95 protein-coding genes, 1 tRNA gene and 1 pseudogene (2 of these 97 running past the window's edge) are annotated in these 115,343 nt (G+C 37.9%); 46 read left to right on the top strand and 51 right to left on the bottom strand.

Annotated features, from left to right (window positions below):
- Both metK and ACSBFT_RS14620 read left to right on the top strand, forming a co-directional pair.
- A protein-coding gene (metK, locus tag ACSBFT_RS14625) for a methionine adenosyltransferase (protein WP_489601173.1) crosses the window boundary here: on the top strand, positions 1 to 578 show its 3' portion. 712 nt of this gene lie to the left of the window's left edge; only the last 578 of its 1,290 coding nucleotides appear in the window; its start codon lies off the left edge, out of view; its stop codon occupies positions 576 to 578.
- Between the two features lie 105 nt (positions 579 to 683).
- Positions 684 to 1,571, top strand: a complete 888-nt coding sequence (locus ACSBFT_RS14620; RefSeq protein WP_489601172.1) for a DMT family transporter — start codon at positions 684 to 686, stop codon at positions 1,569 to 1,571.
- 65 nt (positions 1,572 to 1,636) lie between these two features.
- Here ACSBFT_RS14620 and ACSBFT_RS14615 read toward each other — a convergent pair whose 3' ends face one another.
- Together ACSBFT_RS14615 and ACSBFT_RS14610 are read right to left on the bottom strand one after the other, a co-directional pair.
- Positions 1,637 to 2,383 carry a zinc ribbon domain-containing protein gene (locus ACSBFT_RS14615; protein WP_463044609.1) on the bottom strand — a complete coding sequence of 249 codons (747 nt, stop codon included), beginning with the start codon at positions 2,381 to 2,383 and terminating at the stop codon, positions 1,637 to 1,639.
- 49 nt (positions 2,384 to 2,432) lie between these two features.
- Complete coding sequence (locus ACSBFT_RS14610; protein ID WP_489601171.1) at positions 2,433 to 3,530, bottom strand: Nif3-like dinuclear metal center hexameric protein; 1,098 nt, start codon at positions 3,528 to 3,530, stop codon at positions 2,433 to 2,435.
- A 244-nt stretch (positions 3,531 to 3,774) separates the two neighbouring features.
- On the opposite strand from ACSBFT_RS14610, the gene ACSBFT_RS14605 reads away from it, so the two are divergent.
- Positions 3,775 to 4,548 (top strand): cupin domain-containing protein, encoded by a 774-nt coding sequence (locus tag ACSBFT_RS14605; RefSeq protein WP_489601170.1) that lies wholly within the window; start codon positions 3,775 to 3,777, stop codon positions 4,546 to 4,548.
- Between the two features lie 233 nt (positions 4,549 to 4,781).
- On the opposite strand, the gene ACSBFT_RS14600 is transcribed toward ACSBFT_RS14605, so the two are convergent.
- Positions 4,782 to 6,128 carry a 3-oxoacid CoA-transferase gene (locus ACSBFT_RS14600; RefSeq protein ID WP_463044612.1) on the bottom strand — a complete coding sequence of 449 codons (1,347 nt, stop codon included), beginning with the start codon at positions 6,126 to 6,128 and terminating at the stop codon, positions 4,782 to 4,784.
- A gap of 539 nt (positions 6,129 to 6,667) precedes the next feature.
- Here ACSBFT_RS14600 and ACSBFT_RS14595 point away from each other — a divergent pair.
- The 7 genes from ACSBFT_RS14595 to ACSBFT_RS14565 all read left to right on the top strand — a co-directional run bounded on the left by ACSBFT_RS14595 (position 6,668) and on the right by ACSBFT_RS14565 (position 16,646).
- Positions 6,668 to 6,964: an antibiotic biosynthesis monooxygenase family protein gene (locus ACSBFT_RS14595; RefSeq protein ID WP_463044613.1), complete on the top strand. Its 297-nt coding sequence runs from the start codon at positions 6,668 to 6,670 to the stop codon at positions 6,962 to 6,964.
- An 83-nt stretch (positions 6,965 to 7,047) separates the two neighbouring features.
- Complete coding sequence (locus tag ACSBFT_RS14590) at positions 7,048 to 7,785, top strand: SDR family NAD(P)-dependent oxidoreductase (RefSeq protein WP_489601169.1); 738 nt, start codon at positions 7,048 to 7,050, stop codon at positions 7,783 to 7,785.
- 171 nt (positions 7,786 to 7,956) lie between these two features.
- Complete coding sequence (locus ACSBFT_RS14585; protein ID WP_489601168.1) at positions 7,957 to 9,510, top strand: GDSL-type esterase/lipase family protein; 1,554 nt, start codon at positions 7,957 to 7,959, stop codon at positions 9,508 to 9,510.
- A gap of 97 nt (positions 9,511 to 9,607) precedes the next feature.
- Positions 9,608 to 11,905, top strand: coding sequence for a DUF7133 domain-containing protein (locus ACSBFT_RS14580; protein WP_463044616.1), 2,298 nt, complete (start codon positions 9,608 to 9,610; stop codon positions 11,903 to 11,905).
- Positions 11,906 to 12,028: 123 nt separating this feature from the next.
- A complete protein-coding gene (locus tag ACSBFT_RS14575; RefSeq protein ID WP_489601167.1) occupies positions 12,029 to 13,123 on the top strand; it encodes a sensor histidine kinase in 1,095 nt (364 codons plus the stop codon).
- Positions 13,113 to 13,805, top strand: coding sequence for a LytR/AlgR family response regulator transcription factor (locus ACSBFT_RS14570; RefSeq protein WP_489601166.1), 693 nt, complete (start codon positions 13,113 to 13,115; stop codon positions 13,803 to 13,805). The genes ACSBFT_RS14575 and ACSBFT_RS14570 overlap by 11 nt, the downstream gene beginning before the upstream one ends.
- 249 nt (positions 13,806 to 14,054) lie before the next feature.
- Complete coding sequence (locus ACSBFT_RS14565) at positions 14,055 to 16,646, top strand: TonB-dependent receptor domain-containing protein (RefSeq protein ID WP_489601165.1); 2,592 nt, start codon at positions 14,055 to 14,057, stop codon at positions 16,644 to 16,646.
- A 343-nt stretch (positions 16,647 to 16,989) separates the two neighbouring features.
- Here the strand turns inward: ACSBFT_RS14565 and ACSBFT_RS14560 are convergent, their stop codons facing one another.
- From ACSBFT_RS14560 to ACSBFT_RS14480, 17 genes are all read right to left on the bottom strand, one after another.
- Entirely contained in the window at positions 16,990 to 20,316 is a 3,327-nt protein-coding gene (locus ACSBFT_RS14560; protein WP_489601164.1) for a VCBS repeat-containing protein, read from the bottom strand.
- 109 nt (positions 20,317 to 20,425) lie between these two features.
- Entirely contained in the window at positions 20,426 to 21,937 is a 1,512-nt protein-coding gene (locus ACSBFT_RS14555; RefSeq protein WP_489601163.1) for a RagB/SusD family nutrient uptake outer membrane protein, read from the bottom strand.
- Between the two features lie 31 nt (positions 21,938 to 21,968).
- Positions 21,969 to 24,974: a SusC/RagA family TonB-linked outer membrane protein gene (locus ACSBFT_RS14550; protein ID WP_489601162.1), complete on the bottom strand. Its 3,006-nt coding sequence runs from the start codon at positions 24,972 to 24,974 to the stop codon at positions 21,969 to 21,971.
- Positions 24,975 to 26,061: 1,087 nt separating this feature from the next.
- Positions 26,062 to 27,360 (bottom strand): MFS transporter, encoded by a 1,299-nt coding sequence (locus ACSBFT_RS14545; RefSeq protein WP_463047907.1) that lies wholly within the window; start codon positions 27,358 to 27,360, stop codon positions 26,062 to 26,064.
- Positions 27,361 to 27,665: 305 nt separating this feature from the next.
- Positions 27,666 to 28,352: an NUDIX hydrolase gene (locus tag ACSBFT_RS14540; RefSeq protein WP_463047906.1), complete on the bottom strand. Its 687-nt coding sequence runs from the start codon at positions 28,350 to 28,352 to the stop codon at positions 27,666 to 27,668.
- 113 nt (positions 28,353 to 28,465) lie between these two features.
- Positions 28,466 to 29,062 (bottom strand): hypothetical protein, encoded by a 597-nt coding sequence (locus ACSBFT_RS14535; protein WP_489601161.1) that lies wholly within the window; start codon positions 29,060 to 29,062, stop codon positions 28,466 to 28,468.
- A 2-nt stretch (positions 29,063 to 29,064) separates the two neighbouring features.
- Positions 29,065 to 30,924, bottom strand: a complete 1,860-nt coding sequence (locus tag ACSBFT_RS14530) for a right-handed parallel beta-helix repeat-containing protein (protein ID WP_489601160.1) — start codon at positions 30,922 to 30,924, stop codon at positions 29,065 to 29,067.
- A gap of 20 nt (positions 30,925 to 30,944) precedes the next feature.
- Positions 30,945 to 32,039 carry a glycosyl hydrolase gene (locus ACSBFT_RS14525; RefSeq protein WP_489601159.1) on the bottom strand — a complete coding sequence of 365 codons (1,095 nt, stop codon included), beginning with the start codon at positions 32,037 to 32,039 and terminating at the stop codon, positions 30,945 to 30,947.
- A 26-nt stretch (positions 32,040 to 32,065) separates the two neighbouring features.
- The gene (locus ACSBFT_RS14520) at positions 32,066 to 33,154 is read right to left on the bottom strand and encodes a glycosyl hydrolase (protein ID WP_489601158.1); all 1,089 of its coding nucleotides are present in this window, start codon (positions 33,152 to 33,154) and stop codon (positions 32,066 to 32,068) included.
- Positions 33,136 to 34,788, bottom strand: coding sequence for a glycoside hydrolase family 43 protein (locus ACSBFT_RS14515; protein ID WP_489601157.1), 1,653 nt, complete (start codon positions 34,786 to 34,788; stop codon positions 33,136 to 33,138). Before ACSBFT_RS14515 ends, ACSBFT_RS14520 begins: the two co-directional genes overlap by 19 nt.
- On the bottom strand, positions 34,788 to 36,503 hold the full coding sequence (locus ACSBFT_RS14510) for a sugar porter family MFS transporter (RefSeq protein ID WP_489601156.1): 1,716 nt from the start codon (positions 36,501 to 36,503) through the stop codon (positions 34,788 to 34,790). Before ACSBFT_RS14510 ends, ACSBFT_RS14515 begins: the two co-directional genes overlap by 1 nt.
- A gap of 22 nt (positions 36,504 to 36,525) precedes the next feature.
- Entirely contained in the window at positions 36,526 to 39,939 is a 3,414-nt protein-coding gene (locus tag ACSBFT_RS14505) for a VCBS repeat-containing protein (RefSeq protein ID WP_489601155.1), read from the bottom strand.
- Between the two features lie 73 nt (positions 39,940 to 40,012).
- Positions 40,013 to 41,647: a RagB/SusD family nutrient uptake outer membrane protein gene (locus ACSBFT_RS14500; RefSeq protein WP_489601154.1), complete on the bottom strand. Its 1,635-nt coding sequence runs from the start codon at positions 41,645 to 41,647 to the stop codon at positions 40,013 to 40,015.
- Between the two features lie 32 nt (positions 41,648 to 41,679).
- Positions 41,680 to 44,754, bottom strand: coding sequence for a SusC/RagA family TonB-linked outer membrane protein (locus tag ACSBFT_RS14495; RefSeq protein ID WP_463047896.1), 3,075 nt, complete (start codon positions 44,752 to 44,754; stop codon positions 41,680 to 41,682).
- A 981-nt stretch (positions 44,755 to 45,735) separates the two neighbouring features.
- Entirely contained in the window at positions 45,736 to 46,341 is a 606-nt protein-coding gene (locus tag ACSBFT_RS14490; protein WP_489601153.1) for a porin family protein, read from the bottom strand.
- A 213-nt stretch (positions 46,342 to 46,554) separates the two neighbouring features.
- Complete coding sequence (locus ACSBFT_RS14485; protein ID WP_489601152.1) at positions 46,555 to 46,710, bottom strand: lmo0937 family membrane protein; 156 nt, start codon at positions 46,708 to 46,710, stop codon at positions 46,555 to 46,557.
- Between the two features lie 414 nt (positions 46,711 to 47,124).
- Complete coding sequence (locus tag ACSBFT_RS14480; protein WP_489601151.1) at positions 47,125 to 47,295, bottom strand: hypothetical protein; 171 nt, start codon at positions 47,293 to 47,295, stop codon at positions 47,125 to 47,127.
- A gap of 850 nt (positions 47,296 to 48,145) precedes the next feature.
- Between ACSBFT_RS14480 and ACSBFT_RS14475 the strand changes: the two genes are divergently transcribed.
- The 5 genes from ACSBFT_RS14475 (at position 48,146) to ACSBFT_RS14455 (ending at position 51,192) form a co-directional block, all read left to right on the top strand.
- Positions 48,146 to 48,616 carry a hypothetical protein gene (locus tag ACSBFT_RS14475; RefSeq protein ID WP_489601150.1) on the top strand — a complete coding sequence of 157 codons (471 nt, stop codon included), beginning with the start codon at positions 48,146 to 48,148 and terminating at the stop codon, positions 48,614 to 48,616.
- A 54-nt stretch (positions 48,617 to 48,670) separates the two neighbouring features.
- Positions 48,671 to 49,432, top strand: coding sequence for a rhodanese-like domain-containing protein (locus ACSBFT_RS14470; RefSeq protein WP_489601149.1), 762 nt, complete (start codon positions 48,671 to 48,673; stop codon positions 49,430 to 49,432).
- Positions 49,433 to 49,516: 84 nt separating this feature from the next.
- Entirely contained in the window at positions 49,517 to 49,690 is a 174-nt protein-coding gene (locus ACSBFT_RS14465) for an SHOCT domain-containing protein (protein WP_489601148.1), read from the top strand.
- 538 nt (positions 49,691 to 50,228) lie between these two features.
- Positions 50,229 to 50,588 (top strand): ISAon1 family transposase N-terminal region protein, encoded by a 360-nt coding sequence (locus ACSBFT_RS14460; RefSeq protein WP_489601145.1) that lies wholly within the window; start codon positions 50,229 to 50,231, stop codon positions 50,586 to 50,588.
- 28 nt (positions 50,589 to 50,616) lie between these two features.
- Positions 50,617 to 51,192 carry an ISAon1 family transposase gene (locus tag ACSBFT_RS14455; protein ID WP_489601147.1) on the top strand — a complete coding sequence of 192 codons (576 nt, stop codon included), beginning with the start codon at positions 50,617 to 50,619 and terminating at the stop codon, positions 51,190 to 51,192.
- Between the two features lie 5 nt (positions 51,193 to 51,197).
- Here the strand turns inward: ACSBFT_RS14455 and ACSBFT_RS14450 are convergent, their stop codons facing one another.
- Both ACSBFT_RS14450 and ACSBFT_RS14445 read right to left on the bottom strand, forming a co-directional pair.
- Entirely contained in the window at positions 51,198 to 52,133 is a 936-nt protein-coding gene (locus ACSBFT_RS14450; RefSeq protein ID WP_489601146.1) for an ISAon1 family transposase, read from the bottom strand.
- Positions 52,134 to 52,161: 28 nt separating this feature from the next.
- Positions 52,162 to 52,521: an ISAon1 family transposase N-terminal region protein gene (locus tag ACSBFT_RS14445; RefSeq protein WP_489601145.1), complete on the bottom strand. Its 360-nt coding sequence runs from the start codon at positions 52,519 to 52,521 to the stop codon at positions 52,162 to 52,164.
- Positions 52,522 to 52,583: 62 nt separating this feature from the next.
- On the opposite strand from ACSBFT_RS14445, the gene ACSBFT_RS14440 reads away from it, so the two are divergent.
- A complete protein-coding gene (locus ACSBFT_RS14440) occupies positions 52,584 to 52,985 on the top strand; it encodes an ISL3 family transposase (protein WP_489601144.1) in 402 nt (133 codons plus the stop codon).
- A gap of 251 nt (positions 52,986 to 53,236) precedes the next feature.
- Here the strand turns inward: ACSBFT_RS14440 and ACSBFT_RS14435 are convergent.
- The 5 genes and pseudogenes from ACSBFT_RS14435 to pth form a co-directional block, all read right to left on the bottom strand.
- Positions 53,237 to 53,310 (bottom strand) — tRNA-Asp (locus ACSBFT_RS14435).
- Positions 53,311 to 53,465: 155 nt separating this feature from the next.
- Positions 53,466 to 54,668, bottom strand: coding sequence for a nucleoside permease (locus ACSBFT_RS14430; protein ID WP_489601143.1), 1,203 nt, complete (start codon positions 54,666 to 54,668; stop codon positions 53,466 to 53,468).
- A 36-nt stretch (positions 54,669 to 54,704) separates the two neighbouring features.
- Positions 54,705 to 55,875: pseudogene (locus tag ACSBFT_RS14425) on the bottom strand (Gfo/Idh/MocA family protein).
- Between the two features lie 303 nt (positions 55,876 to 56,178).
- Positions 56,179 to 56,646, bottom strand: a complete 468-nt coding sequence (locus ACSBFT_RS14420; RefSeq protein WP_463048712.1) for a hypothetical protein — start codon at positions 56,644 to 56,646, stop codon at positions 56,179 to 56,181.
- A gap of 248 nt (positions 56,647 to 56,894) precedes the next feature.
- On the bottom strand, positions 56,895 to 57,455 hold the full coding sequence (gene pth, locus ACSBFT_RS14415) for an aminoacyl-tRNA hydrolase (RefSeq protein ID WP_463048717.1): 561 nt from the start codon (positions 57,453 to 57,455) through the stop codon (positions 56,895 to 56,897).
- A 280-nt stretch (positions 57,456 to 57,735) separates the two neighbouring features.
- Here pth and pyrR point away from each other — a divergent pair, with 280 nt between their 5' ends.
- A complete protein-coding gene (gene pyrR, locus ACSBFT_RS14410) occupies positions 57,736 to 58,278 on the top strand; it encodes a bifunctional pyr operon transcriptional regulator/uracil phosphoribosyltransferase PyrR (protein ID WP_463048711.1) in 543 nt (180 codons plus the stop codon).
- 1 nt (position 58,279) lies between these two features.
- On the top strand, positions 58,280 to 58,903 hold the full coding sequence (gene aat / locus ACSBFT_RS14405) for a leucyl/phenylalanyl-tRNA--protein transferase (protein ID WP_489601142.1): 624 nt from the start codon (positions 58,280 to 58,282) through the stop codon (positions 58,901 to 58,903).
- Here aat and ACSBFT_RS14400 read toward each other — a convergent pair.
- The 3 genes from ACSBFT_RS14400 to ACSBFT_RS14390 are packed head-to-tail and all read right to left on the bottom strand — an operon-like array spanning position 58,900 to position 62,739.
- Complete coding sequence (locus ACSBFT_RS14400; protein WP_463048709.1) at positions 58,900 to 59,598, bottom strand: SAM-dependent methyltransferase; 699 nt, start codon at positions 59,596 to 59,598, stop codon at positions 58,900 to 58,902. The genes aat and ACSBFT_RS14400 overlap by 4 nt on opposite strands.
- Positions 59,599 to 59,624: 26 nt before the next feature.
- The gene (rodA, locus tag ACSBFT_RS14395) at positions 59,625 to 60,899 is read right to left on the bottom strand and encodes a rod shape-determining protein RodA (protein WP_463048708.1); all 1,275 of its coding nucleotides are present in this window, start codon (positions 60,897 to 60,899) and stop codon (positions 59,625 to 59,627) included.
- A gap of 4 nt (positions 60,900 to 60,903) precedes the next feature.
- Positions 60,904 to 62,739, bottom strand: coding sequence for a penicillin-binding transpeptidase domain-containing protein (locus ACSBFT_RS14390; RefSeq protein ID WP_463048707.1), 1,836 nt, complete (start codon positions 62,737 to 62,739; stop codon positions 60,904 to 60,906).
- A gap of 158 nt (positions 62,740 to 62,897) precedes the next feature.
- Here ACSBFT_RS14390 and tsaE point away from each other — a divergent pair, with 158 nt between their 5' ends.
- Genes tsaE through ACSBFT_RS14375 form a run of 3 tightly spaced genes read left to right on the top strand, consistent with a single transcriptional unit; the run spans position 62,898 to position 64,989 of the window.
- On the top strand, positions 62,898 to 63,335 hold the full coding sequence (tsaE, locus tag ACSBFT_RS14385; protein ID WP_489601141.1) for a tRNA (adenosine(37)-N6)-threonylcarbamoyltransferase complex ATPase subunit type 1 TsaE: 438 nt from the start codon (positions 62,898 to 62,900) through the stop codon (positions 63,333 to 63,335).
- Positions 63,335 to 64,543, top strand: a complete 1,209-nt coding sequence (locus ACSBFT_RS14380; protein WP_463048704.1) for an alanine dehydrogenase — start codon at positions 63,335 to 63,337, stop codon at positions 64,541 to 64,543. Before tsaE ends, ACSBFT_RS14380 begins: the two co-directional genes overlap by 1 nt.
- A gap of 41 nt (positions 64,544 to 64,584) precedes the next feature.
- The gene (locus tag ACSBFT_RS14375; RefSeq protein ID WP_489601140.1) at positions 64,585 to 64,989 is read left to right on the top strand and encodes a hypothetical protein; all 405 of its coding nucleotides are present in this window, start codon (positions 64,585 to 64,587) and stop codon (positions 64,987 to 64,989) included.
- A gap of 63 nt (positions 64,990 to 65,052) precedes the next feature.
- Here the strand turns inward: ACSBFT_RS14375 and ACSBFT_RS14370 are convergent, their stop codons facing one another.
- Positions 65,053 to 66,648 (bottom strand): peptide chain release factor 3, encoded by a 1,596-nt coding sequence (locus tag ACSBFT_RS14370; protein WP_489601139.1) that lies wholly within the window; start codon positions 66,646 to 66,648, stop codon positions 65,053 to 65,055.
- Positions 66,649 to 67,271: 623 nt separating this feature from the next.
- On the opposite strand from ACSBFT_RS14370, the gene ACSBFT_RS14365 reads away from it, so the two are divergent.
- Positions 67,272 to 69,740, top strand: coding sequence for a TonB-dependent receptor (locus ACSBFT_RS14365; protein WP_489601138.1), 2,469 nt, complete (start codon positions 67,272 to 67,274; stop codon positions 69,738 to 69,740).
- A gap of 198 nt (positions 69,741 to 69,938) precedes the next feature.
- Here ACSBFT_RS14365 and ACSBFT_RS14360 read toward each other — a convergent pair whose 3' ends face one another.
- The 3 genes from ACSBFT_RS14360 to ACSBFT_RS14350 all read right to left on the bottom strand — a co-directional run bounded on the left by ACSBFT_RS14360 (position 69,939) and on the right by ACSBFT_RS14350 (position 74,481).
- On the bottom strand, positions 69,939 to 70,100 hold the full coding sequence (locus ACSBFT_RS14360; protein ID WP_463048700.1) for a hypothetical protein: 162 nt from the start codon (positions 70,098 to 70,100) through the stop codon (positions 69,939 to 69,941).
- 583 nt (positions 70,101 to 70,683) lie between these two features.
- Complete coding sequence (locus ACSBFT_RS14355) at positions 70,684 to 71,571, bottom strand: haloalkane dehalogenase (RefSeq protein WP_489601137.1); 888 nt, start codon at positions 71,569 to 71,571, stop codon at positions 70,684 to 70,686.
- A gap of 114 nt (positions 71,572 to 71,685) precedes the next feature.
- Positions 71,686 to 74,481, bottom strand: coding sequence for a TonB-dependent receptor (locus ACSBFT_RS14350; protein WP_489601136.1), 2,796 nt, complete (start codon positions 74,479 to 74,481; stop codon positions 71,686 to 71,688).
- Positions 74,482 to 74,857: 376 nt separating this feature from the next.
- Between ACSBFT_RS14350 and ACSBFT_RS14345 the strand changes: the two genes are divergently transcribed.
- The 5 genes from ACSBFT_RS14345 (at position 74,858) to ACSBFT_RS14325 (ending at position 79,033) form a co-directional block, all read left to right on the top strand.
- Entirely contained in the window at positions 74,858 to 75,631 is a 774-nt protein-coding gene (locus tag ACSBFT_RS14345; RefSeq protein WP_463048697.1) for a DUF547 domain-containing protein, read from the top strand.
- A 61-nt stretch (positions 75,632 to 75,692) separates the two neighbouring features.
- Positions 75,693 to 77,075 carry a DASH family cryptochrome gene (locus tag ACSBFT_RS14340; RefSeq protein ID WP_463048696.1) on the top strand — a complete coding sequence of 461 codons (1,383 nt, stop codon included), beginning with the start codon at positions 75,693 to 75,695 and terminating at the stop codon, positions 77,073 to 77,075.
- 129 nt (positions 77,076 to 77,204) lie between these two features.
- Entirely contained in the window at positions 77,205 to 77,801 is a 597-nt protein-coding gene (locus tag ACSBFT_RS14335) for a LemA family protein (protein WP_463048695.1), read from the top strand.
- A gap of 3 nt (positions 77,802 to 77,804) precedes the next feature.
- Entirely contained in the window at positions 77,805 to 78,242 is a 438-nt protein-coding gene (locus tag ACSBFT_RS14330; protein ID WP_489601135.1) for a TPM domain-containing protein, read from the top strand.
- Entirely contained in the window at positions 78,239 to 79,033 is a 795-nt protein-coding gene (locus tag ACSBFT_RS14325) for a TPM domain-containing protein (protein WP_489601134.1), read from the top strand. Before ACSBFT_RS14330 ends, ACSBFT_RS14325 begins: the two co-directional genes overlap by 4 nt.
- Before the next feature lie 78 nt (positions 79,034 to 79,111).
- Here the strand turns inward: ACSBFT_RS14325 and ACSBFT_RS14320 are convergent, their stop codons facing one another.
- The 4 genes from ACSBFT_RS14320 to ACSBFT_RS14305 form a co-directional block, all read right to left on the bottom strand.
- The gene (locus ACSBFT_RS14320) at positions 79,112 to 81,103 is read right to left on the bottom strand and encodes a M1 family metallopeptidase (protein WP_489601133.1); all 1,992 of its coding nucleotides are present in this window, start codon (positions 81,101 to 81,103) and stop codon (positions 79,112 to 79,114) included.
- A gap of 83 nt (positions 81,104 to 81,186) precedes the next feature.
- The gene (locus ACSBFT_RS14315) at positions 81,187 to 82,068 is read right to left on the bottom strand and encodes a tyrosine-type recombinase/integrase (RefSeq protein WP_489601132.1); all 882 of its coding nucleotides are present in this window, start codon (positions 82,066 to 82,068) and stop codon (positions 81,187 to 81,189) included.
- 89 nt (positions 82,069 to 82,157) lie between these two features.
- The gene (gene rpsU / locus ACSBFT_RS14310) at positions 82,158 to 82,352 is read right to left on the bottom strand and encodes a 30S ribosomal protein S21 (protein WP_341228352.1); all 195 of its coding nucleotides are present in this window, start codon (positions 82,350 to 82,352) and stop codon (positions 82,158 to 82,160) included.
- Positions 82,353 to 82,436: 84 nt separating this feature from the next.
- On the bottom strand, positions 82,437 to 83,411 hold the full coding sequence (locus tag ACSBFT_RS14305; protein ID WP_463047758.1) for a succinylglutamate desuccinylase/aspartoacylase family protein: 975 nt from the start codon (positions 83,409 to 83,411) through the stop codon (positions 82,437 to 82,439).
- Positions 83,412 to 83,731: 320 nt separating this feature from the next.
- Here ACSBFT_RS14305 and ACSBFT_RS14300 point away from each other — a divergent pair, with 320 nt between their 5' ends.
- The 5 genes from ACSBFT_RS14300 to ACSBFT_RS14280 all read left to right on the top strand — a co-directional run bounded on the left by ACSBFT_RS14300 (position 83,732) and on the right by ACSBFT_RS14280 (position 87,610).
- Positions 83,732 to 85,279, top strand: coding sequence for a helicase HerA-like domain-containing protein (locus ACSBFT_RS14300; protein ID WP_463047759.1), 1,548 nt, complete (start codon positions 83,732 to 83,734; stop codon positions 85,277 to 85,279).
- Between the two features lie 74 nt (positions 85,280 to 85,353).
- Positions 85,354 to 85,857: a uridine kinase family protein gene (locus ACSBFT_RS14295; RefSeq protein WP_463047760.1), complete on the top strand. Its 504-nt coding sequence runs from the start codon at positions 85,354 to 85,356 to the stop codon at positions 85,855 to 85,857.
- A 95-nt stretch (positions 85,858 to 85,952) separates the two neighbouring features.
- On the top strand, positions 85,953 to 86,834 hold the full coding sequence (locus ACSBFT_RS14290) for a bifunctional 5,10-methylenetetrahydrofolate dehydrogenase/5,10-methenyltetrahydrofolate cyclohydrolase (RefSeq protein ID WP_463047761.1): 882 nt from the start codon (positions 85,953 to 85,955) through the stop codon (positions 86,832 to 86,834).
- 105 nt (positions 86,835 to 86,939) lie between these two features.
- Positions 86,940 to 87,197, top strand: coding sequence for a DUF6364 family protein (locus ACSBFT_RS14285; RefSeq protein WP_489601131.1), 258 nt, complete (start codon positions 86,940 to 86,942; stop codon positions 87,195 to 87,197).
- Complete coding sequence (locus ACSBFT_RS14280; RefSeq protein ID WP_489601130.1) at positions 87,197 to 87,610, top strand: type II toxin-antitoxin system VapC family toxin; 414 nt, start codon at positions 87,197 to 87,199, stop codon at positions 87,608 to 87,610. The genes ACSBFT_RS14285 and ACSBFT_RS14280 overlap by 1 nt, the downstream gene beginning before the upstream one ends.
- On the opposite strand, the gene ACSBFT_RS14275 is transcribed toward ACSBFT_RS14280, so the two are convergent.
- The 5 genes from ACSBFT_RS14275 to ACSBFT_RS14255 form a co-directional block, all read right to left on the bottom strand.
- Entirely contained in the window at positions 87,600 to 89,087 is a 1,488-nt protein-coding gene (locus tag ACSBFT_RS14275) for an FMN-binding glutamate synthase family protein (RefSeq protein WP_463047764.1), read from the bottom strand. The two genes, ACSBFT_RS14280 and ACSBFT_RS14275, sit on opposite strands and share 11 nt — an antisense overlap.
- 94 nt (positions 89,088 to 89,181) lie before the next feature.
- Positions 89,182 to 90,420, bottom strand: coding sequence for a 3-phosphoshikimate 1-carboxyvinyltransferase (locus tag ACSBFT_RS14270; protein ID WP_489601129.1), 1,239 nt, complete (start codon positions 90,418 to 90,420; stop codon positions 89,182 to 89,184).
- An 88-nt stretch (positions 90,421 to 90,508) separates the two neighbouring features.
- Positions 90,509 to 91,090 carry a hypothetical protein gene (locus ACSBFT_RS14265; protein ID WP_489601128.1) on the bottom strand — a complete coding sequence of 194 codons (582 nt, stop codon included), beginning with the start codon at positions 91,088 to 91,090 and terminating at the stop codon, positions 90,509 to 90,511.
- A gap of 12 nt (positions 91,091 to 91,102) precedes the next feature.
- Positions 91,103 to 91,699, bottom strand: coding sequence for a DUF502 domain-containing protein (locus tag ACSBFT_RS14260; protein ID WP_463047767.1), 597 nt, complete (start codon positions 91,697 to 91,699; stop codon positions 91,103 to 91,105).
- A 3-nt stretch (positions 91,700 to 91,702) separates the two neighbouring features.
- Positions 91,703 to 93,268, bottom strand: a complete 1,566-nt coding sequence (locus tag ACSBFT_RS14255) for a DUF4139 domain-containing protein (RefSeq protein WP_489601127.1) — start codon at positions 93,266 to 93,268, stop codon at positions 91,703 to 91,705.
- Between the two features lie 166 nt (positions 93,269 to 93,434).
- On the opposite strand from ACSBFT_RS14255, the gene ACSBFT_RS14250 reads away from it, so the two are divergent.
- On the top strand, positions 93,435 to 94,505 hold the full coding sequence (locus ACSBFT_RS14250; RefSeq protein ID WP_489601126.1) for an Ldh family oxidoreductase: 1,071 nt from the start codon (positions 93,435 to 93,437) through the stop codon (positions 94,503 to 94,505).
- Here the strand turns inward: ACSBFT_RS14250 and ACSBFT_RS14245 are convergent.
- On the bottom strand, positions 94,495 to 97,038 hold the full coding sequence (locus ACSBFT_RS14245) for a KAP family P-loop NTPase fold protein (protein WP_489601125.1): 2,544 nt from the start codon (positions 97,036 to 97,038) through the stop codon (positions 94,495 to 94,497). The genes ACSBFT_RS14250 and ACSBFT_RS14245 overlap by 11 nt on opposite strands.
- A gap of 257 nt (positions 97,039 to 97,295) precedes the next feature.
- On the opposite strand from ACSBFT_RS14245, the gene ACSBFT_RS14240 reads away from it, so the two are divergent.
- Positions 97,296 to 98,081 (top strand): hypothetical protein, encoded by a 786-nt coding sequence (locus tag ACSBFT_RS14240; RefSeq protein WP_489601124.1) that lies wholly within the window; start codon positions 97,296 to 97,298, stop codon positions 98,079 to 98,081.
- 131 nt (positions 98,082 to 98,212) lie between these two features.
- Here ACSBFT_RS14240 and ACSBFT_RS14235 read toward each other — a convergent pair whose 3' ends face one another.
- A complete protein-coding gene (locus ACSBFT_RS14235) occupies positions 98,213 to 98,650 on the bottom strand; it encodes a GNAT family N-acetyltransferase (RefSeq protein ID WP_489601123.1) in 438 nt (145 codons plus the stop codon).
- Between the two features lie 95 nt (positions 98,651 to 98,745).
- Between ACSBFT_RS14235 and ACSBFT_RS14230 the strand changes: the two genes are divergently transcribed.
- Positions 98,746 to 99,609 carry a carbon-nitrogen hydrolase gene (locus ACSBFT_RS14230; protein WP_489601122.1) on the top strand — a complete coding sequence of 288 codons (864 nt, stop codon included), beginning with the start codon at positions 98,746 to 98,748 and terminating at the stop codon, positions 99,607 to 99,609.
- A 76-nt stretch (positions 99,610 to 99,685) separates the two neighbouring features.
- Here the strand turns inward: ACSBFT_RS14230 and ACSBFT_RS14225 are convergent, their stop codons facing one another.
- Together ACSBFT_RS14225 and ACSBFT_RS14220 are read right to left on the bottom strand one after the other, a co-directional pair.
- Positions 99,686 to 100,396, bottom strand: a complete 711-nt coding sequence (locus ACSBFT_RS14225; protein WP_489601121.1) for an LOG family protein — start codon at positions 100,394 to 100,396, stop codon at positions 99,686 to 99,688.
- 76 nt (positions 100,397 to 100,472) lie between these two features.
- Positions 100,473 to 100,868 carry a hypothetical protein gene (locus ACSBFT_RS14220; RefSeq protein ID WP_489601120.1) on the bottom strand — a complete coding sequence of 132 codons (396 nt, stop codon included), beginning with the start codon at positions 100,866 to 100,868 and terminating at the stop codon, positions 100,473 to 100,475.
- A gap of 123 nt (positions 100,869 to 100,991) precedes the next feature.
- Between ACSBFT_RS14220 and ACSBFT_RS14215 the strand changes: the two genes are divergently transcribed.
- The 3 genes from ACSBFT_RS14215 (at position 100,992) to ACSBFT_RS14205 (ending at position 104,030) form a co-directional block, all read left to right on the top strand.
- Complete coding sequence (locus tag ACSBFT_RS14215; RefSeq protein WP_489601119.1) at positions 100,992 to 101,657, top strand: metal-dependent transcriptional regulator; 666 nt, start codon at positions 100,992 to 100,994, stop codon at positions 101,655 to 101,657.
- 4 nt (positions 101,658 to 101,661) lie between these two features.
- Positions 101,662 to 102,741, top strand: a complete 1,080-nt coding sequence (locus tag ACSBFT_RS14210; RefSeq protein WP_463047777.1) for an LptF/LptG family permease — start codon at positions 101,662 to 101,664, stop codon at positions 102,739 to 102,741.
- Between the two features lie 89 nt (positions 102,742 to 102,830).
- Positions 102,831 to 104,030, top strand: coding sequence for an argininosuccinate synthase (locus ACSBFT_RS14205; RefSeq protein WP_463047778.1), 1,200 nt, complete (start codon positions 102,831 to 102,833; stop codon positions 104,028 to 104,030).
- A gap of 56 nt (positions 104,031 to 104,086) precedes the next feature.
- Here ACSBFT_RS14205 and ACSBFT_RS14200 read toward each other — a convergent pair whose 3' ends face one another.
- Genes ACSBFT_RS14200 through ACSBFT_RS14190 form a run of 3 tightly spaced genes read right to left on the bottom strand, consistent with a single transcriptional unit; the run spans position 104,087 to position 107,046 of the window.
- Positions 104,087 to 105,145: a dipeptidase gene (locus ACSBFT_RS14200; protein ID WP_489601118.1), complete on the bottom strand. Its 1,059-nt coding sequence runs from the start codon at positions 105,143 to 105,145 to the stop codon at positions 104,087 to 104,089.
- 1 nt (position 105,146) lies between these two features.
- On the bottom strand, positions 105,147 to 105,827 hold the full coding sequence (gene mtgA, locus ACSBFT_RS14195; protein ID WP_463047780.1) for a monofunctional biosynthetic peptidoglycan transglycosylase: 681 nt from the start codon (positions 105,825 to 105,827) through the stop codon (positions 105,147 to 105,149).
- Between the two features lie 4 nt (positions 105,828 to 105,831).
- On the bottom strand, positions 105,832 to 107,046 hold the full coding sequence (locus tag ACSBFT_RS14190) for a bifunctional 3,4-dihydroxy-2-butanone-4-phosphate synthase/GTP cyclohydrolase II (RefSeq protein ID WP_489601117.1): 1,215 nt from the start codon (positions 107,044 to 107,046) through the stop codon (positions 105,832 to 105,834).
- 305 nt (positions 107,047 to 107,351) lie between these two features.
- Between ACSBFT_RS14190 and ACSBFT_RS14185 the strand changes: the two genes are divergently transcribed.
- From ACSBFT_RS14185 to coaE, 4 genes are all read left to right on the top strand, one after another.
- Complete coding sequence (locus ACSBFT_RS14185; protein ID WP_489601116.1) at positions 107,352 to 109,469, top strand: T9SS type B sorting domain-containing protein; 2,118 nt, start codon at positions 107,352 to 107,354, stop codon at positions 109,467 to 109,469.
- A 64-nt stretch (positions 109,470 to 109,533) separates the two neighbouring features.
- Positions 109,534 to 109,872 (top strand): YbaB/EbfC family nucleoid-associated protein, encoded by a 339-nt coding sequence (locus tag ACSBFT_RS14180; protein WP_463047791.1) that lies wholly within the window; start codon positions 109,534 to 109,536, stop codon positions 109,870 to 109,872.
- Positions 109,873 to 109,877: 5 nt separating this feature from the next.
- Positions 109,878 to 110,879, top strand: coding sequence for a glycosyltransferase family 2 protein (locus ACSBFT_RS14175; protein ID WP_489601115.1), 1,002 nt, complete (start codon positions 109,878 to 109,880; stop codon positions 110,877 to 110,879).
- Positions 110,872 to 111,459: a dephospho-CoA kinase gene (gene coaE / locus ACSBFT_RS14170; protein ID WP_489601114.1), complete on the top strand. Its 588-nt coding sequence runs from the start codon at positions 110,872 to 110,874 to the stop codon at positions 111,457 to 111,459. Before ACSBFT_RS14175 ends, coaE begins: the two co-directional genes overlap by 8 nt.
- Here coaE and dnaA read toward each other — a convergent pair.
- The gene (gene dnaA / locus ACSBFT_RS14165; protein ID WP_489601113.1) at positions 111,449 to 112,915 is read right to left on the bottom strand and encodes a chromosomal replication initiator protein DnaA; all 1,467 of its coding nucleotides are present in this window, start codon (positions 112,913 to 112,915) and stop codon (positions 111,449 to 111,451) included. The genes coaE and dnaA overlap by 11 nt on opposite strands.
- 424 nt (positions 112,916 to 113,339) lie before the next feature.
- Between dnaA and ACSBFT_RS14160 the strand changes: the two genes are divergently transcribed.
- From ACSBFT_RS14160 to atpF, 4 genes are all read left to right on the top strand, one after another.
- Positions 113,340 to 113,600: a hypothetical protein gene (locus ACSBFT_RS14160; RefSeq protein WP_463047786.1), complete on the top strand. Its 261-nt coding sequence runs from the start codon at positions 113,340 to 113,342 to the stop codon at positions 113,598 to 113,600.
- A 39-nt stretch (positions 113,601 to 113,639) separates the two neighbouring features.
- On the top strand, positions 113,640 to 114,680 hold the full coding sequence (gene atpB, locus ACSBFT_RS14155) for a F0F1 ATP synthase subunit A (protein WP_463047787.1): 1,041 nt from the start codon (positions 113,640 to 113,642) through the stop codon (positions 114,678 to 114,680).
- A 50-nt stretch (positions 114,681 to 114,730) separates the two neighbouring features.
- Entirely contained in the window at positions 114,731 to 114,994 is a 264-nt protein-coding gene (gene atpE, locus ACSBFT_RS14150) for an ATP synthase F0 subunit C (RefSeq protein WP_463047788.1), read from the top strand.
- A gap of 77 nt (positions 114,995 to 115,071) precedes the next feature.
- On the top strand, positions 115,072 to 115,343 hold the 5' portion of the coding sequence (gene atpF / locus ACSBFT_RS14145) for a F0F1 ATP synthase subunit B (RefSeq protein ID WP_463047789.1). It continues 223 nt past the right edge of the window; 272 of the gene's 495 nt are visible here — the first part of the coding sequence; it begins with the start codon at positions 115,072 to 115,074; the stop codon falls past the right edge of the window.

Genomic DNA, 115,343 nt, shown 5'->3' with positions numbered 1-115,343 from the left:
ATATTTTATATCATATCAACCCAACAGGGAAATTTGTGATTGGTGGACCTCATGGAGATACTGGTCTAACTGGTCGTAAAATCATTGTGGATACTTATGGTGGTAAAGGAGCACATGGAGGAGGAGCTTTTTCTGGAAAAGATCCTTCTAAAGTAGATAGATCTGCAGCCTATGCTACACGTCATATTGCAAAGAACTTAGTAGCTGCTGGAGTTGCTAAGGAGGTTTTGGTTCAGGTTTCTTATGCCATCGGCGTTGCGAAGCCTTGTGGTGTCTTTCTGGACACTTATGGCACTGCTACTGTTAAAGATGCTAACGGTAATAAGCTGAATGATGGACAAATAGCGAGAGAGGTAGAGAAGTTATTTGACTTAAGACCTTATGCTATTGAGCAGAGATTAAAACTTAGAAACCCAATTTATTCCGAAACCGCCGCCTATGGTCACATGGGTCGTGAGCCTAAAACAGTGACTAAAGTTTTCCAAAATGCGGGTCAAACGGCAGAAGTAGAAGTGGAATTGTTTACATGGGAGAAATTGGATTATGTAGATAAAGTAAAAGCTGCTTTTAACCTTTAGGATTTAAGGGGTTTTTATTAGAATGAACTCGTGGTCTTTAAAGATTACGAGTTTTTTTGTTTCTAAGCTGTTGCTTTTTTTTGAAGTACTTAACACTTTTGTACGATGCAATCTTCCTCTAATAAGTTTTATTTCTTTGGCGTTCTATTTGCGTTGGTATGGTCTTCAGCTTCAGTAACCGCAAAGCTGGGTTTGAAGTTTGTCCAACCCTTTGTCCTTTATCAAGGTAGGTTTACATTAGCGGCTATCTGCCTACTTATTCTGGTCTACTTAATTCAACGAAAACGCTTCCCTAAAGGAAAGGAATGGGGACAATTAGCCTTGTTTGGTTTTTTGAATGTTACGGTGGCACTAGGTCTATTTGTTGTAGCCATTAATGAAGTGGCCGCGGGTATTGGAGCTTTGCAAGTCGGTTTAAACCCATTAGTGATTGGCGTGCTTTCTGCACTCATAGCCAAGAAGAAAATACCATTAAAAGGATATTTAGGTCTTTTATTTGGCATCACTGGCGTGGCCGTATGTGTCTATCCGCTACTTTTAGACAGTTCTGCGACGTATAGAGGATTGTTTTTGTTGGCTTGTAGTACGCTGTCCTACTCTAGTGCAGCGGTATATTTTGGTTCTGTGGAATGGGAAATGGATAAGCTAAGTATTAATGCTTGGCAGTCCTTTTTTGGAGCTTTGTTTCTCTTTCCTTTTACATATTTTGCATTTGACGGAAGCTATGTTTTTAACGAAGAATTGGTCTATTCTATGTTTTGGTTAGGTGTCCCCATTTCCGTAGGGGCAGCCTATATATGGCTTTGGTTACTGTCAAAAGATACCATAAGAGCGTCTTTCTTTTTATTTCTGTGCCCTCCCTTCGGTCTCTTTTATGCTTATTTTATACTTGGAGAGCCTTTTACGTGGTATACTTTTACTGGATTGTTAATAGTGATGTTTGCCTTGTATCTAGGTAAAGCAGAGAAAATAGTCATAGAAGAACCAGCTTGATTTTAAAAATCAAGCATAAAAAAAGAGGCTTAGAGCCTCTTTTTTCTTTTGTACACGATTTGAAATTACTTTCTCTTTCTGTGTACCTTAATGATATCTGCGTCTGCTAAGATTCTTCCACAATGCTCGCAAATGATGATTTTAAGTTTCTCCATGATGTCTGCTTGTCTTTGTGGTGGTACCACGTTAAAGCATCCTCCACAAGCACCTCTATCAACTGTAACAATTGCTAAGCCGTTTTTAGCACTTCCTCTTATTTTATTATAAGCATTTAAAAGTCTAGCCTCTACTTTCTTGCTTTGCTTAGCACTTTGCTTTAATAATTTTTCTTCCTCTTCCTGACTTTCAATAACAAGTTTGTCTAGCTCTTTTTTCTTTATTTCAAGAACTTCTTTCTTGGTATTAAGAGTGCCTTTAGTCTCGTCAATTTCTTGTTGCTTAGATTTTTGCTTGAATTCGCCTTCTCTAATTCTTTTGTCAGAAAGTTGAATTTCTAGTTCTTGTAATTCAAGCTCCTTAGAAATAGCATCGAATTCACGATTATTTCTAACATTCATTTGCTGATCCTTGTACTTAATGATCAGTTTCTCTGAATCTTTTTTATTTAGCTTATGACGTTCAATTTCTTCAGTAAGACCATCTAACTCAGATGAAAATTTGCTGACTCTCTTTTCAATACCAATTACCTCATCTTCCAAATCTTTCACCTCTTCTGGTAGGTCTCCACGAAGCTTTCTTAGTACATCTAATTTCGAATCTATCTCCTGAAGCTTTACAAGCGAATCTAATTTATCTGCTATCGTTAATTCCATAAACTTTGATTAAAGTTTTTATATCAAGGCGTGTTAAACCTTAAGGTACTTAATAAAAATAATTTACCGGGTTGGTTTTCACCTCCGATAAATAGGTCGCAAAATTAGTGATTTTTTTCAATATAACATCTCTAATTAATTCTTTTGTAAACTGTTCGCTTTCATAATGGCCAATGTCCGCAATGATTATTTTATTATCGGCATCGAAGTACTCATGGTACTTATAATCTGAGGTAATAAATATATCGGCCTCTGCTCTGATGGCATCATTCAAAAGGAAGCCGCCAGATCCTCCGCAAACCGCTACTTTTTGAATTTGCGAAGCACATAAATCTGTATATTTAATCACAGAAAGGGACATCCGTTCTTTTAGTGATTTAAAAAAGGCATTGGGTTCCATCGGATTCTCTAAAATACCTACAGCCCCTGAACCTACCATATGAAAGTCATTTTCAAGTTCATGGAGATAGTAGGCTACTTCTTCATAAATGTGTCCGCTACGCATTGCTGCCAACACGGCCTGCTTCCTATAAAAAGGAAAAATGACTTCAATTCTACTTTCTTCCACTTCCTCATAAGCACCTACTTTTCCTATTGTGGGGTCTGCCAGTTCGTTGGCCTTAAATGTTCCCTTTCCAATAGTTCTAAAACTACAGTTAGAATAATTGCCGATGTCTCCAGCTCCTGCAGCGTAAAGTGCATCTAAAAGTTGACCAGTATTGTCTTTTGGTACAAAAACTGTGAGTTTCATCAAAAGGTCTTTTTTCGGGCTTAAGATGCTTACATTTTTAAGACCGATTTTCTCCGCTATTTTGAAGCTAACACCTCCAAAAATATTATCCAAATTGGTATGACTGGCATAAATAGCGATATCATTTTTTATGGCTTTAATGATGGTTCTTTCTATGTAGTTTTTTCCTGTAATTTTCTTTAATCCTTTGAAGATTATCGGATGATGAGCGATTACTAAATTGCAGTTTTTCTCGATGGCTTCATCTATAACAGATTCCACGCAGTCAAGACTGACAAGCACGTTGTTAATCTCCAGGTTGTTATTACCCACTATTAATCCCGAATTATCATAAGATTCTTGGTAAGACAAGGGAGCTATTTCCTCTAAGTGCTTAATTAATTCTTTGATGAGCATGGTATCGATTTTCTAAAATTTGCATGTCCAAAATAGGTATCTTTATAGAGATATCACTATCATTTTTCTATAAAAAATGACATTCCGTCTTTTAAATAATAGTTTAAATCTCACAAATGTAAATATTGTCAAATAAAGTAGTACTTTTCAACGTCGTTAAATAGTTTCGGTCGGCCTCAGAAATTAGCCGAAACAGTCGATTGACGGGATTTTATATTCCAACTTATTTATTGAAGTAATTAAAATGAAAGGCATTAAACTTTCTGTTCTTTTTAGCATTGTTTGTTTTATGGGTAACGCACAAATGAGTCAAGTGAAATCTGGGGTTTACAGATGGGATGAGTTACCAGTTAAAGAGGGAAAACAGAGGGTGGGAAGGAAAATTATGGAGGGAACTGCTCCATATTTTTCTTTCTTAGAAATGCATGCCACTACGCAAGAAAAAGGTGCAAAACCTGCAGCTCCGCATACTCAAAGCGAAATTGAAGAAGTGCTTTTTGTCAAAGAAGGACTTATGAAGATGACTATGGACGGAGAGAGTAGAATTCTTCCGGCAGGTAGTGTTATTCTTATTCCGCCACTGGTGGAGCAATCCCTTGAAAATGTGGGAGATGGTCCTTTAACATATTATGTCATGATGTTTAAGGCGGAAAAGGAAATGGATATAGAAAGGAGTAATACCGCTGGTGGAGCACTTTTCATCGATTCAGAGAAGCTAGAGTTTAAGCCGACTACAAAAGGAGGTAGGGTAGATTATATGAGAAGACCTACTGCGATGTGCGAGGAGTTTGAAATGCACGTTACCTTGCTTAATGAGAAAGGACCTAGTCATCAAGCCCATTCGCATAAAGACGCTGAAATGATTCTGATGATTGAGGGAGAAGCAGAAATGACAATAGATGGTCAAAAATATGATGGAAAGGTAGGCGACTTGTTTTTGATGAATCCAAATCAAATGCATACAATTGCTAATCGTTCAAATACCCCATGCCGTTACTACGCTTTTAGATGGTTCTAATTCTAAGGAACATTAAATTCAGTCAGACCTTTTGGCTTAAAGTCAAACATAACTTTTCTCTGTTTTTTAAAGAGGTATCCACAGAACTCATTCCCATTTTAGTTTCTACAACTATTACGACAGAGCTTACAAAGACTTGAATTATTTTAACTTCACGGGCATATCAAATGATATATAGCAGTAAATTGACCATCAGCCAAGGGCTGTCAATCATTTTGTTAATGTCATCAAACTCAATTTAATGCCTCCGAAAATTTGGCTGCTGTCTTTGCCCTTACTTCTTCTATTGAACTTCCTGGCATGATCTCCACCAAGGTTAATTTGCCATCTATGTATTTAAAAACGGCCAGTTCTGTAATACAAACGTCTATGCATTTTGATGCGGTTAGCGGTAAAGTACACTCTGGTACTATTTTGGAGTTTCCTTCTCTATCTGTATGATTTAATGTGATGATTAGTTTCTTAGCTCCTGAGGCTAAATCCATAGCTCCTCCTACACCTAGAAGTGGCTTTCCGGGCACCGTCCAATTGGCTAAGTTTCCATTTTCATCGATTTCTAAACCTCCCATAATCGCTACGTCGATATGTTTTCCACGAATCATGGCAAAGCTATCAGCACTGTCGAAATAGCTCGCTCCTGGCAAAGCAGTTATTGGTATTTTACCTGCATTCACAGGGTAATCCATAGCTCCTCCGCCATCTTCTGGTTCAGGTCCTACGCCTAACATACCATTTTCAGTATGAAGAATAATGCCATCTTCAGGCTTAATAAAATCAGCCACTAAAGTTGGAATCCCGATTCCTAGATTAACCACATCACCTTTACTCAATTCAGCAAATGCTCTTTTAGCCATATTCAAACGGCGTTCATTCACTTTTTTAGCTCCTTTTGCCGTAGCAGAAGAGCCTAAATCATCAATTGACAATTTTCTTACCACCAAATAATCTACAAAACAGCCAGGAGTATGAATTGTATTCGGGTCTAAATCGCCTTCAGGTACTATTTCTTGTACTTCGGCTATCACTAAATCGGCGGCTGTAGCCATAGCTTTATTGAAATTTTGCTCTGTCATTCGATACTGTAGATTACCCGCTGTATCGGCTTTCCAGGCTCTAATGATAGCAACATTACCGCGAATTCCTTTTATAAACACCTGCTCAACGCCATCTATTATTTTAGTCTCATGTCCTTTGGCTATGATAGTTCCGGCAGCGGTAGGGGTATAAAACCCACCAATGCCTGCACCTCCTGCACGAATAGCTTCTGCCAGCGTCCCTTGAGGAATTAGTTCATAATCTACTTCTCCATTTTGGGCTGCGGCTACCGCCTCAGGATTACCAGTAAAAAAGGAGCCAATCATTTTTTTCAACTGGCCATTATTCAACAATCTTCCTCCTCCAATGCCTTTTTCGCCAACATTATTACCGATAAAGGTTAAATCCTTGGTTTTAGTCTTGGCTAGTTCGTGAAGGATATTAACAGGATTACCAGTCATGCCAAAACCTCCACCTAATAATATGTCTCCATTTTTAACTAGTGCTGCAGCTTCGGCTGCTGATATTACTGGTACTTTTTTCACCCTGTTTTAAAATTATGATTTGTTAATGAATATTGGCATAGGTTCTCGCTTATGCCGAGGGCTTACATGTTTCGATAGTTCTTTGTCCTGAAGCTAATGGGCTCAATCTCGCTTGAAGGTGCTCAACTTTTGACGGCAAAAATGCTACATAATGACATCTGAGAAACACTAAGAGCCTTGGAAATAAAATCAAGAACGTGAATGGCGGCTGTATCTTAAACTCCAATTTGTCATATACGTTGTTGATGATGAATTCCAATGGATAATTTCTAGTTTAAAGTTAGTGAAAATGTATCATTAAATCGTGGTTTATTACAAACTTGAATAGGTCCAGTAAAAAAAGCATGGTGGCGTTTCGACCTCCTACAGATGAATTTGAGAAGGTTTAAAAGAGATTTTATTTATTTAAGGTTTTAGGTCTTTGTCATTCATTGGAACTCGAAAATGCCTTGTTAGGATTGATGAAGTACAGAATGAATAACTTAAATTTGTGCCATAAAAAATTGTTTAAAACAAACCTTGAACACTGAAATAAGATTATGATATTAGAAATCGCCACATTGGATATTAAAGAAGAACAGCTTGCATCTTTTGAGGCTATATTACCTAAGGCAAAAGCCGTAATATCACAATCAAAAGGCTTTGTTTCTGTTGAATTTCAAAATTGCATAGAATCACCTACAAAATACTTAGCCTTGATACAGTGGGAGACTTTAGAAGACCACACTATTGGCTTCAGAGAGTCTCCTTTATTTCAAGAATGGCGAGCGGTTTTATCTCCATTTTTTAATAGTGCTCCTAATGCAGAACATTTTAAGTTAGTTGAGACCATATGAGACTGGTAATAATATTGGGAAAAAGTCAATGGTAGATGTATATGCTTTGGAAGTGCGATGAATAGGAATCAAATAAATTGGAAATGAAAACGGTATTAGTAACAGGAGGAGCAGGAGAAATTGGTTCGGCGATTAGTAAAAAGTTTGCAGAGAATGGCTATGCCGTAATCATCACCTATAATACCAATGCCGCAAAAGCGGAAACGGTAAAAGTAGCCTTGCCTGGTGACAACCATAGTGTTTTTCATGCACCCAATACCAATCAAGAAAAGGTAAATGCGTTAAGAGATTTTATAGTAGAAAAATATGGTAGACTAGACGTGCTGGTTAATAATGCTGGCATAACCATTCCTGTACCTCATGACGATTTGGAAGGACTTGGCGACGAGTGGATTGACAAAATCATGCAGACTAACTTTAGAGGAGGCTTTGCCATGGTACGTGCCATGAAAGACTTATTGGTAAAGTCAGCGGATACTGAAACCTCGTTGATTGTGAATATTTCTTCAATAGCTGGTATTTATGGGATAGGCAGTAATGTAGCCTACTGTGCATCTAAAGCAGCTGTGGATTCTATGACACGTTCTTTGGCTAGAGCATTAGCTCCTAAAATTCGTGTGGTTTCCGTTTCTCCGGGTTTTGTTGAAGGAGAATATACTAAAAGTTTTGACCCTAAATTTCTTCAAAATCAAATTGAGAACACGCCACTTGAGCGATTTGCTCAGGGAGAAGATGTCGCCAATGCGGTGTTTTCAGTGGCAACACAGTTAACGTTTTCAACAGGAAATATCATTACCGTAGATGGGGGAAGGCTTTTGTAGGTGTTGATTTCGTAGTAGAATAAACATAGCTTTATTAGCGGAAAATATAGCTAGTAGTCAGTGAAACCCTGAGGTATAACACTTAAAGTTCTAGAAAAACTGGCGGTCTAATTTAATTGGTGAGCGTTTAAAAGTCTAAATTGGTAACAAATTTAAATTCTCCCTTATCAAATGAAATTACTTTCTGGTCTGTTACTCTTTCTTTCTCTACAATCGCTCTATGCTCAAGATATAATTAAACTTTACGACGGTGTGGCACCGGGTTCGGAAAACGCTACGTGGAAAGAGCAGGTTTCTATCCAAAACATGTTTAATACCGAAGTTATTTATAATGTAACCGAGCCTTGCTTAATAGCCTATTTACCTCCAAAACATTTGACTACCGGTACGGCTGTAATTATAGCCCCAGGCGGGGCTTTTCATACATTAAGTATTAATAGTGAAGGTATAGATGTAGCAAAATACCTTAACAGTATAGGTATAGCGGCTTTTGTTTTAAAATACAGAGTAGCACCTAGTTTTACAGAAGACCCTGTAAAAGAATTGATGTCTAAAATGGGCGATTCTAAAACATTAGATGCAGAAAATGCCCCGTATGTAAAACAGGCTACGCAAGACGGAATAAAAGCCATGGAATACGTCAGAGAACATGCTTCAGAAATGGAAATTGACCCAAAGAAAATTGGATTCATGGGCTTTTCGGCTGGAGGTACTTTGGCCATGTCTGTAGCTTATTCAGCTCCTCAAAGCGGCAAACCTAACTTCTTAGCACCCATTTATGCTTACCAACCTGCCGTGCTTGGCTCTGAAATGCCAGCCGCCAAAACGCCCATCTTTATTACCGTAGCAGGCGATGACCAACTGGGTATGATGCCAATGAGTATTTTTATTTATGAAAAATGGTATGAAGCTGGTCAACCTGCGGAATTACATATTTACGAAAAAGGTGGTCATGGTTTTGGCATGCGTCAGCAAAAACTACCAGTAGATACTTGGTACGAAAGATTTGGAGATTGGCTTTGGACGCAAGGACTTAGAGATAAAATAAGACCAAGCAAGTATGAAAAAATTTACGGCCAGTGGGAAATAGCTCAGGGAAATAAAGAAGATGGAAACAAATTGAAAAATGACATGGGTGGTATTCAGAGATATGCTGCAGCCAATAAAAAAGACAAAGGCAAAAAGATAAAAGCAGTACTCATAGGAGACTCCATCACTGATGCATGGTACAGCCTGGATTCTAGTTTCTTTCAAAAAAACAACTTCATAGGCCGAGGTATTTCAGCACAAACATCTACCCAGCTGCTTATTCGTTTTAGACAAGATGTGATTGACCTTAAACCTGAAAAAGTACTTATTCATATAGGCACCAATGACGTGGCAGAAAACACAGGGCCTTATAGTCAGGATTTAACCATCGGCAATATTGAATCCATGATTGATATTGCTCAAAAAAATGGAATAGAAGTAGTTTTAGCCTCCGTACTTCCTGCTACCAAGTTTGAGTGGAGACTAGGCTTAGGTGACAAATCGGATGAAATCTTAAAATTAAACACCCGCTTAAAAGCCCTGGCAAAAACCAGAGGTCTTAAATATGTAGATTACCATACACCACTAAAAAATGCGGGCAATGGCATGGACCCCGATTTAGCACAAGACGGCGTTCACCCAACGATGAAAGCCTACGCTATAATGGGTAAACTTATGTTGGAGGTGTTGAAATGACAATAAACCTGCATTATTCATATCTTAAAACTTAATATTTGTCATTATGACATATATTAATGAAGGATTGACACAAAAAATGAAATAAGAGTCAGAAATGGCGTTTATATTTGTGAAGTATAACGTAAAAACGCCCAAAGACTCTATGATATCTCTAAAATCAAGTAAGTATCTCTTACTTCTTTTATTTTCCCTTGTTGCCTTTTCTTTCACTGCCAATTTCCTTTTTGACGAACCCGAAATCTCTTTAGATTCGTATAAAGTAGAGGAAGGTTTTGAGTTAAGTCTTGTGGCTTCTGAACCACATTTTTCTGCTCCAGTCACTATGGATTTTGATGATCAAGGTAGAATCTGGGTAGTAGAAATGATTGGTTATATGCCTAACCTAGAAGGAATAGGAGAGGAGGAGCCAAACGGTCGTATTACTATTTTAGAAGACTTAGATAATGATGGCCGCGTAGACCACTCCAAGGTCTTTTTAGAAGGGCTAGTACTCCCAAGAGCTATTGCCCATGCCTACGGCGGGCTTCTATACACCGATGGTCCCGCTCTCTATTTTGTCAAAATAAAAAATGACAAGCCAGGTAAAAGAACCCTTGTTGACCCTCTTTACGCCGATGGCGGAAACGTAGAGCATCAACCAAATGGATTGATGATGAACATTGACAACTGGATTTATAATGCCAATACTAATTTCAGATACCGCTTATTGAATGGGAAATGGCTAAAAGAGCCGAGTTCTTATAGAGGGCAGTGGGGAATTACTAAAGACAATTTTGGTCGTTTATATTTTAACAATAATTCTACCCAACTTCAAGGAGACTATGTACTGCCAAATACCCTTATCAGAAATCAATATTATAAACCTACGGCTTCTATAAATCAGGTTTTGACTAGAAACCAAAGGGTATATCCCTTACATGCCACGGCTGTAAATAGAGGTTACCAAGATGGTGTTTTGGACCAAAACGGAATTCTTAGAAACGTAACGGCTTCTTGTGGCCCAGTGGTTTATAGAGGTGATATCTTCCCAAAAGATTATAATCAAAATGTCTTCGTTTGTGTTCCAGAGGCAAACCTTATCAAAAGAAATATTCTAAACTTTAGTAGTATCAAAACCACGGCTCAGCAGGCATGGGATGATAAGGAATTTATAGCGTCTACGGATGAAGGTTTTAGACCTGTTAACCTTTTCAATGGTCCTGAAGGTGCCATGTACATCGTAGATATGCATCGTGGTATTATTCAGCATAAAGCCTTTATTTCACAGTATTTGACGGAATTATTATCAGAGCGGAAACTGGACACGCTTCAAAATGCTGGACGAATATTAAAAGTGACACATAAGGAGCGTAAACCTAGTGCCATTGGTAATTTAGGTAAGCTATCTCCAAAAGAGTTGGTGCCATTATTAAGTAGTTCCAACGGTTGGACAAGAGACCGTGCCCAACAATTACTTATTACCTATAATAAGAAATCTGTTAAAAAGGACTTGATGAACGTTGCTACGGTTGATAATGAGTTTGGCACCGCTGTTCATGCTCTTTATACACTTGAAGGTTTAAATTTACTTTCGTTTGATTATTTAGTCCAGGTTTTAAATCAAACTAAGAATCCCGAGACCATTGCTCACATCTTGAGATTAATGGAGCCTTTTGCCTCGCAAGGTAATATTCAACAGATGACGACGGTGAGTTCCAAAGTATTGTCAAGTGCCGACCCTATCTCAGACTTATACCTAAGTGTTTCATTGAATCCTTGGGTAAAGCTATCTCCGGCAATCTTTCAGCCTGTTCTGGCTAAAATATCCGAAAGGTATATGGAGAACATGACTATCCAAGAAGCCGTAATTAGTAGTTTGGAAGGACAAGAGGAGCTTTTCCTTAAAGAGCACAAGACCAATAAGTTTCTGACTATGAATCTTGAAAGAACCTTAGCGAACAAAGAAAAAAACGAAATGAATTCCATATTTGTAAGGGAGACTGGGAAAGATGATGGCCGTACCAACGGGCTGAAACTTTTTAGAACTATTTGTGGTGCATGTCATGGGCCAGATGGCTCTGGTATAGCTGGGCTAGCTCCACCCTTAAAAGAATCAGAATATATAGATGGTTCTATACATCGCTTAGCTTCTGTTATCTTGCATGGAATAAGTGGTCCTCTTCATGTTAATGGAAAGCTTTATGAGTTGAACAATGACATGCCTGCACTTTCAAATAATACCGATATCTCAGACCAAGACATTGTTGATATTACCCATTATTTGCAAAATGCTTTTGCAAAAGATTTGAAGCGAATTTCTGCTGAAGAGATTAAAAAACTAAGAGAAGACAAGCCGAAAGATGGTGCACTTTATACCGAGAAAGAACTGTTAGAGAAGGAATTTTTTAAGTAGAATTCCTGACTTTTAAAATGCTATTTCATCACATAGAGAGCGAATGCCCCTGAACTAAACTTTAGGGGCATTCTACTTATATTGCTAATAAATACCGTACTTCAGCACATCAGATAAAGCAATATGGCATTAAAAACAATTGATTTTCAGGAAAAGCGAAACACAAGGTCTATCATAACGCATAGCATCGTTTGGGCTGTTTTGTTTCTTTTGCCATATGTAAACTTCCTTTACGAACCCGAAAAATGGGCTACTGCCAATAAGGGATTTTTAATGATGCAGGGAATCTCTACCCTGTATTTGATGCTTCTCTTTTATTTCAATCTCAAGTATTTAGGTACTAAATACTTGGCAAAAAACCGTAACTGGCTTTTCGTTCTAATTATATTTTTGGGCTTGTTAATCTATGTGACTCTTAATTATTATTCGTTTCAACATTTTATTGTCAACAGCCCAGAGTTTATAGAAAACCAAAGTAAGAAAACGGCAAGTGAGAGAAGTGAAAACTGGATGTGGATACCCATTGTGCTTTGGCCTACACTGCTGTATTCTATTGATATTCTCACTAGCACCATGCTGTATTTGTTTAATGAGCGGAGAAGGCAAAAAGAAATTAATCAACTCACTGAGCTAGAAAAAACTGCCGCGGAGTTGAGTATGCTAAAGCTTCAAATCAGTCCTCACTTTTTGTTCAACACTTTGAATAATATTCGTTGGTTGGTGCGTAAAAAGTCTGATTTTTCAGAAGAAGCCATCCTTAAATTGTCGGAGATACTTAGATATATCATTTACGAAGTAGGTGATAGCAAAGTAGATGTTTCTCATGAAATAGAGCATCTTAATAATTATATAGAACTTCAGAAGTTGAGATTGCCTAAAAAAGGCAAAGTTGAGTTTATTGTTCAACAAAATCTCGGTTCTGTTGCCATTCAGCCTTTACTTTTTATCCATTTTGTAGAAAATGCCTTTAAATATGGCATTGATAGTAAGAATGAACCCGAGATTCAATTTGAAATATCGACATCGAGTGACATGCTGACTTTCTCTTCTAGAAACAAAATATTGGTCACATCCAGTAATTTGTCAAACGAAGGTATCGGTCTTGTTAATATCAAAAGACGATTGGAGCTTTTATACCCAAATAGGTATGAATTGGCTATAAATAATGACTCCGAGTATTTTGAAGTCATCATGAAACTTCAGCTCCATGAAGATTAAATGCATACTTATTGACGATGAGCCTTTTGCCCTAGATATTCTGGAAGACGACCTTCTTGGTTTTAATGATATTGAAGTTTGTGAGAAATACTCAAGCCCAGTGGGCGTGGCAGATTATCTTAAAAATGAAAAAGTAGACTTAATTTTTTCTGATATTCAGATGCCAGAAATGTTGGGTACTAATTTTATAAGAGACCTAGAAAATCCACCATTAGTCATTTTCACCACAGCTTATCATCAATACGCAGTAGAAGGTTTTGAGTTAAACGCGGTGGACTACCTTCTCAAACCAATCAGAAAAGAACGACTCGGTGCGGCTATTGAAAAAGTAGTTAATCTCATAAAGCTCAAAACTGCTGAGCAATCTTCTGAAGAAGAAAATTATATTGTAGTGACTTGTGAGTACAAAAAAGTAAAGCTCTTCTTTAACGAAATAATCTATATAGAAGGCTTAAAAGACTATGTTAAAATATATTTGGAAAGTAGGGTGTATCCACTACTCACTAGAAGCAATCTGAAAGGCATGGAGAAAAAATTGCCAGAAACTGATTTCGTCAGAATCCATAATTCTTTCATAGTCAATTCCTCAAAAATAACAGGAGTAAATCTTTCAAAACTGACTTTAGGAGCTGTAGAGATCCCTGTTGGAAAGAAATATATTGATAGTCTTCCAACTATGTAATTAGCATCAAAACCACTTATTTATATTTGCTTTCTAGTGATAGTTGGTGACAATTAGAGGGAAATTATTAGGCTCTTTTTAACCATTTCCATCAAAACCCAATTTCATCGGTATACACTTTTTGTGTATCCGTATACACTCCCACTTTTTCATTTGTAAACAGCCTCCTTAAGGGTATTCCTTTGTCACATGGATTTAGCGACGCACTTGAAATTTCGCCAAGCCAAGACAACAGAAAAACATATACAAATGAAAAATTTACTAACATTATTCTTAACCACACTCATAGGCTTCTCGGCCTTAGCTCAGTTTCCTGGAGCAAATAGACAAGATCCAAACAAAGGGCATGTCTTCGGAAAAGTCATTGACAACGATGGAAAGCCAGTGGGATTTGCCACGGTTATTATCATGAAAAGCGTGCTAGATAGCACTACACAATCTCCGAAAGAAATAGTGGTGAAAGCTCAAACTTCTGAAATGAATGGAGACTTTGATTTCTCAGAATTACCGGCTTTTTCAAAAATCAGCCTTAAAGTAAGTTCAGTAGGTTTTGCTACTACTGATTTCCCAATAATATTTAACAAACCAGATATGTCGGGTATGAAACCTGGTCAAAAGCCAGACCCAGCCATGATAGCCAAAATGATGGCAGCCTTTGAAAAGGATTTAGGAAACTTGGTTTTAGAAAACGATACCCAAGTTTTAGATGCCGTAACGGTAACAGCTCAAAAGGCTTTACTCGAGATGGACATTGACAAGAAAATTTTCAACGTAGATAAAAACATTGTTACCGCTGGTGGTACCGCTGTTGACGTGATGAGAAATGTACCTTCTTTGCAGGTTGACATTGACGGAAACGTTAAGCTTAGAAACGCTTCACCTACCTTATTTATCGATGGAAGACCTACTACATTGACCTTGAGTCAAATTCCAGCAGATGCTATTGAAAAAGTGGAAATTATCACTAATCCTTCTGCTAAATATGATGCCTCTGGAAGTATGGCAGGTATCCTGAATATTGTACTTAAGAAAAACAAGAAGAGCGGATATAATGGCATGTTTAATCTTGGTGCTGATAACTACGGTGGAAGCAATGTGATGGGTAATTTCAATGTAAGACAGGGTAAGGTTAACTTATCTGTGATGGGTATGGGAATGAGGATTAATAAGAATGTGGATGGCTATAGCGAGCGTAGTAGTATGATTGAAGGCATTTCGGCTAATACGTATCAAGACATTGTAAGTGAAACTACAGGATTGCTAGGTTTCGGAAGGATAGGTTTGGACTATTATATCTCAAACAGAACGTCGGTTTCTTTAGGTGGCGTGATAGGTGGCGGAAAGTTTAGCCCTGAAGAGAACATCCTAATTACAAATACTGTGGGAAATGTCTCAAGTCTAAGCAACAGACTTTCTAGTTCTACAAGACAGTTTCAACCAAAGGGTTTGCAACTAGGATTCAGACATAGTTTCCCTACCGCAGGTGAAGAACTGACTATGGATCTTAACTATTTCGGTGGAACAAACGGAAACAATGGTACTTATACCACCAATTACTTGGGCGATGCTAATCAAATAACTGGCGTTCAAATTCAGAAAAACTTAGGAAACGGAAACAATGGTTTCATGACCTTCCAAACAGATTATGTAAAGCCGTTAAAAAACAATGGCAACATTGAGTTAGGGGTGAGAGCTCAAATAAACACACTAGAAAACATCAATGACAATACGCTTAAAGCCATTGGTTCTGATGTCTTTTTACCAATAGCCTCTGCCTCTACAAATTATGAAAGTACTAATAATGTGTATGCCGCCTATGTTTCTCTAAGCGGAAAAGTAGGAACAGTGTTTTCTTATAAAGCTGGGGTTAGAGTAGAAAGCTCCGCCTATAATGGAGACTTGTTAAACACGGGTGAAAAATTCAGCAATGATTATCCTGTTAGCTTATTTCCATCTTTGTTTTTAAGCAAAAACCTTAGTCCTACAGATCAGCTACAATTTAGCGTAACCAGAAGAGTTAACAGACCAAATTTCTTTCAGATAATTCCTTTCATTGATTATAGCGATAGCCTAAACATCACGCAAGGAAACGCCGATTTGGTTCCTGAGTTTACGACCTCTACCGAGCTTTCTTACAGTAAGTCAAAAGGAACGGGCACTTTTTTGACCTCCATTTACTATAAGCATACCAATAACTTAATCACGAGATATTTAAGCCAAGAGATAAACCCAATTAGTGGAAACCTTGATTTGATTAACACTTACGTAAATGCTAACTCAAGCGAAAACTACGGTGCAGAAGTAACCTATACCAATAAGATTCAAAAATGGTGGGATTTCACAGCGAATGTGAACTTCTATAACTCTAGAATCAACACGGAGAACATTGAAAACAATTCTTCTCAGGATGCCTTATGGACAACTTTTGGTAAGATAAACAACAACTTTAGTTTGAAAAACAAATGGGTCATTCAGCTTTCTGGAGACTATCAAGGAAAAACTAACCTTCCAGTTTCTCAAGGACAAAGCTTTGGACCTCCTAGCACTGCTCAAAGTTCTTCTCAAGGGTATATTGAGCCATTCTACGGTGTAGATGTTGCCATCAAGAAAAGCTTTTTGAAGAACGATGTGGCTTCTTTAACGCTATCTGCTAACGATATTTTCCGTACCAGAGGAAATACGCAGGTATCTTCAGGAGATGGTTTCTCACAAACGTATTATAGATTAAATAATCCGCAGCAAATCAAATTGAACTTCTCTTTCAGATTTGGTCAAATGGATGCTAATATGTTTAAGAAAAAAGGAAACGCATCATCTATGGAAGGAATGCAAATGCAGTAAACATATTCTGTTGTCGTATATGTTTACATAAAATAAGTCATCTCAGTTTTACTGGGATGGCTTTTATCTTTCATAAAATGATTAGGTCAGCGAGGTAGAGTGCTTGAACCCGCTTTATGCATTAGAAAATCTCCCGATAGCTTTCGGGGCCGTAACTAAATTGCTTCAAATCAGTTCGTAAACCCATTTAAACCCAATCACTATAGCCCTTTAGATCAGGGTAAACGCTATGCTAATCTCGTTTAAATATTTGAATTATTACACTTTAGTAACTCGTTACAGTTCTCCAATGCATAAATCGGGTTGAATCTTTTTAGGATTATCTAAGATGTCAGAAGACGGATTATTTAAATTTAAATTGCTGCAAAACGTCATTATTGTTTCCAACCAATACACCTGAGGTTCCGTTTGAATGGATCAAGGCCATTTTTCTTACATCTTTTTGTGCCCAAAATCCATTTTTATGATTTTGCGAAAAAGTGAATTTTCCTTTTCCATTTCCTAAGAGGAGGTATCCATTTCCGGCATCCATTCTTGTGGTTTCATTTTCACAGGGGTAATTATTTCCGGCCATCAGTAAATCACTAAAACCATCACCATCAAAATCTTCATATAGGATGCTGTTAATTACAGAGGTCTGAATTTGAGGTGTAAACGCCTGAAAAATATAGTTCATTTTTCCGTCGTTTATAAAGATGCCTGACCTTAGCTCCGAAGCTTTAAAACTCCTACTGTTCTTAAAACCTTCACCCAGTAATTCTTGGATATTTTTTGATGCAAAGCCTTTAAAGGTGGTGAGTTTATTTCCAATGGTAGGCATTTGCTGAATAAATGCCATTCTTCCTCTTACGGGAACTTCTTTGCCATCATAGTAAGTGGTTAAAATGGGGTCTATAACACCATTACCGTCGTAGTCGTTAGAGTAAAGGCCTAGTGGATATTCTTTGGAAGCTTTATGCTTAGAATTTAAACCTAAATTTCCTGCAACTATATCTTTGTCACCATCATTATCGATATCTACTATGAGTATCTTATTCCACCAGCCAGTAGTCTCTGAGAGGGATTTATATTTCTCAGATGTGGCAAATCTGTTTCCTTGGTTTTCAAAAACGGTTACACCCATCCATTCTCCGCATACTACTAAGTCTAGGTCATTATCATTGTCTATGTCGTCCCAAATGGCGTCCGTAATCATGCCAACATTTTGAAGCTCAGGTGCAAAATAGGCTGCCATATCTTCAAACATGCCGTTATTATTAATAAGCAAATAATGAGCAGGAGCCAGTGGATAATAACCGGGCACCATTCTCTGCCCTATAAAAATATCTTGGTCTCCATCTTTATCAAAATCGCTAACCTTCACTACGGCTCCCACGCCTCCAATATGCGGAAAAAGCATATAGTCTCTTTCGAAAATGCCTTTGCCATTGTTAAGGTATAGTCTATGAACCAGTGCGGTATAATCATTTGCGTATTCTGCACTGCCGCTTAAGACCAGAAGGTCTAAATCCTTATCGCCGTCGGCATCAAAGAAGATAGCATCGGAGTCTTCAGATGCTTTATCTACTTCAAAATCGATTTGTGGAGAAACCTTGAACTTGTTGTCGCTAGTAGCTATGAACAGTTGCCCCGCTTGCTTTGCTGCACCACCAATATAAAAGTCTTCATAGCCATCTCCATTGATATCGGCTACGGCCAAGGAGGGGCCTAGTTGTGAATACTTTTGCGGAAGAAGGCTTTGTAATTTGAAGTCATCAAAAATCACCTCCTCGTGTTTAAATAAAGAGGGCAATTCTGCGAATAGCTTCTTTTCAATCTCCGGAGTATCCGTGTTTATATTGCTAGGATTGTATTTTATTATTATGGTTTGATTATGCTTGAATTCGGTTAAAGACTGTGTTTTGCCATCTGGCCAAATGATTTCACCTTTCGTAATCTTTGCATTTGAGTTTAAGCCAAAATGCATGATTTGCGAAACGGATGAGAGGAATCCTCTCGTAGTGAGTAACTGTCTGGTCAGAATCTCACCCGAATCAAGATATAGTTTTACGATGGAGCCAATGCCAAAAATATTGCTTTCCGAACCTTCAATTTTGAGTTTCAGGAAATCTCCTTTTTTTTCTTCTACGGCATTATTTTTTAGAATTGTCGTTTCATCATTTAAGTTACTGACCACGACGTCTAAGTCTCCGTCATTGTCAAAATCGGCATATGCCGCTCCGTTGGAAAAAGTAGGTTTAGGTTTTAGCCATTGTGTGCTAACGTCTTTGAAAGTGAGGTCTCCGTTGTTTTTGAAAAAGTAGTTGTTGAGTTTTTGTTGCGGTAGTTTTTTGACAAATTCTAGAAAATCTTTGTCATCGGGTTTTTTACCTCTGGAGCGTAGCGTTTTTAAGATTTCATCGTTTACGTCTCTATCAATCACGTCCCTAAATACTCCGTTGGTAACATAGATGTCGTTATATCCATCCAAATCGAAATCTGCAAATAAGCATGCCCAGCTCCAATCTGTGTTAGCCGTACCTGCTAAATTGGCTATTTCACTGAATGTGCCATCACCATTGTTAAGCTGCAGCATGTTATGCATGTATTGATGGTGGTAGTTTTTGTCTACCATCAGCTCAAAAAGATATTGCGAGGTCATTCCCATAGTGGTTTTGGCTCTCACATAATCTTCTGGATTCATGTCTAGCGTAAAGATGTCCATCATGCCATCATTATTAATATCGGCAATATCTGAGCCCATACTGTTAAATGACATGTGTCTGAGTTTCTCATTTCTAAGGTCAGTGAATGTGCCGTTCTGGTTGTTTACATATACAAAATCAGGAATTCTGAAATCGTTACAAACATAAATGTCCAGCCAGCCATCATTGTTAATATCTCCCACCTGCGGACTTAATCCAAAACCGATATCGGGTTTAAGGCCAGCGAAGATGCTGACATCTTCAAAATGACTTCCACCGTTATTTCTGTATAATTTATCGGAGCCTTTAAGTGTGGAGGTTTTGGGGTCTAGTGCTACTTTCTCTAGATCTAAAACGACATTGCCTTTGTCTTCAAAGTCTGGGGTATTGCTCATAAAGAGGTCAAGGTCTCCATCATGGTCATAATCAAAAAAGGTTGCGGCAATACCTCTGTTTTTGTCATCAAGCCCATACTCCTTGGCTTTTTCTGTGAACGTTACTCCTTTTGTGCCGTTAGGCAAAACAGATATGCCATTGTTAATATAAAGCATGTTGGCAAAGCCGTCATTGTCTTCCACCCAGCCGCCTCTAGTAATGTAGATATCTAGCCAACCATCATTATTGACATCTGCAACTGCCGCTCCCACATCAAAGCCTGGCTGTTTTGTAATTCCAGAAGTTTCTGTAATGTCTTCAAATTTAAAGTCTCCTGTATTTTTGTAAAGCTTACTTTCATGAGAATTGGATACTAAAAATAGATCTTCCAGACCATCGTTATCAAAATCTGCTGCAGCCACCCCTCCACCAATATACATGTACATATATTTGAAGTAATTGGCAGCTTCTGTTTCTTCTATTTTATTGACAAAGTTTACGCCAGAGTACGAAGATTTTATTTCCTCAAAAATCATTGATTCTTCTTGCGAAGAAGTGGTGCATGAACAGATAGAAATCGACAGTAGTCCTAGAAAATAGAGCTTTCTCATAATGTTTTATTAGTGAGCTAAGGTAACAAAATCAGATGGAATGGTTGAATATAAAAACGGCAGAATCCAATGGTGGATTCTGCCGATAGGCCAACTCAAAATAGTCCTTTTATTTAAGATTAGGATTTAGATTTACTTCATTCTGGGGAATTGGAGCGAAATAATTATCCGTTCCAAGAGAACCCACAATTGGGTTTGGTTCTGTCAATGTTACTCCTGCAGAATTCTTAGAAGTTACTTTTGAACGAGCCGTCAATGCCGTTTGAACCTGTTCCATACGCACCAAGTCATTCCATCTTATGTATTCACCTGCTAATTCCCATTTCCTTTCTAGGTAGGCAATGTCGGCAATATTTCCACTCGCACTTGAATAGTCTTTATTGCTGACAGCGTCTAAAGGTAAGCCTTCTGCTCTTCTTTTGATTTTATTAAGTGCTTCCCAAGCGTCTGCGGTTACGGTACCAGCTCTACCAGATGCTTCTGCATAAAGTAATAAGAGCTCTGCGTATCTCATGACGTAATCGTTTCTGTTTGTATTGAAATCGTTTAAAGAGATATCACCTTCAGGACCAACAATTTTCTTGAAAACAGGGTTTGCTTGGTCCGTGAAATCTTCCCATTTGTAATCAGTTCTGTAGGTGGCTTTTTTACGAGGCTGTTCAGGGAAATCTTCAAAATACTTAATCTCAGCGAAAGTTTCTTGCCATCCTAATTTATCTGCAGGGTGACCTAATTTTCCGAATTTACGGTTGTTCAATCCATTTTCCTTTGAGTATACCAATGTGAACATACTTTCTTTATTAAATCTACCTGCAAGTGTCCATAGGCTTTCAAGGTTCTCTACAAGCCCAAAACCATGGCTAGCGGCATTGTCAATTACAGATTTCGCTGTTGAAGCTGCTAAGGCATATTTAGAGGCATCTTTCACAGGGAAACCTGCCCAGTCTAAATATAGTCTTGCCATGAACGCTCTAGCGGTACCTTTGTTTGGTCTTGGTGCACCTGCATTTACGCCTGGGTAAATGGTAGGAAGAAGCGATTCCGCCTTCTTAAGGTCTGATTCTATTTGTTTGTAAACCTCTAAAACAGGAGATTTGGCCATATCCACTTCAGGAATTACACTTAAGTGAAGCGGGATTTCTCCATGTATTCGCTCTAACTGATGAAACATAATAGCTCTAATGAAATAAGCCTCTCCTATCAAAGCATCTTGTGTTGCTTTATTTGGAAGTACTAAGCCTTCTGAGTTAAATAAAACACTATTGGCTGCACGTATTACGGCATATATATCTCTCCAGTTTGTGGCAGAACGAGCATTTAATGGAGATACGGCTCTTTGATCATATTCTCTAAAGTCTGCTTTATTGGAAGCTCTATGTGTGGTCATGTCATCTCCACCCCAGCCAACGACTTGGAAGGTTGTCATGGCAGCAGAGTTTGCCAACATTCTATAAAGACCCGTTACGCCTAACTCAAGCTCGGCTTGGTTTGAATAAGATCCAGGTGCTAGTCTTGACTTGCCTGGCTCTTCTTGTAGGTCTAGGCAACTAGACATGCAAAAAGCGGCAAACAGCAAACCAATACCCAGTTTTGCACTTTTATATAATTTTATTTTTTTCATCTCTTTATTAATTATTTAGATTAATTTCTTCTTAAATGCCCACCTTAATACCTAGCGTTATTACTCTAGCATTTGGATATGCTCCTACGTTTACCCCTGCTGCGGTATCGTTGTTTCCGTTTTCATAGTCTCTATCACTACCTTCAGGATCATATCCAGAGAATTTTGTAAGTAATAAAAGGTTCTGGCCACTGGCGTATACTTTAACAGAAGAAAGATTTGGGATGGTTTTGATTGTGTAACCCAAGCTTAAGTTGCTCAATCTTGCGAAATCACCTTTCTCTACATATCTAGAAGAAGCTGTTCTGTTTTGACCACCTGCAGGAATCTCTGTTTCATTTTCTGGAGTCCATTGGTTAAGCTGTACAGGAGAGAAAAAGCTTCTTTGGTTACCTGTGGCACCTACTAAAATACCATCCACTACATTTAAGATTTGGAAACCACCCATTCCGGTAAAGAATACGTTGGCATCAAATCCTTTGTAAGAGAAAGTGTTATTGAAACCCCAGCTTAATGTAGGTGTACCATTTCCGATAGCCCCGAGAGTAATATTGCCATCGGCACCTCTTTGATATTTAGCATCACCTGGTTTTTGACCGTATATCTTGGCTTGCTCAGCTTCAGAGGTTTTCCAAGTTCCAAGGAATGTTTCTCCGTAAAACTGACCAATTGGCTGTCCTAATTCAATAAAGTTTAGAGCTCTTCCACTACCGTCAATGTTATTAAATGAACCGATAACTGATTGTCTTCCCTCAAATAGACTGGCTACTTTATTCTTTACGAAAGAAACACTTAATGTAGAGTTCCATTTGAAATCGTTCTTGTTTAAGATAACACCATCAATGGCGATGTCTAAACCTCTGTTTTCTACTTCACCAACGTTTTTAAGTATAGAGCCTCCACCAGCAAAATCTGGAACTGGTACTTGAAGCAATAAGTCCGTGGTGTTCTTTTGGTATGCATCTATAGTTAAATTTAACCTTTGGTTAAACAGACCCATGTCTACTCCTAAGTTAGTCTGTGTGGTAGTTTCCCAAGTTAAATCTGGGTTACCGTAACCTCCAGGAGAAGAACCCGGAATTAATGTGCCTCCATTAAAAAGGTAAGGGCGGTTAATGTCAACACTTGGGTAGGTTACATAAGGAGCCACATTTTGGTTACCCACCTGTCCCCATCCTGCACGAAGTTTAAGCGAAGAAATAGCACCACCGTTTTGAAGGAAATCTAAGTTTCCGAGATTGTAAGCTAGAGCTAAAGAAGGGAAAACTCCGACATCATTACCTTTTCTGAAACGTGAAGAGCGGTCTCTTCTAACAGTCCCTGTTAGAAGTAAATTTTCATCAAAGATATACTCTGCACGAGCCATAAACGACTCTATACCAGATTTGCTGTAATCGTTATTAATAGCAGTTGCTGAATTTAATTCAGCCAAATAGAAGCCTCCTGGTACAATTAAGTTATTGGCATTGTATCCATTATATCTTGAAACGCCTTGTTGGATTTCATAAAGACCTGTTAGTTTAAGATCATGAATTCCTATTTTTTTGTTCCATGAAAGGATATTACTCATTTGAATGCCTTGGCTCAGGCTAGCTCCATAACCTGCGTTAGGAAAAGGAGGGTCGGTTCTGTAGCTTTCATTTGTATTATTGATAGAAGAAGCACCACCCACCACCGTGAAGTTTAGGTTATCTAGTAGGTCGTAAGAAAGATTTAGGTTAGCATTAATTCTATCTACGTTTCTGTTGTTATCTCTCAGATTCATTGCAGCCACTGGGTTATACCCTAAGTGTAAGAAAGCTCTGTTAGAGAAATTATTGTAGTCGCCATTATCATTTCTAATGGGTGTAGTAGGGTCCCAAGTTAAGGCTCTTACAAACATACTTCCTTGATATTCTCTGGTATCATCAATGTCGTTATGACTTTTCTGATTGGTTCCAAATAAGTTAAAACCTATTTTAAGTTTGTTTGTTATTTGAGAGTTTAAGTTAACTCTACCACTTAATCTTCTATAATTGGTCGTGATAAGTACACCTTCTTGGTTCATGTAATTACCTGACATGAAATAGCTCATTTTACCAGTTCTTCCGCTTGTAGACATTTGGAAATTCTGTGAAATTCCAGTTCTTAATACTTCACGCTGGTAGTCTGTTCCTCCTGTAGATCTTAAAGTGGCAATCTCGCTATCTGGAATTGCCGCGGCTCCACCGGTGTTAATTCTTCTCTGATTTTCTAAGGTCGCAAATTCTGATGCGGAAAGGGTTTCAATGAACTTTGGGATTTGAGAAATACCAGTAAAGAATTCTACATCTAAGGTTGATTTATCAGAGCCCTTTTTAGTAGACACCAAAATAACACCGTTAGAACCTCTAGAACCGTAAATAGCAGTGGCAGAAGCGTCTTTCAATACCTCCATAGACTCTATGTCATTTGGATTGAGAGAGCCAAGGTCTCCACCAATAATTCCATCAATAACGACCAGTGGGTCATTGTTTCCCGTGATAGAGTTAACGCCACGTATCCTCACTTTAATGTTTCCTCCTGGGCTACCAGAAGAACGACTTACATTTACACCTGCAGCTCTTCCTTGAAGTGCATCTTCAATCCTAGTAAGCGGTTGTTCTTTAAAGTCTTTTGAGCTTACCTGAGAGATAGAACCCGTTAGGTCGCTTTTCTTTCTTGTTCCATAACCTACTACCACCACTTCATCAAAGCTATTTTCTGAGGCTTTCATGCTGAAGTTGATGATAGAACTATTTACAGTGACTTCTTGAGTAGTATACCCAATAAAGCTACAAACTAGAATGTCACCTTGATTGGCAGAAATGCTGAAACTTCCGTCCGCATTCGCAATTGTTCCGATCGATGAATTCTTTAGAGAAACACTGGCTCCAGGAAGTGAAGCATTCTCCATGTCGGTGATTTTACCGGTTACATTAATCTTCTGAGAGTATGAAGCTAATGTTCCAAAAAGCAGAAGTAGACCAAGCAGTAAAGCTGATTTTCTTTGCTTCAAATAGGGTAATTTTTGTTTCATAAAAATTGATTTTTTGTTAAAGTTTTAAACAGTTTTAAAGGCTCAGGTAGGTTGTTTTTTATTTCGGGATTATTTATTTCTATAGAAGATTTCTCCTTAATTTCTCTAGAAACTTCAAATTCTTACTTTCGTTAAATAATTTCATGACAAAGCAACATAATAGTTAGTTGTACAAGTGAGCTTGAATTAGCAACACATAGCACTTTATTACCATCCTTGTTTCTTTTAAAGTTTTAGGGCCTATAGATGATGTATCCGCAATTGCCATTCATAATAACTTTGGCAAACATTGCACATGCCTAAGAAAAAACATAATAATACTACTCGACAAAAACTTGACAGTGGTGTTTTATGGGTTATTTCAAGTTAAAAGGTGGTTTTATGAAGAGCGTTTGGGGATTGGATACGCTCTGAATTTTAGCGAACTTTGTGTTTTTTAGTTTTTCAATCTCCTATTTTAATGATGGACTTGTTTTGATGACACTATTTTTCGCATTATTAATGGCTATTTTTTTATTATGATGTTTTAGAATACTATTCAGAAGCATGTATGAAGTAAGGATTAGAAGTTAGGGGCTGGTAATCAAGTTTGGTAGGGAAATGTTGATGTGTCAGTTAGTGGCTAAATGAGTGCTGCAATTGTTTTTGTCTATGTGATTTTTGGGGAGAAGTGCTTTCTTGATTGCGTATGGAGGGCTTTTGCTTGATATAGCATAAGCTTTAATGAAGCTGTTAGATGGCTCTTAGTATTGTCCGGTAACATTTTGATAAATGCTGAGAGGAAAGCCCTCTGGTATGGATTACAGTCGGTTAAGAGATTGGGTTTTGGATGCGGTTTATCTCACTATTGGAAAAATATTTGGGGAACAGATGATTGTATAGAACTAACATCTTTCAATGAAGTGTTTGTTACATCTTTGTTGGAAATCAAGCCTATAAAAACAAGCGTAGCTCCAGAGGAGCTACGCTTGCATTTCTTAAATATAGCTTTTGTTAATATGATTCGCGTCCATAGCTCCGCCAAACCGTGCATGAGAATGACAGTTTAAAAAGCGTAAGAATCTTGAATTTTAATTAAGACAACAAATTAACTCACATCTTCCGAGCTATTGATCCAGGTCATGATGCCTGCTATTAAAGCGGGAATAGCGAAGATTAGGAAGTTGGTTCCGATCGTCAATCCCATTCCTATTAATAAACCTGCCAAGGCTGGTCCTACGATTCCGCCAAACCTTCCAGCACCCATGGCCCAGCCAATTCCTGTGGTTTTTATCTCGGTAGGGTACATTCTGGCTGCAAAGGCATAAAGACCAACAAAGCCACCCTGTATTCCAAAACCTAAGAAAGCAAACACCAGTAAGATGTAATCGGAACCTACAAAGAGGCCAAAACAAGCCATTAAAACGGCGGTTAGAATAAGTATTATTCCAATGGTCTTCTTCAAGCCATATTTGCTAGAAAAGTACCCTTGGGTCACTATGCCAAAGAAAGCCCCCACATTAAATACTGTACCCGCATAAATGGCCAACTCCATAGATAAACCTGCGTCTGTAGCTAATTTGGGTATCCAGCTGGTCATAAAGAACAATGCACCAAAGGCCATGAAAAGTGCTAGCCATAACTGTAAAGATGGAATCTTATATTTGCCAGTAAGTAGTTTACCTACTGCAATGGCCGATTGTGGTGCGGCTTTAGCAGGTAATTCAGTGATTTGCTCGAATTCCATCTTCTTCAAGATGACATTTATCTTCTGTAAAGCATTTTTAGGTTGCTTTTTGATATAAAACTCTAATGACTCCGACAGAAAAAAGATAATTAAGGGAATAGAAACCAATGAGGCATAGCCTGCATAATGGTACATCTCTTCCCAGCCTTGTGTCGGAATTACCTTTGCGGCCACCAATCCTGATGCCACGGCTCCTACTGGATAACCAGAGATAACAAAACTCACCCAGAAATTACGAGATCTGTTGGGCGTAAATTCGGAGGTTAAAGCTGCCGTACTAGCCAACATACAGCCTATGCCTAGACCTGCAAAAAACCTGTAAATCAATAATTCATTAATACTGGTGGCAAATCCTGTTAAATAAATGGAAATACCCATGATGATTCCACTTATGAGAATCATGTTTTTCCTGCCTATTCTGTCGGCAAAGGGAGCTATTAATAGAGTTCCGAGGGTCATTCCTGCCAGACCTGAACCAAAAACCACCCCCAACGTTTCTGGGGAAATAGACCAAGCTTTTGCAATGGCGGGTGCGGTATAGGAAATCACTAAAACGTCCATGCCGTCTAGCATGTTCATTAAAAAGCAAATGAGGATAGTACCGTATTGGAGTTTTGTCAACTGACTTTTGTCAATTAAAGCGGAAGGAGAAAAATGCATTATAAATTTTTATAGGGTTGTAACGAATGCCTAAAATAAGGCCAAAAAATTAAATTTATGACCTTATACTGGCTTATTTAACGTTTTTCCTTTTAATACAAAAAGGCAGTGAATAATAATGAGAATGGTGAGCACATTGCAAATCAGCTTATACAAACTAGTAATGAAGCTTTTACACATACTACGTCTTTCAAACTGAGCTTATTCCTCGGGAATACCAAAAGCTAAACTATATATTCTGAACGACAATGAGCCTCTAGCGTTTTGTAGATAATTATGCTATTCTATTATCCAAATCAAGATGACTAGACTTCAAACGTAAAACCCTTTTCAATGAGCTTATTATAGATAGCTTCATCAAACCTGTATAACATAGCCGCACGGTGAGAAACGTCCTGCTCTCTTTCATTGCATGAAACCAAAAGATTCATTTTTGAGAACTTGCGTCTAAAGTTCGACTTATCTAGTTTTTGACCAAGAATGGCCTCGTAAAGTTCTTGCAGTTGTAAGAGTGTGAATTTCTCAGGAAGTAGATTAAAACCTAGCGGTTCATGCTGAATTTTATGCTGAAGATGAGCGAAACAGCTATCGAGAATATGATTGTGGTCAAAACTCATGCTAGGTACTTCCCTTACATTAAACCATAGTACATCTGTAACAGAAGGCCCTGCTTCCAACTGAAACTTATCAATATTTACCAGTGCATAATAAGTGATGGTGATAACTCGCTTGTCTGGAAATCGTTCTAAATCACCAAAGGTTTTGAACTGCTCTAGAAATACATTACCTAAGGCTGTTTGAGAAGATAATATTCGGCTAGCCGCTTCATCCAAACTCTCATTATATTTAATCCAGCTACCAGGAAGTGCCCATTGACCTTTAGTAGGACCTTGCCCGTGTTTTACTAAAAGTGCGTACAATTCAGAGTTTTTAAAGCCAAAAATGACACAGTCAATTGATAAAGCGTCAATTATTTCGTCAGAAAGTTTCAAGAGCTGTTTGGTGCTAGGTTAAGCTGTAAAGTTACATTAAGAATAGCTACTAGCAAATTAGGGAAGGGGAGATTGGCTGTTAGACCAATCTTCTTTTCTCTATTTAATCCCACTTAATTTTTAGGCTGATAGTTTTTATCCATTGTTAAAATAAACTTATCCATTTTAAAACCATCTTCTCTCATAGAAAACTGAATGGTATGCTTTCCTGCTTTCTCAATGTCTAAATAGATAAGATGCGGCACGCCGCAGTGTACTTCTTCTGTACGCTGCTTGCTTTCATAGTACCATTGATTTTTTCCATCACACCACTGTAACCTTGCTCCAGTTTCTGGCCATGTACCGTCTATTCCTACGTGCACTCCATTATCCTCTGTTCCTGTAGAAAGTGCTCTAGCCCACACATAATACCTTCCTGCTTTAGGAATTTTGACATCGTAAGATACTATGGCTAACACTCCTGGGGTGTTAGAAAAACTTGTACCTACTATCAGCTCGTCATCATGTGTTACTCTGGTGTCTGGCAAAATCTGGATGAAGCTTTTTCCAGAAGCATTTGGGTCTGATTTTACATACCACTTTCTAACGTCGTCTTTGGTTTGCTTAGAAAAGCTTTCTGCTTCTACCTCTATGGTTGTCTGAGCAAAACCTACGTTCATGGCCGCGGTACACAATAATCCTGTGATTAATACATTTTTGAATTTTGTCATTTTTACTGTTCGTTTAATAAGGTTGAATACTTTTTTGATAAATTATTAAAAGGCCCCGGGTAAGTTAGTTTCTCCGTTTTAGGTTTATTTTTCAGGTCTTTGTCTACTTCTCTAAGTCTTGGCACTAAAGGTAGGTTTTCTGTAAAAGTCCAGACAAAATAAAGTCCGGTTTGTACAAAATTCCCAAAACCAAACTGATGTGTACTGCTACTTTGTTCACCCGCCGTTTTTAAAGCCTCAGCCGTAAAGAGGTCTGGCTGTATGCTGTTTACATAAAGGTTATTTTCTTGGATAGAAGACTTGCTAATGTGTGAAACTTTACCATTGATAAAGATATTATTAGCCACATGATGATTTTCAGAAACAAGCCTTTTGCCATTCAATGACCTATTGGTAGGTGCTACACCGTGAACCGCATTGCCCGTAAAATTGGCAATCAAATTATGATAAATCTTCACGGAATCAGCGTCGTTTACATAAACCCCATTGCCATCTACATTCCAGATAAAATTATTGTCAACCATGTTTGGGTATTGCGAAGCTTCTATAAAAATACCGCCCTGCACCGTAGCAATATCATGAATAATGTTTTGGCTCACCCGTGAGCCATTATTATCCCAATCTAGCCAAATAGCGTTTCCGCCAGTAATATTATGGATGTAATTTCTTCTTATTAGGCTGTTGGTCACATTTAAGATTTTTATGCCTGCCACTTCCCAATAGTTTTCGGCGTCTTGCCAGCCGCAATTATAAATATGATTTCCTTCTATTAAAGCATCATGCACCACATAGCTTCGCATTCCTGCCGTTCCACAATCAGAGATCGTGTTGTTTCTAATAATCATTCCACCTATGGCATTATTCTTTTTTCTTGGTGATTTTACATTTAGAGGATTGGTGTCAATTTCTTCAAAGGCATAATAGCCAAACTCCAATGCAGACGAGTTCATTTGTCTAAAGGTATTGTTCTCAAAAATCCAGTGGTGCCCACCCAAAGACGTTACCGCTCCGGTACTGGTACGAAGAAAGCCATTGGCACAGTGCTCAAAAGTCAAACCCTTTAATTGGATATAATTTAAACCAATGCTTTGTGGAATGAATAGGTGCTCGGCTACGCCAATTTCTACCAAAGAGCCATTAGGGTTACCACTATCAAAAGCATGAATGTGTAAGGTCTTTTGGTCTTTGTCTACCCAAAAACTTCCCGGCACTCTGGCCAAATCTCCATAAGCTGTTAGTTGGGTCAAACGCTTTCCGTTTTGAAAAACTAAACCTCTGGTGCTGTTATAAGGTGTGATTTCCTTAACTCCTTCTGCCCAAGGCATCATTGGATATTCGTCTGGCTCAATATTCATCAGCTTAAGCGGAAAATATCCATCGCTGAAAAAAGAGTCGTCCAGAGTAACCATCCAGGTTTTACGTGACCACGTATAACTTCTGGAAGTGTCTCTGGCGGCATCCGTATAAATGGAACGTTGAATCCAAGCTTGATCAATGACTTTCGAACCTTTGATAATCACCTCTCCATCATTAGCCGCTTCATAGGCTATCATCTTACTTTCTGAGCTTCCACTATGAAATGGTTTGATGGTTTCTTTATAAACACCAGCATGAATAAGTACTTTCTCTCCTGCATTCACCACCTGAGCGGCTTTATTGATGGTTTTAAAGGGAGCGTCTTCCGTTCCAACATTGCTATCAGACGCTTTTGGGTGCTTCTGATTTACCACATATACTTTAGCGTATTGGGTCGTATTTTTCCATTCTGGATTAAAATTCCAGTCTGTTCTAGACCTGCTTTGCCCAAAGCTAATTTGCGTGCAAACGCTCAGTAAAAGGACCGTTAAAATTGTTTTATACATAGGGTTGAATATTATAAGGGTTACTTCATATTTAACTTTTCAAAAAGCTTATCAGACGATTTTAGGTACTTCTCTTGGTTAGTTTCTTTGAGCCATTGGTTTTTCATGTATTCATTTTTAGTAAGTCTTGCGTCAATATTTTTGAAGAAATTATTGTTCTCCCACATTGGCCTTGACTTCCAGTTGCCATTGATATAGCTTATGGCTTTTATTACGTCTGGGTTATCATTGATGGTCTTGAAAAAAGGCGTAAACCATTCTTTCCACGCTCTTTCGGCATCTGCTGTTTTGGTTAAATCAAGATGCTGACTTACTCCTTTTGAGTCTAAAAGTACAGGGGTTGATTCTGCAATAAATAATGGCTTTTTATGGTCACGGGCAAACTGAATCATAGGGTGATTTGCATCATCTGGCGTAAAAAAAGAATAAGCTACCCAGTCCACATATTCATCTCCAGGGTAAAACTTATCAAAGGTCTCACGGTTAGCTCCTTTGCCTTTCGACTGCCAAGTGTATGCCACATTAGTGACTCCCATGCTGTCTAGTTTATTTTTAACACGTCTGTAAGCAGGGATGTAATGTTCTGCTTTGTAATAATTCCAGTCGTAACCGTCAAATTCATAGCCAATTCTCAAGAAAACAGGACGTTCTCCAAGTTCTTTTAGCCAGTTTCCTAGTCGGTGAATTAATTGGTCGTGACCTCCAATAGCTGTAATGCTGTCATTGCCTTGGCTCATATCTAAACCTATGGCTAAGCAAGAATTGTCAAAATCTGAATCAGAAAGAGCTAATGACATGTTTTCTGGTCCGTCGCCCCAGTCATCCGTAGTGGTCAGCCCATCTAAACCTTTGTGCATAAAACCAAAGGATTCATGCCCAGTCAAAAAATCGGTATATGCCGTGTATCCGCCAGGAGCAGGTAAATGGTCGTAATATCCGTCGGAGTATTTATCTAAGCCACCCACGGCTTCTAATTCTTGACCAGCAAAAAGTATGACTTCACCATCGACAGGTTCAAATTTAGCCCGAGTTACAGTTTCTTTATCTTCCGTTGGTTGACTTTTGCAAGACCAAACTGCAAGTAAAACAAGTGGTAATATGGTTGATTTAAGCATGTTCATATCGTTGATTCTAGATTCGTTTATTTTTTTGATAGGTAAGTAAATAGTGTATCTGAAGCCATCAGATACCGCTCTTTGTTGATTTCAGATAACCACTGCGTTTTCATGTAATCGTTTTGGGTTATTCTGGCGTCAATGTTTTTAAAGAATGGATTGTTTTGCCACTGAGGACGCGTTTTCCATGGGGAGTTAATGTAATGAATGGCTTTTATCACATCAGAATTTACTCTCACTGTATTAAAAAATGGCGTAAACCACTCGTTCCATGCTTTTTGAGCATCTTCCGTTTTAGTAAGGTCGAGATGGATACTGGTGCCTTTATTATCCAAAATTACTGGACTGGCCTCGGCTATGAAACAAGGTTTTTTATGATCGCGAGCAAACTCAATCATAGGATGATTAACCTCTCCTGCCGTAAAAAATGAAAAGCCAACCCAGTCTACCACATCATCTCCGGGGTAATATTCTTCCATGTTTGCTCTGGTAGAACCTCCACCTTTCGACTGCCAAACGTAAGCCACATTTTCAACACCCATTTCTTCAAACTTGTGATGGATACGCCTGTATGCGGGTTTGTAGAACTCACTTTTATAATGATTCCAGTCATGGCCATCAAATTCATAACCGATTCTAAGAAAAACAGGGCGATTGCCCAATGCTTTTATCCATTCGCCTAGCCTTATAATCAAATGGTCGTAATCTCCTTTTGCCGTTTTTTCATCTCCGCCGTTGGCAATGTCTAGTCCAATGGATAAGCATGAATTGTCAAAATCGGCATCATCCACTAAGAGCGACATATTTTCAGGACCATCACCCCAGTCTGCGGTAGAAGTTAATCCATCCAAACCATTTCCGCCAAAGCCCGTATAGGCTGTAAAGCCTGCAGGAGCCTGGAAATAATCGAAATAGCCATCTGAGTATTCATCCATACCGCCAATGGACTCTAGCTCTTGCCCCACGAAAAGCAACACTTTTCCTGTAGGTGGTTCAAACTTGGCTAAATCATCAATTTTAGGCTCAAACTTAGGCCCCACCACTATCTCTTGCGACTTTTGGGTACACGCCGCGGTTAGGATTACCGAAATGATTCCTAGTAAGATATTTCGCATGACAGGTTCTTTTTTATGGAACTTGGAAATTCAAACTCATCTTCCTTGTAAGTGAAGTAATCAAAATACGCAGGGCGTTTGTGCCCCTCTAAATCTTGACAACAAAGACCTACAAAGGCACCTGTAAAGGCTGGCATATAGCTAGGGCCACCGTCTCTCACGTGGTCGTCGGACATAATGGTGGCGTCTAGCACTTGTCCTATTGCTAACCACTTGTCCACTTCTAAAGCATAGAAAAACTGTAAATCTGCACCATTCATTTCTACTTTTAGGTAGATATTGGCACCCTCTTCCAAGTCTAAAACAAGTGGTTCGCCTAATGCTTCTGATTGCTCAAAAAGGTCATGCGAGGTCAGTTGAACACATAGCCGCTCTGCCTCATTTCTACTCACATTTAAATAGTGATAATGCGAGGTATTATAGTAGCAAACCAAACCCGCCATTTGCTGAAAGCTTTCAGGATTAAACTGAAGACTAGTGCTTGCGGTCATTTTATAGCTCTGAATTCTTCTTGCTATCAAGCTCTGCTCATGGGTAGAGTTTAAAGACTGTCTGCCATAAAGACAAAGCTTTCCTTTTGGCTCGCTTAAGCTTAACCAATCTGAACCAATAGGAACTCTGAGCGACTGAAATTCTATATCTAAAACCTCTGAATCAAATGAGTAAATCTCGTTAACATCTTCATTTATGGGCTCTACATCACTGTCTATAGGCACTTCCACTCTTGGAATACAGGAACCGCTGCCTAAAGTAGGCCATTCATTATCCGGCCAATTAATGGTTTCAATAGAGGTTTCTCTTCCTAAAATACATTTCCCTTGCGGCGTTAAAGGGCGACCCGTTAAGAATACAATAAACCATTCACCGGTTTTGGTTTGAACCAAGTCGCCATGTCCGCTTTTTTGTAAATAATAATTTGGCTCATTTCTACAGGTAAGCAGTGGCCCATTTGGGCTAATTTCATACGGCCCCACTAAGTTTTTTGAGCGAGCTATGGAAGCCGCATGGCCATATTCTGTACCACCTTCTGCTGTTATCAAATAGTAATATCCATCCTTTTGATAAATGTGTGGGCCTTCTGTAAGACCCAGCTCCGAACCTTCAAAAATGTAATGCTTGGAACCTATCAGTTTCTTTAGTGTTTCAGAATATTCATGAAGAATAATACCACCAAATATTTTCCCTTTTCGGTGGTCTACACGTAAGCTTGTATACCATTTACTACCATTATTATCATGGAATAAGCTCCCATCAAAACCAGATGAATCTAAGAAAATAGGCTCTGACCAATCGCCAGAAATATCTGTAGTGGTCACAAGGAAATTTGGCGTGTCCTTCCACTTTCCTGAGAAGGATTTTACGTTGGAATATACCAGATAAAATACGCCATTATCATAAGAAAGGCAGGGAGCCCAAACACCGCAAGAGTCTGGTGCTCCTTTCATATCTAACTGAGAAATTCTGTTAAGTGGTCTACTTATTAATTTCCAATTTACGAGGTCTTTTGAATGGTGAATTTGGACACCTGGAAACCACTCAAAAGTGGAGGTGGCAATGTAATAATCATCTTCAACGCGAATGATAGAGGGGTCTGGATTAAATCCTTTTAGAATTGGGTTTTTAACGAAAGTCATTAGTCTATTAATTGTTTTTCTAGTTCTTCAAGCGATTTACCTTTGGTTTCTACCACGTATTTCCAGGTAAAAATCAAACAGAAGAACATAAAGCCGGCATATATAAAGTATGTGGTACTGCTACCAAAATTTGCTAATTGAACGGGAAAAAATGTGGCTACTAAAAAGCTTGAAAAAGCATTGATAGTACCAACCGCCGAAATGGCGAATCCACGAATTCGGTTTGGGAATATTTCTGAGAATATAGCCCACATCACCGGTCCTAAAGAGATAGAAAAACCAGCGATAAAACCAAGGATGCTTAATAGCACCAAAAATGAATTAATTTTGATTCCGTCTTTTAAAAGAGCTGGTTTGTAATTACTAGAAGCTATGCCGCTAGTAGCCAGTGACAGGTCAATGGCACTGTAAAATTCTAGCTCATTTAAGAAGGATTTATCCTTAATGGCGGAAACGCTATTGATGAACGTATTCTTTTTATGAATCAAAGCCGCTGCATTGTCATTTGACAATGTGATGCTGGATATTTCTTCTTCTGCTCTGAAGAAAATGGCATTATCAGCTTCCAGTTTAAAGCCATCATAATTAGCAAGTTTACTGTCATTTTCTTTGGCTAAAGCCCAAAGGTCATTTTCAAGAATGGTATTGGCTGAGACCGAAATTTGTTCTGAATTGACGATGTAGCGAGCTTTTTTGAATTGAATGCCTGTAAAGGTCAATGAAAAAGCCATCAGCGACACTCCGGCATATAGGAGTGGTTTTCTGCCTATTCGGTCAATCAAGAACATAGAAACAATGGTCATTACCAAAAAGACTAGACCAAGAACTGCCGCCTGCATAAAAGCAGCATCTCTACCTCCTCCAGCAGATTCAAATACCATAGGAGCGTAATAAAGGATGGCATTAATTCCAGAAAACTGCTGTAAAATGGCAAGCCCAAAACCTATGATTAAAACCAGTCTCATCTTCTTTGAGAAGAAGAAGGATGCCTGGGACTTTAAGCTTTCTTGTCCATCAGGATTTATCGTTTTTTTGATTTGTTGTAACTCTGCTTTGGCATAAGCCTCATCACCCACTTTCATAAGCACATCCATGGCCTTAGACTCTCGTCCTTTCATCATGAGCCATCTTGGGCTTTCGGGGATTATAAAAATACCTATGAAATATATAAGTGCAGGTATAATTTCTATGCCCAACATATATCGCCAGTTGGTGAGCGGGTCGTCAAAAGCTTTTAGTACAAAATAGTTTGAAAAGTAGGCGGCAGATAAACCAATCACAATTAGTAACTGATTAAACGAAACCAGCCAACCGCGGTCTTTGGCAGGGGATATTTCGCCTATGTAAACGGGTGCTACCAATATGGCAACGCCAACCCCAAATCCACCGATAATTCTTCCGAAGATGAAGAAGTTTATGTCGGTAGCTAATGCCGAAATTAAAGCTGAAACAGCAAATAATACAGCGGCAATAAGTAAGGAAGGCTTTCTGCCTATTTTATCGCTCATTGGCCCTGCAATTAGATTGCCAAGAATAGAGCCCCATATAATACAGGAAACAGAGAAACCTAAAAGAAAAGAACCGTCTTCAAGGTTAAAAACTGTTTTGTAAAAAGGTACTGCTCCAGATATCACGGAGCCGTCAAAGCCCAAGAGAAATCCCCCAATAGCAGCAGTAAAGGCTATTAAGGTTATGTAAATTGTGTTTTGCTTCATTTATAGTTTTTAATCAAAGTCTTTATTTTTTTTGTTCTATCACCTGAATATGGTTACTGTTTCTAGCGGCTATAATTAGTCTTCTGCCCTTTCCTTTTATTTGAATAATGTCACGTATATCTCCATTTAGATTCAAGCCTGTTTTCTCCTTATTCATTGGTACAAAGTTGCCTTTGCCATCTCCTTTTAAAAGGCAACCTAAACTGGCATCCATTCTACCTTGCTGCACTCTAAATGGGAAGAAGTTTCCTGCTATCAAAATGTCCTGAATATGGTCTCCATCAAAATCATCATAAATGATTCCAGACGCTACGCTGAATTGAGCTTCAATGGGTAATGCTTTTACAGTGAAAGTACCGTCTCCATTGTTTATAATTAAGGAGGAGTTCATATTATGAATTTTGAATTTCTTTGAAGCTTGAATTTGCTCTTTGGAGAAAATATCTTGAATGGTGGCATTGCCAAAATCAGCGTATTTGATAAACCTAGAATTTAAACTTGGGATTTGAGCGGTTAGCTCGTCGCGAGAATTGAAAGGGTAACTTTTGCCTTGCAAAAACCAAGTCATTACGGGGTCTGTTCTGCCGTCATTATCAAAGTCATTGACATAGGTGGTTAAAGGTTCTTTGGCTGTTGGTTTAAACTGCGAGTTGGTACCCATATTCCCCGCTATAAAATCGATATCGCCGTCGTTGTCAATATCAGCAGCCACTAGCTTACACCACCATCCATCGTTTTCGTTTAAGCCTGTACTTTCCGTAATTTCAGAGAATTTCCCTTTGGTGTTTTTGAAAAACTTGATAGCCATCCAGTCCCCAGAAAGAATAAGGTCTGTCCAGCCATCTTTATCAATATCAGCCCAGATGGCATCTGTAACCATTCCAGCATTAAACAATGCTTCGTTACCTACCTGATTAATGACATTTTTAAAGCGAATGCCGTTTTTGTCAGAGTCGTTTCTTAAGATGATATTTCCGCCATTCAGCGGATAATTTCCAGGAACGGCTCTTGCTCCAACAAACAAGTCTAAGTCACCGTCTTTGTCAAAGTCTTCTGCTTTTACGCAGCTTCCGCTGTAAATCTCCTCCGGAATAGCTCCTTCTACTTTCTTGAAGTTTCCTTTTCCGTCATTCTCATAAATCCGGTCTTGAAGTTCAGGAACTGGATGTAACCACTCTGTTCCGCCACTTACTACATATAAATCTTGGTCGCCATCGCCATCAGCATCAAAAAACAATGAGCTGATATCTTCATGCGATTGGTCAGATTGCCAAGGTTGAGATTTTGATTTAGAAAACTTTCCTGTGTTATTTTGAAGGTAAAGAATAGCACTTTGACCTGCTGGAGCACCAATAAATATATCTTCCAACCTATCTCCATTTACATCTGCGGAGGCCATTTTTGGGCCTTGTTTTGAAAGCTCGTAAGGAATTAATGACTCCCGTTTAAAGTCAACATATTCGTTTTCTTTTTGAGTAAAATCTATACCTGAATGGTCTGTGATTTCCGTAAAAATCGTTGGCTGAATTTCTTTTTGATGAAGTACATCTAAAGCGTCTTTTTCATAAACTTCTACCAATTCATTGACCCCAATATTTTCTAGGCTTTGTCTTTTGCCACTTGGCCAAATGACCTCTAAAGTTTCAATGGATTTAGCACTTCCTAAACCAAAATTGAGTGTATAATCTACTGAAGATTGATAGCCTCTTACTGGATAAAGCTCTTGGTACTGAGGTCCTGTTTTTGTTCTGATTATAACTTTGGCACCTATTCCAAATGTGTTTTTTCCTGAGCCATGTAATTTTACTTTGACGTAAGAATTGCCATTAACTACCTCGGCATTATTTCTGTAAACCCACACAGGTTCATTGTTATTACAAACGATTAAATCTAAATCGCCATCGTTATCCAAATCTGCATAAGATGCTCCACTGGACACACCTGGTTCAGATAAACCCCATGAATCCGAAACGTTTTCAAATTTCAGATTGCCTTTATTTTTGAAAGCATAATTGCTCAGTTTCGTAGAAGGCATTTTTTTGAGCAAATCATAAAGCGGCATATTCTCCTGATATTTCTCACGTGTAGAAATGTCTTTACCATCTTTTACGACTTGCTGCATGGCTGCTTCTACCTCGTATTTCACAAAGTCCAAGCTCGTATAATCTCTTAGAAACCCATTACTCACAAAAAGGTCTTTCCAACCATCATTGTCTAGGTCTGTCAGTAAAGCACTCCAACTCCAATCCGTATTTGAAACGCCTGCCAGTTGCCCTATTTCGCTAAATACAGGTAGTTCTTCTTGGTCTAAACCTTGGTTTAGTTGTAACATGTTACGGGTATTTTGATGCCCATAACCGCTTGCTACCATGAGTTGGTACTTGTCGTATTGGTCGGCTCCTTGTACTGTTTTTTGACGGAGATTAGTTTCAGGAAGCATGTCTAAAGTCACTACATCTGGCTTGAGGTCATTGTTATAATCTGCAATGTCAAGCCCCATGGTGCTTCTGCTTATGTGAGCAAAAACTGTTTTTGCTACTTCTTTAAAAGTGCCATCGCCATTATTCAAATAGCAGAAGTCTTGCTCCTCAAAATCATTGCTAACATAAAGATCAGGGTAGCCGTCATCATTAATATCACTGGCGGCTATACCCAGGCCAAAGTTTATTCCGCTGCCATAAATGCCAGCTTCATCACTTACGTCGGTAAATGTATTGTTGTCGTTTCTGTAAAGGCGATTGCCAAATTGTGGGTGGCGGAGATTTCTTAGTTTATTCGTATTAAAAAATGGCGAATAAAATCCGTTAGCATGGTTTAGTAAAAATAGGTCTAGGTCACCATCGATGTCATAATCGAAGAATAGTGCCTGACTTGTGTAAGTTCCAAATGCGTCAATTCCGAAGTTTTCTGCTTGCTCTTTGAAAATAGGGATGCCGTCTGGATTATTTCCTTGGTTTATGTAGAGTTCGTTTTTGCGTTCGTGGTCTGTGCCAAAACCAGAATAACACACATAAATATCGAGTTTGCCATCGGCATTGATATCCACAAAAGAAACTCCTGTTTTCCAATGTTCTCGCCCTGCCACATTTGCAATGGCAGTAACATCTTCAAAATTTAAACCTTCCCCTTTATTGAGGTATAGTTTTGATGGTACTTGGTTTCCTGTAAAGTAGATATCGGCAAAGCCATCATTGTTTAAGTCTCCAGTGGCTACACCAGAGCCGTTATAGTAGTATTCATACGTTAATACATTTCTTTCTTTAGTTTCTGTAAGTTGATTTGTGAATGAGATTCCTGTTTCTTGGCTTGATAATTTATCGAATAGCTTTGTTTCTTTTTCAGAACATGAAAATAGTAAAGTGAAAGAAATAGCCACACCGAAGCACGGCTTGGCTATTTCCTTAAAAAAATCAAATAATGGATTACTCTTTTTCACTTTGTTATAATCAACTTAAAAAATACAACAACCCAATAAGTATCAGGTTGCTGTATAACCTCTAATCTATTTATTAATATCCTGGATTTTGAGTCAATTTTGCGTTTTTGTCCATTTCAAACTGAGGAATTGGGAAAACATTTTGATGCTCTTTAAAAATTCTTGGCTCATAAACTTTTTTGGTATAAACGTCTACATTGCCTTGTCTCTTTATATCCATCATGTAGGCAGGTTTATTGAAGTATGCCATTCCTTCTTTCCATCTACGTACATCCCAAAATCTGTGCTCCTCAAAGACTAACTCTACGCGTCTTTCATTCTTGATTTTCTCTCTCATTTCATCTTTAGAAAGACCTGTTGCCAAGTTTGGCTGCCCAGCTCTATTTCTTACTCTGTTGATAGCATCGTATACGCTAGCATCTGGACCTGTTGCTTCGTTTTTTGCTTCAGCATAATTTAGTAGCACTTCTCCAAGTCTGAAGAATATCCAGTTATTGTCTTGCCCTTGGTAAGTTTGAGAAGAAATTATTAGCTTATCGTCTAAGAATTTTTTCAGTCCATAACTAGTCTGGCTAGAACCTTTAGCTCCATCATAGGTATACACGGTAGTTCCTTTCCATTCCGAGCCGTTTCTTATGATTGTTTGGTCCATTCTGGCATCTCTATCGGAATAAGGGTCTTGAGGATTATATCCAGAAGTAGGGTCAGTGATTGTTTTTCCGTTGGTCATTTCATAAGAATCTACCAAGTTTTGGGTAGGGGCAAAGCCCGCCCAGGTACCATCACTAAGGCCTGCACTCATACCTAGCATATAAGATGCTGGATGAACTACGTCAGGCTTGACAAATTGTCTTGAGAAGATAACTTCAGAGTTGTTATTATCAATGAACAAACGATAGTAATCAGGGAACAGAGAGAACTCATTTTTGTCAATCAATTCTTTAGCAATACTGGCAGCATTAGCCCATCTTGAAGTTTCGTTCGCAGGGTTATTTAATGGGCTTGCGAAGTATAATAAAGTACGAGCCTTTAATGCAAGAGCCGCTGAACTAGTAGCTCTTCCTACATTTTTACCTGTAAATTTAGCAGGTAAAACCGCTGCAGCCGCGTCACAATCTTTTAAGATTTGAGTCACGCACTCTTCGTAGGTGTTACGTGGTAGTTGCAAGTCATCAGTGATTTCTTGAACATTGGTAATTAACGGAACTCCACCAAAAGTTTTGATAAGGTCGGCATAGCTAAATGCTCTTAAAAACAATGCTTCTGCCTTATACCTTTCTTTCACTGCGTCATCTCCAGGTACGTCGTCTATTCTTGATAAAAGTACGTTTGCTTTACGAATGGTAGCATAGTTCATTACCCATAAATCTTCTCCATAAGGTGTGAAAGACGGTGTAATATCTGCCGTGTTAAATAATTGGATTTTGGCATCAAGTTTACCATCGGCATCATCAGAACCTGCTCCTAAGATGGACATTCCTCGAGACCATGAGAAGCCACTTCCGTAACCAAAATCTTGACGATTAAAACCACTTTGAAGGCTACCGTAGATATTATTTACAAATTGGTTTACCAAGTTAATATCAGACCAAAGTGTAGCATCGGATACAAAAGAGGTAGGTTTTACATCCAGTATTTTATCATTACAGGAAAGGGCCGAAAGCAAGACTAGGCTCAATCCGAATATTTTTATTTTATTATTTTTCATTTTTTTTAAAGTTTATTCTTCACAAATATTATTTAGAATTGAACACTTAGGCCTACGTTGTAGACTTTTTGCTGCGGGTAGTACCAGCCGTCAATATTTGTATTTTCTGGATCTACATTTAGTAAATCTGTGAAGGTTAATAGGTTTTGACCAGAAGCTGAAACTCTGATGTTTTGTGCTCCAATTTTAGTTAAGAAATTAGGTGCCAAAGTATAAGCCACCTCAACATTTTTCAATCTTAAATAAGAAGCATCTTTAATCCAGAAGTCAGATACTAATTGGTTATTCTCTGCTATCACAAGTACTCTTGGCAAAGTAGCATCAGTATTCGTTGGTGTCCATCTGTCTAACCACTCATTGGTGACTTTTCCACCATTATAGAATGACCAAACAGCATTTGATTTCAACTGCTGATATACTTGCTCTGCTCCTTGAAACAAGAAATTCAGTTCTAAAGCCTTATAAGCTACACCACCTGTTATTCCGTAGATAATTCCAGGAATATTGTTTTTGCCTAGGTAAGTTCTGTCGTCATTGTCTATTTTCCCGTCACCGTTGATGTCATCATATTTGATATCACCAGGTCCTAAGTTTGTATAAGCGGTTTTAGGAGAATTGTCAAAATCTTCTTGATCCACAAATAAACCTAAAGAACGAAGACCATAATAGCCATTGATAGCTCTTCCCGTTCTTCTTAAGTCATCAGAAACTCCTGGAGACTCATCTGCAAATATTATCTTATTGGCAGCTTTAGTAATATTACCTCCTAAATGGTAGGAGAAGTCTTTGGTCAATTGTTTCTCATGATTTAAACTAATCTCAAAACCTTTGTTTACCACAATACCTATGTTTTCTGTAGGTAGGTTAGCACCAAATGAAGTCGGTACAGACAGGTTTCTTTGAGCCAAAATACCTTCTCTACGCTCGTGGAAGTAAACTACATCTGCCGTTAAGAATCTATTTAAAAGGCTAAATTCTAAACCAACATCCGTTTTGGTTGACGTCTCCCATGTGATGTTTGGGTTTGCCAACGGTCCTGGAGCTAAACCTGAATAATATTGACCACCAAAAGCGTATCCACCGAAGTTGAATGGAGGTCCACCAGCGTATCCTCCAGAGTTGTTAGCCAAATCATACCTTGCGTAGTACCCAAATCTTGAAGAAATCTGGTCGTTTCCTAATTTACCGTAAGAAGCTCTCAGCTTTAAAAAGTCAATAGCCGCTATATCACGAATAAAAGACTCTTCTGAAGCTATCCAACCCACAGATACTGCTGGGAAAATACCCTTACGCTGATCTGGAGCAAAGTTTTCTGATTGATCTTGACGAACACTGGCTTGTAATAAATACTTGTTTTTGTAGATATAATTAAATCTAGCCGCAGTACTTAATAAACCATATTCGTTTCCTCCACCACCAAGGTATTGGTTAAGTGATGGTCCGGCGTTAATCACATCTAAAGCAGAAGTAGTATAAGTATTTCTACCACCATTAAGGTACCTGTCATAATTTGTCTTTTGAAGGAAAAGTACTAATGCAGATACTTCATGATCTTCATTCAGCTTTCTGTTATAGTTAATATGCCCTTGTAATTCGGTACCAGAAGACTGGGTGAACTGCTCATTCAGACTAGGATTTGAATAAGGCGTAGGAATAAGCGTATTGTCCAGCTGCCTTTCGTAAAGCGTAATGTTATCTCTCCATCGTTTATTATAACCTGTGGTTTTATCAAATGCCAATACTCCCTTTAAAGAAAGTCCCTCAATCCATGGAATATCTTGGGTCAATTGGAATGTAGTTAAAAGCACATCATAGTTATTCCTATTATATCCAGACTCTTCTTGAATAAAAGCAAAAGGATTTGGATAAGGTCTTGGATTCGCTAATTTCCCATCTGAATACTGGTGTGGAAAAATTGGAGGGTTTCTAAAGGCCTCTTGCATAATGTTAGTACTTCCAGAAACCGGAGCATCTTTATCTTCTACTCTTCCAGATAAATCTACAGACAACTGCGTAGTCTTAGTAAGCTGAAGGTCCAAATTGGCTCGTGCGTTATATCGTTTATTGCTAAGTGTTTTGTACAATCCTTGCTGATTTAAGTACCCAAGAGATACGAAATACCTTGCTTTTTCATTTCCACCATTGATAGAAAGGTTTTGCTGAATCATGGGAGAAGAACCACCTAACATTATTTTACCCCAATCTGTATTTGGATATAAATCTGGGTCAGAACCGTCTTTGAATTTCGTAAGTTCTTCATTAGTGAAAAGTGGTTCACGACCATCATTTGCTAAAGCCTCATTATAAAGCGTAGCATACGTAAACGAATCTGAAAAGTCTGGTAAACTTACCACAGACTGTGAACCATAGTTCACACTGTAATTAACACTTAGTTTCCCTGCCGAACCACGCTTTGTGGTTACTAAAATAACTCCATTAGCACCTTTAACCCCGAAAATAGCTGCAGAGGAAGCATCTTTCAAGATATTAACGGACTCCACTTCATTAGGATTTAAAAGGGCAAAATCATACTGCGATCTTACAATTCCATCAATCACAAACAACGGGCTAGAAGAACCATTGAAAGTAGAGACACCACGCACTAAAATTTGTGAACCATCGCTACCAGGCTCCCCTGAGCTTTGCTTTGCAATAACACCTGTAACTCTGCCGGCAAGCGTATTACTAAGGTCAGCTACTGGGTTACGTTTAATTTCATCTGATTTAATAGTACTAATAGAGCTAATCAAGTTCTTTTTTGATTGCGTTCCGTAACCTACTACTATTACCTCGCTCAAGTCTACATTTTCTGCCTCAAGAGCGATATCCATAACGCCAGCATTTCCTACTTGCCTTTCAACGCCTTTCATACCGATGTAATCAATGACTAGGGTAGCACCTTTAGTAGCTGTGATTTTGTATTTACCGTCTTTATCTGAAATGGTAGCAACGGTGGTGCCCTTTATGGCTATAGTAGCTCCGGGTAAGACCTCGGAAGTACTCATATCTGTAATAGTACCCGTGAGCTGTAGGCTCTGGGAATGTGCTAAAAAGGGCTGGAAGCCCAAAATAGCGAAGAAGCAAATGAATGTAAAAATTTGTTTCATAGTTAAGAAATTGGGTTGTTTTTGATACTGATTTTCATAAAATTTTGCACCTAGAATTCTCTGGATTCTTAGCCCGTTTTGATTAGGAATGACCGCCATTTTTTTATAAGTGTCAGCTTTATAAAAAGCAATTCAGGTTTAAAGTATTCCGAGAATTCGTAATAGAATCATTGCAAATTTAACTTTTGGTCTTTATTACTAAAAGCTTATAGTTAAATCGACCACAAGTTAGGGAGGGTTTTGAATAAATCAATTATTTCTATGAATATTTTTATTTGAAAGAGATTCTAGTTTTCGTTAGTATACTCTATATAAGTGTTTTGTATCTATTTGTGAAACTGAAAATAAAAACTGAAAATTTCGAGATTTAGATATGAGTTCGAAAGTTTTGGGTAAGATTTGGTTACAGAATATAAAATATATTAAACCCTAATTTGCCCAAAAAGTGGGCAGTCTTTCTTGTTATAATAAGGAGGATTAAGCTTCTTTTTATATGGATTTGGAATGCTTTCTGAAAGCACGCGACAACTATATTTTAGGAGATGCTATAGCAAGTATATCCGTGTCAGAAAGGGAAGGGTTTACAGCTAGGTTTGAGAAGGAAATGTTTTGTTTTAGATTAAACCAATTTATGCATTAGAAAATCTCCCGATATTATCGGGACCGTAGCTAAATTGCTTCAAATCAGTTCGTAAACCCATTTAAACTCAATCATCTTAGCCCTTCGACATTATCTCAGGGTAAACGGTATGCTAAAATTCTTTAATTGTCTGATTTATTGTATTTTAAAACTCATAACGATTCCCCAACACATAAACCGGGTTAAATGTGCCATCAGTTTTGAGAGTTGCAACCCAAAGTATGATGAAATATTTCGTTGTCGAGAGGGAGGACTTTTGGCCCTAGGGTCAAAAGTCCTCCCTCTCTTCTTTAAATGATTCTCCTAAAGGAGTAGCATTTAGTAATTAAATCTAGGAAATATCAATTGTGAACTATCGGAATACTAATGCCAATATTTATGCTTAAAGCCTTATTGTGTTCGTTGGAGGCATCGGATTCAGTAATATCAGTAAAACTTTGACTGTAACCCAGGTCAAGATTGAGCCATGTGCGTGATTTAAGTGAATAATTCAAACCTAAACCAATCTGACCACCAATGTCGCTTTTCTTGAAAACATCATTGCCGTTGGTATCAACAATGTCATTTTTGTTTTGGTCTTTGGCACTTAACAAAGTACCGAAATAAGGTCCAGCATAAATTTTCGGACGTATTTTTTGACCAATTTCACCAAAGTAGTAAATCAAAGAAATTGGCATTTGTATATAATTGAGCCTAGTTGTGGCATCAGAAGTAGAATAATTTGAGCCTCGTTCAGAGAAAAGCAACTTGGCTCTTAGTCCAATGTGCTCATTTACACTATAGTTTGCGAAAGCTCCAACGGATAGCCCTATCTTATTTTCTGAAATATTGCTTGAGCTAAACTTAGATGTAATCACCCCTAATTCAGGTCCGATTGATAAGGTTTGAGCATTTATGACAGAAATACTACAGAACACGAATAGTAATAAAGTATATATATTTTTCATTTCGAAATAAGTTTTTCGTACAAATTATAATTCACTGGTAAAGGTGCTTTAATACCAATGGCTGATGTTATATAAAATTTTTTATGAATTGCATAATTCACACTTCTACTGAAAGGCTATGGGTGTTCTCCGTGCAGTCCGTAAATAAAAAAAGCAGGACAAATTGCCCTGCTTTTTACACCTAACCCTAAACTAACCCATATTTTCGTTGTATCATAAAATTTTTTTGCCTTGAATAATCCTTATTATTATTGCTACAATTGCAATAACTAATAGAATATGAATTAAACCGCCAACTCCAAAACCAATGAAGCCAATAAGCCAGCCGATTACCAATATAACTGCAATTATGTAAAGTGAATTTCCCATATTTATTAGTCGTTTGAATTATAAAAATTAGAGCAACAAAATCAAAAGTAAAATTATAATAATGACTCCACCCTTGGTTAAACACGCTTTATGCATTAGGCAATCTCCCGATTTTATCGGGACCGTAGCTAAATTGCTTCCCATCGACAAGCTCAGGGTAAACCGCTATGCTAATCTCTTTTAAATGACTGATTTATTCCAATATAACTACTCATTTCATTACGATTCTCCAATGCATAATCCGGATTGAATAAACGCCCCCGCCAAGCTTAGCGAAGGCTGTTTTTGAACTTTTCACCTCTTGACGCAAGGCTTTTTTCAATTGGCATTTTTTGAGTGTTACACTATTCTTTTACAAAGGTGAAAATGATTTAAAGCGGAATGTTATATTATTCTATAGAAGGCTTACAATATTCACACATTCAATGTCTCTACTTCTGGCGGCACTATTTTTTCTGTATCAATTAATAAAAGTTGTAGATTTTTTTTTAAATACTTATCGATTGGCTTTAACCTATCAGAGATGGAATTTTCTCTTAATCGCTTAAAAGAAATCAAGAGTTTTTCAGTAATTGACTTTGCCATTTCTATGTGTGTGCCTTGAATGACGAATTTTGTTCATAAGCGGAACAGTCCAATGGGTGAAAGTCCCGTAGGGGGAGTCGTTACCCAAACTAAGTAGGAGGCACAGGTGACCAAACATCTGAAGTAATCGAAACGCCAACCGGTCACGGTGTTTTATGTACTGACGACAATTTCATTAAGAACAGCAGTTACATAAGGAGGCTATAGGGTCAGAAGAGGTGACATATGCTGCCGAAGGCCAAAGTTCTGAAAAGAGGCTGAACTGAAATTGTAGCAGCGATAGGCAAAAGGACACCTGCCTGGCGGCAGACTGGTTGACCTTACCAAGGGAGCTCTCCGAGCTCGATGCTTTCAAACATAATGCTTAACCAACTGGACAAAAAACCCAAAAAGAAGGGTTTATAGTTTGTGAGAACCTAATTCAAGATTTTAGAACGCCGTATGAATCGAGCGGTTCACGACTACGCGTCTCGGACTACGCGTCTCGGACTACGCGTCTCGGAACTGTTCTGTGGGATATAAGGGGCAAAGTTCCCCTTAACTATTGGACTGGGATATCGTGCTTTATTCTTTCTGCATATTCATTTAGATTGCCAAAATTAAAAATAATTCTTACCAGTAGATATCAGAACAAAGTAAGCTAAATAATATGGTTTGATGAATTCCTAACTAATCTTAGCTATATGTGATTGTTGTAATTCTTTGTTGGAATTATGTAAGAGTTTACAGCTGATACCGGGTCACATTTGAAATGTGATTATTTGAATCTGTTCGACACATACCACAAATCATTTTTTAATCTTATTTAAATTCAAACAAAATGAAAAATACCATAAAAATCGCAACTATAATGATAATTACCGGATTTTTAACGGCTTGTCAGCAGTCCCAAAGCACTGAGCAAGTCCTTACGGACGAATCCCAAAGAAAAGAAGTCATGGAAACTATTGTCAACAATCAGGAGATGATGACGGAAATGGTGGACATGATGATGAATAACGAGCAAGGTAAAATGATGATGTCGGGCAACAAGGAGATGATGGGTATGATGATGGGTAATCAACAAATGACGCAGGAAATGGTGAAAGAAAATCCAGGCATAATTCAAGACATGATGCAAAACATGATTCAATTGTGCCAGAACGACACATCACAATGTAATCAAATGGCAGAAATGATGTTGGGTAACCATGCGATGATGCAAAGCATGATGGGTATGATGCGTCAAAATGGTATGATGAATGATGAGTCATACAGGAATGGCATGAATATGATGGATGGAATAACAGGAAAGATGAAGATGAACAAATCTTCCAATTAGAATTAAAATCACTCGGAACAGTTTTTTTGAGTAAAAAACAAAAGGAGCTTTACTATGGAAATTTTAATTGCAGTAACTAAAACTTGTCAGCATCGCCCCATGTTGGAAGAACAACTCAGACAAGCAGAAATACCTTATCAGGTTATTTATTTTGAAGAACATCCTGAATTTGTGGAAAAATACCAATCAACACTTTCACCTCTATTAATAGTGGATGAAAAAGTGGAATCCACTGGCCTTCTTGAACCGGAAAAAATAAATGAACTGAAAATGAGAAAATTAGACATCTCACAATTGCGGTCACAAAAAAGGGAGCAAAACCACATGATCCCTAAGGGCATGGAAGATGGCAAGGTGGAGGTTGATATCACTTGGGGAAGTATCCAGCCCATGCAAGCTGCCCCTCAGGTGAAAACCGTGGGGGAAATTGAGGTATATTATCACCAAATACAGGGATTATCAATTATTGATACCAGAAAACCAGATACCATGGAAGGTGTCACTATTCCCGGTTCTAGAAACATACCTTTTGATGAGATAACCAATAGAATAGATGAATTAGGCAAGCATTACCCACATTTGTTTTTTTGCAATGGACCTCAATGCCCACAATCAGCAACTGCCATAAAAAACCTATTAAAGGCAGGATATTCGTCTGACAAAATGCTTTACTACAGAGGTGGAATGCACGATTGGATTACACTGGGCTTGTCTGTAAATGGAAATCTTCAGAATAAAAACCTGAAGAAGGTGATAAGGGGAAAAGAAACCATGAACAACGAGAAAAAAGAAATGGGGAGTCAAGTTCAACATTGACAATTCTTTTTATCTATTACAGTCGGGGAGCGTCGAAATTATATTGGGTTCCCCTTTTTATTTATACATAAAAAACAAAAAACTATGATTTTAGGATTGATAATAATAATCTTTATTGCACTTTGGTATTTCAATCGACAAAAGTTTGATTTTTCCACAAAACAAGAGAAGCCCCTAGATATTCTTAAAAAGCGTTTTGCCGATGGGGAGATCAGCAGTCAAGAATATGAAGAAGGAAAGGCCGGATTGAGTAAATAATAGGCGTTAAAACACCTGTTAATGCTGGTATGCAAGTATTGGTATTTGCTTTATTCCTTTCTGTCGCCTCATTTTGTTTGCCAATGTAAAAACCATTTTTCCCCTGCAAGCACCAAAATAATTCCTATTGCTGATACTATAACATCAAAAATGTCAGAACTGGTCTTGATCCATAAAAAAGCAATTAATACAATTAAGTCAAGTAGTTATGCGAATATCAATTTTATCCCATTGGCATTTACATCCTTCCTTAAAAGTTTAAAAATTCCCCAAGGAACAATCGTGTCCATTATTTGAACGCTATCCAGATATTGAAAAAGCCTTCAGACTGGGTATTAAACTAGCCGAGATTTATGACAAAACTACTGACCAAGTATATGGTTTGGCTCGACTAGCTAAATGGGAGCATCATTACAGAACTATTCTTAATAATTTTGATAACAGAAGTACCAATGCTTCAGCAGAATCTGGACCAAGAACAAAAGTTGGGGGATAGCTGTTAAATTCTGAATTTTGGAGAAATTTAACAGCTATAAAATTGGAAGAACTAGTAAAGCTATTGTTGCCCGAATTGTTAGTCGATAATTTCAATCTGATAAAGGTCGATAAGGATAAAAAGACTGAAATTCTGCGAATTTATTTAGAAGAGAAGTTGGATATTCCACAGGAATTATCAGAACTAAAACTTCATTCAAAAGGCTTCTATGATGAAATAACCATCCAAGACTTTCCGATTCGTAATTACAAAGTGTTCCTTCATGTCAAACGTCGTAAATGGAAGGATTTGGAAACAGGAAAGAACGTAACAAGGAATTGGGAAATAGTAGCTCAGGGAACTCGAATGACAACAGAGTTTGCTGCTTTTTTAAAAGAATTCAATAGATACACAGGCCATTGATGTCGAAACGGTTGGCAAGTTCTTCGGATTGAATGGGAAGAAACTACAACGGCAGTATAAGAATCATTTAAGCGACTTCAAAAACTGGAAGCAAAAGCCAAGAGCCAAAGAATGGCTAATCTACCCACAAAATATGGGAGAATATCTGTCAATAGATGAAACTAGCCTTTCGGATGGAGAACTCTATACTATTCTGACCAATAAAGAAGCGAAAGGAAAAAAAGGGAGCATTGTTGCCATCATAGCAGGCACTAAGGCGACTGATATCATAAAAGCCTTACGTAAAATACCAGAGCCTAAACGTAAGAAAGTCAAAGAAGTAACCCTTGACATGGCTCCTAATATGGAGTTGGCAATCAAGAAATCATTTCCTTGTGCAAAACGAGTTACCGATAGGTTTCATGTTCAAAAATTAGCCTGGGATGCGGTGCAAGAAATGAGAATTAAACATCGTTGGGAGGCTATAGACCAAGAAAGTGATTCCATCGAACTTGCAAAAGTAAAGGGAACTCCTTATAAACCTGAGATACTAAGTAATGGCGATACACTCAAGCAGCTTTTAGCTAGAGGTAGATATGGGTCAAGAGCAAAATCTGGGGGATGAGTTCTTTAAGCATAAATTTGACATAGTCTAAAAAGGAAGAATTCAATACTCCTGACACCTCTAAACCTAGATCTAAAAGCTTTGATTTTCGCATTGAAAGATTCTGCTGAAGCATTGGTACTTCTGTTATCAAAATAATTAAGAATAGTTCTGTAATGATGCTCAAATGTTCGGGCAATTGAATTAAAGGATTTAAAGCCTGCTTGTCTTACTTCTTCATGCCATTTGGCTAGTCGAGCTAAACCATAAGTTTGGTCAGTGGTTTTGTCATAAATCTCGGCTAGTTTAATACCCAGTCCGAAGGCTTTTTCAATATCTGGATAGCGTTCAAATAATAGAGCAGCTCTTTCGGCTTGCGACTTAGACCAGTTTGCTGGTCGTTTATAAAGTACATATCTACCTCTAGCTAAAAGCTGCTTGAGTGTATCGCCATTACTTAGTATCTCAGGTTTATAAGGAGTTCCCTTTACTTTTGCAAGTTCGATGGAATCACTTTCTTGGTCTATAGCCTCCCAACGATGTTTAATTCTCATTTCTTGCACCGCATCCCAGGCTAATTTTTGAACATGAAACCTATCGGTAACTCGTTTTGCACAAGGAAATGATTTCTTGATTGCCAACTCCATATTAGGAGCCATGTCAAGGGTTACTTCTTTGACTTTCTTACGTTTAGGCTCTGGTATTTTACGTAAGGCTTTTATGATATCAGTCGCCTTAGTGCCTGCTATGATGGCAACAATGCTCCCTTTTTTTCCTTTCGCTTCTTTATTGGTCAGAATAGTATAGAGTTCTCCATCCGAAAGGCTAGTTTCATCTATTGACAGATATTCTCCCATATTTTGTGGGTAGATTAGCCATTCTTTGGCTCTTGGCTTTTGCTTCCAGTTTTTGAAGTCGCTTAAATGATTCTTATACTGCCGTTGTAGTTTCTTCCCATTCAATCCGAAGAACTTGCCAACCGTTTCGACATCAATGGCCTGTGTATCTATTGAATTCTTTTAAAAAAGCAGCAAACTCTGTTGTCATTCGAGTTCCCTGAGCTACTATTTCCCAATTCCTTGTTACGTTCTTTCCTGTTTCCAAATCCTTCCATTTACGACGTTTGACATGAAGGAACACTTTGTAATTACGAATCGGAAAGTCTTGGATGGTTATTTCATCATAGAAGCCTTTTGAATGAAGTTTTAGTTCTGATAATTCCTGTGGAATATCCAACTTCTCTTCTAAATAAATTCGCAGAATTTCAGTCTTTTTATCCTTATCGACCTTTATCAGATTGAAATTATCGACTAACAATTCGGGCAACAATAGCTTTACTAGTTCTTCCAATTTTATAGCTGTTAAATTTCTCCAAAATTCAGAATTTAACAGCTATCCCCCAACTTTTGTTCTTGGTCCGTAGATATGTACTTTATAAACGACCAGCAAACTGGTCTAAGTCGCAAGCCGAAAGAGCTGCTCTATTATTTGAACGCTATCCAGATATTGAAAAAGCCTTCGGACTGGGTATTAAACTAGCCGAGATTTATGACAAAACCACTGACCAAACTTATGGTTTAGCTCGACTAGCCAAATGGCATGAAGAAGTAAGACAAGCAGGCTTTAAATCCTTTAATTCAATTGCCCGAACATTTGAGCATCATTACAGAACTATTCTTAATTATTTTGATAACAGAAGTACCAATGCTTCAGCAGAATCTTTCAATGCGAAAATCAAAGCTTTTAGATCTAGGTTTAGAGGTGTCAGGAGTATTGAATTCTTCCTTTTTAGACTATGTCAAATTTATGCTTAAAGAACTCATCCCCCAGATTTTGCTCTTGACCCCAGAATCTTTCAATGCGAAAATCAAAGCTTTTAGATCTAGGTTTAGAGGTGTCAGGAGTATTGAATTCTTCCTTTTTAGACTATGTCAAATTTATGCTTAAAGAACTCATCCCCCAGATTTTGCTCTTGACCCGAACTATGTTTAAATCGATTTTTTTTCAGCGAAGGAGTTTGATGAAAAAAGCCTCACAATCGTATGATTATGAGGCTTTTAAGCTGCGGTCTGGACGGGACTCGAACCCGCGACCCCCTGCGTGACAGGCAGGTATTCTAACCAGCTGAACTACCAGACCAGCTTCCAAATTGAAATCCTCTTCCTGATTTGGAGGTGCAAAGATAGGCAAATTATTATTCCAGTCAATACCTAGGCTGAAAATATTTTAAAATAATTGATACTTTTTTCATAGTATTTCACTAACTCGTTGGTAGTCTTTTGTTTAGGTGCTATTTATTTTTTTGCTACAGATAAAGTTTTTTTCTCATTAAAAAGTATCCAAAATAAAATGGCGGCAATTAGTGCCATTCCTGCTGGTATGAGCCAGATGCTTTGCCATAGGTGGCTTCCGTCTTCTAGGGTGTATTGTTTTACAAACCATCCAGAAGACCAGCTACCAATGAGCATTCCGAGTCCATAGGTGATGAGTGTGATAAATCCTTGTGCAGACGCTTGTATTTCCTTTGGAGCAGTCTGGTCTACGTAGATTTGACCCGTTACAAAGAAAAAGTCATAACAGATGCCATGTAAGATGATGCCCATATAGAGCATGCTCACCAAAGCGTCATTGTCACCGTATGTAAAAAATAAATATCGGACTACCCATGCCAGCATGCCTATTAATAACATTTTCTTTACGCCTAATCGGGTAAATAATAGTGGCATAAGAAGCATGAAAAGTAGTTCTGAGCCTTGCCCTAGGGTCATTTTTCCAGCGGCATTTTCCATTCCTATTTCGTTTAGAAATGGATTGGTGAAACTGTAATAAAAGGCCAATGGAATTGAAATGAGTAGAGAACAGAGTATGAATACCGCGAAGCTTCTGTTTTTCAACAAGGCTAGGGCGTCAAGTCCTAGAATGTCTCTAAGGGAAGGTTTTTTTCCTTTGCTTTTTGGAGGTGTCTTAGGTAAGGTAAAGCTGTATAACCCCAATAGAATAGACACTCCCGAGCCAATTTTGAAAACCATATTTGAGTCTTCTATGTTCAACCAGCCAATGGTTAAGCCTGAAATTATCCAGCCGATAGTCCCTAGCACTCGGATAGGTGGAAATTCTTTTTTAGTGTCTGTCATTTGGTTGAAACATAAGGCATTAGCTAGACCCAAAGTAGGCATATAGAGAAGGGCATAAATTAATAGCGTCCAAAAGAAGGCTGTGGGTTCTGTAATTTGGATGAGGTAGTATAGAATAAGTCCTCCGGTGATGTGCATAACGCCCAGTACGCGTTCAGCAGAGAAAAACCGGTCGGCTATCATTCCTATAACAAAAGGCGAAATGATGGCTCCCCAGTTTATCGTACTGTATGCAGCACCTACACTGAGACCGTCAAAGCCTATTTTGAACAAGTAGGTACCCATGGTAACATACCAAACTCCCCAGACAAAAAACTGGAGGAACATCATGACTGATAATTGTATTTTTATTTTACTGTTCATTACCTATTTGGTTTTTGGAAGGTTTCCATGTCTAATTTATTTTCTGATAATTTTGCCCGTTTTTTTGTCTTTTAAAATGAGTTTTTTGCCTCCATCGGGTAGTATTTCCTCTTTGATAAGTGTAGAAGTTGTCATCATAATGGACTAAGTCTGGTGTAGCTCCGTTTTCAGGCTCGTCACCTCGCCAATCCTCTATATGTATGGGCTCCCATTTTTTAGACTTTACGGAGGTATAAGCGGCATCCATAATCGCGTTTACGATGTAACCATCATAGAAGGTTTCAATCGGTTCAGTGCCATTCTCAAACGCCGAAAACATATCGTTGAACATGTGGTTGTAGCCCAGATCTTGATTTTCGTCTGCCACAGGAAATATCCATTCAGAATCTGATTCTGCTACATATCCGCTTTGGCCTGGTGCTGTGAACATATCAAAACCCGTGCGTAAGAAGTGATTTAGCCAAACGGTGCCTTCGGTACCCATTACTTCGTCACGGAGGTCTAGGCTGCCTCTAAAGGTCCAGCTTACTTCAAACTGCCCTATGGCTCCATTGGCATACTTTACTAGGCCAATGGCGTGGTCTTCGGCTTCTATGGGCTTTACTTGAGTGGCAGCCCAGCACATCACCTCTATGGGTTTTTGGTTTTTGCCAATAAAGCTCCTGGCTATTACTATACAATGGCAGGCCAGGTCTAAAATGGCTCCTCCACCGGCTTTTTCTTTATCCCAAAACCAATCGCTATGTGGCCCAGGGTGGGTTTCTCTGGAACGAGCCCATAGTATGCGACCTAAGGAGCCCTGTTTTATACTTTCAATGGTTCTTAATGTTTTGGGCGTGTATACCAGGTCTTCCATGTAGCCATGAAATATACCAGTCTTTTCTACCGCTTTGAGCATCTTTAAAGCCTCTTCACTATTTCTTCCGAGGGGTTTGGTGCAGATGACGCCTTTTCCTGCTTTAACACACTCCATTACGGCTTCCATATGGAGGTAGTTTATTACCACAATGTCAATTTCAGGGTGATTAATGGCTTTTCTTAGGTCCGTGCTATAGGATGGGATGTTAAACTTTTCTGCAAATTTCTTGGTGTTAACTTCACTACGCGACGCAACAACTAATATTTTATCTTTACTTCTTTGACCTAAAATGGACGAGGCGTAGAATTCGGAAATAAATCCTGAACCTAAAATCGCTAGTTTTTGCATCTATTTTTAAAGGGTTGACTACTTTAAAAATAGAACTAAATATAGATATTGACAATAAGGTGGTATGGATGATTTGTTCGGCTGGCGACCATCCCTTCTTTTTGAGAGAAGAAAGGCGTGGCTTTGTGAGTGCTTGTATTTAGCCTTTGGTAGTTTCTTCCGAAAGAAGAATCTAGAAATGGATATAAAAAAATAGCCGCCCCCATGAGGAGCGGCATTTATCTATTCAACCCTAACCTATTAAATTTTGAAACTTTTTGCGAGAGGGCTGGGTAGCCCAACTCACTAAAGTTTATTTCTTTATTATCTTCCTACTGCAGCTTCAAACTTAACAGTTGGAATTTTGTAATAATTTTCAATTTGTCTTTCTTCTAATTTAGTGCTCCAAAGGAAGTTGAAAACTTTTTCAGTTACATCAACTTTTTGTAGCCAAATTTGAGACTCTCTGCTGTTCATTTTGTCAAGCTTAGTATTGATGCTGGCTACAGCTTCAGAAAACTTTGCTCTCTCTGTTTCAGAAAGATTTAAAAAACTTCCAGTTTGGTCGTTATAAAGACGTACCACATTGTTGAATGTTGCCCACTCGTCGTTGTTCTTTTTTACAAATCTCTTTGCTTTTTTATTCATGAAGGTTTTGAAATTGAATTCAGAACCTGCTGAAAGGTATATATTGTTTGAACGAACGTTTACTGAGTCGGCTGCTTTAGCTGAGTTCACTCCCGAAATAGCTGTTGCAATTATAAGTACTAAAGTTATTATTTTATTTGTCATAATTCGTGGAATATTTATGATTCCGTTTTTTGATTACGATACAAATATGGTGGGTTTCTTAGTTTTGAGCAAATTCTTTCGGCAATGCCAATCAGTATAACATTTTGTTATTTAGTTGTTTTGCAGATGTCATGGTCCATCTGTTGCTAACATGAGCGTTCGTTGCCAAACAATATTCTATTATTAAAAAAATTAACTATGTAAAGTATCTAATTCAAGCACTGGTGAAAGTTCTTCTAAAAGTACAATTATTCATTAAAGGAGTTCATCGTTCTCTCAATTCCGGTGAAACAAAAGCTAGAAATCATTTCTTTTACCTTGTCCAGTTTGTTAAATATTTCAATCATATCATCTTCAGGGAAGTTGCCTAAGACATAATCTACTTGTCTTCCTTTAGGGAAGTCGCTACCAATACCAATCTTAAGTCTGGCGTACTCGTTTGATTGTAAGGCTCTTTCGATATCTTTTAGCCCGTTATGCCCTGCTGCCGAGCCTTTTGGCTTGAGTCGAAGTTTGCCTGCGGGAAGAGAGAGGTCATCTACTAAGACCAAAACATTTTCAACAGGTATTTTTTTTAAGTTCATCCAGTACTGTAGGGCTTTACCAGAAAGATTCATAAAAGTGGTGGGTTTAATAAGGTGTATGGTTCTGCCTTTGGATTTCCATTCTGAATGATAAGCTAGTTTCTCCATAGTGAAAGGAATGCCTTCCTGTGCTACAAGCTTGTCCAGAGCCATGAAGCCAACATTATGTCTGGTGAAGGCGTATTTGGGGCCTATATTTCCTAGACCTACGATTAAGTATTTCATTTCTGGTTTATCTTCTGATTTTGCATCAGCCTCTCTCTTTGCCTCTGAGGGCTTTCTTTTAAAAAGGCTTCTAAAAATATTGTTCATTAAAAAGGGTAGTAATGATACCTTAAATTTGATTTTGACAAATATAAGTCCATTGTGTTAGTGCCTTTATAGCTAAATGCTCTAATTGCGTTTGTTGTTGCATATTAATAGATGTCATGAAACAGATTTTCTATTTAGCTACTAGTCATTTTCCGAAGAAGTCAATATTTTTGTTTTTAATGCCAATTAGCAAATGAGTAAAAAGAGGTTAATTCTAAATCAGCCACTGCTGAGTGTTATTCTGAAGAGGTTATCTCAAGAAATTATTGAGAATCATGGAAGTTTAGAAAACGCAGTAATTATCGGTCTTCAGCCAAGAGGCATTTTTCTGGCGGATAGAATTGTCGAGATTTTAGAGCATCAGTTAGGTCATAAGGTTTTGAATGGTACGCTGGATGCTACATTTTACAGAGATGACTTTAGAAGGAGAGATTCTATTTTAAAGCCTAATGCCACCCATATTAATTTTGTAATTGAAAAAATGAATGTCATTTTAATAGATGATGTTTTAGCGACGGGAAGAATGGTGAGAGCGGCTATTGATGCCATGCAAGCTTTTGGTAGGCCAGCAAAGGTGGAGCTTTTATGTCTTATAGATAGGAGCTATAACAGAGACTTGCCAATTCAACCAGATTATACGGGCAGGAAAGTTAATACACAAGATACACAAAGGGTTTTGGTGGAGTGGACTGAACAAAACTTTAAGGAAGATAAAATCTGGCTGATGGATTCTTGATATGTCTCTTAAGGTTGAAGATTTAATTTATGCTTATTTAAATGGTTTTTTCCCTATGGCGGATGCCGATGGGGAGATTTCTTGGTACGCCCCTGAGCCCAGAGCTATCATTCCGATAGACGCTTATAAACCTTCAAAATCTTTAAGACCAGTAATTAATAGGAGACCGTTTGATATCTATATCAATCGTGACTTTAAAACGGTGATGGAGCAATGTGCCAAACCAAGGTTTGTTAACGATGAAACTTGGATTTCTGATGAAATTATAAATGTGTATTGTGCTTTAAATGAGTTGGGCTTTGCCCATTCTGTAGAAGCTTATGAGAATGGTGTTTTGGTGGGTGGATTATATGGGGTGAGTTTGGGGGGAGCGTTTTTTGGAGAATCTATGTTTCATAAAGTTTCCAATGCCTCTAAAGTAGCCTTTCATTATCTTGTTGAAATTTTGAAAAATAGAAACTTTGAACTTTTGGATACACAGTTTATAAACGACAATGTATTAAGGTATGGAGCTGTAGAGATACCAAGAACAGCTTATGAAGCGGTATTGCAGCGTGCCGTAGCCCTGAAAATGACGTTTGTAGATAAAAAAGGGGCTGTTCGTTTAGATGAACTTTTGGGCTAGGAGCCAAAACCAAATATGGCTGGTTTTTTATGAATGTCGAGATTTTTGTAACTTTTCCATTTTGCGATGCTCTTGGTCTTAGAAAAAGCATCTGAGCCCGTGAGGTTGGCAGAGATGGTTAGTTTGGTGTTTGGGTTACAGGTTTCTAGTAAAGCCTGAAATAATTGACGGTTTCGATATGGCGTTTCCATAAAGAGCTGTGTTTGACCAGAGGTATGGCTTAATCTTTCTAATTCTTTAATTCTCTTAGCTCTTTCTTTATTATCTATAGGAAGGTATCCGTTGAACGCAAAACTTTGTCCGTTAAAGCCAGAGGCCATAAGAGCCAATAGGATAGAGGAGGGGCCTACCAGAGGCACTACATTATAATCTAACTGATGAGCAATCTCCACAGCTAAAGCACCAGGATCTGCTATTCCTGGGCAGCCCGCTTCGGAAAGGATACCAGCATCTTGTTCCAATCCTAACATAATGGTAAAGGTCTCTTCAAAGTCAGAGTCTTTGGTGAGAATATGAAAGGTGATGTCATCTATTACTTTGTCAATCTTTAAACCCGCAATAAACCTTCTCGCTGTTTTTATGTTTTCAACAAAGAAAACATTCAAGTGCTTTACGTGTTCTATAACCTCCATCGGTAGAACAGCCGCTTTGGTTTCTGGTGCTAGTAAAGTTGGGATAAGATAAATAGATTTCATTGTTTTCAATTTGTCTGAAATATATACTACACTTTAAAGCTTCTGTGAGCATCAAGTTTCAGGAATATAAATAACAGAATAGTGAAGGACCACAAAGAAGACCCGCCGTAACTCACAAAGGGGAGTGGTATTCCAATTACTGGCATAAGACCAATGGTCATTCCTATATTTACTAATAAATGGAAAAACATGATTGAGGCTACGCAGTAGCCATATACTCGGGCAAATTTATCTCGCTGCTGTTCGGCTAGGAGTATGAGTCGGGTAAAAAGCCCTAGGTAAAGAGCGAGTAAAACCAAGCTGCCAACAAAACCCCATTCTTCTCCAACTGTACAGAAAATGAAGTCTGTAGATTGCTCTGGTACAAAATCAAATTTAGTTTGTGTGCCCTGTAAGTATCCCTTTCCTAAAAATCCTCCCGAGCCAATCGCAATTTTGGACTGCGTGACGTTCCATCCAGCACCTAATGGATCCGCATCTGGATTTACCAGAGCTTCAATTCTTCTTTGCTGATGGGGTTGTAAAACTTTGGTAAGGAAAAAATCTAAACCCATAGCAAATGTGGAGAAGAGTAGAAATAGACCTAAAAGCTTGTAGAGATTTGACCTGCTTCTATCTCTTTTAGTAAAAATGAGATACCACAAAATAATTCCTAAAACTAACAAGCCACCTAGTATGTACCATTTGGAGTAAAATAAAGAAAGAACCAAAATGAGCACGAAGCCTAGAAACAAGGCCGGATAAATTCCCGGCAAACCTTCTCTATATAGTACTACCATGAAAATGGCAAATGTAAGGGCAGATCCTGTTTCTTTTTGAAGAATAATAATGATAGGCGGTACAAGAATAATAGCCGCCGTTTTCCACAGGTCTTGAAATTTCTTAAGGTTTACGGTCTGGGTACTTAAAAATTTAGCCAAGGCTAAGGCCGTGACTGTTTTTGCAAATTCTGCGGGTTGCAGGGAAAAGGATCCTAACTTTATCCATGACTTGGAGCCTTTTACGTCACTACCTAAAAATATGGTGGCAATCAGTAGAAGAATCATAAGCCCATAGAAAATGTAGGCAAAAGAGTCGTAAACCTTATAATCTACAAATAGAATAATGACCACAATGATCATGGAAAGCGACAAAAATAATAGCTGCCTACCTGCATTATGAGCCAATGAGAAAAATGCGATTGGGTCTTCTGGGTTAAATACGGCTGCATAAATGTTAAGGTAGCCTACCATAACAAGTGCTAAGTATAATAAAACTGTAATCCAGTCAATCCCTCTTTTGATGTTAATCTCTCCTGCCATTCAATTATTTTGCTACGGCAGAAGCTGCCACCGTCGTGTAACTTGTATTTTTCATTCTTTCCACAAGGGCTCTTCTTTCTACTTTGCCTGTAAGGAATTTTTCTATAAGCAGGGAAGATATAGGTGCTGCTGATGAGCCACCAAATCCAGCATTTTCTACTACAGCCGCAATGGCAATCTGAGGGTTATCTCTTGGTGCAAAAGCAATGAAAATGGCATGGTCTTTGCCTTTTTTATTTTGAGATGTTCCTGTTTTACCTAAAATTGGAATATCTGCCATAAAAGCTTGTCGTGCGGTACCTGCTCTTAAAACTTCCTCCATACCGTTATAAATAGCAGAAAAATGCTCTGCAGCAATGCCCGTTTGATGAACCTGTAGTCTCTCTGGTTTCATTCCTTTTTTGTCTGCCCCTACACCTCTTATAAGATGTGGGGTGATCCAGTAGCCTTTATTCGCAAAAACAGCAGTCATATTGGCTAATTTTAAAACATCCAAGCCGATTTCCCCTTCACCAATAGCCAGAGAATAAATATTTGAGAATTTCCATCTATTTTCACCATAATATTTATCATAGAGTGGTAGTCCTGGTAGAAGTTGGCTTTTCTCTCCAGGTATATCAATACCGAGTTGGGTGCCAAAACCAAACTTTTCCATCATATCTCGCCAACGGGTCAATCCTTCTCTAGCTCCAATGAATGGGCTTTTTTCTTTAGTGTTTTCTATAATTCTTTTAAAGACATTATAGAAATAAGGATTACACGAATACTGAACCGCATTATTTAAGTTAATAAGGTGATGAAGCCCATGCCCATGGCAACCCATAGGAGAGAAAGCTCCAATAAACGAAGACATTGGATTGATGACACCCTGTTGTAAACCCACTACGGCTTGCACAAGTTTAAAGGTGGAACCCGGTCTGTAAAAAGAAGATATGGCTCTGTTAAAGGTGGGTTTGTCAGGGTCTCTTATTAGGTTTAAATAGTTTTCTGAAAAAGCTTTTCCAGAAAGTAGGTTTGGGTCATAAGTGGGGTAGGAGCCCATGACTAATATTTCGCCAGTTTTGGGTTCTATGGCCACTATGGCCCCCACTTTATTTTGAAATAAACTGTCGGCTAGCTGCTGAAGTTCCATATCAATGGAAGAATAGAGGTCTCTGCCTACTACAGCGGTGGTGTCATAGCTGCCGTTTTCATACATCCCTTTGGCTTCACCTTTTACATTCATAAGGGTATACTTTACACCCCTTACACCTCTTAATTCTTCTTCATAAGATTTTTCAATGCCCGAAAGTCCAATGAAATCTCCTTGCCTATAGTATTTTGATTCTTGTTCGTCGTATAATTTTCTTGGGATCTCTCCTATATAACCGAGGGCATTGGCAAGGGTGTGTCCAGGATATGTTCTAAAGAAAGATTGCTCAAAATGAAAACCTTTAAAGTTTACCATGGCATCTGCCACAGTTGCAAAATCGGTTTTGCTCAATTGCTTTTTAAAAATAGATGCTCTGTTTTTAGAATATTTTGTAGCTAAAGCCATTGTGCTATCAAAATAGTTTCTGTCAATATTAAAAACTTTACAGAATTTTAGGGTATCAAGGTTTTTAACTTTGACGGGCGTGACATACATATTGTATACCTCCTCGTTTCTTACCAGAAGTTTATGGTTTCGGTCATAAATTTGCCCACGTAGTGGAACTTCAATATGTCTTTTGATAGCATTGGTAGCCTCTATTGAACGATACTTAGGGTCAATTACCTGAAGGTAAAAAAGCCTAAAAACGTAAATTATACCGATGGTAAAAAAGAAGAATAGAATCACATGTTTTCTGCCATCATTCATAAGCCCGGAAAGTCTATTGGAATTAAAACACAAAGGTCTTAAAATTTGAACGTTAAAACCAAAAGCAGCTTACTTTATTAAAGATTTTTTATTTAATAAAGAAATAGAGTTTTGGCTAGCCTCTTTGGAACCGCGTTTTTAAAAAATGTAGTATTTTTGTGGTTACAGTGAAAAAGGTTTTTGAACAAATTTCTTTAGAAAAAGTTAGGGACACAGCCGAGCAAATTATTTCTTTTGCTGAGGATAAATCCGTATGGAAATTTGAAGGGAATTTGGGAGCTGGAAAAACTACTTTAATCAAAGAGCTTTGCAAACAGCTGGGTGTCATGCACGCTGTTCAAAGCCCTACTTTTTCTATTGTCAACGTTTATGAAACGGATAGAGGAGAAGAAATTTTTCATTTTGACTTTTATAGGTTAAAGAATGAGGAAGAGGCCTATGATTTTGGAGTAGAAGAGTATTTTTATAGTGGTAAAATATGTTTGATAGAGTGGCCGCAGGTTATTGATAACTTATTGCCACTACCCCATTTGCTCATAAGAATTGACACAAATGATAATCAAACGAGAAAAGTTGAACTTGAAATAATTAGTTAATGACCCAAAATCCAGAATTGAATATAGGAAGTTCTACTGTCTTAGAAACGCAGGAAAAACCTTTAGCAGTAGAGACAAGAGGTCAAGACTTGACGATAGGGCTGCCTAAAGAAAGTTCAGCTTTGGAAAAAAGAATTGCTTTAAGCCCAGATTCTGTATCTGTTTTAATTAGAAATGGCTGGAGTGTGAGGGTAGAAAAGGGTGCGGGTGTCCCAGCAAACTTTACGGATGAAGCATATACTGAGGCTGGTGCACAGGTTTGTTTGGCAAGAGATGAAGTTTTTTCCTCTAGAATAGTTTTAAAAGTTAATCCTCCCGATTTGGCGGAAATAGCTTTAATGAAACCAGGTGGTGCCTTATTGTCGGCATTGCAGCTTCCTCAGCAATCTAAGGCATATTTTGAGGCTTTGATAGAAAAAAGGATAACGGCCATAGGTTTTGAGTTTATGGAAGATGCCGCAGGAAACCTGTCGGTGATTAGAGCCATGAGCGAAATAGCCGGTAGTTCTGCTATACTCTTGGCATCGGAATATTTAGGAAGAGGACAAGGAACCCTCTTAGGAGGTATAGCGGGCGTTCCGCCTACTTCTGTTGTTATTTTAGGGGCTGGAACCGTTGCGGAGTTTGCGGCTAGGGCTGCCTTGGGACTAGGAGCCGATATTAAAATATTTGATACACATTTATATAGATTACAGCGTTTAAGATATTATTTAGGTCAGCACATTTTTACATCAATTCTAGACTCTCACAATCTGTGTAAAGCACTGGCAGAGGCAGATGTGGTAGTGGCTGCTATGCGTTCAGAAAGAGGACGATCTCCTTTGGTGGTTACAGAAGATATGGTAAAGACCATGAAAAAAAATGCTGTTTTGGTTGATGTAGCTATAGATCAAGGAGGCTGTATAGAGACTTCCGTGCCCACAACGCACGAAGAACCCGTTTATAAAAAACACGGTGTTATTCACTATGCTGTTCCTAATATTGCCTCTAGAGTAGGGAATACGGCAAGCCATAGTTTGAGTAATATTTTCACACCATTATTGTTGAAAATTTTGGACTTAGGTGGTATGGATGAAATGATACTGACGAACCAATGGTTTTTAAAAGGTGTTTACGCCTTTAAGGGAAATATTACACATCAGAATATTGCCAAGAAGTTTAATCTTAGGCATAGGGATTTAAGGTTGCTTTTAGCGGCAAGGATATAGTGGTGCTTAAATTAATTTAGAATCAACAAAGAAAGAGAGATATGATTAATCATTCGAACGAAAATACAATACTGGATGACGCTAATTCGCCAGAGCTAGATAAACATCAGTTAGGTTTAGTGACGGAAGATTTCATCAAAGTCTGCGATAATTTGAAAGAGGCGTCTTATCAGGTCAGAAGTAGGAAGTTTAGTAAGTTTCCTGTTTTTATTGCTACTAAAGAGGATGTTTCTATAGGGAATACGCTATTTTTCAAAGAAGATTTCGGAACAAGATACGAATATAAAGCATCTATGATTGAGGAGTTTTTGGAAAGGAATATTGTGGGAGAAGAATCGGAAGAACTTTTTAAAGAAAACTATCGAGATCCAGAAGAATACTGCTGTCTTTTTGTAATGGATGGGAAGTTTGCCAGCTTTGTTTATATTCCTTTTCCTGAGGATTGATACTGGTTATTGGTGAAATTTAGATAAAAAAGGAGGCCTGAGCCTCCTTTTTTTATGATTACCTTATTCTTTTGCTGCTACCTTAAATTCTGACGTGGTATGGAAGGTGATATCTGGATTATTTTCAGTATTCATCCTTAAAATCCAGTCGGTTTCGGCAAGAAACACAGGGTTTTTGTCTTTATCATAAGCTATAAAGTTATTCTTTAGTCTTATAAATTCTTCAAGTTTTTCTGGCTTATCGGAAGTTAACCAACAGGCTTTAGAGTAAGGTTTTGCCTCAAAGCGTGCTTTCGCACCGTATTCATGCAATAGCCTATGCTCAATAACCTCAAACTGAAGCTCTCCCACTGTACCAATTATTTTTCTATTTCCAGGCTGCATGATAAATAGCTGAGCCACACCTTCTTCTGCCAGTTGTTGCACGCCCTTCTCTAACTGCTTTGATTTCATCGGGTCGGCATTGACCACTTCTCTAAATAGTTCTGGAGAGAAACTTGGTATGCCCGTAAACTGAAGAGCTTCGCCTTCGGTTAATGTATCTCCAATTTTAAAGTTTCCAGTGTCATAAAGTCCAACCACATCTCCTGGGTACGCCTCTTCCACCACGTTTTTACTATCCGCCATGAACATATAGGGGTTAGAAAAGCGAAATTTCTTATCGAGCCTTACGTGTTCGTAAAACTTACTTCTTTCAAAAGTGCCACTGCAAACCCTCAGGAAGGCAATCCTGTCTCTGTGTCTTGGGTCAATATTGGCATGTATTTTAAAAACAAAACCCGTGAATTTTTTCTCTGTAGGCTCCACAATTCTTACATCTGTAGCCCTAGAGATAGGTAAAGGACTCACCTTGCAGAAAGTGTCTAGAAGCTCCATTACCCCAAAATTACTCACAGCACTGCCAAAGAAAACAGGTGCTAAATCACCTTTTAAATATTTTTCTCTGTCAAACTCATCGTAAATACCTTCAATCATCTCCACGTCTTCTTGAAGCTGATTGGCGTCTTTATTACCAATTTTGGTTCTTAGAACCTCAGACTCAATGTCGTATTCAAATATGTCTTCTTCTAGTCTTGTTTTATTGACGGCGAAGAAGTTCATCTTTTTATCTAGCAGGTGATATACACCTTTAAAGTCTTTACCACCATTTACTGGCCAAGTGATGGGTCTTACGCCAAATCTTAGTTTTTGTTCCAATTCATCTAACAAATCAAAAGGATCTTGGCCTTCACGATCCATCTTGTTAACAAAGATAATTACGGGGGTGGCTCTCATTCTACAAACCTCCATGAGTCTTTCAGTTTGCTCTTCCACGCCTTTTACACAGTCTATAACTAAAATTACGCTATCTACAGCAGTAAGCGTTCTGTAGGTGTCTTCCGCAAAATCTTTGTGACCTGGCGTATCCAGAATGTTTATTTTTAAGTCTTTGTACTCAAAAGTCATAACAGAGGTGGCTACAGAGATACCACGTTGTTTTTCAATCTCCATAAAATCTGAAGTGGTTGACTTTTTGATTTTATTAGACTTGACTGCTCCTGCGGTTTGAATGGCACCACCAAATAACAGAAGCTTTTCTGTTAAGGTAGTCTTACCAGCATCTGGGTGGGCAATGATGGCAAATGTCCTCCTCTTTTTAAACTCTTTATCGAAACTCATATCTAAAAACTTATCCTTCTGAAATGGGGTGCAAAGCTACCTCTTTTAGATGACGGATGAAAATATTGAAATAGTATTCCAAAAGTTACTTAATGAAATGGAAACGGAAGGAAAGGATGTCCAAGGGTCGTTTTATGAATATTAGAAAAATGTAAATAATTCCTCAAAATGACATAACTTGTATTTTGGGAAGAATACCGTTTGGTCGATTCGTGGCCTTTTAAATCTACAAATCTTAGATTTATATCTACTGAAGGGCACTTTAGTCTTTCATATAATGCCCTCTCTTGGATTTATCATAACTTTCTTTGTGGAAAGAGTTAGGGTTAATGTTGTAATTTTTTTGAAAACTTCTTCTTGCTCGTAAGTCAGGGCTAATGCGATTTTATTTCATTGGTTGTGCATAGAATTCACTCCGTAGTTTTTCACACTGGATTGAAAATCAAGTGTAAAAAGGGAAAAACATGCCTGTTTTGGTCGTCAGAATTTTTAATTATCGACAGAACGAAGTGCTTTATCTATTATTGTTTACTTGTAAACCGCTGAGAGCAAACATTTACAATATTTTAATGTCTAACTAATTACAAGCTTTTTTAACATAAGAAAAATTATATCTCACTATTATGAAATCACTATTACTACTGCTGCTCAGTTTTTGCTCGGTCTTTGCTTTTGCTCAAAAACCTGCAGGGGCTAAAGAAGAGGGTAATGCAATTATTCAAGGAACTATTATAGATTCTTTAAGCTCAGAGAATGTGGAATTTGCGGCGGTAGCTCTATGGAGTGCTGGAAAAGCCATAGATGGTACCCTAACTTCAAGTAATGGCAAATTTAAATTTGAAGGGTTAAATAAGGGAACCTATAAAATTCTCATTTCTTATATCGGCTATCAGCCACAAAGTATTGAGAATGTGATAGTGAAAAGTAATATGTCCAACATAGACTTAAATAACATTAAACTTATAGGAGATAATATCCAATTAGATGCCGTAACTGTTGTTGGTCAATCTTCTTTGATAGAGGATAAAATAGATAGATTGGTTTATAATGCCGAAAAAGACATCTCTAATACTGGTGGGACAGCGGAAGAAGTTCTAAGAAAGGTTCCGATGCTTAGTGTTGATTTAGATGGAGAAGTTGAGCTTAGAGGGAGTTCCAATGTGAGAATACTTATTAATAATAAGCCATCAGCAATTTTTGCCAGTAGTGTAGGCGAAGCATTAAGGCAGATTCCGTCAGACCAAATTAAATCTGTAGAAGTTATTACTTCACCAAGTGCTAAGTACGATGGAGAGGGTACTGCGGGTATTGTTAATATCATTTTGAAAAAGAATACACTTGCCGGTGTAACCGGTTCTTTAAACCTTGGTGCAGGCCTAGTTGGATCATCGGCTAACGGTAGCGTAAACCTTCGTGACGGTAAATGGGGCGTATCCTTACGAGGAAGTGGAAGAGCGTCATATAATTATAAAACAATTGGCGAGAATACGAGAGAGAGTGTTATAGATGGTGAGGCAACTTACTTGACCCAGCTTGAAGACAGCCGCTCTGTTCGGGCTGGTGGGCGTTACAGTGGCTCTTTTGACTATGATTTTAATAAGAAAACAAACTTCTCTATTACCTACTCTTTAAGAAACAGTTTAAGGGGCAGTGATGGAGAGCAGCTATCAACTTTGTTGGATAATAATAGAGATTTGATTTTTGAAAATACTAGAGACATTGATCAAAGTGATAAAAGTAACTCGAGTGACTTGGATTTTACCTTTACTAAGAGGTACGAAAATCCAATAAAGGAACTTACTATTCTAGCCCAAGTTTCTGAGAATAACTCTAATAATTACTATACCGCTCTCCAAAACGGAATGTCAGCAGATAGCAGCGAAAACCAAGGGAAAGATAGAGAATTGAGCTTCCAGTTAGATTATGTTCAACCCTTGGGTGAGAAAGTGAAATGGGAAATGGGAGGAAAGGGCGTTTTACGATCGGCTCTTTCTGATGGACTTTTCTATAGCTATAATGAGACTACGGGTCGTTATGTATTAAACGATGGTAGATCTAATTTCTTAGATTATGACCAAAACGTATTGGCCGGCTATTCTTCATTTACTGTAGAGTTGCCAAATAAATGGGGTGTTCAAGCGGGTTTACGTTATGAGAAAACCACTATTCAGGCAGAATTTAAAGAATTGTCAAATGTGGATATTCCAGATTACGATAATTTCTTGCCTAGCATTACACTTTCAAAACGTTTCAAAAAAGCGGGTTCTATTAGAACAAGCTACACGCAGCGAATTCAACGACCGTCAATTAGGTATTTAAATCCTTTTGTGGATTATTCTAATGCAAATAGCATCTCCTATGGTAGTCCGACTTTGTCTCCAGAGTTGGTTGATATGCTGGAAGTAGCTATGAGTACGTACTTCGGTAGCAATTCAATCAATTTCTCAGTGTTCTCTAGGATTGAAGATAACAGTATTACGTCTATCAGTAACGTGACTCGTCAGGATGGATTAGATGTAACAGAAACTACTTACGGGAATATTGGTGTAAACAAGCGTTATGGGTCTAATGTCTCTATGAACTTAAATCCTACAAGTAAGTGGCGTTTGGGTGGTGGCGTAAATGTAGATTATACTTATATGGATAACCGCACTATATCAAATGAAGGCTGGAGTGGAGGTCTTAACTTAAATACTTCGTATTCTTTCCCGAAAGATTGGGCGGCCTCTTTCTTTGCGTTCTATAGATCTCCAAGGGTACAGCTTCAGGGGACTAGAAATGGCTTCTATTTTCATGGAATTACGGTTAAGAAAAGTATTAATAACAAAAGAGGAAGCATAGGCTTAGGATTAGAGAACCCATTTGTTAAAACCATAGACTTTAAATCTGCTCTGGAAAACAGAACGGATGCTCTAAATTATTTCATCACTAATAACAATAGAAGTATTTATAGAAGAAGTATTCGTATTGATTTTCAATATCGTTTCGGAAAAATGGAAAGTGACGGAAAAGGCTTGTTTAAAAGGAAAAGCTCTAGCCGTGGAAATGACGAAGTGGATGGCGGAGATGCAGGGGAAGGCGATTTTAGATAAGTGCTGATGACAAGAAAAAAGAGACTGCCAGGAGCGGTCTCTTTTTGATTTACATGCTTTCTTAATAATATTTTCGCCCACCTGAGAGGGACTTGTCTATTCTGATTTTTAATTCGTTTTTGATGAATATTTGTTTCAACCACGTTTACATAGTGGTCAAAGCCTAATACATCAATTCTTTTGAATAGTAATCTAAGTTTACTTTAATTCAAAAGCGGCCATGAGACTTAAAAGACTCTTGTTTTTAGAAGTCATCTTTGTGATGGTAGCAGCTTTTTCAAAAGGATTCTCCTGCTCTCTTCTTAAAGGGATAATAGGAACAAAAACTCTTTGTGAAGATGTATTTTTAAGTGCTAACATAATCGTATTTTTTATTTGTTACTAAGGACCTGAAATCAAACCGTTTATGTTTGACAATTCAAATGTGCAACAAATATTAGCACAATGCTGCTCAAAATATTAGCAAATATTTCAACTGTCTGGTTATGAGTAAAATACATTTAGCAATCTTGCTAAGTATTTGAGTATGAGAGCTGGATTTTTGACCTTTTAGGAATATATCTAGGAGGTCTTCTCCATCAACAGTCACGGTCTAGTATCGCTGGAAAAAGTAACCAAGGTATTCTCTAGAGGCCCAGCTTGTTTCATAATTCACTCACACTCCGCTATATATCCTGAATCACATCACCGAACAGGAATCTATTGAAAGTATCTTCGAAATCTTCAGAAGCTTATTATGGCATGTGCGGCATATTAGGCGGTAGGTATTAAAAGAAAAGTTCTACTTTGTGGTCTTTCTGTGTTCTCATTGGAACATGAAATCGCGAATAAACTAAGGAGTAATGTTAAAGATGTTAATGTTATTTTGGGTAGAATAAGGGTCAACTTATGAAAGATTCGCAATAATCTATTTATAGGCTTGAAATGATGTTATGAGCATGCTCTAATCTATTAATTTTTGCCCTTTCATAAACTTGTCAATGTACTCAGCTATCTCTTCTCCTTTTTCTTCTTGAAGAAAATGTCCTGCGTTTTTTATGATAATTTTTTCGTCGTCTTTAACGGTAGGAATGAGCTTATAAAAGAACTTCTCTGCCCCACTAAAAACTTTATCCTTGTCGGAGAATAGTACTAAGGCTGGTTTATCCCATTTAGAGAGTACCGCTCGAGCGTCTTTCATTTCTTTTACACCACCATGGCTTGGGTGAGAGGGCACTAGTCTTGGGAATGACTTTGCACCGCCTTTATACTTTTTTGAAGGGAAAGGAGCGTTGTAAGCGGCTATTACTTCTTTGGAAAGTTTTGATGCGGAGGCAAACTGAACTACGCCGCCAGTGGGAATAGAAGGGTGATACTTTGCAAACCATTGCCACAGCTTAAATCCAAAATTTACGGGTTTACCTATCGGGAGAAAGGTGTTAAGAATAACCACCCTTTTAAACCTTTCAGGGAATTGACCTAAAAGACCAAGACCTAATAAGCCACCCCAGTCTTGTACTATGAGTGTGATGTCATTGAGGTCTAACTTATCAATAAAATTCTTAAGAGATTTAAAATGCAGGTCATAGCTATAGTTTTGGCTACCTACAATTTTATCAGACTTCCCAAAACCAATCAAATCAGGAGCAATGAACCTGTGATCTTTTAAAGAGGGAATAAATTTACGATATAAGTAAGACCACGTGGGTTGACCATGAAGAGCCAAAATTGTTTCACCTTCACCTACATCTATGTAATGCATTTTGAGGTGGTCAAAATCCACATAGTTTTCTTTGAATGGGAAATCAGTGATTTGCTCGAAAGCCGATTTTGGTGTTTTTATGATCTCCATGGACATTGCTTAATTATTTGGGAAGTTACGAATTGTAATTGAATTGAAGATAAGGCAAAAAAAAATCCCACTTCAATTAAGAAGCGGGATTTCTGGTGTATAATTTCTAATTTATTAGAAATTATATCTAAGGCTTGTGTTCCAAGTACGTCCAAAACCAAACCATACTGAGTTACGAACATCAACACCGTTCCAAGTTTGGGAACCTGTTTCTGCTTGAATGTTAGTTTCAGATTCAGATATGTAATAAGTGTCAAATAAATTATTGACATTTACTCTTATAGTCGCTTTGTTTCCAAACAAATCAAATCTTCCAGTAACACCAGCATCAACTAAAGAATAAGAAGGTAACTTAAGTGCACCTGAGTTATTAGGCTCACGGAATTGAGAATCATTAACAGAATAATCTGCATAAAGATTACCCGCATAACGGTATCCTAAGTCTACCGCAATGGCCTTCGCAATTTTATAGTCCGCATTCAAAGAGAAAGTTGTTTGAGCTGCATCACCTACTTTAGCGTCTTTCAAATAAAGTGTTCCTGTTCCGATAGGCTGCTGATTTGCATCAAATATTTGAGCATCAAAATCTTTAGTATATCTCCAGTCACCTAAAGAAGCCATCGCTTGTATTTTCAATTTGTCTGTAGGTTTGTAGTTGGCTTCAACCTCAATACCGTTATGTCTAACATCGATATTTCTGAATTGAGCAGTACCTTGATCACCTTGAGCATTGTTCAATGAGGTAGTAACAAATCTGTTACCCCAGCTAGTAGAGTAAGCATTTATGTTAATTATTAAATCTTTGGTATTGAAACCGTAACCTAATTCAAAAGAAGTGATTTTCTCGTTCTGTAAGTCATCATTCACAATATTAGCAAAGTTAGGGAATACAGCATCAAATTGAGGTTGTCTTGAGATAAAACCAGTATTGAAGAATACGTTTGATCTATCATCAATGTTAAAGTTAGCACCACCTTTCACGTATCCACCACCTATGTTTTTCTTGTCTGAAAGTGGTAAAGCTGGTTGATCAAATAAATCTTCTCTTTGGAAAGACTGATTAGAGCCACCTGCTTGAACTACGGCTGTAATTTTTGAATTAGCATATTCTACCATACCGTTAAGACCTTGCCAACCTACGATACCAACATTGTAGTAATCAATTTTAGGACCGTTAATACCTGTGCTACCAAAAGCAGTTGCTTCTGTTAGTGTATTTATTATCTGACCATTTGAGTTTTGGTTACCTGTAGAATAATATCCGTCAAGACCCATCAAGTTTTCAAGAACACGGTAGTGATAACCTTTATAACTTCTTAAGTCAACACCTAAAGAAGCTGTTACATTACCAAATTTGCCTTCTAGGTTAGAAATCCCACCTATCCAGTCATGAGAATTCATTGAGGATCTTCTAACAAGCACAGCTCTGTTTACACCATCATCTCTAAATCCGTTTGAACCTATTAGTTGACCTTTATAGCTACTAATTGCTCCGGTATATGAAGATGTTGTAGATCTGTTAACTTCTAATACTTTGTCAAAATTAACAAAACCGTCTGCATCACGAGTACCTCTACCATTTTCATTGTAATGCGTAGTTAAGTCGATGTTAAATGGATACATATCTAAGTCACCATTTCTAAAGTTTCCACCACGAGGACCTGTTCCACCACCACGACCAGCAGATGCGTAAAGCGATGTATTAAGCATCAATTTGGAATTAATATCCCAGTCCCAGTTAAACGTTGCAAGAGGCTTATTATAGAAGTTTCTTCTCATATTAAACTCTTCACCACCTAGGAAACCTGCATCTGTATTCCATCTTCTGTCTATACCATCTTTTCCTGTGTTATCACCAAAGTTTTGGTAATCTCTGATAGAAACCCATGAACTTCTTTGATGGTGCCATTGTCCCGCTCCTAAAATAGAAAGGTTAAGAGAGTGATTTGAACCTTCTGGTCTGTATCCCAGAGCAGCAAAATAGTTCCAACCTTCACCTGCAGTTCCATAAGCATAACCATCACCACTCCACTTAGAAAGCAAGAATGAGCTAGCCCAGCCACTTTTATTTCTGCCAGTGTTATAAGTAGCAGTAGTTTTTAAGTAGCCATTGTTACCAAAAGACTGAGAAACACTTCCACCTTTTTTCAATTCGGCAGCTTTAGTAAAAATAGAAACAGTACCACCAACAGAAGGTACTGCTAATCTTGAAGCACCAAGTCCTCTTTGAATCTGAATTGCACTAGCAACATCAGTAAGTCCTTGCCAGTTAGACCAATATACCCAGCCATTCTCCATATCATTAACAGGCTGACCATTAATCAAAAATGAAGTGTTTCTTTGGTCAAAACCACGAAGACTAATACGTGAATCTCCGTACCCTCCACTTTGTTTAGTAGCGTAAACACCAGGAGTTCTGTTCATGATTTCTGGGAATTCCATGTTACCTACCTTTAGTGAAATCTCTTCGGCAGTGATTGTAGAAACCGCTACAGGTGTTTCTCTTACTTTGGCAATGTCAATTACCCCTGAGGTAACAACAATTTCTGAAAGAACATTAAGATCTTCAGTAAGAGTAACGTTAATCATACTCCGTGAACCAATTGCGATTTCTTGACGTGAATAGCCAATAAAAGAAATGACCAACATTTGTTGGCCAGCAGGTATGCCTTTCAATGTATATTTTCCATCGATATCTGAAGTAGTACCGATAGCAGTACCTTTCACAGATACAGAGGCACCTATTAGAGGTTCTTTGCTGCTACCATCTGTGATAGTACCAGAAACAGCACTCTGTGCAAAAACAGCAGTAGCCATAAACATAGCTACCATAGCAAGCAAACCTGCTCGCAAAAAAGTAAACTTTCTCACCATAACACTTGGGTTAATTTGTTTAGAAGAATTTGACATTAATTAGTTTGTAAGAGTCTATAAATACACTTAGAGAATTTGACTCAGTCACAAAAGTACTTTCTTTTTGTTTCCGATTAAAATCCCATTTTATATGTCTCCCTATAAATATAAAAAAAATACCACAAATTATGATAAGAGAAACATTATTAAATTGTTAACCACAAGCGTTATTTTGTCGTATAGGCTTTTTCTTGTAGTTAGTATATTTGGCTGATATGTGTTTAGTCCAATTTGTTAAATCTATTTTAATTTAATTTAACAGGCTTAATCGTTAAATTAAACTGCGGACAAAACGCTATTAACAGAATCTTACAAACCTTTTAAACTTTAAACTCGTAACTAAATTCACAAGTTTAAAAAAAATATGTTACACATGAAAAATAGATATTATACATTGTTTACAGCTTTACTTTTTGCTCTAAGCAGTTGTTTTGCCATTGATACTCCGGAATCTAATGCCGCTCCAATTAGCCATAGCGTTTGGGATGGTTTGTTGAAAAAATATGTGGACGATAAGGGCTTTGTCAATTATGCTGGTTTTGCCAAGGAGGAAGCTCAGCTAGATAAATATTTGGCTTTGGTTTCTAAAAACGCACCCGCAAGCAGCTGGTCTACCAACGAAAAACTGGCTTACTGGATTAACGCCTATAATGCTTTTACGGTAAAATTGATTTTAAATAATGCAGACCAAAACATAAGTAGTATAAAAGATATTGGTAGCAAAATTAAAATACCTTTCGTAAATACCCCTTGGGATGTTAAATTCATCAAAATTGGCGGTAAAGAAATGGATTTGAATAATATTGAACATGGTATTATCAGAAAGGAGTTTAAGGAACCTCGTATTCATTTTGCTTTAGTGTGTGCCGCTAAATCATGCCCGCCTTTGAGAAACGAGGCTTTTGAAGCTTCCAGATTAAATGCTCAGTTGGATGACCAAGGCGTTCGATTTATCAATGATTCCTTTAAAAATGAGGTTACCGCATCTAAAATGAATGTTTCCAAACTTTTTGACTGGTATGGTGGAGATTTTAAGAAAACAGCCACTATAGAAAGTTGGATTAACAAGTATGCCAAAACAAAGGCTAAAGCAGGTACAGCTATCACTTATAAAGAATATTACTGGGACTTAAACGGAAAACTTTAAAAGAGCTTTCAGGGGTTAAGGCAAATACTTGTTAGTTTTGCATTAAATCTATCTTCTTAATATGCAAAACATTCTTTTCTGGTTCAGAAATGATCTAAGGTTACATGACAATGAAGCTTTCCTAAGAGCCACGGATTTGGGTAGGGTTATTCCTGTGTTCGTGATTGAACCAAGTCAGTTTAGAAAAACTGGTTTTGGTTTTAGGAAAACGAGCCACTTTAGGGCTCAGTTTCTTTTAGAGTCTCTTCAAGATTTAAAGAAAAGTCTTAAAGAAAGAGGGTCTGATCTTATAATAAGAATAGGTAAGCCAGATGAAGAATTGGCTAAAATAGCAGCAGAGAAGAACGTCCTATATGTTTTAGCTTCTAAAGAGGTTACGCAGGAAGAAACTTCCATGGAGTTTGAGCTTTCGCAAAAGCTGAAAAGGTTAAATATTGACATAGAGCTTATATGGGGTGCCACATTATACCATGTGAGAGATTTACCTTTCCAGATTAAATTTCTTCCAGATGTATTTACAGATTTTAGAAAGAAAATGGACGTGCATGCTAAAGTGCGTCCTCTTTTTGGAACTCCAGACAAGCTAGAAAGTGTAGAGGATATTGAATCGATGGAAATTCCAACCCTTGAAGATTTGGGATTTGAAAAGGAAGAAATTAAAGCTAATCCACCGTTTTATAAAGGCGGGGAAACTGCGGGATTGGCTCAGTTAGAAAATTTCATTTGGAAAACAGAAAATATTAAAACGTATAAAGAGACTAGAAATGGTCTGTTAGGGAATGATTTTTCCTCTAAACTATCTGCCTGGGTGAGCTTGGGTTGTGTTTCTCCAAGAAAGATATATCAAGAAGTACGCCTTTTTGAAGAGAAGATCATCAAGAATGAATCTACCTATTGGGTTATTTTTGAGCTAATTTGGAGAGACTATTTTCACCTTGTGGCTTTAAAATATGGTATACGTTTGTTCAAAGTATGCGGTATTAAGCATGATATGAATAAGGTTTGGAGCCAGGATAAAGTAGCCTTCAAAAAATGGATGGATGGAGAAACTGGTATTCCATTTATAGATGCTAATATGCGTGAGCTCAAGGAAACGGGTTATATGTCAAACAGAGGAAGGCAAATAGTGGCTTGTTTCTTTACTAAAGACCTTAAAATTGAATGGTGGTGGGGAGCTAGGTATTTTGAAAGTATGCTTATTGACTATGATGTATGTAGCAACTGGGGTAACTGGAACTATATCGCTGGCATAGGAAACGACCCACGCCCTAATAGATACTTCCATATTAAGAAACAAGCAGAGAAGTATGACCCCGAAGCAGCTTTTGTGAAGAAGTGGCTGCCAGAATTAAAAGATCTCAGTCTGGCACAGATTGAAGGCCTGTACTCAGCAGATCCTCGCGAAGAAATTGATTATCCTAACGCTATTGTGGATTTAAGCTAAGATCTGATATTAGGAAATTCACCTCTTAAATCGGTTTTAAACCAGTTTTCATTAATGGGTTTGAGAACCGAATGAGAATTGATACATTTGATTACATAATTTTAAACTAAATAAACCCCTCATTTCAAAATGAAAAAATTCGGAACGCTAGGCATTGTTGTCTTCTTATTATTGTTTGGGATGTATGGATGTAATTCATATAACGGACTAGTAGAAAAAGACAATAACGTAGATAAGCTGTGGTCTAATGTACAAACACAGTATCAACGTAGAGCAGATTTGATATCAAATCTTGTTAAAACGGTACAGGGTGCGGCTGACTTTGAAAGAGGTACACTTACAGATGTTATAGAAGCACGTTCTAAAGCCACGGCCATTCAGTTGTCGGCTGATGAACTTACGCCAGAAAATATGGCTAAATTTCAAGCTGCTCAAGACCAGTTAAGTGGGTCTTTAAGTAGATTGCTGGTTTCTGTAGAGAGATATCCGGAACTAAAGGCAAATCAGAACTTTTTAGAGCTTCAGGCTCAAATAGAAGGTACAGAAAATAGGATTTCTGTTGCTAGAAACGATTTTAATGCTGGAGTAGGGGAGTACAACTTATCAGTAAGAACATTCCCTAACAATCTGATGGCTGGCCTATTTGGATTCTCTAAGAAAGCTTTCTTTGAAGCGGCTGAAGGTGCACAAAACGCTCCTGATGTTGACTTTGATTTCAAAAAATAATTTATGAAATTTTTTTCTGAGGCGGAAAAGAATCGCATTGTGAATGCCATTAATGAAGCCGAATTACAAACCTCCGGAGAGATTAAAGTGCATGTGGAAGACCACTGCCCTTTAGACTCCCCTGTGGAGCGAGCCAAAGAAGTGTTCATTCTATTATCACTGGATGTAACAGCACTTAGAAATGGCGTTTTGTTTTATCTGTCTATTAGAGATAGGACATTTGCGATTTTAGGAGACCAAGGGATCCATGAGAAAGTGGGGGCAAACTTCTGGGAGGAAGAGAAAAAATTAATGCATCAATACTTAAACTCTGGAAATACAGTAGAGGGCTTAAGCTTGGCTATAGAAATGGCGGGTAAAGCCCTTCAAAAACATTTTCCTTATCAATCTGATGATGTCAATGAAATCTCGAATGATATCTCTTTTGGAACAATTAAATGATAAAAAGACTAAGACATTTTAACTTTTCTAAGCCATTTAGAGCAGGATTACTGTGTCTTTTGACTTTCTTTTCGGCAGTGGCTCAGGATATTCCAGCTGTGCCTAAGCCCGCAAAACTCGTAAACGATTTTGTAGGCGTACTATCTGCTTCAGAAATTCAAGGCCTAGAAAATAAGCTTGTAAACTTTGACGATACCACTTCTAATCAAATAGCGGTAGTGGTGGTAAAAACCGTGGAGCCTTCCGATATGAATTCTTATGCTGTAAAGCTGGGGAGAGAATGGGGTATTGGCCATGATGGTAAGAATAATGGTATAGTGGTCTTATGGGCTACAGAAGATAGAAAAGTTTACATAGCCACGGGTTACGGTTTAGAAGGTGGATTGCCAGATGCATACGCCAAAAGGGTAGTAGACCGAATTATTATTCCTCGTTTTAAGGAAGGTCAGTTTTATCAAGGTATAGATGAAGGCACATCCGCTATAATGAAATATACCTCTGGAGAGTTTGAAGCAGAGCCAGAGGAGGCAGAAGATTTTCCAATTTTCGGTTTTTTGATAGTTTTGTTAATCATCTTTTGGGTTATAAGATCGATGTCAAAAGGTGGAAATGGTGGAGGTGGAATGATGAGTAAAGGTTCGGCTTTTCCATATACTACTTATACGGGTTGGGGAAACCATTCAGGAAGCTGGGGCGGCGGTGGAGGCTGGTCTGGTGGAGGAGGTGGCGGTGGCTTTGGCGGCTTTGGTGGAGGTAGTTTTGGTGGTGGTGGTGCCGGCGGCAGCTATTAAGTAAGAACTTCATTTAAAAGGCTCAATAATTATGACAATGTCATGTTATTGAGCCTTTTGTTTTACAGAGCAGGATAATTAATTGGCCTCTGGCATTTCATATCTTTTAGGTAGCCAGATATTATTTTTTCCATTTACATCTGGAAGCCTTTCATCAGGATCTATCGTTACCGACATAATAGGGGATGTCGATGGGTATCTGAATTTCCACTCAGAGCCTCGCTGCCAAATTTCAACTGGAAGTTCTACTCTGTTGGTCTTTCCATTAGCCTCCTTTATTTCTATGACAGCCGGCATAGGAAGCTTTTCTTTGGTAGAAATGGTGATGATACTTCCATTGGATGGAAGTTGGTCAATGTACATTACATCATCCACAGACTGATCAATCTTCCAGTCTTCCGCTATCCAACCTTTCCAAAACCATCCAAGGTCTTCTCCAGCGGCATCTTCCATTGTTTCAAAGAAATCGAATGGTGTAGGGTGTTTGAAGGCCCATCTGTTGACATATTCTTTAAAGGCATAGTCAAACCTATCTTCACCTAAAACCAATTCTCTTAATAGATCTAAACCTAAACCCGGTTTAAAATAAGCGGCCAAACCAAAGTTGTTGGATTGGATAACTTCTGGAGTCATTAGAATGGCATCTCTACCGAACATGTAAGGGGCATATTGGCGTCTGTTTAATGGAGAATAAAACTCACCATCGTTGAAAGCTTTGCTAGATAAACCGTTAATGAAGGTGTTGAACCCTTCGTCCATCCAGGCATATTTACGCTCGTTAGAACCCACTATCATAGGGAACCAGTTGTGACCAAACTCATGGTCTGTCACTCCCCAAAGAGAAGCTCCTCCGTCTCCAGCACCACAAAAAACGATACCAGGATATTCCATTCCAGAAACCACACCCGCTACATTAGTAGCTACAGGGTAAGAGTACTCATAGATATAGTTTGAGTAGAACTCAATACTTGCTTTCACATATTCCGTAGAACGGCCCCATTTATCATCTCCACCTACTTCCGCAGGGTATACAGACTGGGCTAATGCCGTTTTACCGCTTGGTAAGTTTATTCTGGCTGCATCCCAAACAAAGCTCTTGGAAGAAGACCAAGCGATATCTCTCGTTTGATTACATCTGAACTTCCAAGTCAAAGTACCATCGTTTTTGGGTCTGCTTGAAGCTTCATTCACTTCTGCTCCCGTTCTAATCATTACCGTCTGGTCTGACTTGGCCGCTTCCTTTAATCTGCTTATTTGAGTATTGGTTAATACTTCAGAAGGATTTAGTAACTCCCCAGAACCCACCACAATATGATCTGCAGGAACAGTGATGTTATACTCAAAATCTCCATATTCTAAGTAAAACTCTCCGCCACCTATATAAGGAAGTATGTTCCATCCTTCCACATCATCATAAACGGCCATCCTTGGGTACCACTGAGCTATCTCGTAAATAGTGCCATCTGCAGCTTCGTATTTACCAAGTCTGTCTGAGCCATATCTCGGTATAGCAAAATCATAATCCATCGTAATTACTACTTTTTCCCCAGTTCTTAATGGCTCACTCAATCTGATTTGCATTCTAGTATCAGAGATGATATGTGAAGCATATGTAGAAGAAGTGGTTGTCCTCTTTTTGCTGATTGGTACTTGTTTAGATGCGGTTACATTAGAAATGTTGTAGCCACCCTCAAAACCCATATTGCCATGTCTGCCACCTTCAAGGGCAGTAGTTTGTCCGCCTTTAGAGGCATCGTTGAAAAGGTTTTGATCTAACTGGATCCATAGGAATGGAAGTAAATCTGGACTGTTATTGGTATAAGTAATGCTTACATTACCTTTAACCATGTTTTTTACCACATCTAACTCAACGTTGATAAGGTAATCTGCAGTGTTTTGCCAGTATTGAGGACCAGGAGCTCCTGTGCCGCTTCTGTAAACTGTTCCTGGGCGATAAGAAAAAAGAGGATCAAAGGCCTCCTTGTGGTCGTAATTCGACTTTTGTTGTGCCAATGAATCTGTTATAAATCCAAAACAGATGAGTGTGGCAATTGCGAGAATCTTCTTCATTTAATAATACTTATTGGTTTTTTGTTTTGATGTTGTCTTTTTAAAGGACATTAAACCCACTAATTGGTTGCAAATTAACAGAATTATCCGGCTTTAGGATGAGCCTGTTTGTGGATGTCTTTTAGTTTTTCTATGGAATTATGAGTGTATATCTGGGTTGCAGACAAGCTGGAATGTCCCAAAAGCTCTTTTATGGCATTTAAATCTGCCCCCTTATTGAGTAGATGTGTGGCAAAAGTATGTCGCAGCACATGAGGGCTTTTCTTGGTTTGGGTAGAGACTAAACTCAAATATCTTTTTACCAAACGTTGGACAAAAACGGGATAAAGTTTTTTGCCTTTATTGGTTACAAATAGAAAGGCTTCTGCCTCGTTAAAGGTGGTCTTTTTTAAAGCGAGATAATCGATGATTTTTAATCTTAAAGATGCCGTAAGGGGAATAATACGGTATTTGTTTCTTTTACCCAATACCGAAATTTTAGAATCAAAAAGGTCTATGTCTTTCTCGGATAAATGTATAAGTTCAGAAAGTCGGATACCTGCACCATAAAGCATTTCGAAAATCATTTGGTCTCGCATTCCAGAGAAACCTTTCTCAAACTGCATATCGTCAAATAAGGAAATCATGCCGCTTTCGGCAATAAATACAGGAGGTTTAGAAGGTGTTTTTAGGGATTGAACCTTTAGGGTAGGGTTCTGTACGATTTTCTTCTTGCGAAGTAAAAAGGAATAGAATGCTTTAATGCTTGCTATTTTTCTATTAATACTTGTATTGGCCAGTTTTTGATTGGAAAGTGAAACTATCCAAGCTCTAATTTCTCTGAAAGTAGCTTCTGAGGGTTTGTCTGTTTCGAAAGTCTCCAGTAAGAAATCTGAGAACTGTATAAGATCTTTCTTATAGGCTAAGAGGGTATGAGGGCTTAACCTTTTTTCATTTTTAAGATAGGATAAAAAAGAAACGACCATTTCTGAGAAAGCACTGATTGGTACAAATGTACCGGTACAATAACTTATTTAACTCAAAAATGGCCGAAAATATTCTCTACAACGAAGGATTAATCATCCTGTCCGCCGTAAGTTTTTTGAATATACTTAGCTTTAAGTACTTCAAAACGTCTATCAACAGATTTCTTAGTGAATTGCTTACGACTACGTAGTTCACGCAAAACACGGGTACGCTCAAACTTCTTCTTAAAGCGTTTTAAAGCTTTCTCTACTGATTCGTTCTCCTTAACTTTTATTTGTAGCATACTTTACACCTCCTTTTTTTCTTCTTTCGGGCTGCAAATATAAGGGTTTACTTTTAAGATAAAAGGCTTATATCTAAAGACTTTTTAAATAATCCTTAAAGGAATTTCCTCGTGTTCTTTGCTAATATGCACCAGAGCGTCTCCCTGGGTTACAATCGGAGAGTGGTTGGAGCATATAATATAGCCAGAAAAAGTAGCTTTTACCTTCTTTTCAAAATCCCCGTAAGGGTCAGAAATACTTCCTATAACTTCACCTTTCATGACCTTCTGACCTATACTCACTCGTCTTCTATACATACCAGAATGGTTGGCCCTAATCCAAGTAGATTTTTTGATTAAAATCTGTGAAGTTTGTTCTTCTGGGTACTCTAAGAGCTCTTTAGAGAAATCTCTCATCCCTAAATGATGCATCATTTTTAAGGCTCCTTTTATACCTCTATTCGTAACCGTTTTATCTAAATGGTGGTTTTTACCACCTTCAAAAAGCAGAATTTTCTTGCCTAAAAGTGAAGCAGACTTTCTAAAGGACTTATCTAAAACGGGAGAATCAATAATGAATTTGGTTCCAAAAACTTTTGCCAGGTCAAAAGAACCGGGAAATGTTCTGTCTATTCTTATCTGTGAAAAGTTAAATCTATTCCCACTTCCGGTATGATAGTCTATACAATAATCTACATGAGGAATTATTTCTTCCAGAATGTAATGGGCAAAACGAGATGCTAGAGAACCCTTTGGTGAGCCCGGGAAAACACGGTTAAGATCTCTGCCATCTGGAAATTCTCTAGTAAGATTTAAGAATCCAAATACATTGATAATAGGGATACAAATGACAGTGCCGTATTTTGGTTTAGTGAATTTATTTGAAATGAGCTGACGAACTATTTCTACACCGTTTACCTCGTCACCATGAATTCCTGCCGTCAACAGGAGCACTGGGCCGTTCTTTTTTGCTCTTTCAATAATTACGGGAACTTCAATTCTTGTTCTGGTATGCAGTTTGGCTATGTCAATATTGACGACAGTTCTGCCGGGGAGTATTTCAGTGTCTAATATTTTCAAGGGAATCTTTTTGATACGTGTGTTGAAATTAAAATGATTAGAAACCTTTCAATCTTTTTCTATTTCTAAAAGCCCATAACGCCAAGGCGAAGAAAACTCCCATAAAAACGTAATACAGCCCATTGATTTTTACTTCAGTCCCAAAAAGGTTTAAATCGATTAGAAAAAATAAGATCGTTAAGACCGAAGTGAAAACCATCGTGAAAAGCGAAAGTTTTTTGATAATGTCTTCCAATGGGCAATTAATTAAATGGAACCCCCAAAACTACATGGTTTTAATTAAATTTGCTTAAGTAAAATATAGAAACCCCTAGAATTAAATGAGTAAGATAGAAGAATTTAGAGACTCCGTTAATAGCGGTTATACTTTCAAAGGTGATAGTATTCTTTTAGGTGCGGCGAAATTAGATGACGAAGTCGTTCCTAATACCGGAATCAAAATACCACTTAAAACACTTAATCGTCATGGCTTGATTGCTGGTGCTACGGGTACGGGTAAAACTAAAAGTTTACAGGTATTAACAGAAGGCTTAAGTGATAATTCTATTCCTGTCTTGCTGATGGACATTAAAGGAGATTTAAGTGGTTTGGCTGCGAAAGGAGAAGCTAAAGATTTTATTTTGGCAAGAACAAATGCCGCAGGAATTGATTATATCCCTTCGGAGTATCCCGTAGAACTCTTATCGCTTAGTGATGAAAAGGGGGCCAGGTTAAGGGCTACAGTTTCTGAGTTTGGGCCAATTTTACTTGGGAAAATTTTAGGATTAAATGATACGCAAGAAGGCATCGTTTCGGCTATTTTTAAATATTGTGACGATGAAGGCTTAGCCCTTTTAGACTTAAAGGATTTCATCAAAGTGCTTCAGTATCTTACAGATGAAGGTAAAAAGGACTTTGAAAAGGACTATGGAAGAATGTCGACCACTTCTTTAGGGACTATCATGAGAAAGGTTATTGAACTTCAGCAACAAGGAGCCGACCAGTTTTTTGGAGAAACCAGCTTTGATGTGGATGACCTAATGCGTTTGGATGACAAAGGAAGAGGTGTTATCTCTATTTTAAGAGTGACGGACCTGTTGGATAGACCAAAATTGTTTTCCACTTTTATGTTGAGCCTTTTGGCGGAGCTTTATGCAGGATTGCCAGAAGCAGGAGATGAGGATAGACCTAAGTTGGTCATATTTATAGATGAGGCTCATTTGGTTTTTCAGGAAGCCTCTAAAGCCTTACTTCAACAAATAGAAACCGTTATAAAACTTATAAGGTCAAAAGGAGTAGGTATTTTCTTTTGTACGCAAAATCCTCAGGATGTTCCAGCGTCGGTTTTGGGTCAGCTTGGTCTTAAAATTCAGCATGCCTTAAGAGCATTTACCGCTTCTGATAGAAGGAAAATAAAGGAAGCAGCAGATAATTATCCATTGACAAACTTTTTTAATACCGAAGAAATTCTGACATCTATGGGTATAGGCGAAGCCTTAGTGACGGCCTTAGATGAAAAAGGTAGACCAACACCGTTGGCAGTTACTTTTATGTGTCCGCCACGTAGCCGAATGGATATTTTGACCGATAAGGAGATTGATGATATCGTCGAAAACTCTAAAATGGTAAAAAAATACAATAAGGATATTGATAGAGAAAGTGCCTACGAGATATTGAGTATCAAAATGGAAAAAATGGCGGAAGAGGAAGAGCAGGAGGCTGCAAAGCCAGCAGCTAGAAGAGGAAGACCTAAGGTAGAAAAATCTACCATGGAGACTATTTTAGGAAGCTCGGCTGCAAGGCAAGTAGGCCGCACAGCTGCTAATCTTATCACTAGAACTTTGTTAGGGGCTTTGGGTGTGAGTACTAGAAAAAAGAATTGGTTTTAAGAGGTATTTATAGGAAAGGAGATACCTTATCTGATGAGGTTTCACTTTGAATATATTCAACTACACAAGGTAATATGCTAATAGGAATTGGTGGTGTTAGCCGCTCAGGGAAAAGTACATTGGCAAATCTGCTGGTGACTTACTTTAGAAAGAATGGAAAAAAGGCTATTATTTTCCATCAGGATGACTTTGTTTTTCCAGAAACTGAAATTCCTAAAGTGAGGGATAAAACAGACTGGGAGTCGCCAAGTTCTATAGATCACGATTTGATGTTTGAGTTAGTGGCAGAATTCAATAATAGGTTTGATGTGGTCATTGTAGACGGGCTATTTGCTTTTTATGACGACAAGCTCAACAACCTGTACGATAAAAGGCTCTTTGTGAAAATCTCTAAACGTAGCTTTTTTATCCGAAAGGTAGCAGATAATAGGTGGGGTTATATTCCCACATGGTTTGTAGACCACATTTGGAAGTCTTTTCTGAAATATGGAAATGAAAAGGTCATAAAAGGCGATTACATCACCGTGTCTGGAGAAGACGAGTTTGATATGGAAAAGGTAAGGAAGTACTTAAAATGAGTCTTTAATAAACATACTTCGTTTTTCTTTACACATATTTCCTCTAGTTTATTTCATCCCAGTATCTTTGTAACTCTCAAACTAAAACAATAGCAATGACCATAATAGACGGTAAACTTATTTCAGCTCAAGTAAAAGAAGAACTCAAAATAGAGGTTGACAAAATTATAGCGGAGGGAGGTAGCGTACCGCATCTTGCTGCAGTTTTGATAGGTGACAATGGAGCCAGTGAGTCTTATGTGGCCAGTAAAATTAAATCTTGTGAGCAGATAGGATTTAAGTCTACGCTCATAAGAAGAGACGCCAGTGCCACGGAAGAGCAGGTTTTGGCTATTATTGACGAGTTAAATAAGGACGAAGATATTAATGGTTTTATCGTGCAGCTGCCTTTGCCAGACCATATTAATGTGGATAGAATTATTGAGGCCATAGACCCTAAAAAGGATGTAGATGGCTTTCATCCGATAAATATTGGCCGTATGGCTAAAGGGCTTCCTGCTTATGTTTCTGCTACACCTTATGGTGTTTTGGAGCTTATGAAGCGTTATGATATTGAAACTTCGGGAAAGCACTGTGTGGTGGTAGGAAGAAGCCAAATAGTGGGACTGCCTATGAGTATTTTGATGCAAAGAAATGCGTATCCAGGAAACTGTACGGTTACTTTAACACATAGCAGAACTCAGAATCTTAAAGAAATAACATTACAAGCCGATATTTTGGTAGTGGCCCTTGGTCGCCCAGAATTTATAACCGCGGACATGGTAAAGCCAGGTGCGGTGGTGATAGATGTAGGATTAACCAGAGTAAAAGACGCCAGCAAGAAAAGCGGATTTGCTCTGAAAGGTGACGTGAAATTTGACGAAGTAGCCGAGATAGCAAGTTTCATTACGCCAGTACCAGGAGGCGTTGGGCTGATGACCGTAGCTTCATTGATGTATAATACGCTTTTGGCCTCAAGAGGAGAGATTTATGGGTAGGTGATTTTTTGCAACTTAATATTTCACTTAACAACACGTGTAAATTCCAAGGAACTTGCACGTGTTCTTTTTTTGTTCTAGCTTTAGATATAAAATCATTTCAAAATGAGTAGCACTAAACTTACATTGACAATAAAAGATGCTCGTATAATAGAAGAGGCGAAAGCTTATTCTAAGGAAACTGGTAGAAGTTTGTCTAACATGTTTGAAAATTATTTAAAAACTGTTTTGAGGGAGAAAGGAGAGGAGGGAGTTAAAGAGTTACCTCCCTTAGTGAAATCATTGAGCGGATGCGTACCTATGCCTGAGGGGAAAACAGATGATGATATACTCTGGGAGGCACTTCAAGAAAAGTTTCTTTGATGAATATTTTTATAGACACAAATGTAATTCTAGATGTTTTTCATTTGAGGCACCCTTTTTATGATGCTTCATCCGTTTTATTAGGGAAATGTGAAAAAGGAGAGCATACAGGGTTTATGAATTTGATTAGCCTTGCTAATATTCATTACATAAGCTCTAAAATTGTCGAAAAGGAACAATCCATTTCTAATCTAAAGGCCTTGCTCGGCTTTATAAAAATAACCTCATCTAATTCTGATTTGGCAAAGCAAGCCCTATATTCTGACTTTAATGATTTGGAAGATGCTCTTCAGCATTTTTCCGCAGCAACAATTGATAATATAGGAGCTATAATCACCAGAGATTTAAATGATTTTAAAACTAGCGATATACCTGTTTATAGCCCCTCCGAATTCCTGAAACTCAATCCTTAGCCATCACCACCTCATCTTTCTGGTAGCCATACGCCAACCTAAGGGGAGCCGTGTGAGCATTATCGCCCATGGAAATATCAATGTCGTCCATGTTAAATTGGCTTGGATGTTCGTAACCACAAGCATGGCTTATTTCCATAATTTCCTTTGTAAGGTTCTTCATGTAGTTCGCAAAACGTACACTCTTTAAGGCAGGATCAAGACCTGACTCTAACCATTTATTATTGGTCGCAATTCCCGTTGGGCATCTGTTGGTATGGCAGGTTTGTGCTTGAATGCAGCCGATAGAAATAAGTGCCTCACGAGCTACATTGATAAGGTCTGCACCCATAGCTAAGGCCATAATGGCACTATCTGGCATGCCTAATTTACCGGAGCCTATAAATGTGATTCTTTGCGTTAGTCCGTATCGCTGAAAAACCTTGTAAACAGAGGAGAACCCATAAACCCAAGGTAATGCTACATGGTCAGCAAATGATGGAGGAGCCGCTCCAGTACCGCCCTCGCCACCATCTATGGTAATAAAGTCTGGGCCATAGCCCGTGTCTTTCATTAAAACAGCTAACTCCTCCCACATTTCTAGCTTTCCTACAGCAGCCTTTATCCCTACTGGTAATCCTGTATGTTTGGCAATAGTTTCAATGAAATCTACCAGTTCAGGTATATTACTAAATGCACTATGCGATGCCGGAGAAAGTACTGCTTCTCCTATTTTTACATGCCTTATTTCTGCTATTTCTTTTGTGATTTTTGAACCAGGAAGCACCCCCCCTTTACCCGGCTTTGCTCCTTGAGATAGTTTTACCTCTATCATCTTAATGTTGGGGTTGTTTTTAACCAATTCCTCCATCTTTTCAATATTGAAATTGCCATCATGGTCTCTCACTCCAAAATATCCTGTACCAAAATGAAAGCAAATATCTGAGCCAAATTTATGGTACGGAGAAAGTCCTCCCTCGCCTGTGTTATGATAGCAGCCAAACTGTTTTGCACCTTGGTTTAATGCGGAAACTGCTGCGGCAGAAAGAGATCCATAACTCATAGCAGAGATATTTATGATAGATTTTGGCCTGTAAGGTTTATCTCTATGGCTTCCTATGATTTTTGCAGCTGGGCAAGGTTTATCAAAACTTTCGTATGGGTCTGTTTTTAAGGGCATTAAAGCTGGTTTGATGAAAATATAACCTGCCTCATGAATATCCTGGTCAGTGCCAAAACCCTGATAATGGTTTTCCTTTTTAGAAGATGCATAGACCCATGCTCTCTGACGGCGATTAAAAGGTAATTCTTCTCTATTATTGGCTACAATATACTGCCTCAGCTCTGGCCCAATGCTTTCTAAAAGGTATCTGATATGTCCTATTAAAGGGAAGTTATGGACAATGGTATGCCTTTTTTGAACAATGTCTCTAAGAATAATGGTGACAATAATTAAAACCAGGTATACCCACCAAGGTAGTGATGTGATGAAGTTCATTGAGATTAGAAGTTTGGTGCCACAAAGCTATTAAAAAAGCTCGTCTCTTTGCAGAAACGAGCTTATTCATCCGAAGGAATTTAACGCGTTAAGATTATTGCTGTTCAATAACTTCGCTCAAATGCTGCCAATATTCTGGATAAGATTTCACCACCACATCAGGCTCTTCAATAACCACATCAATTAACATCGCCAATGGAGCAAAGGCCATCGCCATTCTGTGGTCTTCATAGGTTTGGAAAATCGGAGGCTCGGTTATCGCAGTAATATTAGCGTTTCCTTTTACTTCGTAAAGGTGGTTGGTTTCTATTTCCACTAAATCTCCACCAATCTTTTTAAGTTCGTTTTGAAGGGCTAAAACGCGGTCTGTTTCTTTAATTTTTAAACTCTCAATTCCCGTGTATTGGGCTGGAATGTTTTTTGCAGCACATATCACGGCCACAGTTTGGGTTAAGTCAGGGCAGTTTGCAAAATCCCATTCAAGACGCTCTGCTACAGGGATTTTAGTCAATAAAACCCCCTGCTCCGTAAAAGTACTTTCTACGCCCAAAGATTTCATGATTTCCACTATAGCACTGTCACCTTGAAGGGAGTTCTCCTTTAGTCCTAATAGTTCTATTTTGGTATCCTCAAACTGCGATAAAGCCACCACGCTGTACCAGTAGCTAGCTCCAGACCAGTCAGATTCTATGCTATAACTGATAGGATTATAACGCTGTGGTGTCACAGCGAGTGTTTTAGCTTTCCAGTCGGCGGCTACTTTTACTCCAAAAGATTCCATGAGCTGTATGGTCATGGTGATATACGGAATTGAACCTATTTCCCCAGTCAGGTTAATGGTCAAACCCTTTGGTAAAGTAGGAGCAATCATTAAAAGAGCAGAAATATATTGGCTGCTTACATCTCCTCGGATATTTACAGAGTCTGCTATTTGATATTCAAATCCGCTAATGGTATGTGGAGGATAGCCATCTTTCTTTAGATAATCTATTTCAACACCTATGCTGCGAAGAGCATCCACAAGAATACCGATAGGCCTTTCTTGCATTCTAGGAGTTCCTGTTAATCGTTTTTTCTGGCCTTTTGAAGCAAAATAAGCCGTTAAAAACCGCATGGTAGTTCCAGCGTCTAAAACATCTGCAGTATCCGAATCTTCTTTAAGAAGGCGAATCATGGTCTGCGTGTCTCTGGCAGAAGCAAGGTTCTCTAAGTTTCCTTTAAATCCACAAAGTGCATTGATAATTAAAGCCCTGTTACTTTCAGATTTTGAAGATGCCAGAGGTATTTTTCCTTGATAACTATGCGTGTTTTTTTTGAGAAGAATGCTTTCCATCTAATTTGCCTTTTGAAATTTTTGAATGGCAAAGATAAAAGCTATGACCAAAATATGTTCAATTAACCATTTAGATATTGAGTGGAATTTAATATTGAAAGACGCGTAGTCTTCTTTTTTCGTTGAATTTGTATTTATTAAACAGTTTTTGTCTGTTAGATAACAATATCCTACCGGCTTCTATACCCACCATATAGTAAATGGTGTTGATGTTTTCCCATGGCTTTCTTTTGAAATAAACCCATTCAAAAAGTAGTGGAAGAAAGAAAATTGGTGAGAATTTGTAGTTCAATCCTTTTCCAACAATTCTTTTATGCATAAAGTCAATGTCTTTCAGATAGAACATCCTAATTTGATAACGTTGCATCGTATTATCAAAATAAGTCATGGATAGTGTACTGTCTGTTAGTCGAGTTAATTCGCCTAAAAATAACATATCATCAGTCCCTATAGATATTTGCTCGTCCATATAGATTTTCTTCCTTTTGGTTGAGCCTATTTTTTCTATCACCAGATATTTCTCCCCATTTTGCATCGCTTCAAATTCTTCTGGATTATTCTTCCTAAGAATTTCTTCCACAGACTTTGGGTCTCTCATGTGAGGGTCTTGAGCCATGAGATTAGCAGTGAATAGGAATAATGCTAAAAAGAGAGGGATATTTTTATTCATATATCTGAGCACCTAGTTTTTGTCTGAGAAAGATACTCCACCAGAGACTATTATTTTCATGGCTTCGGCACTGGACAAATCAACCAGTTTTATACTTGTTTTCGGTACAATAAACATGTCGCCAGAAATGGCGTAACTATGTGGGCAGTAGACAGAAACCATGTCTTTTTCTCCAATCTCTTCTAAGCTCTCTTGGGTTAGAAATCCTAGCTTGTTTACACTGTTTTCCTTATTTAATGTTACCAAAACCGGATGTTTAAACTTCTTTTTGTCGCCAACAAAAGCGGATATCAAGTCTTTAAAAGCGGAATAAAAAATCCTAACCAGTGGAAGGTTTTTAATGCCATTTTCTATCCAATTTTGAATGGTGCTAGGCAGCAATCGGGTGAAAACAAAACCCGTTAGGGCTGTGCCACCAATCACAATTAAAAAACCCAAGCCAGGAATAACATATTCCTGGCTTGGATTATCCGCCGCAAAACGTATTCTCGCTAGACTGTCTACAAAATCAAAGGCACTGTATAATAATACCAGGGTAAAACCAACTGGGGCTACAAACAGAAGCCCTCTCATGAAATAGTTAACTAACGATTTGAGAATTCTTTGCATAAATTAAAGGTTTGTCACCCTTTTGTCTTTTGGATATTTTACGGTGTACTTAAGTAATATTTTTTTGCTCTGACCGGCGGGAATTGATTCCGACCATTTGATTTTTCCTGTTTTCGCATCTAACACACCACCGCTTAATTCTTCCGTTTCCACTTCTATGTCGGAGTTTTGAGAAACCGGAAGTTGGTCTTCCACTATCACATTAACAGCTTCTTTTTTTTCGTTTTTAACAGTGATTTCAAACCCTAAGCTTTGTCTTACATTAGACCCAAACGTTCTGGTAGATTTATAATCCTTTATTTCTTCTCGCTTTACCTGAATTCTCTCATCTCTACCCAGACTAATTTTAAGAATATCTTCCACTCCAGCTTGCTTTATATAAGATTGTCCCACAAAAGTATCTTCAAAATATACATTTGCGGATGCAGGAAGCAGCTTATATTTTTCCCAGTCTTTTACTTCGGCTACTAGAAATCCATTTTCATCAAACTTTGGTACTACGTAAGTCGTGTATTTGGCATCTAGGTTAAGGTCTTGAATTTCGACAGTTTCCGCTTTTCCAGATTTAATAGTGTATGGTAGGCTGATGTCAAACTGTGCATTTAATTGGTTTTCAACTACTTCAGCATAGTTTGCAGCGGTTACCATATCTATGCCTACATCTGCCATAGATTCCATAGGCGACGCTGATTTCATTAGAGCACCAGCTCTGGCAGCTGCGGGCGGTCTGTTTTCATAGAAATTTAGGTATTGAGGATATATTTCTGGTTTTACGGAGCTTCGGTTTACCTGAGCTGTGGAAAGGCTGAGTTTCACATTGTCCCAACTTACTCCTGTATTTTGATATACTTCTGCTTTGTATTTGATGTTTACAGGGCTTTCGGTGTTGGCTACCCTGATATCATAATTTGGGTTCCAACCTGTCCCATAAACCAAATATTTTAAACTTAACCTTGCTGTGGTGGCGTTATTGGCCTTAACCGTCAATATTATTTTACCCAAAGGCAAGTTTCTTGATGGATCTGTTTTTAATTGATTTTCAATGCCACTTTTTTGTGTTTCTAATACTTTCTTTTTCTTATTTAAAGTCAATTTCTGAGTTCCTAATTCGGTTAGTTTTTTCCTGAAATAAGCACTCATTTCCTCTAAATCGGAAGAGAGCAGGTCGTCTGTATCGCTTTTGATTTTGGTGTTGTCCATAACCATTTCTGTTTCCCGCTTATTGACATCCAATTGCATGTCTATTTGGTCAATATTTGCCGTAATCATTTCCAGAGAATCTTGAAGCATGATTACTTTTTTGGAAATAAAATCTTTTTCAAAGTTGACCGCCAGTAAAACAAAATCCCCTTTTCCTCCTACTTGAATGGTATTATTGTCAATAGTTGAGGCCAGATCGGAAATGATGATTTTAGAAACACCGCTTTTAAGATTTGCGGTTACGTTTGACGCAATTTGTGCCCTGTTTTGGAAAACCGTAATGTGTTCTATTTGTGCTTTGCTCTGAATATCCTGAGCCATGACAAAATTCACGAAAAGAAGAAGTAGGAGTGTGTTTAAGATTTTCATAATTAGTTGATAGAATAATTAAAATATACGAATTCTATTGCAATTCTCTGTAAGATCTAAATCGAATTAATGTGCAATTGGTTCTAAAAACGCTTTTTTTTCAATTTTAGCATTAGCTAGAATTCAGAATTGATAATTTCGCAGTACAATTTTACCTTACGAAGAAATGTTTGATCATAAAGAGATACAGAAGTTTACCGAAAATATATTCATTGCCATTGGCTGCTCAGAAGAACACGCAAAGCTTGCAGCTGATGTGCTTATTTCTGCAGACCTGAGCGGAGTAGACTCACATGGTGTGGCTAGGCTAGCGGGTTATGTGAGACTTTACGACCACGGAAGACTTAATACGACACCAGATATTAAGATCATTCACGAAACGCCTTCTACCGCCACTGTGGATGGAGATAGAGGTTTGGGCTTAGTAGTAGCCCCATTTGCAATGAAAGTGGCTAAAGAAAAGGCGGAAAATGTAGGTAGTGGCTGGGTATCGGTTCAAAACTCCAATCATTTTGGTATTGCGGGTTATCACTCTTCTTTGGCTTTAGAAAAAGACATGATAGGCTGGGCCATGACCAATGCTGCTCCGCTGGTAGTTCCTACTTTTTCAAAAGAAAAGCTTTTAGGTACCAATCCTATTTCTGTGGCCATACCGGCCAATAAGCAACCCGCATTTTTAGCTGATTTTGCATCAACAGCCGTAGCATACGGTAAAATGGAGATTCTTCAAAGGCAAGGTAAGCCTGCACCTATGGGTTGGGTCCAAGATGCCGATGGCAATGCAACGGATAATAATAACGCCGTAAAAGAGGGTGGAGGTTTGTTGCCTTTAGGCGGCGATAGAGAACACGGAAGCCATAAAGGATACGGTTTGGGTTCTATAGTTGATATTTTTTCTGGCGTACTTTCAGGAGCAAATTTTGGGCCTTGGGTGCCGCCATTTGCTACGGCAGGTTTTCACGGAGTAGCTGCTGAGCAAGTAGGAAAGGGGACAGGTCACTTTTTAGGAGCCATGCGAATTGATGGTTTCAGACCAGCATCAGATTTTAAAGAGCACATGGATATTTGGATAAACAGATTCCGATCAGCACCTGCTATAGATGGGGAAACAGTCCAAATTCCTGGAGACCAAGAGCGTAACTTTAAGGCAGAGCGTTTAATAACAGGCTTACCACTGAATGATAAAGTGGTAGAGAGCTTAGAGGAATTAGGGAAGAGGTTTGGGATTAAGTTTTAGGGTGTCGTTTAAAATAGTTAGCTAGCTCGGGTGACGGCACGGGGTTGAATTCATTCTTTTCATATTGTTGGAAGAACTTTTTAAATATGTTCATGAACTCTGTTCTTGGCCTACTAAGTAATTGGCTAATTTCTTGTGGTTCAATAATTTGGAAAGCCAATTTGTCAATGTGATATGTTTCAGAACGAAGAGAATTGAAAACCGTGGACTTAAGAAAACCTTCAAAATCTTTCTCAAGAATAAATGCTCTCAAAATTGATGAAGCTTCTGAAAGTATAAATTTGTTATCATTTGGTATTGCTTCTACACTTGGTTCACTTGACCAAGTGAATTTATATATCTGCCAAATTTCCGAGTTCATTTTTTGCGTTTCTGAACAATAGTTTTCAAAGTGTTTTAGGTTGATACTAATCAATTCTTCGTATTCTAAAGGAATGAAAAGCTTTTCCCTTCCTTGATTTAGAAACGTGGAAACTAGCTCCATTTCTGCAATATGTGGAAATTCACTTTTTGACAACGTTTTAATCAAGAATTCTTTGTATTGACTTGTTGAACCATTGTAATACTTAACCACTTTACTGTTTTCCCAGTTTAATAATTCAGTTATAATAGATGAGCTATTGAATTGAACTAGGTTGCCGATATTGTAAGACCGGTAGTTGGATTTTTGCCTGGAAAAATGAAGCATTGCGAGGATATATTTTTCAAAGTCTTCTCTTGATTCTAAACTAGGACGGATGCTTAATCTCTCAGCTAGAGCTAGCTCAAGACCATTACTCACAGACTGCTCCAGATAACTAAAAAGTTGAGGTAAATCTTTTTGGAAGTTTCGTTTAAATTCTGAATTGGACAACTCTTTGTCTTGTAATTGATAGGTGAAATATCGGTTGAATTTGTTTGGATAGTTAGCAAGGATTTTATCTTCACTTAGCTCATACCTGGGTGAATTTGTAGGGAAAATGGTATCTGTTAAATTTACAATTTCATTTATTTCTGAAGTCCCTAAAGAAAGATATTCAGCTTTCTTTAAGAGGAAATATTTAAATGTTTTAATCGAACTCAATTCGTTTTGGAATTCTTTTTGTTCTTGAAACTTAAAGACTAATCTTTGATCGTATTCGCTTTTTGAATCTAGGAAATCATATTGCCTTATAAATAGTTGGCGATGAACAGTAGGATATTTAAACCTAAGAAGCTCTAATCTAAAATAATCTGTAAAATCCACCTCTTCCTTAAGCCTTGCATAGTTAAGCTCTAAAGCGTTTATAAATCGGTTGATGTCCCTTATATTTTGTAGCCATTTATGGTAAAGGAATAAGGAGTCAACGCCGTTTTCTTTTAGAGTAGTTTCTCCAAACTTATTAATAAAGACATCTTTAAAGTATTCACTTAATAGGTTCTGAGTGTAGGAGGGTAGTGGAATTTCAAGTTGGATGATTTTTTCTAAGTAAGTTTCTGGATTTGCAATAGACTTACTTTTTATAGCCTTCATTACATATTCTCTATCGTATGCCAATATGTAGCTGATGTTAGGGAAGTTCGCTGTGTTTCTAACAAGCCTTAATATTTCTAAAATTTCGTCTGAATCTAATCTGTCGATATCATCTATAAATACTATAAACTTTTTCTCGGAGGTCGAGAAGTAGTCTTTTATCTGTTTGTAAATGTCCGTTTTGCTCTTTTTTGTAAGTATTTCTGAAAATAGTACTCTATTTAAATACCCTAAAAGTCCGTTATCCTTACCTTCTAATTTATCAGAATACTCTCGTAATCTAGACTTTATTTTTAATTCAAACGAATCAATTTCTTCTTCTAGTAGAGCAAAAAAATCTTTGGAAATGGAGTGTGAATTTGTGCTTTTCCAAGGGTCGAATTTGATGATTCTATTGGAGTCACTTTTTTTAAGCTCTTTTCCTAAAAGATTGAGGAAAGAAGTTTTACCCATTCCCCATTGGGCATTGATAGCAATAGCAAAGGCTTCTTTGAACGATGTTGAATTAATTCTTTTTGATAGCTCTTCAACATAATTTCTAAACATTAACTCATCGTCTTCTTCTGAAGAAATTGGTATGTCTTGAAGGAAGAGAGAATCTTCATCTTGATTCCTAAGATTGGGTTTGTGTTTAATAAAATATTTGGGGAAAAGGATTAATGATATTCCCCAAATTATGTCAGTATACCTTAACCATTTTAGACTCTCAAATGAGTAAAGGTTGTAACTATCATAGTTATAGAAATTGTCAATCTTAATATTTAGTCTATAAAATATATAGATAGTGCTGATTGAGGATACGAAGGCAAGAGTTGAGATAGAGGGTTTCGTAGTCGATTTGACCACGACATAAATCATTAGTACAAAAAGAGCAAGTATTAGAATATCAGTTAAAAACGAAGTTCTTAAGTTGCTAAGAATAGGGTTAACTAAGATTTTATTGAGAATTTGTTCTAAAGGAAGTTTTAATGAGAGTACCGATATTACAAGAATACCGTTGATAATAAGTGTTTTTAAGGGGTGTGAATTTTTGGGCTTCATAGAGTAAATCTAACAAGGTAATTTCAATTTCTTTTTATCATGTAAAAATCTTTAGAACTAGTTTCTTTCAAAGAAAGGCTTCACAGATTTTGATCACTCGAATGTGTATAATTTCTGCCGATAGGTTGATTTTTATAGATTTAATACAATCCACAAAATAGAAACCTGTACCAGTTATCTGTCTTGGGTAACGGCTTGTTGATTTTTTGAACAAAAGAAGGAGAGAGAGGTGATAATTTGGCTAAAAAAAATAAGTCATGAAAAAAATACTCCTTATCTCCTTCGTCTTTTTGAGCATTGCCTGTAGTAAAACAGAGGTAGAAGTTGAAAAGGATAATTGTAAAATTAGCCAAGCCACATTATCATCAACCAAAAGGCTTGCTTTTGAGTATGACGGCGACCGAATTAAAACGGTTACTTATTTCCTTTCAGGATATGTCTATAACGTTAATCTTATTTATGATGGCTCAGGAAAGCTTACCGCCACGGCCTGGAAAAGAGATGGGGTGGCCATTATTGATGAGAGCTATACCTATTCTGGTAATAAGATTTCAAGAGTTGATTATCTATATAGTGATGGATATGATGGCTTTAATGAATTGGAATATGACGCAAAGGGTCAGTTAACAAAGTTTACCTATAATTATGAGGGAGCGACAAGAACCCCATACACGACGTTTGAATATAATTCGGAAGGTTCTCTGATTAAAACGGAAGAGTTCGCTGTGAATGGCGATTTAACCCTTAGAAAAATAGTGAAACCAGTCAACTTATTGAAATCGCCAGAGAGCCTAATTACCTCGGCTGGGATGCCTTTTGACTTGTTTTCTGAAACCCCATTTAAAAGCGTTTTGGGTGGTGATGGCACCATTATAGAAACCTACTATCCTGATAATAATGGCGGTGTCGAGCTGTTTACTACGGGAGTGGTTTCTGAATCTAAGGTAAACTCAAATGGTTATCTAGAAAGCTATTTGGTAACAGTTAGCGGAGGTTCTAGTTTCACTAATACCACAAACTATACTTTGGAAGATTGTGATTAAAAATCAAACCTTAAGTCAGCTCCATAGGTGCCAGTTGTAGAAGTAAGGGAATGCCCCTAGCAAAACGACCAAAGAATCATTTTTTTTGGCGTCCTTTTGAGCCAAGATCATGCAATTCGGCTTTTCTTACTTTAGATAATCTTAATCATTTCATAATGGTCTATCCCCATTTCTTGAAATAGCGGTTTACTTGTTTTTAAATACCCCAGTTTGTCGTAAAAACCAGCAGCATAATGGCGGGCATGTAGATTTATCTCTTTCAGTCCATTCTCTTTGGCGTAAGCTTCTAAAGCGGTTACCAGTTTTTTGCCGATTTGTTTTCCTTGAATTTCTGGGTCCACGGCCATTTGACGGAGTTTACCAATGTGGCTTTCTATTTTCAAAACCACCACACCCACTACATCATTATCTAAAATGGCAACAAAATGAATTTGATTTACTTCATCACTTAAGTCATCATTTTCGATCTTAAGACCCAGCGGTTTTCGAAGAACTTCGTCGCGTAACTCCAATTCCTTTTTGTAAAACGGACTTTCAAAATTGATGATTTGAATTTTTAGCTTTTCCATTTGGTTCTTTATGTCTAGTGACAAAAGTTTCAGTATGATTTCAATTTTCAAAGAAGTCTTACGTCTTTTGTTTAAATCTTTTATAAAAAGCAGAAATGAAGGTAAATGTAGGATTGGTGCAGATGAGTTGTGTTTCTGATGTGGAAACAAATATTCAAAAAGCAATAGAGAAAACAAGAGAAGCCGCTGTAAAAGGTGCTAATATTGTTTGTCTTCAAGAGCTTTTTACCTCACTGTATTTTTGCGATGTAGAAAGGCCTGAGAATTTCAATATGGCGGAAGCGATACCGGGGCCTACAACGGAGCGTTTCCAGGACTTAGCTAAGGAACTAAATATTGTAATCATAGCTTCGCTTTTTGAAAAAAGAGCCAAAGGCCTTTATCATAATACCACAGCAGTTATAGATGCAGATGGAGCTTATCTGGGCAAATACCGAAAAATGCATATTCCTGATGACCCGGGATATTATGAGAAATACTATTTCACTCCGGGCGATTTAGGTTATAAAGTTTGGGACACCAAATTTGGTAGAATTGGCGTATTAATTTGTTGGGACCAATGGTATCCAGAGGCTGCTAGAATCACTTCGCTTATGGGTGCTGAGATTTTGTTTTACCCTACGGCAATAGGCTGGGATACCACCGAAAAAAGTGAGGTAATCAATAAAGAACAATATGAAGCTTGGCAAACAATTCAAAGAAGCCATGCCATAGCAAACGGCGTGCATGTAGTTTCAGTAAATAGGGTAGGGCAGGAGGCAGAACAGCAGTTCTGGGGAGGTTCTTTTGTAGCTAACCCACATGGAAGGCTGCTTTATCTAGCCTCTCATGATAAAGAGGAAGTGCATGTTCAGGAAATAGACTCCGAAATAACAGAATATTACCGTACCACATGGCCATATTTTAGAGATAGACGCATAGATAGCTATGAGCCTATTACTAAAAGGTATATTGATTAAGTCAAGGAATATATTCCTCTAAAATCAAGATTTTTATGAAAAAGGAGCACCTGAAATTCACAGATGCTCCTTTTTGCTATAAGGAATGCTCACCGAAAATTGGACTCGGCGTATACTTCAAAGCAAAAGGAATAATTGTATATTTTTTAATATGTTCTACGGCCTCAGCGACATCGTCGGTGATTAAAAACAGGTCTCTATCGTCTGCAGAAATTGTTTTTTCTTCAATCATTTTTTGCACATGCATTTCTATATGCTGATGAAAGTCTTTCCCAAATATGACGATAGGAAACTGCTTTATTTTACCGGTCTGAATTAAGGTCATGGCCTCAAAGAATTCGTCCAAAGTCCCAAAACCGCCAGGGCAAATAACGAAAGCGTAAGAGTATTTGATAAGTAGTGTTTTCCTGACAAAAAAGTATTCCAAGTCAACCCATTTATCTAAATAAGGGTTAGGGAACTGTTCGTGTGGAAGAATGATGTTAATACCCACAGATTTTCCGCCTACGTCTTTTGCTCCTCGGTTTGCAGCCTCCATAATACCAGGGCCGCCTCCGGTCAAAATGGTAAAACCAGTTTTGGCTATTTCTCCTGCCAGTTGTCTCGCTTTAATATAGTGTTCGTTGTCTTCCTTAAATCTGGCTGAGCCAAAAACCGTTACAGCCGGTCCTATAAAGTGAAGGTTTCTGAAACCTTTTATGAATTCTCCAAAAACCTCAATAGCCATTTTAAACTCCGACCATCTGGACTTAGGCCCTTCTAAAAACTTAATTTCCGATTTTTTCATTCTTGTGGTTTAATGCTAAATGCATTTTTTGTGAATTTTCCCTTTCTGGGTAGTTTATAACTGTTTTACCAGCATTTTAATTCACTTTAAAAGTAGCAACCTTATCGTTTTGCGAATTCTGTGCATTTGGGTAAGGACTTACCGCAACCAGTTTTATGATTTGATTATCAAGGGTAATTTCTTCAGGAATACCTGATTTTGAGTCGCATTGAAGACACAGTTGCTGATTGCTAAAAGTCTTTTGGTCGATTTTGAAATCGAAAGTAACAACGGCCTCTCCGGCCCAAACACAGACTACGTCTTCTGGGCATCTGCTGTCTTCTATTTTTGACACTTTAATAGAGCTGCTTTCTAAAGCAATATTAAACTCGTAAGTGCTTTGTTCCTCGATTTCAATTTCCAGATAGGGTTCCACACTTTTAGTGGTGGTACATGCCGTTATAAGTATAAATAGACCGAAATACTTTTTCATAAGTTTGAATGTTTAATAACTTAAAACGTTTTGTGTATAGGTTTAATTATGCGAATTAAGGTCAATCCATTTTCTATCACTCATATTTGGATTAGTTTTGTGCTCAGAATTTTAAAGTAGATTATGGCTTCGTTTACCGAAGAAAATTATTTGAAGGCTATTTACCATTTATCTGTGGAGAAAAATGGTGAAGATGTTAGTACTAATGAACTCGCAGAGGCAACACAAACTAGAGCTGCGTCCGTTACGGATATGCTTAAAAAGCTTTCAGAAAAGCAATATATAAATTACAAGAAATACCAAGGGGTAAATCTTACAGATTCTGGGAAGCAAATAGCCCTTAGAATTATCAGGAAGCACAGGCTTTGGGAGGTGTTTTTAGTAGAAAAGTTGGGTTTTAAATGGGATGAAATCCACGATTTGGCTGAACAGCTGGAACATATAAAGTCAAAAGAACTAACAGACAGACTCGATAACTTTTTAGGCAATCCAAAGTTTGACCCTCACGGCGACCCCATTCCGGATGAAGAAGGTAACTTGCCTCAATCTCAAAGTATGAAGTTGTCTGAGGTAGATAGCTATGAAAATCTAGTAATAATGGGAGTTTCTGAAGACTCTGCTCATTTTTTACAGCACCTTGATAAGTTGGGCTTGAAGTTGGGCTTAAAAATTCAAGTCATTGAAAAAAGTGATTTTGATAAATCGTTAGAGTTAAATGTGGAAGGAGACAGAGTAATCAGAATTAGTGCTGAGGTTTCAAATAATATTCAAGTCATAATTAAGTCGTAAATTATTGAATATAATAGATAAATATCTGATTAAGAAGTTCTTAAGCACCTATATGTTTTCTGTGCTAATCATTGTATTGATCGTTTTGGTGATAGATTATGCAGATCATAATGATGATTTTGTGCAGAGCGGTGCCACTTCTAAGGACATATTATTGGTCTATTATTTAAACTTAGCACCGTATTGGGCAAACTATATTAGCCCTTTAATGATTTTCATTTCCACGGTGTTTTTTACGGCCAAACTAGCTGCCCATACCGAAATTGTAGCTATTCTTACCAGTGGTGTTAGTTTTAGAAGGTTAATGATTCCCTATGGAATAGGTGCTCTCATTGTAGGTATTTTTTCTTTTTTAATGATGGGTTGGGTTTTACCTAAAGCCAATGCTAAGCGAATAGATTTTGAAAATCAATTTATCAAAGAACGCTTTTTTTTCTCTGACAGAGATTTTCACATGACCGTGGCTCCAGAGACCTACGTTTATTTTTCTAGTTATAATAACCAATCAAAAACAGCCTTCGATTTTACCATTGAAAAGTTTGAAGATGATGAATTGATAGAAAAACTGTCTGCTAGAAGAGCCATGTGGGTGGACACCCTAGAGAAGTGGCGAATTTATGATTACAAAATTAGAGAATTGGGAATCATGAAAGACAAAATTTTGGTGGAAAGACAGTTTACAGACTCCACCATAAGCATGTATCCAAAAGACTTCGAGAGCAATCACAGCATTCACGAAACCTTCACCATTCATGACTTAAAAGCTCAAATAGCCTTATTAGAAAGTCGTGGTTCGGAGGGCATAGAACCTTTTCAAATAGAACTTTACCAGCGTTTTGCTACGCCTTTTGCGGTTATTATATTATCTCTGATGGGTTTAATCGTTTCCGCCAGAAAACGGAGAGGGGGTGTGGGCTTCCAGATAGCCATCGGTTTTGTTCTTGCATTTGTTTACATTTTATTTTATATCATGTCAAAAGGTATAGCAGAATCTGGAAACATGGCACCCATTTTAGCGGTTTGGTTGCCCAATTTAGTTTTCGGGTTTATCGCTTTCGTAATGTATTTTACAGTCCCAAAATAAAGTCATAAGAAAGTTTTGAGGCATTTATTCTAAACTAAAACTGGGATTTATCCCTATTTTTGCGGCACGTTTAAGGAAAATAAAGATCAATGAAAAAAGTAGTACTGGCTTATAGCGGAGGATTAGATACCTCGTTTTGTGTAAAATACTTAGGTGAAGAAAAAGGTATGGAGGTGCATTCCGTGCTGGTTGACACCGGTGGCTTTTCGGACGAGGAGATTGCCGATATTGAAAAGAAAGCGTATGAATTGGGCGTAAAAAGCCATCATACTTCACGCGTAGCAGATAAATACTATCAAGACTGTATCAAGTATTTGGTTTTTGGAAACGTACTTAAAAACAATACATATCCGCTTTCTGTAAGTGCAGAGCGTATTTTTCAAGCGGTGGCGGTAGCAGAGTATGCTAGAAGTATTAATGCCACTGCCATAGCTCATGGTAGCACAGGTGCAGGAAACGACCAAGTAAGGTTTGATATGGCATTCAGGACTATTGTTCCTAATGCGGAAATTATCACGCCAATCAGAGATATGAAACTTTCGCGTGAAGCGGAAATAGATTTCTTAAAGTCTAAGGGCGTAGTGAGAGAGTGGCACAAGTCTACTTATTCTATCAATCAAGGTCTTTGGGGTACTTCAGTAGGAGGGAAAGAAACCTTAAACTCTTACGATAATTTACCAGAAAGTGCCTTCCCAAATCCAAGAACGGAGTCTGGAGAGAAAGAGATTAAGATAAGCTTTGTTAAAGGGGAACTGAAAGGTGTGGATGGAGAGACTTTTGAAAATCCAGTAGACGCGATTAGAAAATTGCATCTACTGGCAACGCCTTACGGAATAGGAAGAGATACCCACGTGGGAGATACCATTATCGGAATTAAAGGTAGAGTAGGTTTTGAAGCGGCAGCTCCATTAATCACCATAAAAGCTCACCACCTTTTAGAGAAGCATGTATTGACCAAATGGCAACAGTATTGGAAACAAAACTTGGCAGAATGGTACGGTATGCAATTGCATGAAGGCCAGTTTAACGACCCAGTCATGAGAGATATGGAAGCGTTTTTTGAGTCCACGCAAGCTCATGTAACGGGTGATGTTCGTGTTAAGCTCGCTCCTTATAGATTTGAGTTACTAGGAATTAAATCGGATTACGATTTAATGTCTGACGTATTTGGCAGCTATGGCGAAATGAATAATGCATGGTCTGGAGACGACGTGAGAGGTTTCTCTAAGATTGCATCTAACCAAGTGATGATTTACGAAACGGTAAAAGAAAGGGCAAATAAGAAATAGTTTCTGCGAATTTGATGTTTGAAAAGAGCGAAGTGTTTTAAAACACTTCGCTCTTTTTATTTCAAGTTCTTTTTTAAAAATTGGACACCATTTTGCCACATAATACCTTCAATATCACTTTCGGTAAAACCTCTTTTTGTTAAAGCTGGAATAAAATCCTGAAGATTGGCGATGCTTTGAATTTCTATGGGTGTTTGTTCTGTTCCAAAAGCACCATCTAGGTCAGAGCCTATCATGATGTTTTTAGTGCCTCCAGCCAATTCTGCAATGTGATGCACATGGTTAATAATACTATCAATGTTGACACCCATGCTTTCGGGGGTACTTTGGCCACGAATCCATCCCGGTACCACCATCCAAGCGTCCAAAGCCATACCGATAACGGCATCTCTTTCTAAAAGCAGACCAATCATCTCGTCACTTAACTGACGGTTATGTGGGCTTAAGCTTCTGCATAAATGATGACTCGCCCATACTGGACCATTAAAAATATCTAAAGCTTGATAGAAGCACTTATCGGATAGATGAGTTACATCCAAGATAATTCCTAGTTCTTCTATTTTCTTTAGAAGATCTTTCCCTTTTTGAGGAAGGTCTCCTTCCGAATCGGTTCCAAACGCATGCACACCTGGGCCGTAATGTGAAAGACCAATGGCCCTCAAACCTTGTGAATGAAGTTTTTCTAAATGTTCTATATCAATAATAGAATCAGCTCCTTCTAAAGAAAGAACGTAACCAATAGGTGATTTGCCTTGTTTCCAATGTAGAATATGTTCAATAAGGTCTTTTTGGTTCAAAATGGGTTTCAGATGACCCGTTTTTTCCATGGTTTTATACCACGCCAGCTGCCCTTGTACCTGAGACCATGCTTGCTCTTGACTATACCAGCCTGGTATTTGAGAGTCAGGCTTTACATATCTGGCGATCAATGTACCTACACAGAGGCCTATTTCTCCATGATGCATTTCTGGAAAAGAAACCGTTGCTTTACCACGATCTGGCTTATCCGTCATGCCATACTCTCTGGCTTTAAGCTCGGTAAGCGGCAATCGTAAATCTCTGTTCCATTCCATGGCGTTCATGGATAAATCTAGATGGGCGTCAAAAATAAACATACTATAGGGTTATTGCATTTAAATAGGCAGGTCCACCCAGTTGGCGAATTTGCCTTTCGATATGATTTGTTCTTCTCGATACATAAGAGCCTGCATTTACCACTTTCCATTTTCTAGGACTTGGTAATATAGCAGCTAATCTAGCGGCTTTGTTTCTGCTTAATTTGGCCGCTGGTATATTCCAATATTTTCTGGCAGCTGCTTGTGCTCCAAAAGTTTGGGGTCCCATTTCACAGACATTGACATAAACCTCTAAAATCCGCTTTTTGCCCCAAATTAACTCAATAAGAAAGGTGAAGTAGGTTTCAAGTCCTTTTCTAATCCAGCTTCTTCCTTGCCATAGAAAAACGTTTTTGGCCGTTTGCTGAGAAATAGTACTGCCACCCCTCAGTTTCTGGCTTTTTTGGTTCGACTGCATGGCTTTTTTAATGGATTTAAAATCAAACCCATTATGTTCGGCAAAAAGCTGATCTTCGGCGGCAACTACCGCAATCGGCAGTTCAGGAGATATATTCTCCCAAGGTTCCCAGTCATAGTGAAGTTTTCCTCCTCTAACCCATTGATCTATCATCGTGAATGTGACAGGTACAGGTACAAACTTGAAGATCACGACCAAGCCTATACTGATAGAAAAAAAATAAATTATGGATTTCAAAAGGATCTTTTTGATATTCACCTTCATCTTATTATTTATCTAAAATTTCATGTCCCATTTTATCTCTCTTGGTTTGGAGATATAGTTCATTATGTTGATTTGGCGTTATTTCTATCGGAATAGAATCCACTATTTCTAAACCATAACCCATTAATCCAGCTCTCTTTTTTGGATTGTTTGAGATTAACCTGATTTTAGAAATATTTAAATCTCTCAATATTTGTGCACCTACGCCATAATCTCTTTGGTCAGGCAGAAACCCAAGTTCCACATTGGCTTCCACGGTATCTCTACCCTGCTCTTGGAGTTTATAGGCTTTAAGCTTGTTTAGTAGGCCTATTCCTCGACCTTCTTGATTCATATATAGCACAAGCCCTTTACCTTCTTTTTCTACCATTGCCATGGCCTCATGAAGCTGACTTCCGCAGTCGCACCTACACGACCCAAATATATCTCCGGTAACACACGAAGAATGAACTCTTACCATCACGGGATCTCCTTCTTCCCAGCTTCCTTTTTTTAGTGCTAAGTGAAGTTGATTATTGTCTATTTGTCTGAAAGCAATTAAATCAAAGTTACCCCATTCGGTAGGGAGCTGAACGCCTATTTCTCTTTTAATTAAAGTTTCTTTACTTAATCTATATTGTATCAAGTCTTTAATTGAAACCAATTTAAGGTTAAACTTATCTGCTAGCTTTCTTAAATCAGGAAGTCTAGACATGGTTCCGTCCTCATTAAGGATTTCTATCAAAACACCGGCGGGTTTTAATCCTGCTAAAACGGCCAAGTCAATGGCTGCTTCTGTATGTCCAGCTCTTCTTAATACGCCACCTTCGGCGGCTCTTAAAGGAAATATATGACCTGGTCTGCCGAGTTCAGAAGGTTTTGTTTTTTCATCTGCTAAAGCAAAAATTGTTTTCGACCTATCAGATGCGGAAATACCTGTAGTACAGCCATGCCCTAATAAATCAACAGAAACGGTAAATGGTGTTTCGTGAGATGCAGTGTTTTTTCCTACCATCATTTCTAGGCCTAGTTCTTCACATCTTTCAAGTGTAAGGGGGGCACACATGAGGCCTCTTCCTTCTTTAACCATGAAATTGACCATCTCAGGGGTGATTTTTTCGGCAGCACAAATAAAGTCTCCCTCATTCTCTCTGTCTTCGTCATCTACCACTACCACTATTTTGCCCAAGGCTATGTCCTGAATGGCATCTTCTATACTATCTAGTTTTATCTGCGTCATGAAGCTTCTTCTAATAAATATTAATACACAAAGATATGTTACTTTTTTAAAGGGACTTTCCTCTAACCTCATTACAACAATAAAACTTTAAAATTAGTTAGAGAAAATTGAAGTTACCCTCTTGTTAAAGCCAGTTTTTGGGTCAACTGTTAATTGTAATTCTTTGATAATGCGTAATTTAATGCTAAATTAACCAGTCTTCTTTTGTGTCTCGACCTATTATAAAAAGGAGTACTCACTTTGGGCATGATTATTGTTTTTTACCTATCACTGATTAGCTGATGCGATTAATGAGAATAATGAAGATGCAATTGAAGAATACATTAACGATGAGTTTTATAGCCATCGTGAGTTTTGCTTTTGTAAATAATGCTTACTCCCAAACGATACCCCCAAAACCAGCAGCCTGTACTACGGCTCCTCCTGGTTTTAAAATGGGTGGTACTTTTAATATGTCCAGCAGTAGATGTTCTACGCCCGCCGACCCTAACAGGGACTATGCGGTTAAATTTTTAGTAGATGGGTCACTTCCGGGCTTTCCTTCATCTGTGCAGTATGTTTATGATTATAGCGATAAAATTGATATAACAGCACCCGGTTTTCAGGGAGATTATGCAGGTTTTACAGGTGGAGCTTTTAATTATACAAAGGTATTGACTCCAGGTGCTCATTGGATTCTACAAATAGCCGAAGTAAATGGAGAGAAATATTTAAGCTGTGGACCTAGAACTGCTGAGGTGATTCGGGTAGATCCTCCGGTGGCAAGTATTTTTACTTGTGATGGCACTTCGGTTACTATAAATATAGATAAAGACAATGCCAATCAACATAACAAGTATAAAATAGAGTGGGGTGATGGTTCAGTAGAGTTAGTAGATGTAGGTGTTACGCCGCTTCCTTATTCCAATACACATAGTTACACAGGAACCTTAGCTAAGGTGACGGTGACAGGTTCTTATTTTCGAAATGGTTATGAACTTTGTGCTACCAATCCAGTAGCTAAGTCTGCCAATGAAAACATAAAACCCATTATTAATAGTTTGAGTTCTACAGGAGATGGTGCGGTAATATCATTTAAAAACTTTAACATTACGGACCCTTTCACAGTTCAAATTGCAGAAGATTTAGGCGGCACTTATACTTGGATAGATAAAGGAGTCGCAACCGCTGGTAACTTCACCATTACGGGTTTATCACCCAGTAAAAAATACTGTTATAGGGTTAAAACTATAGATCCTTGCGGTAATGATGTAACTTCAAATATAGTATGCGACATTGCTATTTCTGCGACGCAGTCTAGCTCTTCGGATGCTACTATTTCTTGGAAGTTGCCTACAAATCCTTCTGGAGTTCCGCAGCAATTGGAATTACTAAAAGATGTGGTAGGCTGTGATAATTGTTTGAATTCGCTACCACTATTTTCTAATCTTGATGATAGATTTGAAGATATAGACTTGGAATGTAATGAAGTTTATAATTATCAAATAACGGCCAGATATGCGGTGATAATTGATGGGAATACAGAGTTTGTAACCATTGCGTCTAAAAAATTGGATATTAATCCAATGGATGCATCTACTAAAATTATTCCAAATGGTTTGATTCAGGCTGGTTACTTAGGTAATGACGATTCTATAGTTCAATTGGTTTTACTAGATAACTCAGATGCAAACGAATATAGATTTTTACATAAGAGTTCTACAGACAAAGACTTCGTAGATATCGGTAAATCCCCATCAAATAGCTTTAAGGACATATCTGTTCAGGCTAGTTCAGGAGAGTATTGTTATAAATACCAAGTGGAGGATGCTTGTGGAATTCAATCAGATTTATCTCCTGAATTTTGTACAGTTTTTCTTTCTTATAAAGGTAATACCTTGAATTGGACCAATTTCTCTTTCCCTAATACCATCATTACTTCTACGCCTGCAGAATATACCGTGGAAAGTTATAATGAAGATATTGGAGCATTTTTGCCTCAGTTTAGAACTTATGATCTCACTAAGGGAGTTGGTTTGTTAATAGCAAATGCTAAAAACCCAACTATTAAATTTAGAATTTTAGCTCAGCAATTCGTTGATATCCCAGGTTTTACAAACTTCTCAATCCCTTCTTATAGTAATACGGTTGAAATGCCTATTCCAGCAGATATTTTCATCCCTTCGGCCTTTAGTCCTAATGGAGATGGAAGTAACGAAAGGTTTGTTATTCATTCCAAGTTTGTTAAAAGCGGAACGATAACCATATTCGATAGATGGGGTTCTATTCTTTATAATGATGATTTAGATAGCAATGGCTGGAACGGCAATAGTCCTAAATCTAACGTACCAGTACCTGGTGGAAATTATAGCTACAGAATTAGCGGAATTAGTCTGGCTGGAGAAGCGTTTGACAGGAGTGGTATAATTACCATTCTTAAATAATCATTTTAATATCATTTGTATCTTATTAAATTTACAATTCATTTAATAGGAAAAAGATATGGGAATGTTTGATATGGCGGGTATGATGGGAAAGGTGAAAGAGCTTCAGTCAAAAATGGAAGAGGCTCAAAGTAAGCTAGGCGACATCACTGCTGAGGGAGAATCTGGGGCTGGGATGGTTAAGGTTACTGTTAATGGCAAAAAGGAACTACAAAGTGTAGTGATAGAGCCAGAACTCCTTAACAAGGACGAAATAGAAATCTTACAAGATTTGATAGTGGCTGCGGCCAATAAAGCTTTAGAAAACGTAGAAGTAAAATCTAAAGCAGAACTTCAAAATGCTACTTCTGGAATGATGCCTAATATACCCGGAATGGATTTGGGCTCTATGTTTAACAAATAAATCTATTGAGTACCGCAGTAGTAATATTAAACTTTAATGGCAAAAAGTATCTCAATACCTTCTTACCTTCTGTTATAAAATATACAAGGGACGCAGAGATTTGGGTGGCAGATAATGGAAGCAGCGATGGTTCCATTTCTTTTTTAAAGGAAAAATTTCCTCAGGTTAAACTTTTGTCTTTTGAAACAAACACTGGTTTTGCGGGAGGTTATAATAAAGCACTAAAGGAAATTTCTGCTAAATATTACATTCTTCTTAATTCTGACGTTGAGGTTTCTGAAAACTGGTTGAACCCTTTGGTTTCCCTATTGGAAAATGAAGAAAATATGGTGGCTTGTCAACCAAAAATACGTTCATATACCCATCCAGAACTTTTTGAGTATGCGGGTGCTGCGGGAGGTTTTTTAGATAAATGGGGCTACCCTTTTTGTAGAGGAAGGATATTTGACACCTGTGAAAAGGACGAAGGGCAGTATAATCAGCAAATAGATATTTTCTGGGCAACAGGTGCTTGTTTAGCCATAGAAGCCAATGTTTTTCATGAATTAGGTGGTTTTGACCCTCGCTTTTTCGCACATATGGAAGAAATTGACTTGTGTTGGCGAATAAAGAATGCAGGATTTAAAATAGGTTTTGTACCCAATAGCACGGTGTATCATTTAGGAGGTGGAACACTCCATAAAGCTAACCCACAAAAAACCTTTCTGAATTATAGAAATAGCTTGGCTATGCTCCTTAAGAATTTGCCTTTACCAAGAGCTCTGCCAGTAATTTTTATGAGATTAATTTTGGATGGGGTATCGGGTATTAAGTTTTTACTTGAGGGGAGTCCAAAGATTTTTTTTGCTATTCTAAAGGCTCATTTCAGTTTTTATGGAATGATACCCTATATTGTAAAAAATGCTAAAGGAAAACCGAAATCTGAAAGGGGGCTTTATGAGCACTCCATCGTATGGCGTTATTTTATAAAAAAAATCAAAGTTTATTCAGAACTGAAAGATGCTTAAAGTTGGAATCACTGGGGGAATAGGCTCTGGCAAAAGCACCGTTTGTCGGATTTTTGAAATTTTAGGAGTTCCGGTTTATTATGCAGATTTGGAAGCCAAGCATCTAATTAATTCGGAGGAGGATATTAAAACGGCCATTACTTATTTGTTAGGAAACGATGCTTATAAAAATGGACTTTATAATATTTCTTATGTAAAGGAAAAGGTTTTTAATAATCACGAATTACTAAACGCCTTAAATGGAATAGTACATCCAGCCGTAAGATTGCATTCGGAGCTTTGGATGGCAAATCACCATAAGGAGGCTTACGTCCTTAAAGAAGCTGCCATTATGGAAAAAGGTCAAGGCTTAGATGATATCATTTATGTACATGCGGACGTGGAAGTACGTATCCAAAGAATACTGAAAAGAGATAGCCATAGATCTAGAGCGGAAATTTTAGAGATCATGGGTAACCAAAAAGATGCAGAAGTATTTAAATCAATGGCCGACTTTGTTATAGAAAACGAAAGCCAACTATTGATTCCTCAAGTGCTAGAAATACATAAGAAACTGATTTCAGCTGCTCTTACTTCTTGAATTTTTTAGTTAATTTATCTACTTGGCTTTTCATATCCTTATCGGTATCCATTAAGTCGTTGACTGTTTGGATCGCATGAATAACCGTACTGTGATCTCGTCCACCAAAATGATAACCAATAGATTTTAAAGAAAGGTTTGTTAATTCTTTTGCCAAGTACATAGCCACTTGACGTGGAATTACAATGCTTCTTAGTCTACTTTTACTCTTCAAATCCGCTATTCTAACCTGAAAGTGTTCCGTTACAACCCCTATAATGGAATCGATATTGACATCTTTTTCAGATTCGGTTACGATATGATTTAAAGTTCGTTTGGCTAAAGCTAAATCTATGGTTTTCTGCGTCAAAGAAGCCTGAGCGATAAGCGATATCATGACACCTTCTAGTTCACGCACGTTGGAATCAATACTATGAGCCAAATACTCTATAACTTCAAAATCAATATTGACTCCTTCTTGCTGAAGTTTCTTTTGGATGATAGCTATCCTCGTTTCTAAATCAGGACTTTGCAAATCTGCAGTAAGCCCCCACTTAAATCTAGAAAGTAGTCTGTCCTCCATTCCTTCTAAGTCTCTAGGTGGCCTGTCGGAGGTCATTACGATCTGCTTGCCTGATTGGTGCAGGTGATTGAAAATATGAAAGAAGGTTTCTTGTGTTTTTTCCTTTCCAGATAAGAACTGAACATCATCAATAATTAAAACATCTACCTGCATGTAGAATGACATGAAGTCCTGTAGGCTGTTGTTTCTAATGGCATTTATGAATTGACTTGTAAATTTTTCAGAAGAAACGTACAAGACAAATTTTTCACTGAGACTATTGTTCTTAATATAATTTCCAATGGCTTGAACCAAGTGTGTTTTTCCTAAACCTACACCACCATAGATCATAAGTGGGTTAAAGGAGGTTACACTAGGCTTTTCTGCCACGGCATAGCTGGCCGCTCTAGCAAGTCTGTTACAATCTCCTTCAATGAAATTATCAAAAGAATAGCTTCTATTTAGAAAAGAGTCAGACTGAAGAGCGTTTAGGTCTCTAAGCTCAAAAGGGCTTTTAACTTGTTGTGGAGGTTGTTGCTCGTGCCTAGGAGCATAATAATCCCTTTTACTATTGTTGTTATTGGTATTTGTGGTATTAGTTGTGGTTCCAACAGATTGGGGAGGCTTATTATTGGCTTTGTCTCCTCTATCTACTACAATGGAGTATTCTAACTGGCCATCTGGACCAATAGAATAGTCTAAAGCTTTTCTTAAAAGCTCCACATAATTATCTTCTAACCATTCGTAGAAAAATTGGCTTGGAACCTGAATTATTAGTTTTTTGCCATTTAACTTATAAGGCATCACGGGCTCAAACCAAGTTTTAAAGCTTTGATCTGATGTGTGTTGACGAATTACCTTTAAGCAATTCTCCCAAACTATTCCTGCCTCATTCACTGTACTTATTGGGGTCAAATTTTTCTAGACGATTTATGAATTATTTTGCCTTTTGGATTAGAAAAGGATACAAACTTAATGAAATGTAATCAGTAAAGGGGGGAGAAAAAAGCATTTTATTTTACGGAAATCATCTTAGACTTAATTGATCTTGTTTAAATGCAATCGAGGTGTTTTAAACTGTGGATAACACTAACGACTTACCTTGAAATATTACCAAATTAAAATTTCAAAGTTTCTTTGACGGTCGCCATTAGGTAATGATATAGTTTCGTGTTGCATTTTGTTCATTCGTATATTTCTTACTTTTGGAAAAAATTAAGAATAACTAAATTTAGATTTCATGCAGAAGACATTTCTGTTGATCGTATTTTTATTAATTGTATTTTTCCTAGCTGATCATTTTGGGCCATTGCCTTTTTTACATGCTAAGAAATATATAATGTTGGTTTTTTTCTCGGCTATTTCTTATCTCTTACATGTGGTGATAGGTCAGGTTATGGGCGATAAAAGAGATAAATTCATAGAGTTTTATCTTGCAACAGTAATTATTAAGTTTTTAGCGAGTATCATATTTGTGGCTGTGAATCTATATTTGGGTGTAGAAAACAGAATGATGTTCATTGTTAATTTTTTTGTACTATATTTATTTTTCACCTTGTTTGAAATTTTCGGTTTAAGTCGTAAATTGCAGCGATTTTAGTAGAGACTACAATAAGTCAACATACAGAAGACCTAAACAATGTTTAAAAAGTTACTATTAACTGTTTCATTATCAGTTTTTTCGTTCGGTTATTTATTTGCTCAGCACGAGACCGTGTCAGCTAATCCGGAACATGAAGATTATGTGGAAAGGCATGAAGAACATGCTGAAGAGACCTTTGATATGGGTGGTATGATTATGCACCATATATTAGATGAGCACGGTTGGGAGTTTGCCCATGGGTTTAAATTACCACTACCTGTCATTCTTTATACAAGCCAGTATGGCTTAGATGTTTTCTCTTCTGCTAGGTTTGACGAGAATAATGGTGTTTACGGCCCTTATGTAAATCATCATGAAAAAATAGCTTTAGCAGACGATCATCACGCCACAGTTTGGGATTTCTCTATTACTAAAAATGTAGCCTCTTTACTTTTAAGTGCTATCATTTTATTATTAGTATTCACGGCTGTAGGTAGAGGATATAAGAAGAATAGAGGAAAGGCTCCTAGCGGAATTCAGTCTTTCTTTGAACCTGTCATAATGACCATTAAAGATGAAGTAGTGAAGCCAAGTATTGGCCCGAAGTACGAAGCTTATTTACCGTATATGCTTACTTTGTTTTTCTTTATATTGGTGAATAATCTAATAGGTCTTACACCAGGTGCTGCTAATCTTACTGGAAACATTGCAGTAACATTGACTTTAGCTCTTATTACTTTTGTGATTGTTCATTTCAAAGCAAATAAGAATTACTGGATGCACATAGTAGCTCCTCCAGGTGTTCCGGGTTGGTTAAAACCATTGTTTTGGTTAATTGAGATTATTGGAGTTATCATGAAGCCAGCCTCTTTAACCATTCGACTTTTTGCAAACATGACAGGTGGTCACATTATTCTGTTGAGTTTTATAGGACTAATATTCATGTTTAAGAATTATGCTGTAGGTGGAGGCGTTTGGGCCATTGGTACATTCATGTCTTTAATTGAAATTCTTGTAGCGTTTATTCAGGCGTATATCTTTACTTTGTTGTCGTCAATGTATATCGGTAGTGCTATTGAAGAGCACCATGATCATTAATTGACCTTAGGTTGTGTTTATTTTTTTATTAACTATAAATCGTTTTACAAATGTCTTTGTTAAACATTCTTTTACAAGCTGCTACTGAATCAGGAGCTGGCTTAGCTGCAATGGGTGGTGCAATTGGTGCTGGTCTTGCTGCAATCGGTGCTGGTATCGGTATTGGTAAAATTGGTGGATCTGCTATGGAGGGCGTTGCTCGTCAACCAGAAGCTGCAGGTAAAATCCAGTCAATGATGATTATCATCGCTGCACTTATTGAGGCGGTAGCCTTATTTGGTGTGGTTGTTGGTCTTTTGGCCATCCTTGGATAATTAACACATCGTTTTGCTCTGTTCACATTAGGTGTCAGAGCAAAACTTTATTTTAAAGATTAATTTTTAATAATAATATGGAATTATTAACTCCTGGTATAGGTCTTATTGCTTGGCAATTGGTTATCTTCTTAACCTTGTTTTTCGTTTTGAAAAAGTTTGCTTGGAAGGGTATCCTTTCAGCTTTGAGCGAAAGAGAAGAAGAGATCAGCTCTGCTTTAAAAATGGCTGAAGAAACAAGAGCTGAAATGGCAAAGCTTAAATCTGACAATGAGAAATTGTTAGCTGAAGCAAGAACTGAAAGAGACAAGATGATTAAAGAAGCTAAAGAAACTACGGCTAGAATGAT

The sequence above is a fragment of the Arcticibacterium sp. SM2516 genome (assembly GCF_057914865.1).
The sequence above is the reverse complement of the archived record's forward strand: the minus strand, read 5'-3'. Positions and strand labels throughout refer to the sequence as shown.

Bases quoted from the DNA above. Each gene is read 5' to 3' on its own strand.
- ACSBFT_RS14620 (WP_489601172.1), top strand. From the start codon at position 684: ATGCAATCTTCCTCTAATAAGTTTTATTTCTTTGGCGTTCTATTTGCG.
- ACSBFT_RS14615 (WP_463044609.1), bottom strand. From the start codon at position 2,383: ATGGAATTAACGATAGCAGATAAATTAGATTCGCTTGTAAAGCTTCAG.
- ACSBFT_RS14610 (WP_489601171.1), bottom strand. From the start codon at position 3,530: ATGCTCATCAAAGAATTAATTAAGCACTTAGAGGAAATAGCTCCCTTG.
- ACSBFT_RS14605 (WP_489601170.1), top strand. From the start codon at position 3,775: ATGAAAGGCATTAAACTTTCTGTTCTTTTTAGCATTGTTTGTTTTATG.
- ACSBFT_RS14595 (WP_463044613.1), top strand. From the start codon at position 6,668: ATGATATTAGAAATCGCCACATTGGATATTAAAGAAGAACAGCTTGCA.
- ACSBFT_RS14590 (WP_489601169.1), top strand. From the start codon at position 7,048: ATGAAAACGGTATTAGTAACAGGAGGAGCAGGAGAAATTGGTTCGGCG.
- ACSBFT_RS14585 (WP_489601168.1), top strand. From the start codon at position 7,957: ATGAAATTACTTTCTGGTCTGTTACTCTTTCTTTCTCTACAATCGCTC.
- ACSBFT_RS14580 (WP_463044616.1), top strand. From the start codon at position 9,608: ATGGCGTTTATATTTGTGAAGTATAACGTAAAAACGCCCAAAGACTCT.
- ACSBFT_RS14575 (WP_489601167.1), top strand. From the start codon at position 12,029: ATGGCATTAAAAACAATTGATTTTCAGGAAAAGCGAAACACAAGGTCT.
- ACSBFT_RS14570 (WP_489601166.1), top strand. From the start codon at position 13,113: ATGAAGATTAAATGCATACTTATTGACGATGAGCCTTTTGCCCTAGAT.
- ACSBFT_RS14565 (WP_489601165.1), top strand. From the start codon at position 14,055: ATGAAAAATTTACTAACATTATTCTTAACCACACTCATAGGCTTCTCG.
- ACSBFT_RS14560 (WP_489601164.1), bottom strand. From the start codon at position 20,316: ATGAGAAAGCTCTATTTTCTAGGACTACTGTCGATTTCTATCTGTTCA.
- ACSBFT_RS14555 (WP_489601163.1), bottom strand. From the start codon at position 21,937: ATGAAAAAAATAAAATTATATAAAAGTGCAAAACTGGGTATTGGTTTG.
- ACSBFT_RS14550 (WP_489601162.1), bottom strand. From the start codon at position 24,974: ATGAAACAAAAATTACCCTATTTGAAGCAAAGAAAATCAGCTTTACTG.
- ACSBFT_RS14545 (WP_463047907.1), bottom strand. From the start codon at position 27,360: ATGCATTTTTCTCCTTCCGCTTTAATTGACAAAAGTCAGTTGACAAAA.
- ACSBFT_RS14535 (WP_489601161.1), bottom strand. From the start codon at position 29,062: ATGACAAAATTCAAAAATGTATTAATCACAGGATTATTGTGTACCGCG.
- ACSBFT_RS14530 (WP_489601160.1), bottom strand. From the start codon at position 30,924: ATGTATAAAACAATTTTAACGGTCCTTTTACTGAGCGTTTGCACGCAA.
- ACSBFT_RS14525 (WP_489601159.1), bottom strand. From the start codon at position 32,039: ATGCTTAAATCAACCATATTACCACTTGTTTTACTTGCAGTTTGGTCT.
- ACSBFT_RS14520 (WP_489601158.1), bottom strand. From the start codon at position 33,154: ATGCGAAATATCTTACTAGGAATCATTTCGGTAATCCTAACCGCGGCG.
- ACSBFT_RS14515 (WP_489601157.1), bottom strand. From the start codon at position 34,788: ATGACTTTCGTTAAAAACCCAATTCTAAAAGGATTTAATCCAGACCCC.
- ACSBFT_RS14510 (WP_489601156.1), bottom strand. From the start codon at position 36,503: ATGAAGCAAAACACAATTTACATAACCTTAATAGCCTTTACTGCTGCT.
- ACSBFT_RS14500 (WP_489601154.1), bottom strand. From the start codon at position 41,647: ATGAAAAATAATAAAATAAAAATATTCGGATTGAGCCTAGTCTTGCTT.
- ACSBFT_RS14495 (WP_463047896.1), bottom strand. From the start codon at position 44,754: ATGAAACAAATTTTTACATTCATTTGCTTCTTCGCTATTTTGGGCTTC.
- ACSBFT_RS14490 (WP_489601153.1), bottom strand. From the start codon at position 46,341: ATGAAAAATATATATACTTTATTACTATTCGTGTTCTGTAGTATTTCT.
- ACSBFT_RS14485 (WP_489601152.1), bottom strand. From the start codon at position 46,710: ATGGGAAATTCACTTTACATAATTGCAGTTATATTGGTAATCGGCTGG.
- ACSBFT_RS14480 (WP_489601151.1), bottom strand. From the start codon at position 47,295: ATGGCAAAGTCAATTACTGAAAAACTCTTGATTTCTTTTAAGCGATTA.
- ACSBFT_RS14475 (WP_489601150.1), top strand. From the start codon at position 48,146: ATGATAATTACCGGATTTTTAACGGCTTGTCAGCAGTCCCAAAGCACT.
- ACSBFT_RS14470 (WP_489601149.1), top strand. From the start codon at position 48,671: ATGGAAATTTTAATTGCAGTAACTAAAACTTGTCAGCATCGCCCCATG.
- ACSBFT_RS14465 (WP_489601148.1), top strand. From the start codon at position 49,517: ATGATTTTAGGATTGATAATAATAATCTTTATTGCACTTTGGTATTTC.
- ACSBFT_RS14430 (WP_489601143.1), bottom strand. From the start codon at position 54,668: ATGAACAGTAAAATAAAAATACAATTATCAGTCATGATGTTCCTCCAG.
- ACSBFT_RS14420 (WP_463048712.1), bottom strand. From the start codon at position 56,646: ATGACAAATAAAATAATAACTTTAGTACTTATAATTGCAACAGCTATT.
- pth (WP_463048717.1), bottom strand. From the start codon at position 57,455: ATGAAATACTTAATCGTAGGTCTAGGAAATATAGGCCCCAAATACGCC.
- pyrR (WP_463048711.1), top strand. From the start codon at position 57,736: ATGAGTAAAAAGAGGTTAATTCTAAATCAGCCACTGCTGAGTGTTATT.
- aat (WP_489601142.1), top strand. From the start codon at position 58,280: ATGTCTCTTAAGGTTGAAGATTTAATTTATGCTTATTTAAATGGTTTT.
- ACSBFT_RS14400 (WP_463048709.1), bottom strand. From the start codon at position 59,598: ATGAAATCTATTTATCTTATCCCAACTTTACTAGCACCAGAAACCAAA.
- rodA (WP_463048708.1), bottom strand. From the start codon at position 60,899: ATGGCAGGAGAGATTAACATCAAAAGAGGGATTGACTGGATTACAGTT.
- ACSBFT_RS14390 (WP_463048707.1), bottom strand. From the start codon at position 62,739: ATGAATGATGGCAGAAAACATGTGATTCTATTCTTCTTTTTTACCATC.
- ACSBFT_RS14380 (WP_463048704.1), top strand. From the start codon at position 63,335: ATGACCCAAAATCCAGAATTGAATATAGGAAGTTCTACTGTCTTAGAA.
- ACSBFT_RS14375 (WP_489601140.1), top strand. From the start codon at position 64,585: ATGATTAATCATTCGAACGAAAATACAATACTGGATGACGCTAATTCG.
- ACSBFT_RS14370 (WP_489601139.1), bottom strand. From the start codon at position 66,648: ATGAGTTTCGATAAAGAGTTTAAAAAGAGGAGGACATTTGCCATCATT.
- ACSBFT_RS14365 (WP_489601138.1), top strand. From the start codon at position 67,272: ATGAAATCACTATTACTACTGCTGCTCAGTTTTTGCTCGGTCTTTGCT.
- ACSBFT_RS14360 (WP_463048700.1), bottom strand. From the start codon at position 70,100: ATGTTAGCACTTAAAAATACATCTTCACAAAGAGTTTTTGTTCCTATT.
- ACSBFT_RS14355 (WP_489601137.1), bottom strand. From the start codon at position 71,571: ATGGAGATCATAAAAACACCAAAATCGGCTTTCGAGCAAATCACTGAT.
- ACSBFT_RS14350 (WP_489601136.1), bottom strand. From the start codon at position 74,481: ATGTCAAATTCTTCTAAACAAATTAACCCAAGTGTTATGGTGAGAAAG.
- ACSBFT_RS14345 (WP_463048697.1), top strand. From the start codon at position 74,858: ATGAAAAATAGATATTATACATTGTTTACAGCTTTACTTTTTGCTCTA.
- ACSBFT_RS14340 (WP_463048696.1), top strand. From the start codon at position 75,693: ATGCAAAACATTCTTTTCTGGTTCAGAAATGATCTAAGGTTACATGAC.
- ACSBFT_RS14335 (WP_463048695.1), top strand. From the start codon at position 77,205: ATGAAAAAATTCGGAACGCTAGGCATTGTTGTCTTCTTATTATTGTTT.
- ACSBFT_RS14330 (WP_489601135.1), top strand. From the start codon at position 77,805: ATGAAATTTTTTTCTGAGGCGGAAAAGAATCGCATTGTGAATGCCATT.
- ACSBFT_RS14325 (WP_489601134.1), top strand. From the start codon at position 78,239: ATGATAAAAAGACTAAGACATTTTAACTTTTCTAAGCCATTTAGAGCA.
- ACSBFT_RS14320 (WP_489601133.1), bottom strand. From the start codon at position 81,103: ATGAAGAAGATTCTCGCAATTGCCACACTCATCTGTTTTGGATTTATA.
- ACSBFT_RS14315 (WP_489601132.1), bottom strand. From the start codon at position 82,068: ATGGTCGTTTCTTTTTTATCCTATCTTAAAAATGAAAAAAGGTTAAGC.
- rpsU (WP_341228352.1), bottom strand. From the start codon at position 82,352: ATGCTACAAATAAAAGTTAAGGAGAACGAATCAGTAGAGAAAGCTTTA.
- ACSBFT_RS14300 (WP_463047759.1), top strand. From the start codon at position 83,732: ATGAGTAAGATAGAAGAATTTAGAGACTCCGTTAATAGCGGTTATACT.
- ACSBFT_RS14295 (WP_463047760.1), top strand. From the start codon at position 85,354: ATGCTAATAGGAATTGGTGGTGTTAGCCGCTCAGGGAAAAGTACATTG.
- ACSBFT_RS14290 (WP_463047761.1), top strand. From the start codon at position 85,953: ATGACCATAATAGACGGTAAACTTATTTCAGCTCAAGTAAAAGAAGAA.
- ACSBFT_RS14285 (WP_489601131.1), top strand. From the start codon at position 86,940: ATGAGTAGCACTAAACTTACATTGACAATAAAAGATGCTCGTATAATA.
- ACSBFT_RS14280 (WP_489601130.1), top strand. From the start codon at position 87,197: ATGAATATTTTTATAGACACAAATGTAATTCTAGATGTTTTTCATTTG.
- ACSBFT_RS14275 (WP_463047764.1), bottom strand. From the start codon at position 89,087: ATGAACTTCATCACATCACTACCTTGGTGGGTATACCTGGTTTTAATT.
- ACSBFT_RS14270 (WP_489601129.1), bottom strand. From the start codon at position 90,420: ATGGAAAGCATTCTTCTCAAAAAAAACACGCATAGTTATCAAGGAAAA.
- ACSBFT_RS14265 (WP_489601128.1), bottom strand. From the start codon at position 91,090: ATGAATAAAAATATCCCTCTCTTTTTAGCATTATTCCTATTCACTGCT.
- ACSBFT_RS14260 (WP_463047767.1), bottom strand. From the start codon at position 91,699: ATGCAAAGAATTCTCAAATCGTTAGTTAACTATTTCATGAGAGGGCTT.
- ACSBFT_RS14255 (WP_489601127.1), bottom strand. From the start codon at position 93,268: ATGAAAATCTTAAACACACTCCTACTTCTTCTTTTCGTGAATTTTGTC.
- ACSBFT_RS14250 (WP_489601126.1), top strand. From the start codon at position 93,435: ATGTTTGATCATAAAGAGATACAGAAGTTTACCGAAAATATATTCATT.
- ACSBFT_RS14245 (WP_489601125.1), bottom strand. From the start codon at position 97,038: ATGAAGCCCAAAAATTCACACCCCTTAAAAACACTTATTATCAACGGT.
- ACSBFT_RS14240 (WP_489601124.1), top strand. From the start codon at position 97,296: ATGAAAAAAATACTCCTTATCTCCTTCGTCTTTTTGAGCATTGCCTGT.
- ACSBFT_RS14235 (WP_489601123.1), bottom strand. From the start codon at position 98,650: ATGGAAAAGCTAAAAATTCAAATCATCAATTTTGAAAGTCCGTTTTAC.
- ACSBFT_RS14230 (WP_489601122.1), top strand. From the start codon at position 98,746: ATGAAGGTAAATGTAGGATTGGTGCAGATGAGTTGTGTTTCTGATGTG.
- ACSBFT_RS14225 (WP_489601121.1), bottom strand. From the start codon at position 100,396: ATGAAAAAATCGGAAATTAAGTTTTTAGAAGGGCCTAAGTCCAGATGG.
- ACSBFT_RS14220 (WP_489601120.1), bottom strand. From the start codon at position 100,868: ATGAAAAAGTATTTCGGTCTATTTATACTTATAACGGCATGTACCACC.
- ACSBFT_RS14215 (WP_489601119.1), top strand. From the start codon at position 100,992: ATGGCTTCGTTTACCGAAGAAAATTATTTGAAGGCTATTTACCATTTA.
- ACSBFT_RS14205 (WP_463047778.1), top strand. From the start codon at position 102,831: ATGAAAAAAGTAGTACTGGCTTATAGCGGAGGATTAGATACCTCGTTT.
- ACSBFT_RS14200 (WP_489601118.1), bottom strand. From the start codon at position 105,145: ATGTTTATTTTTGACGCCCATCTAGATTTATCCATGAACGCCATGGAA.
- mtgA (WP_463047780.1), bottom strand. From the start codon at position 105,827: ATGAAGGTGAATATCAAAAAGATCCTTTTGAAATCCATAATTTATTTT.
- ACSBFT_RS14190 (WP_489601117.1), bottom strand. From the start codon at position 107,046: ATGACGCAGATAAAACTAGATAGTATAGAAGATGCCATTCAGGACATA.
- ACSBFT_RS14185 (WP_489601116.1), top strand. From the start codon at position 107,352: ATGCAATTGAAGAATACATTAACGATGAGTTTTATAGCCATCGTGAGT.
- ACSBFT_RS14180 (WP_463047791.1), top strand. From the start codon at position 109,534: ATGTTTGATATGGCGGGTATGATGGGAAAGGTGAAAGAGCTTCAGTCA.
- coaE (WP_489601114.1), top strand. From the start codon at position 110,872: ATGCTTAAAGTTGGAATCACTGGGGGAATAGGCTCTGGCAAAAGCACC.
- ACSBFT_RS14160 (WP_463047786.1), top strand. From the start codon at position 113,340: ATGTTGGTTTTTTTCTCGGCTATTTCTTATCTCTTACATGTGGTGATA.
- atpB (WP_463047787.1), top strand. From the start codon at position 113,640: ATGTTTAAAAAGTTACTATTAACTGTTTCATTATCAGTTTTTTCGTTC.
- atpE (WP_463047788.1), top strand. From the start codon at position 114,731: ATGTCTTTGTTAAACATTCTTTTACAAGCTGCTACTGAATCAGGAGCT.